Source organism: Actibacterium ureilyticum (assembly GCF_002285435.1).
Lineage (GTDB): Bacteria > Pseudomonadota > Alphaproteobacteria > Rhodobacterales > Rhodobacteraceae > Actibacterium_C > Actibacterium_C ureilyticum.
On sequence record NZ_NSBT01000006.1, the window covers coordinates 2,501 to 113,489 of the forward strand.

Below are 110,989 nucleotides of genomic sequence, written 5' to 3' on the forward strand. Positions count from 1 at the left end.
TGGAACCGCGTATCCCTTCCGAAACGACGATGTTGTCCAAGTCAAGTACACTAACCTGATGTGATCGGAAGATCGCATCATGTCCGCCTTCACGAACCAGGAAGGCGGGCGGGAAAATGTATGACTTCTGATCCGGAGCGCCGTTCGATCGGCACGAAGTTTGGCCCTGCCAAGAGCCTTGCTTTTTCTGGATCAGATCAAGCGCGAGAAGGGCGTTTGGTGGATGCCTTGGCAGTAAGAGGCGATGAAGGACGTGATACTCTGCGATAAGCTATGGGGAGCCGAGAATAGGCTTTGATCCATGGATTTCCGAATGGGGCAACCCACTTGATATTCCACTATTGTTGACCGCAAGGTCATTCAATAGCGGGGTAAACCAAGTACTTATTACCTGAATATATAGGGTTTTAAGAGCAAACCCGGGGAACTGAAACATCTAAGTACCCGGAGGAAAGGACAGCAATAGCTACTCCCCTAGTAGCGGCGAGCGAACGGGGACCAGCCGAGACCGATAAGTGACCAGAACCTGTTGGGAAGCAGGGCCATAGCGGGTGATAGCCCCGTATGGGAAGCTTTGAGGTACGTATTAAGTAGGGCGGGACACGTGAAATCCTGTCTGAAGATCGGAGGACCACCTTCGAAGGCTAAGTACTCCTTACTGACCGATAGCGAACCAGTACCGTGAGGGAAAGGTGAAAAGCACCCCGACGAGGGGAGTGAAACAGTACCTGAAACCGAACGCCTACAATCAGTCGGAGGCTCCTTGCGAGCTGACGGCGTACCTTTTGTATAATGGGTCATCGACTTGGTCTTACGAGCAAGCTTAAGCCGTTAGGTGTAGGCGCAGCGAAAGCGAGTCTTAATAGGGCGACAGAGTTCGTAGGATCAGACCCGAAACCGAGTGATCTAGGCATGGCCAGGTTGAAGGTAAGGTAACACTTACTGGAGGACCGAACCCACATCTGTTGAAAAAGATCGGGATGAGCTGTGCCTAGGGGTGAAAGGCCAATCAAACTCGGAGATAGCTGGTTCTCTGCGAAATCTATTTAGGTAGAGCGTCATCCGAATACCCCGGGGGGTAGAGCACTGGATGGGTAATGGGGCCCCACAGGCTTACTGATCCTAACCAAACTCCGAATACCCGGGAGTACTAGATGGCAGACACACGGCGGATGCTAACGTCCGTCGTGGAGAGGGAAACAACCCTGACCTCCAGCTAAGGCCCCCAATTCGTGGCTAAGTGGGAAAGCAGGTGGGACGACCAAAACAACCAGGAGGTTGGCTTAGAAGCAGCCATCCTTTAAAGATAGCGTAACAGCTCACTGGTCTAAACAAGTTGTCCTGCGGCGAAGATGTAACGGGGCTCAAGCCACGAGCCGAAGCTGAGGATGCCGTAAGGCATGGTAGCAGAGCGTAGTGTGATAAAACCCATTCCTCCTTCGATCCTTTCGGGGATCATTGGAGGACAGGGTTTGGCGATGAAGCCGGTCCGTGAGGAACGGTGGAGCGATCACTAGCGAGAATGATGACATGAGTAGCGACAAAGAGTGTGAGAGACACTCTCGCCGAAAGTCCAAGGGTTCCTGCTTAAAGCTAATCTGAGCAGGGTAAGCCGGCCCCTAAGTCGAGGCAGAAATGCGTAGACGATGGGAACTAGGTTAATATTCCTAGGCCAGGAGGATGTGACGGATCTCGACTGTTGTTCACCCTTATCGGATTGGGTGGGCCGCTGAGAGGTTCCTGGAAATAGCCCTCCATCAGACCGTACCCTAAACCGACACAGGTGGACTGGTAGAGCATACCAAGGCGCTTGAGAGAACGATGTTGAAGGAACTCGGCAAAATACCTCCGTAAGTTCGCGAGAAGGAGGCCCGGTTCCAAGGCAACTTGGAGCTGGGGGCACAAACCAGGGGGTGGCGACTGTTTACTAAAAACACAGGGCTCTGCGAAGTCGCAAGACGACGTATAGGGTCTGACGCCTGCCCGGTGCCTGAAGGTTAAAAGGAGGGGTGCAAGCTCCGAATTGAAGCCCAGGTAAACGGCGGCCGTAACTATAACGGTCCTAAGGTAGCGAAATTCCTTGTCGGGTAAGTTCCGACCTGCACGAATGGCGTAACGACTTCCCCGCTGTCTCCAACATCGACTCAGCGAAATTGAATTGCCTGTCAAGATGCAGGCTTCCCGCGGTTAGACGGAAAGACCCCGTGCACCTTTACTACAGCTTCACACTGGCATCAGGCACAACATGTGCAGGATAGGTGGTAGGCTTCGAAGCAGGAACGCCAGTTCCTGTGGAGCCTCCCTTGAGATACCACCCTTGTTCTGCTTGATGTCTAACCGCGCACCGTTATCCGGTGCCGGGACCCTGTGTGGCGGGTAGTTTGACTGGGGCGGTCGCCTCCTAAAGAGTAACGGAGGCGCGCGAAGGTTGGCTCAGAGCGGTCGGAAATCGCTCGTTGAGTGCAATGGCAGAAGCCAGCCTGACTGCGAGACTGACAAGTCGAGCAGAGTCGAAAGACGGCCATAGTGATCCGGTGGTCCCGCGTGGAAGGGCCATCGCTCAACGGATAAAAGGTACGCCGGGGATAACAGGCTGATACTGCCCAAGAGTCCATATCGACGGCAGTGTTTGGCACCTCGATGTCGGCTCATCTCATCCTGGGGCTGGAGCAGGTCCCAAGGGTACGGCTGTTCGCCGTTTAAAGAGGTACGTGAGCTGGGTTTAGAACGTCGTGAGACAGTTCGGTCCCTATCTGCCGTGGGTGTAGGATACTTGAGAGGAGTTGCCCCTAGTACGAGAGGACCGGGGTGAACGATCCACTGGTGGACCTGTTATCGTGCCAACGGTAGTGCAGGGTAGCTATGATCGGACAGGATAACCGCTGAAGGCATCTAAGCGGGAAGCCCCCCTCAAAACAAGGTATCCCTGAGGACCGAGGTAGACCACCTCGTCGATAGGCCGGAGATGTAAGCGCAGCAATGCGTTCAGTTGACCGGTACTAATTGTCCGATAGGCTTGATTTGATCCAGTAATAGCAAGGCTAATACTGGTCAGAAGCATACACAAAACACACATGTACTTGACTTGACTTGGTTTTTTCCTCGGTTTGGTGGTCACAGCGCCAGAGAAACACCCGATCCCATCCCGAACTCGGCCGTTAAGCTCGGTTGCGCCGATGGTACTGCGTCTCAAGACGTGGGAGAGTAGGTCACCGCCAAACCTAGAAAAAAACCAATAATCTCTCTAAACGACAAAAATCGACAGTGACGCGGGATGGAGCAGCCCGGTAGCTCGTCAGGCTCATAACCTGAAGGTCGTAGGTTCAAATCCTACTCCCGCAACCAGTCGATAAAAAAGCTAGATCATCCCGACGCAAAACGCGCCTAACCGCCGTAAGCCTCAATCCGGTCCGCAGATAGCGCATAGCCGATATCCGCAAGCTGCGTCGAAACCGGCGCGGAACCAAACATCCCCGTAACCGTAACCGCATCAAAAAGACCATCGCTTTCAAACGGGTCCGCGGTCGTCACAAAAACCAGTTGATTGGAAGGCGGCGGCGGGACGTGCACGCAGGCGCCCACATAGGGCACCAGGATGAAGGCGACGACGCCGGTGCCGCGATGATCCACCGGCACCACGAAACCCGAAAGCCGCACGACTTGGCCGTTCCAGTCGTCACGCAGGCCGGTCGATGCCGGTTGCTGGCTGGACAGGGGCGTATCGGGGTGGTCGACGAGGCCGCGCAGAACCGGCGTCTGGTGCAGGGGCGTCTTGGGTAACAGGTCTTCCCATTCCAGGTCGATGACCTGCTCTGCCCGCGCAAATGCCGGGGCCAGTGCCGATGCTGCCAACCCGGTCAGGACCGCGCGCCGATGCGGGCGGCGCTTTACCATTCATAGACCTCCATCGCCTCGGCGCGGATCGCATAGCCGGTCTGGCCCAGATCGGTCGATTGCAGTTGCGTGCTGATGGTGCCCGTCACCCAGACGGGATCCCACAGCTCATCCCCCGGCCAGGGCGTGTCGCTGTGGACCACGACCAGCTGGTTGGCCGGTGGTGGTGGCGTGTGGATGCAGGCGCCGACATAAGGCACCAGCATGAAATCCCGCACCCCGTCCGCCGCGACATCGAAGGGAATGATGAAACCCGGCATCTTGATGTAAAGCCCGTCCAGCGCCGCGTTCAGCTTGATGCCGTTGGCGTCATAGATCGGGTTCCAGGTGTCGTTGAGCATGTCCATCTCGCCCTCGCCGATGATCTCGGAATAGGGGACGCCGGGGGGGATCAGATCCTCCCACATGATTTCACGCGCGGTTTTGGCCATCGCGGCGACGGGCGCAAGGGCGGTCGCCGACAACAGCAAAAGTGCGGATCTGCGGTTCAGCAAAGGGGGCCTCGGATTCTGCATCAGCTTTTCACCATCATACCATCGGCCAGGGACAATCTATAGGCGCGAAAGGCCGGGACCAGGCTGACCAGTGCGCCGGCCGCGACCACCCCCGCCAGCACCAGCCCCTCGCGTAGCGACGGTGCGTCGATGGGCAGCCACAGGCCAAACGCGCTGTCCAGAACCGGCTGGGCCACGAACAGCCCGGCATAAAGCAGCGCCAGCCCCAAAACCGCGCCCATCGCGGCGGTCAGCATCGCCTCGATCACCAACAGGCCGAAGATCGTACCGGGCCGCGCGCCCATCGCGCGAAAGATCGCCATCTCGCGGCGGCGTTCGTTCAGGCTGGAAAAGATCGTGGCCATCATCCCGATCAGGGCCGTGACCACCACCATGGCCGAGACCGCCAGCAAAGCGGTTTCGGCGATGCCGACGATGGCCCAAAGCTCTTGCAGGGCGACACCGGGCAGAACGGCCAGAAGCGGCTCTTGCGGGTATTCATTGATCGCGCGTTGCAGGCGAAAGGTCTGCAGCGGGCTTTGCACACCGATCAGCGCGGCGGTGACCGCCTTGGGCGTCAGGTCCATCTGGCGGATGACGTCGACGGGTGTGGACTGACCGGGGATCTGGGCGCCGCTGCGCCAGTCGACATGGATCGCCTCGATCGCCTGAAGGCTGACAATCACGGTGCGGTCGACCGGCGTGCCGGTCTTGGCCAGGATGCCCGAGATGCGGAACGGCTGATCCTTGTGTTCGGTGAATGACGCCAGCCCATGCGCCACGACGATCGGGTCCCCCACGCGGTAACCCAGCGTGGCGGCGACATCGGCGCCGATCACGGTGTCGAACAGGTCGTCCATCACCGCGCCCTGGGCAATCGCAAGCGACCTGCCCTGGCGGTACTTGTAGCGGTCGAAGAATTCGCGCGTCGTGCCCATGACCCGGAACTGGCGGTGACTGTCCCCCAGCGAGATCGGCACGATCCAGTCGATCTCGGGCCGGGCGGCGATGTCCTGATAGCTTTGCCAGGTCACGTTGTTCGTCGCATTGCCGATGCGGAACACGGAATAAAGCAGCAGCTGCACCGAGCCCGACCGCGCGCCGACGATCAGGTCGGTGCCCGAGATCGTGTCGGCAAAGCTGGCCTTGGCCCCGGTGCGGACCTTTTCCACCCCCAGAAACAGCATGACCGACAGCGCAATCGCCAAAATGGTCATGCCCACGGTCAGGGCGCGCGCGAAAAGCGATGCAAGGGCCAGGCGCAGGATCATGCGGCGGCCCGTGTGATGCGGGCGATATCGGTGATCCCGACAACGCGGTCGAACCTGTCCCCCAGTCGCGGATCGTGGCTGACCATCAGAAGCGCGGTGTTTTGCGCCGCTTTCTGCTGGAACAGAAGATCAAGAAAGGCCGCCTGGCTGTTGGCGTCCAGCGCCGATGTCGGTTCGTCCGCGACGATCAGCGGCGGCTGACCGATCAGGGCCCGGGCGACGGCGACGCGCTGTTGCTGCCCCACGCTCAGGGTATGGGCCTTGGCGGTAAAGACATCGCCCGGCAGGCCAAGCGCGGTGCAGATCGCGGCGGCGTCGGCCCGCGCATCCGCGACACGCCCGCGCCGCTGTGGCGCAAAGCGCAGCGGCAGCAGGATGTTGTCGACGACCGAGCCGAAGGGCAGCAGGTTGAACTGTTGGAAGATCACCCCGATCTGTTCGGCGCGGAACCTGTCCCGGCCCGCGCCGCTCAGGCCGGTGATGTCCGTTCCGTTCACCAGAATCGTGCCCGATTCCGGCAACAAGGTGCCGCAGATCAGTGACAGAAGGGTGGATTTGCCCGCGCCGCTATCGCCCAGCAGCAGGACGGATTCCCCCGCCGCGACGCTGAAATCGGGCACCGACAGCGCAAAGCCCGCCCGGCCCGGCCAGCGGAATGTCACGCCCGACAGTTTCAGGACCGGCTGCGTCACGTCAGAACAGGCTGCGCAGGTCCAGCGTGGGCGCGTCGCGTTCGACCTCGAACGCCTGCGCGCCAGAGGGGCCGAGGATCTGAACCTCGACCTCGCGCGCGTTTTCGAACCTGTCGAAATAGGCGAATGCGATCTCGGTCAGCGCCTGCGGATTGGCGCAGGTCAGGGTGTACTGGGCGTGGAATTCGGTATGCCCGGCCTCTTCTGCGTGTTCTTCATGATCCTCGTGCTCATGTACGTCTTCGTGCTCATGTTCATCGTGATCATGGTCACCATGCGCCTCGTACTCGGACTCGAGCGCGGCGCTGGCCTGGGTGACGGAACAGCCCGCCTCGGCCGGCATCACGAACAGGTCCAGCGGGGTGGCAAGCGTTGCCACTGCCGCATCCACGGCGGCGCGGTCGGCCTCGCTTTGTGCGGCGTATTCGAACCCCACGATATCGGCGCCGGGGGCGCTGAATTCCATGGCGACGGTCGTGCCGTCGATCGCGATGTACAGGGCGCCGACGCCGTGTTCATGGGCGTCCATGTGGCGCGTATCCTGGGCCAGGGCCGGGGTGGCGGCCAGAAGGGCAATCAGGGAAATCGTCTGTTTCATGGGATGTCCGTTCAAATGGAATGCAACATGTTCAGCCGGGGCGGCGGGCCATTCCCCCATGGGCGGTGACGCGCCTGACCTTTGGCATTTCAGGATTGTTATTTTATAATATAACAGAACGCAAGCACCCGACCCGCGCCAGATGCGCGCGGGCCAAGGACGGTCAGGGCCTGTGCGCCGGGCCCGGGCCGGTCGATGCGGTGTGCGGTAACAGAAAGGTGCTGTCGAAAACCGGTGTTTCATTCACACGCAGCGCACAGCCATAGGCCACGGACAGGTCGTGATCGTTGAACACCTTGGCCGGTGTGTCCTGCCGCACCAGCGCGCCGTTGTGGATCAGCGCGACACTGTCGGCGAACATCGCCGTCAGGTTCAGATCGTGCATCACCGCAACCACCCCGCCGCCGGCTTTGGCATAGTCATGGGCCAGCTGCATCACCGTCAGCTGGTGCCCGATATCCAGGCTGGCGACCGGTTCGTCCAGAAACAGCCAGCGCGGCTCGCCCGCGACGACCGGCTCCCAGATCTGGCACAGGACACGGGCCAGCTGCACGCGCTGCTGCTCGCCGCCCGACAGCTCCTGATAGAACCGGCCTTCGAACCCGGCCAGGTCGACCGCGGCCAGCGCCCGGTGGGGCAGGGCGGCGCGGTCGGCGCCGATCCCCGCGATCAGGCCCAGGCGCACGACCTCGAGCACGGTAAAGGGAAAGGCCATGGGCGTGGATTGCGGCAGCACCCCGCGCGTGGCGGCCAGTTTCCAGGGCGGGGTGGTGCGGATATCGTGCCGCGACAGGGAGATCGCGCCGTCGAATTCCACATCCCCCGTCAGCGCCCGCAGCAGGGTCGTCTTGCCCGACCCGTTGGGGCCGACAATCGCCGTCAGCTCGCCCGGGCGGGCGGTAAAGGTCAGGTCGCGCAGCACCTGATTGTCGCCCAGTCGAACACCGATATCCTTCGCGATCAACATGTGCCCTCACATATCCAGAATGCCGCGCCGCCGCAGCAGGATCCACAGGAAGAACGGCGCGCCGATCACTGCGGTGATGATCCCGATCGGCAGCTCGGCCGGGGCGACCATCGTGCGGCTGATCACATCGGCCAGCAACAGCAGGGACGCCCCCAGCAGCGCCGCGTTCGGCAGCAGGAACCGGTGGTCAGGCCCGATCACCAGGCGCAGCAGGTGCGGCACCACGATGCCGACGAACCCGATCCCGCCCGATATCGCCACCGCTGCCCCGGTCAGCGCGGCCACCCCCAGGATCGACAGGTTCTTGACCCGCTGCACCGGGATGCCCAGATGCCCGGCCGCGGCCTCGCCCAGGGCCAGCCCGTTCAGGCCGGTCGACAAAAGCGGCGCGGCCAGCAGCAACAGCACGATCATCGGCCCGGCGGCAAAGACCTTGGACCATGTCGCGCCGCCCAGCGATCCCAGCGACCAGAAGGTCAGGTCGCGCAGCTGTGCGTCATCGGCGATGAAGATCAGCATCCCCGCCATGGCGTTCGTCATCGCCCCCAGCGCGATCCCCGCCAGCAGCATCGTCGCGACCGAGGTCCGCCCGCGCCGCGTCGACACGCGGTAAAGCACCATCGTCGCCGCCCAGGCCCCGATGAAGGCCGCCGCCGGAACGGTGTAATAGCCCAGGAAATCGGCCATGCGCGCGGGCAGATAGCCGCCCAGCACGATGGCGCAGATCGCCCCCAGCGATGCGCCGGAGCTGACCCCGATCAGCGCGGGATCGGCCAGCGGGTTGCGAAAGAGCCCCTGAAGCACCGCGCCCGAAACCGCAAGCCCGGCGCCGACCAGAACGCCCATCACCAGCCGGGGCATGCGGATGTCGAACAGCACGACCCGGTCGCGCAGCGACAGTTCGCGCCCCTGGACCCAATCGCCAAGCGCCGCCAGAAGCGAGGTATCCGACGCGCCATAGGTCAGGCTGAACAGGCTGATCCCGGCCAACAGGACCGACAGGGCCCAGAACAGCCGGCGCGCCAGCGGTGCACGGTCACCTTGCGTCTGCGTGGCGGCCGGCATGATGTGATCTGCAACGGCCATGCAACTCAGCCTTCCGATCCGTAAAGCGCGGCATTCAGGTCAAAGGCGGCCTGTGCCGTGCGCGGACCGAAACCCAACAGGTAAAGCCCGTTCATCGTCACGATCGCGCGCGACGCCGCAGCGGGGGTCGTGGCGATGGCGGGCATGGCCAGCACCTGTTCCACGGTGCCATGCCCGCCGCCGCGATCCATCATCAGGATGGCATCCGGCGCGGCGGCTGTGATCGCCTCGTCGGTGACGGGCTTATAGCCTTCGAACGCGTCAAGGGCGTTGATCGCGCCCGACAGCGCGATGATCCCGTCGGCAGCCGTCCCGCGCCCCGAGGCCATGATCCGCCCGCCCTGGGTCGACAGGATGAACATCACCCGTTTCTTGCCCTGCTGCGCGGCGGCCATCGCTTCGGCCGCCTGCAGGCTGGCCTCGGTCCGGGTGGCCAGTTCGGTGCCCTTGTCGGGCACGCCCAGCCGGTCGGCGACGGCCTGGATCTTGGCGGCGATGGCCGCGCGGTCGAACCCGTCGGGCACGGTCACGAAGGGCACGCGCGCCGCATCCAGAAGCGCGATGGTTTCCGGCGGGCCGGACCCCTCTTCGGCCAGGATCAGGTCGGGATCGACGGCCAGGATCCCCTCGGCCGACAGGCGGCGCATATAGCCCACATCGGCCAGCCACTGCGCCGCATCGGGATAGATCGATGTCGTGTCGCGGGCCACCAGCCGGTCCTGTTCGCCCAGGGCATAGATGATTTCGGTCAGCGACCCGCCGATGGATACCACCCGCTTGGCCGCAGGCTCTGCCGCGGCGGCTGCGGCGGCGAACACCACCAGGCACAAGGTCAGCGCCAGGTGCGTGCGCACGATCCCCGACGCGCCGCTCATTCCGCGGCCTCGACCGGTGCGGCCTGCGCGACCAGCGCGGCGACCATTTCGGCGAACGCATCGAAATGCGCGGGGTCTTCGCGCCGGGTGCCGAAGATCTGCAGGATCAGCATCCCGTCCTTGTCGAACGCCTCGACCGACAGGGCCGGTCCCTGGCGCGAGGATTTGGCGACCGCCACGACCTCGGCAATGTGATCGGCGCGCAGATGCAGGTTGAAGCCGGGATCCAGCACGTTCAGCCACGGCCCCATCGGTTTCACCGTGTCGACCGGCCCGCCATGGATCTGGATGCAGCCCATGTTGCCCACGAAGATCATCACGTGAATACCGGTGCCCGACAGGTTCGACAGCAGGGTATCGACCGCATCACCGGGCAGCGGCCGGACATAGGGCGCCCCGGCTATCCGGTAGGCGCCCAGCCGGTTCATCTTGAGCTTGCGCAGGATGCCCATGAACTGATGCGTGTCGGTCATCTGGTCCCATTCCGCGCGCAGCCGGTCGGCCTTGTCGGGATCGGCGCGGGGCGGTTCGGTGGGCACGCGCTCCGACAGGCTCAGATCGGCGGATTGATCGGCCAGCGCCAGCGCGGTGACCTGCTTCTGCCATTCCTGCAGATCGGATTCCTCGCGCAGGAAGATCTTGTGCACCGCATCGCCCGCCGCATCGAAGATCTGGACCGACCGCCGCGCGCCATCGTCGATGGCGAAGGCATGCACCCAGTGGCGGGGGAAGAAACGGCTGTCGATATCCTTGTTCACGACCATCGTGGCATGCTCGCCCCCGCGATAGTTTTCGAACACACCGACCTTTTCGATCACGCAGCTTTCATTGCGGGTCAGCGCCATCACCGGGCCCAGGTTCATGACATGCGCGATCACCCGGTCGGGATGCGCTTCGATTCGCGTCACCGTGTGGCCGATATCGGCGGCCACCAGCGCGGCCTCGGTGATCCCCAGCTTGGCCGCCAGGTCGCGGGCCCGCAATTTGTCGTTCTCGGCCCGCGCGGTGCGGATATCTTCTGCCGAAAGCCGGTTCTTCCCTGACATTCCAGAGCCTTTCCTTTGGGTGTTGGTGGAACCTTGCGCGCGGGCCGCGTGATCTTGGGCAACACGGATCGCTGGCTGGGTGAAAAGCGGGTGTGCCGCATTCAATAGTTGACAGAATTAATAGGTTTTTATAGGACGCGCAAGTCTCGCCGCATTCAGGCGACACACAAGACCGCGATCGCCAGCCCCGAGCAAGCATCCATACGCGAGCATAACAAGGGGAAGATATCATGGGTTTCCAAAAGAGAAGGCGCGTTCAACTGCTGTGTACCGTGGCCCTGTCGGGCCTGGCGGGCGCGGCGGCCGCGCAGGAACAGACCGACACGGGCGCAATGACGCAACTGGGCCGTGTCGTGCTGGGCGCAGGCGCCGAAAAGGTGGCGATCGACGTGCCGCAGTCGGTGTCGGTCGTGAACGAGGAAGAGATCGAGCGCGAACAGGCCGACACCGTGGGCGAGGTTCTGGACCGTCTGCCCGGCGTCACCGCCATCGGCTCGGAAAGCGTCTTTGGCGAAAGCTTCAACATCCGGGGCATCGGCGCGGGCGGATCGGCGGACGAGCCCAAGATCATCATGTCGATCAACGGCGTGAACAAGTATTACGAACAATACCGTCTTGGATCGTTCTTCGCCGATCCCGAGCTGTTCAAGCGGGTCGAGGTTCTGCGCGGGCCGGCATCGTCCACCCTGTACGGGTCGGGCGCCATCGGCGGCGTGATCGCGATGGAGGCCAAGGAAGCCTCCGATTTCCTGGACGGCGACGACAATTTCGCGGTGCGCCAAAAGCTGCAATATACCGATAACGGCAATGGGCGGCTCAGCTCGACCGCGTTGGCCTTCGCGCCCGATCAGCGGTTCGACGTGATGGCGGCCTTCGTGTTCCGCGATTCGGACAAGAAAGAGGATGGCGACGGGGTCGAACTGCCCGCGACAGAGTTCGAAACCCGCTCGCAGATGATCAACTCGGCCTATCGCTTCGGCAATGATGGCGCGCATCAGGCGCGGTTCTTCTTCGAGTCGTTCTATTCCGACGCCAAAAAGCAGGATTACAACCAGATTGACGGCGGCTGGGGCCAGGTCGACCGCACCTATGAGGATCAGACCGCACAGTTGATCTATACCTATAACCCGGCCGATAACGACCTGATCAACGCCGACCTGATGATCGAATATTCCGACACCACGGTCGAGATGGAAAACTGTGTCGGGTGTTTCCTGCCCGAGGCCGATTTCTCGTATTCCACCTGGACCTTCCAGGCCGAGAACGAGGCCGTCTGGTCCGGCGCGAACTATGAGAACATCCTGACCTTCGGCCTGTCGCATTCGGTGCAGGACCGTCAGGGTGAAACCGCCGCCGGCACCGGGATCAGCTATCACCCCGATGGCGAAACCACCACGACCGGCATCTATGCGCAGAACGAATTCATCTGGGATGACCGGCTGACCGTCATCGGCGGCCTGTGCTTCGACGAGATGACCCTCTCGCCCGGCCAGTTGATTACCGCGACCGATGACGACACCACCAAGGACGCGATGGCTGCGACCCTGGCGGTGCATTACAAGCTGAACGAGGCTTTCGCGGTCTTCGGATCGGCGGCCTATACCGAACGGCTGCCCACCATCGACGAGATGTACGACACCCGCACCCGGCCCACGCCCGCGCTGGGCACGCTGGACCCCGAGGAAAGCGAAAACTTCGAACTGGGCTTTTCCTTCACCCATCAGAACCTGTTGACGCAAAGCGACCGGTTCGATCTGAAAGCTACGGCGTTCCAGAACAACATGCGCAACCAGATCGTCAGCAATACCGCGGGCCTGAGCGTGGACGGGATCGTGCCGTCGCGCCTCAACCTGGACCGGACCCGTATTCAGGGGCTGGAGCTCGAGGCCGCCTATGCCTCGGATCTGTTCTTCGGTTCGCTGGCCTATACCCGCATGGACGGCAAGAACCTGAGCAATCCCGTTAGCGACAACGCCAAGCTCGAGGATACGATCCCCGCCGATACCATCGCGCTGACGCTGGGCCGGTACCTGCCGCAATGGGACATGAAACTGGGCTGGAGCCTGACCCATGCCAAGTCGAAATCCCGTGTCAGCGGCGGGACGACATTGGATGCGGATACCTATACCGTACATGATGTGTTCGCCAGCTGGACACCCGATCAGGGGATGTTCGCGGATGCCGAAATCCGGCTGGGCGTCGATAACGTCTTCGACAAGACCTATCGCAAACATCTGAATTCCAACAACTCCGCGGGGCGCAGCGTGTCGCTGACCCTGGCAAAAACCTTCTGAGCAGCAAAGGATAAAAAAGATGCACATTCCCGGCCGTGAAACCCTGCAATGCGCAAGCATCGTCCTGTCGTGTTTGGGGCTTGCGGCCGGCACTGGGCCGGTGTCGGCGGAGCAATCCGCCACACCAGCCCCTTTTCTTTCCATCGAATTGAACGGATCCGACCAGCATGGCGACGCCTGCCGCCTGACCTTTGTGGCGCGCAACCAGCTGGCGGCGGATCTGAACACCGCCGTGTTCGAAACGGTCCTGTTTTCGACCGACGGCGCGGTGTTGCAAATGACGCTTTTCGACTTTCAGGCCCTGCCCGCCGGGCGGCCCCGCGTGCGCCAGTTCGACGTGCCGGGCACCCAATGTGACGGCATTGCGCAGGTTCTGATCAACGGGGTGCACAGCTGCACCGGCGACGGCATCGCCAATGCCGATTGCGCCGCCGCGCTGCGCCCTGAAACCCGTACGAAAATCGAGGTTCTGGGATGATGCCTTTGGAACAGGCTTTCGCCGCGCTGCGCGGTTTCGTCGATCTGGGTGGCCCTGTTGTCGCCGTTCTGTTGGGGCTGTCGGTGCTGGCGCTGGCGGTTGTCCTGTTCAAGTTCTGGCAGTTCCACCGTGCCGGGGTCGGCCGCCGCGATGCGCTGAACCGGGCGCTGGGGGAATGGGATGCGGGATCGGTCGGGGGCGCGCGCAGCGCGGTCGCCGACAGCCCGAACCACCTGGCCCCGCTGCTGGCCGAGGCGATGTCCGCCGCCCGGTCCGATCAGGACGCCACGCGCCTGGCCGAGCGTCTCAACGCCCGCGCCGAGGCGCAACTGGCCCGGCTGGAAAGCGCCTTTCGGCTGCTGGACAGCATCGCGCAGATCGCGCCGCTTCTGGGGTTGTTCGGCACGGTTCTGGGCATGATCGAAGCGTTCCGCAAGCTGCAGGAGGCCGGATCGTCGGTCGACCCCTCACTGTTGGCGGGCGGGATCTGGGTGGCGCTGATGACCACCGCCGTGGGGCTGGCAGTGGCGATGCCCACATCGCTGATCCTGACCTGGCTGGAATCGCGCGTCTTCCGCGAACGGGTCTTTGCCGACAAGGCAATCCAGATGATCCTCTGCCCCGGCGACTTCGGCGCCGAAACGGCCACCGGAACGGCGCCCGCCGCCGCGCTGGGCCATGCGCACTAGGGGGGCTGCATTCCGGCGGCGGCGGATGTCGATGACCTCGCTCATCGACATCATCTTTCTGTTGCTGCTGTTTTTCATGCTGACATCGACCTTCACCCGCTATGCCGAGGTCGAGCTGATGAGCGCGGCCTCGGGCGCTGCGCCGTCGCAGGCCCGGCCGCTGTTTCTGCGGCTGACGCCCGAGGCGCTGTCGCTGAACGGCCAGCAGGTCGCGTTGGACGATCTGGGCGCGCGCCTGAGCGACCTGACCGCAGATGCCGCCGACGATGGTGCGCTGCTGCTGGTCAGCCCGGTGGGCGATGTGACGGCCCAGGGGCTGGTCGATGTCCTGACCCGTCTGCGCGATGTGCCGCATCTGGCGGTGCGTGTCCTGGGGGCCGGGTGAATGGCGCGTCATGTTCGGCACAAGCGCGTTTCCGAGCCGACGATCGCGCTTATCAACATCGTCTTCCTGATGCTGATCTTCTTCCTGATCGCGGGCAGTATCGCGCCGCCGTTGCAGCCCGATCTGACGCTGGTGTCGACCCGCGACCTTGCCGGGCGCGAGCCGCCCGATGCGCTGGTGATCGCCGCCGATGGGCGCAGCCTGTATCGCGGGGCCGAAATCACGCCCGAAGCCTTCCTGGAACAGGTTGCCGACGGGTCCGAGGCGCCCGAAATCCGCATCGTTCCCGACCGCGATCTGCCCGCCGCGCAGCTGCTGAAGATCGGCCGCGCGCTGCAACAGGCCGGTGCGGCCAAGCTGTTCGTCGTGACCGAAAGGGGGCTGGAATGATCGCCGGACCCAGACGCATCGCCGCGCTGGCGCTGGCCCTGTCGGTCGGCGCCCATCTGGCGGGGTTCGGTGTTCTTGGCGCGCCCGAGGGCATCGAGATTCAGGGCGGCGCGCCACAGACCGTCGCCATGCTGGGCGACAGCCTGGCCGATCTGGTGCCGACCACCACGCAGCCGGTGACGCAGGATGACACGCTGACGCCCACCGTTACCGAGCCCGCCGCCGCGCAGCCGGTCACGCCGCAGCGGGTCGTGCCGGAAAACACGGCGCAGGTGCCCCTGACCCCCGCCGCGCGCCCGGACGAGGTCGCGGCCCTGCCCGCCGGGACCGCCACCGACCCGGCCGAAATGCGCAAGCTGGATCCGGTGCAGCCTGCGCCCGACCGCATCACCGCGACCACACCGGTCGAGGTGCGCCAGCCCGACGCCGACACCCCGCGCCCGAAAACGCGCCCCGATCCGAAAGTCGCGAAAAAGGCCCCGCCAAAGCCCAAGCCCGCCAAGGCAGCCGAACCGGCTCGTCAAAAGGCCAAGCAGGCCACGACAAACAGCACCGCCACCGCCCGCAAGGGGCAGGCCGACGGCAAGACCAACGCACAGGCGGCGCGGTCCTCGGCCACCGCGGGGGCGGCCCGCGCGGCGGGCAATGCGGCTGTGTCGAACTATCCCGGCAAGGTCATGCGCAAGATCCAGCGCACCCGGAAAGAGCGGTCAGGCGGGCGCGGCACCGCCAAGGTGGGCTTTCGCGTCACGGCATCGGGGGCGGTTGCATCGGTGCGCATCCTGAAAAGCTCAGGGTCGCCCCGCGTCGATCAGAACGCCCTGCGCCATGTCCAGCGCGCGGCCCCCTTCCCGCCGCCGCCACAGGGCGCGCAGACCTCGTTCAGCATCGATTTCGTCAGCAAGGGCTGAACCGGCTCAGCTTCCCAGGGTGCGGCGCACGGCGTCTTTCCAGCCTGCGACCTTTCCGGCGCGGGTCTGGGCATCCATCGCGGGCTGGAACCGGCGTTCCAGCGACCAGCTTTGCGCGAATTCGGTGGGGCCGGGGCAGATGCCCGCCTGCATCCCCGCCAGCCAGGCGGCCCCCAGCGCGGTGGTTTCCAGTACCTGTGGCCGGTCGACCGGCGCGCCCAGGATGTCGGACAGGAATTGCATCGTCCAGTCGCTGGCGCTCATCCCGCCATCGACACGCAGGATCGCCGGAGCCGTCCCCGCGCCATCGGCCATGTCCATCTGCATCGCGTCGATCAGATCGCGGGTCTGGAACCCCACACTTTCCAGCGCCGCACGGGCGAACTCCGCAGGCCCCGAATTGCGGGTCAGGCCAAAGATCGCGCCGCGACAATCGGGGTCCCAATAAGGCGCGCCAAGCCCAGTAAAGGCCGGCACCATGATCACGTTCTGCGCCGGATCGGCGGTTTCGGCCAGGGGCTGCGTCTCGGCGGCGGTTTCAATGATCTTCAACCCGTCGCGCAGCCATTGCACCACGGCCCCGGCGATGAAAATAGACCCCTCCAGCGCATAGGTCGGCTTGCCGTCCAGTTGATAGGCGATGGTGGTCAGCAGCCGGTTTTTCGATGCAACCGGCGTGTTCCCGGTGTTGATCAGGGCAAAACACCCGGTGCCATAGGTCGATTTGACCATGCCCCGGTCGAAACAGGCCTGACCGACCGTCGCCGCCTGTTGATCGCCCGCAACCCCCTGGATCGGAATTGCCGCGCCCAGGATATCGGGCTCGGTCGTGCCGAATTCCGCCGCGCTGTCGCGCACTTGCGGCAGCATCGCCTGCGGGATGTCGAACAACTCGCAGATCGGGGCCGACCATCGGTCATTGTGTATGTCGTAAAGCGCGGTGCGCGCGGCGTTGGTGGCGTCGGTCACGTGCGCCCGCCCGCCCGTCAGCCGCCAGATCAGATAGCTGTCGACGGTGCCGAACAGCAGATCGCCCTTTGCGGCGCGGTCCCGCGCGCCATCGACATTTTCCAGAACCCAGCGCAGCTTGGTCGCGGAAAAATACGGGTCCAGCAACAGCCCCGTGGTGTCGGCGATCAGCGCCTCGTGACCCTCGGCCTTCAGCTTGTGGCAATATTCGGCGGTGCGCCGATCCTGCCAGACGATGGCGTTATAGACCGGCTGGCCGGTGGTGCGGTCCCAGACCACGGTGGTTTCGCGCTGGTTGGTGATGCCGATGCTGGCGATATCCGCTGCGGTCAGCCCGGCCTTGGCGATGGCGGCGTGGGCGGCCCCGATCACCGTGGTCCACAGGTCCTGGGGGTCGTGTTCGACCCAGCCCGAGGCCGGGAAATGCTGCGGGAATTCGCGCTGGGCGATGGCAACGACCTGAAGCCCCGCGTCGAAGATGATCGCCCGGCTGGAGGTCGTGCCCTGATCGATCGACAGGATATAGGGGCCGGGCATCGCTCAGACCTTCCAGAAACAGAAAACGCCCCAGGCGATGGCCAGCCCCAGCGGCGCCCAAAGCGGCATGCCGACCAGCCCCAGCCACGCCAGAAAGATATAGACCGCCCCCAAAAGCGACAGGAACAGCCGGTCGCCCCGCGTGGTGGTCAGCCCCAGAACGCCGCGCCGTTCCTGCCCGCCGGGGTGGCGGATCTCGACCAGGGTCAGCACGCCAAGGGCGCTGAAGATCCCGATGAAGACCAATGCGGTGGGCCAGGTCCAGGCCATCCAGTTCAGCATCACACCCTCCCCAAGGCAAAGCCCTTGGCAATGTAGTTCCGAACGAAATAGATCACAATCGCGCCGGGAATGATCGTCAAGGTCCCCGCAGCCGCCAGCAGGCCCAGCTCGTACCCCGCCGATGATGCGGTGCGCGTCATCACGGCGGCAATCGGCTTGGCCTCGACCGCCGTCAGGGTCTTGGCCAGCAGCAGTTCCACCCACGAGAACATGAAGCAGAAGAACGCGGTCACGCCCACGCCCGCCTTGATCGTCGGCAGAAAGATCTGGACGAAAAAGCGGGGGAAGGAATAGCCGTCGACATAGGCGGTTTCATCCAGCTCTTTGGGCACACCGCCCATGAACCCCTCAAGGATCCAGACCGCCAGCGGGATGTTGAACAGGCAATGCGCCAGCGCCACCGCCAGATGCGTGTCGAATAGCCCGACCGCCGAATACAGCTGAAAGAAGGGCAGGGCAAAGACCGCCGCCGGGGCCATCCGGTTCGTCAGCAGCCAGAAAAACAGGTGCTTGTCCCCCAGGAACCGATAGCGGCTGAACGCATAGGCCGCAGGCAGCGCCACCGCGACCGAGATCACGGTGTTGATCGAAACATAGAGGATCGAGTTGATATAGCCCCAGTACCAGGTCGGATCGGTGAAGATCGCGGCATAGTTTTCCAGCGTGAAGGTCTGCGGGAAAAGCGAGAAGCCCGACAGGATCTCGTTCGTGGTCTTGAAGCTCATCGCGACCAGCCAATAGATCGGCAGCAGCAGGAACAGGATATAGAAAAGCGGGATCAGATAGCGCGGTTTCATGTGCCTGCCCCCTTAGGTGTTATCGTTCTTGGTCATGAGCGTATAGAACACCCAACTGACCAACAGCGTGATGGCGAAATAGATCAGCGACATCGCCGCCGCCGGACCCAGGTCGAACTGCCCCAGCGCGATCTTGACCAGATCAATCGACAGCAGCGTGGTGGAATTGCCCGGGCCACCGCCGGTCAGCGTGAAGGGCTCGGTATAGATGTTGAAGCTGTCCATGAACCGCAGCAGCACCGCGATGGTCAGAACCGTTTTCATCTTGGGCAGCTGGATATAGCGGAACACCGACCAGTTCGACGCGCCGTCGATCTTGGCCGCCTGGTAATAGGCATCGGGGATCGACACCAGCCCCGCATAGCACAACAGCACCACCAGCGATGTCCAGTGCCAGACATCCATCACGATCACCGTGATCCAGGCCGCCACGGGGTTCTGCGTCATGTCATAGGGGATGCCCAGCGTGTGGTTCAGGAAATAACCCAGCAATCCGATATCGGGCAGGGTAAAGATGTTCCACATCGACCCCACCACGTTCCACGGGATCAGCATCGGCAGCGCCATCGTCACCAGACAGACCGGCACCCAGAAGCCTTTGCGCGGCATGGAAAGCGCGATGATGATGCCCAGCGGGATCTCGATCGCCAGGATCAGGCCGGTGAACAGGAACTGCCGCCCCAGCGCGGCGTGGAAGCGGTCCGATTGCAGGATCTGCTGGAACCAGTCGAGCCCCTGCCAGAAGAACAGGTTGTCGCCGAATGTCTCCTGGACCGAATAATTCACCACGGTCATGATCGGGATCAGCGCGTTGAACGCCACCAGCACCAGCACCGGCAGGACGAAGAACCAGGCCTTTTGATTGACGGTTTTCATGTGGCTACCCCCTTGCCTCGGTCGCGAGCCAGCCATCGGCGTAAAGCCGGGTCTGGTCGGGCCGGAATTGCAGATGGACGGTGTCGCCCTTGGCGGGGCGGTCGCCCTCGGTCACGGCCGCGATGCGGGTGTCGCCCACCATGACCTCGACCACGTTGTGCCGGCCGATATCGGATGCCTTGCGCACCACGGCTTCGATGCCGCTATCGGCCAGCGACACGAATTCGGGCCGCACGCCGATCTCAGCCCTGGTCCCGATCTTGGTGATCGGCCCTTCCAGCGTCACGGGCTGGCCCCGGAAAAAGGCGCCGCCATCGCGCACCTCGCAGGGCAGGATGTTCATGCCGGGCGAGCCGATGAAATGGCCCACGAAGGTATGCGCGGGACGCTCGAACAGCTCGACCGGGGTGCCGATCTGCACGATCACGCCCAGATCCATCACCACGACCTGATCGGCGAAGGTCAGCGCCTCGGTCTGGTCGTGGGTGACATAGATCATCGTCGCGTTCACGCGCTGGTGCAGCTCTTTCAGCTTCGACCGCAGTTTCCATTTCAGATGCGGGTCGATCACGGTCAGCGGTTCGTCGAACATCACCACGTTCACATCGTTGCGCACCAGCCCGCGCCCCATCGAGATCTTTTGCTTGTTGTCCGGGCTCAGGTTCGCCGCGCGGGTGTCCAGCATCGACGTGACTTCCAGCATCTCGGCAATGGCGGTCACGCGCTCGCGCACGATCTTCTCGTCCCGTCCGCGATTGCGCAGCGGAAAGGCCAGATTGTCATAGACCGACATCGTGTCGTAGATGACCGGGAACTGGAACACCTGTGCGATGTTGCGCTTGTCGGGCGGCAGGGCGGTCATATCCCGGTCGTCGAACAGGATCTTCCCCTCGGACGGGACCAGCAGGCCCGAGATGATGTTCAGCAGCGTGGACTTGCCGCAGCCAGACGGGCCAAGCAGCGCATAGGCGCCGCCGTCTTCCCACACATGGTCGATTTCCTTCAGCGCGTAATCATCCGGGCCCGACGGGTTCGGCAGATAGCTGTGGCGCAGGTTTTGCAGGGTTATACGTGCCATTCGTGTCGTCCTCAGGCCACCAATGCGCCATCGGCGGCGAAATAGCGGCAGCGGCTTGGATCCATGAAAAACTGGTGCATCTCGCCGATTTCATAGGGGTGCACACCCTGGGCCAGCGATACCCAGTTGATGCCGCCCACGTCGAAATGGGCGCTGGATTCCGACCCGGTCAGCTCGGTGACCTGTACCTGTCCGCGCAGCGGCACCGTTGCGGTGTCCGAGCGATAGGGCAGGATGTTGTTGGGATGGATCGCCACGGTATAGGTCCCGTCGCTCAGGGTCGCCGCATCGCCGGTCAGCTGCCATGTGATGGCGCCCAGATGCGCGGTCGTCCCGCGTTTTTCGATCTGTGACACGTTGATCGGCGGGTCGGAAAACACGCGCGCGGCGGTCAGGTTCTGCGGGTTGCGATAAATCTCGGCCGTGGGGCCGAACTGCGCCACCGCGCCGTCATGCATCAGCGCGGTCGTGCCGCCCAGCAAAAGCGCCTCTTCGGGTTCAGAGGTGGCATAGACCACCACAGCGCCGCGCCCGGCCAGAATGTCGGGCAACTGATCGCGCAATTCCTCGCGCAGTTTGTAATCCAGGTTCGCCAGCGGCTCGTCCAGGAACACCGCGCGGCTTTCCTTGGCGATGGCGCGGGCCAGTGCGGTGCGCTGCTGCTGTCCGCCCGACAGCTCCTGCGGGCGGCGGTGCAGCATCGGGGTCAGCTGCAACAGTTTGGCGGCCTCTTCCACGCGGCCGGCGATTTCGGATTTCGCCATGCCCGCGATTTTCAGCGGCGAGGCGATGTTGTCGAACACCGTCATATGCGGATAGTTCACGAAAAACTGGTGCACCAGGCTGATATTGCGTTTCTGCGGCGACAGGCGGGTCACGTCTTGGCCGTCAAACGTAATCGTGCCGCTGGCGGCGGGATCCAGCCCCGCCATCAGCTTGATGAGCGAGGTCTTGCCCGCGCCGGTTTCGCCCAGCAGCACGTTGAAATGGCCGGCTTTCAGCGTCAGGGTCGTCGGCTTGATGTGGGTAACGGCGCCGACCTGTTTGGTGACTGCGTTCAGCTGAATGGTCATCGGTGTCGTCCTTTGCGCTGATCCTTGCGATCAGGCCCGGCCTTTGGTCTTGGTGGAAAGCGGGGCGGTGCCCGGGGGTGGCCGGACCGGGCGATCCCGGTCCGGCCGTTGGCTCAATTCTCGGCCCAGCGGGCAACCAGATCGTCATAGTTGACCGTCTCGCCCTGGGGCTTTTCGTTGTCCAGCTTGGCCTTGGCGCCGCCCTTGCCCAGCCATTCCGAGGGGTCTTTTTCCTCGTTCAGGCGCGGGCCGCAGCCGCCATAGACATTCGCGGCCTCGTCGGCGGCCTGCATCCGGGCCATGGTGATGTCCATCTCCTCGGCCAGGCGGTCCATCGCTTCCTGCGGCGTGAAGGCGCCAGAGTTCACGTCACCGATCTGCTGCCACCAGATCTGCGCCAGCTTCGGGTAATCGGGCACGTTCACACCGGTCGGCGACCAGGCCACACGGTCGGGCGAGCGATAGAACTCGACCAGACCCCCCAGCTTGGGCGCGCGTTCGGTGAAGCTTTCATGCCGGACCGAGCTGTCGCGGATGAAGGTCAGGCCGACATGGCTTTTCTTCACATCCACGGTCTTCGACACCGCGAACTGGGCATAGAGCCAGGCCGCCTGTGCGCGATCCTCGGGCGTGGAGTTCAGGAAGGTCCACGATCCCACGTCCTGATAGCCGACCTTCTGACCCTCTTCCCAATAGGGGCCATGCGGGCTGGGCGCCATCCGCCACAGCGGGTTGCCATCGGCATCCACCGTGTTGTTGCCGTCGGCCTGGGATTTCACCATGTCGGCGGTAAAGGCGGTGTACCAGAAGATCTGCTGTGCCACGTTGCCTTGGGAAAGCGCGGGCAGCGACTGATAGAAGTCATAGCTGGCCGCACCCGGCGGGGCATAGTTGCGCAGCCATTCGTCCCATTTGCGGATCGCATAGACCGCCGCCGGGCCGTTGGCCGCACCGCCGCGCGACACGCTGGCGCCGGCGGGGTTGCACGAGCCTTCTTCCATCCGGATGCCCCATTCGTCGATGGGCACGCCGTTGGGTTCGCCCACCGATCCGGCACCCGCCATCGACAGCCAGGCATCGGTCATGCGCCAGCCCAGATCGGGCGCGCGCTTGCCGTAATCCATGTGGCCATAGATCGTGGTGCCGTCGATTTCCTTTACGTCGTTGCTGAAGAATTCGGCAATATCCTCGTATGCCGACCAGTTGACCGGAACGCCCAGGTCATAGCCGTATTTTTCCTTGAACGCGGCTTTCAGATCCTCGCGGTCGAACCAGTCCTTGCGGAACCAGTAGAGGTTGGCGAATTGCTGGTCGGGCAGCTGGTACAGATCGCCATCCGGCCCGGTGGTGAACTGGATGCCCATGAAATCGTCCAGATCCAGGCCCGGGTTCGTGGTGGCGGCCCAGTCGCCGGCCATCTTGTCGGTCAGGTTGTATGCCAGCTGCAGCCGCGAATGCGTGCCGATCAGGTCGCTGTCATTGACGTAGCCGTCATAGAGGTTTCGCTTGGTCTGCATCTGGGTCTGCACCGCCTGGACGACCTCGCCCTCGCCCAGGATCTGGTGGTTGACCTTGATGCCGGTGATGTCCTCGAACGCCTTGGTCAGCACATCCGCTTCATAGCTGTGCGTCGGGATGCCTTCGGACAGGACGTTGATTTCCATCCCCGCAAAGGGCGCCGCCGCGTCGATGAACCACTGCATTTCGGCCAGTTGCTCGTCCCGGGTCAGCGCCGAAGGTTGAAATTCCTCATCCACCCATTTCTCGGCTGCGGCCATGTCGGCCAGGACAGCATTCGTACCCGCAATCACGGCCGACGCCGCAACAGCGGTGAGAAGATACTTACGCATCTCACTCCTCCCATTGATTTCTGTACGAGGCTCCTCCCCCGCTGAGGAAGGCATAAATGAACATAAACGAAAGCCAAACGAAAATAATTTCTGGATCGGCCCGGGCCGCTGGCGTATAGGAACCGAAGCGATATCCAAGGGAGAGGTGCATGGATCTGACGGCGCGACAGGAGAAAATCCTTTCATTGCTGCGCAGTGAAGGCCGTGTCGAGACCGAGGATCTGGCCCTGCGATTCGACGTGACCAGCCAGACGATCCGGCGCGATCTGGGCGAGCTGTGCGACCGTGGGCTGGCCGTGCGGACCCATGGCGGGGCCAAGCGGATCGCGTCCGTGGCGAATCGCGAATATCACGAGCGCCAGCAGCTGCGCGCGACCCAGAAAGAGGCGATGGCCAGCCTCGCCGCCTCGCTGATCCCCGACAATTGCTCGATCACGCTGAATATCGGCACCACCACCGAACAGGTGGCGCGCGCGCTGGTCGGGCATAAGGGGCTGGTCGTATTGTCCAACAATATCAACATCATCAATACGCTGATCGGCACCCCGCTGCGCGAGCTGATCCTGGTCGGCGGGGCCGTGCGCACCACCGATGGCGCGATTGTCGGGCAGGACGCAGTCGAGTTCATCTCGCGCTACAAGGTCGATTTCGCGGTGATCGGGGCCTCGGCGCTGGATCCCGATGGCGCGGTGCTGGATTTCGACGCGCGCGAGGTGTCGGTCGCCCGCGCGATCTTGCGCAATGCGCGGACGAAAATCCTGGTCTGCGATATCAGCAAGTTCGAACGCACCGCGCCGGTGCGGATCTGCGAGATCGGCGATCTGGACTACATGATCACCGACCGCGAGCCCCCCGCGCCATTTCGGGACGCAGCCCGGCACGGCGATACAGAAATCCTGGTAGCAGATGAAAGCCATGCACGGCCAATCGAACGGCACTGAACATCAGGTCCACGACCTGTTCATCATCGGCGGCGGCATCAATGGCTGCGGCATCGCCCGCGACGCGGCGGGGCGCGGGCTGAGCGTTGCGCTGGCGGAAATGAACGACCTGGCCTCGGCCACCTCCAGCGCGTCGACCAAGCTGTTTCATGGCGGGCTGCGTTATCTGGAATATTTCGAATTCCGTCTGGTGCGCGAGGCGCTGATCGAACGCGAGGTCCTGTTGCACGCCATGCCGCATATCGCGTGGCCGATGCGGTTCGTGCTGCCCTATCACCCCGATATGCGGTTCGAAGGCGGCACGCCGACCTCGGCCCTGCTGACCACGTTCATGCCGTGGATGAAGGGGCGGCGCCCCGCGTGGCTGATCCGGCTGGGCCTGTTCCTGTATGATCATCTGGGCGGGCGCAAGATCCTGCCCGGCACCGCAACGCTGGACCTGACCCGCGACCCGGCGGGCGCGCCGCTGAAGCCCAAGTTCCACAAGGCCTATGAATATTCCGATTGCTGGATCGAGGACGCGCGCCTTGTCGTCCTGAACGCCCGCGATGCCGCTACGCGTGGGGCCACGATCATGACCCGTACCCGTGTGGTATCGGCCGAACGCGCCGATGGCATCTGGCAGGTGACGGTGGACCGGGGCGGCGCACAGCAGGTGCTGCGCGCGCGGATGCTGGTCAACGCGGGCGGCCCTTGGGTGGGCGATATCATCCGCAACACCGTGCGCGCCAACAGCCGCGAAAGCGTGCGCCTTGTCCGCGGCAGCCATATCGTGACCCGGCGCCTGTTCGATCACGACAAATGCTATTTCTTCCAGGGCACCGATGGGCGCATCATCTTCGCGATCCCGTATGAGGGGGATTTCACCCTGATCGGCACCACCGATCAGGATCACCAGGACCCCAACGCGCCGCCCGTCTGCACGCCGGAGGAGAAAAACTATCTGATTGATTTTGCATCGCAATATTTCGCCCAGCCGATAGGCGCCGCCGATGTCGTCTGGACCTATTCCGGGGTGCGGCCGCTTTACGACGATGGCGCCAGTTCGGCCACTGCCGCGACGCGGGACTATGTGCTGAAGCTGGACACCACCGGCGGCGCGCCGCTGTTGAACGTGTTCGGCGGCAAGATCACCACCTATCGCAAACTGGCCGAGGCCGCGCTGGACCGGATCGCGACACAGCTGGATGGTGTGCCGGGGCCGTGGACGGCGGGCGTGCCCCTGCCGGGGGGGGATTTTCCCGTGGATGGTGTGGGGGATCAGATCCGCCGGCTACAGGCGGATTACCCCTTTCTGACGCCCGATTGGGCGCGCCGCCTGATCCGCGCCTATGGGACCGAGGCCTGGGTGCTTCTGGCCGATGCCCCGGACCAGGCCGCGCTGGGCGAGGATTTTGGCGCGACCATCACCGCGCGCGAGGTCGACTGGGCGATGGCACGGGAATGGGTGTGCACGGCCGAGGATTTCCTGTGGCGGCGAACCAAGCTGGGCCTGAAGCTGGACAAGGCGCAACAGGCCCGCGTGGCGGCCTATATCGCGGAAAAACGGGCGGTGTGACCGAACGCAAAAGGCGCGAATGCCAAACACACGGGCGGCACGATCAACTTGCAACTGAGCCGCTCAGGGAGGTGAACCCACCGTAAGGCCGCTTGACCTTCGCAGGAGCGACGCAGGCGGGTTTAAGTACAGCGCTGAATTCAGGAGCGTTCAGCGGTGATGAAATCTGGCCGGACCTCCTTACGATAGGCTTCCATGATTTCCGCCTCGGACTTTCCAAAACGCTGTTTCAGCAAGGGTCCAAGCGCGTTCATAAAATGCTGCGGATCTTTTGCGAACTTCGGAAAGGCAAGAAAGGTTGTAGGGATTTCATATGCCGCCAAGGGATAAATCACGTTGAAGAGCTGTCGCGCAAGAACGGCCTCCTGTCCTTCCAGACTCGTCGCTTTCCAAAACCCTCCGGGGACAGATTCTTCGGGCCGCGCGTTAGACCGTTTTTGCACCAAGTCGCGGCTTCTTGCAGCTATTGCCAATTCCCTGATGGGGATGATGCAATGATCAATCTTGCACCAGCTCTCTTCCAGACAGTCGCGCAGATTGTCAGTGGCGTGCGGGCTTTTAATGATTTCGGGCAGCTTTCGCTTTTTCGCGAATTTCAGGTTCTTTTCCAAACCTGCTTTGCCTTCGCGCTTTTCGATTTCGGCGATGTCTTCCTGAGTGAAACCAGTATCCAGACCCAGCCTGGTGAAAATCCGTACAAGCAGGGTTGTGCCCGCTCGGCCGGTGCCGGTGATAAGGATATGACCGCGTTCCATGCGAACCTCTTTCGATACGAAGCGTTGAATGCACATTAGCGCGGACTGTGAGAGAGTACATCCGTGAAAGGATGCGCGCTGCTCGAGCAACACACGATACGCAAAGGCCCGCGTCTTAGCCCCGCGCAGTCTGCGTGTTCGGGATCGGGGGCTTCGGCGATTGCTGCTGACCTGTCAATCTGAGGGGCCGCGTTACGGGGTGGCGTAGTTTCGGCCGATTTGCGTATTTGCATGGTCAGGCGGCGACAGCACCCCAAGTGTGGGCGCATCCGTCGGGATGCGCCCTGATCAGTTAGGCGTGGATCGCCCCGTCGCCGCAGGCCAGCGCGGCTTCGCGCACCGCCTCGGAATAGGTCGGGTGGGCGTGGCAGGTCAGCGCCAGATCCTGAGCCGAGGCGCCGAATTCCATCGCGACGCAGACCTCGTGGATCAGGTCACCCGCAGCCGGGCCGATGATATGGGCGCCCAGGATGCGGTCGGTGTCCTTGTCGGCCAGCAGCTTGACGAAACCCTCGCCCTGGAACACCGCCTTGGCGCGGGCATTACCCATGAAGCTGAACTTGCCGACCTTATAGGCGCGACCCTCTTCCTTGAGCTGTTCCTCGGTCTTGCCAACGCTCGCGACCTCGGGGGCGGTATAGATCACGCCGGGGATGACGTCGTAATTCACATGGCCATGCTTGCCGGCGATGACTTCGGCGACGGCCATGCCCTCGTCCTCGGCCTTGTGGGCCAGCATCGGGCCCTCGATCGCATCGCCGATGGCATAGACGCCTTTGACATTCGTGGCCCAATGGGCGTCGGTCTTGATCTGGCCGCGGGGCAGAACCTCGACCCCCAGCGCGTCCAGGCCCAGCCCGTCGGTGAAGGGTTTGCGGCCCGTGGCGACCAGAACGGTATCGGCTTCGAGCGTCGCCTCGCTGTCGTCCTTGCGCAGCTTGTAGGTGACCTTGGCCTTGGTCTTGGTCGCGTCGACCTTTTGCACAGCGGCGCCCAGGATGAAGTCAAGCCCCTGTTTCTTCAGCAGCTTCTGGAAGCTGCGCGCAACCTCGGCATCCATGCCCGGCGTGATGTGATCCAGGAATTCGACCACGGTGACTTCGGCCCCCAGCCGGGCATAGACCGAGCCCATTTCCAGCCCGATCACACCGGCGCCGATCACGACCAGCTTCTTGGGGATCTTGCCCAGTTCCAGCGCGCCGGTCGAGGTCACGACGACCTTTTCGTCGATCTCGACCCCGGGCAGCGACGATGCCTCGGACCCCGTCGCGATCACGATGTTCTTGGCGTTGTGCACCTCGTCACCCACCTTGACCTGACCGGCGGCGGGGATCGAGCCCCAGCCCTTGAGCCAGTCGATCTTGTTCTTCTTGAACAGGAATTCGATGCCCTTGGTGTTCTGGCCGATCACGTCATCCTTGTAGGACAGCATCTGTTTCCAGTCGACGCTGGGCGATTTGCCCTTCAGCCCCATGGTGGCGAAGTTGTGCTCGGCCTCGTGCAGGGAATGGGTCGCGTGCAGCAGCGCCTTGGACGGGATGCAGCCCACGTTCAGGCAGGTGCCGCCCAGGGTCTCGCGCCCTTCGACACAGGCGGTTTTCAGCCCCAGCTGGGCACAGCGGATGGCGCAGACATAGCCGCCCGGGCCGCCGCCGATTACGATCACATCATAGTCTGCCATGGGTATCTCCTATGGTCTGGTTTGTTGCGGTGCGCGCGGGTGCGCGGTGTGTCGGGCGGGGCAGGGGGCTTTCCGCCCCCTCTTGGCCTGTGGCCAATTCACCCCCGAGAGTATTTTGGGAACAATGAAGGTCATAGAAGTGCGGCCAGCAGAATCGCCACGGTGGCGAAGAACCCGACGCCCCAGATCAGCGACCGCCAGGGGCTGAGACCCAGGGCATAGGCCGGGACATAAGCCACGCGGGCGGCCAGGTAGACCCAGGCGCAGCTGGCGGTATAGGGCGTGGCCTGATCCGACAGGGTGGTGACCAGAACGGCGATGGTGAAGAGGATCAGCCCCTCGAAATGGTTATTCATGGCCCGTTGAAGCCGTCCGGCCAGCCCCGTCAGTTGCACCGGTGTGTCACGTGGGCCCATTGCGGTTTTAGGGCCGACCTGCATGTTGGCGGTGATCGAATAGGCCAGGAATTGCAGGACTTGCAGCAGGGCGGCGAGGGTGAGGGCGGTGAGTTCGGGGGTCATGGTTTTTCTGTTCTGACCGCAATTTTTCGGGCTGGTTGCGGACGTTGATAGCCCGTGATGCAGTTGGGGCGCAGCCAATGCCGTGCATTTGGCGCGTCTGGTTCATGGTCGCCGTTAAGGGCGCGGTAGATCTGTGTGGCGCCGGCGACGTCGTGAACGTCGCCGGGCTTGATTTTGATTTCCGACGGGTCGGAACCCACCTTACAGATCCATCAGCAGGCGGCGCGGGTCTTCCAGTGCCTCTTTCACGCGGACCAAGAAGGTCACGGCGCCTTTGCCGTCGACGATGCGGTGGTCGTAGGAAAGCGCCAGGTACATCATCGGGCGGATCTTGATCTCGCCGTTGATGACCATCGGGCGGTCCTGGATCTTGTGCATGCCCAGGATACCCGATTGCGGCGGGTTCAGGATGGGCGAGGACATGAGCGAGCCGTAGACACCGCCGTTCGAGATGGTGAAGGTGCCGCCCTGCATTTCGGCCATGCTGAGCTTTCCGTCGCGGGCGCGCTTGCCTTTTTCGGCGATGGCCTTCTCGATCTCGGCAAAGGACATCTGGTCGGCGTCGCGGATGACCGGAACGACCAGCCCCTGCGGCGTGCCCGCGGCGATGCCCATATGCACGAAGTTCTTGTAGACGATGTCGGTGCCGTCGATTTCGGCGTTGACCTCGGGCACCTCTTTCAGGGCGTGGCAGCAGGCCTTGGTGAAGAAGGACATGAAGCCCAGGCGGACGCCGTGCTTCTTCTCGAACAGGTCCTTGTATTCCTTCCGCAGGGCCATGGTTTCGGTCATGTCCACCTCGTTATAGGTGGTCAGCATGGCGGCGGTGTTCTGGCTGTCCTTCAGGCGCTTGGCGATGGTCTGGCGCAGCTTGGTCATCTTGACGCGCTCTTCGCGGGCGGCGTCGTCGGCGGGCACCGGCGCGCGCGGGGCGGCAGCCGGGGCGGGCGCGGCGGCGGCTGTGGCACCGGCGGCCAGGGCCTTTTGCACGTCTTCCTTCATCACGCGGCCATCGCGGCCCGAGCCCTGGACCTGATCGGCCGAAAGGCCCGCTTCGGCCATCATCTTGTTGGCCGAGGGCGCGTTTTCCACGTCCTTGCCGCTGGTGGCCGGGGCGGGTGCGGCCGCAGGCGCGGCAGGGGCCGCAGCGGCGGCGCCGTCACCGGTGGACAGCACGGCCAGCTTGGCGGTGGCGTCCACGGTGGTGCCTTCGGGGGCGACGATTTCGGTTAGTGTGCCCGCAGCGGGGGCCGGAACCTCGACCGAGACCTTGTCGGTTTCCAGCTCGCACAGCATCTCGTCCTGGGCCACGGTATCGCCCACGGATTTGAACCAGGTCGACACGGTGGCTTCGGTCACGGATTCGCCCAGCGTGGGCACCATGACATCGACCGATTTGCCGCCTGCGGCTGCGGCGGGCGCGGCTTCGGCGCTGTCGGTGGCGGCGGGTTTGGCGGTGTCGGCACCGGCGCCTTCGGCGATCGTGGCCAGCAGGGCGTCCACCCCCACCGTATCGCCTTCGGCGGCGACGATCTCGCCCAGCGTCCCGGCGGCGGGGCTGGGAACCTCGACCGTGACCTTGTCGGTTTCCAGCTCGCACAGCATCTCGTCGACCGCGACGGTATCGCCGGGCTTCTTGAACCAGGTGGCGACCGTTGCCTCGGTCACGCTTTCGCCCAGGGTCGGAACACGTACTTCAATGGACATGGGTCTTATTTCCCTTCGATCGTCAGCGCTTCGTTCACGAGCGCCTGTTGTTGTGCTTTGTGCGCGGCGGCCAGACCGGTCGCGGGCGAGGCCGAGGCATTCCGGCCTACATAGCGCGGGCGCGGGTGTTTCGATTTGATGCGGGTCAGGACCCATTCGATATTGGGTTCGACGAAGAACCAGGCGCCCTGGTTCTTGGGCTCTTCCTGGCACCAGACGATTTCAGCCTGCTTGAACCGTTCCAGCTCCTTGACCAGGCTGATCGCGGGGAACGGATAGAACTGTTCCAGCCGCAGCAGATAGATGTCGTCGATGCCGCGCGCGTCGCGTTCCTCGAGCAGGTCGTAATAGACCTTGCCCGAACACATCACCACGCGCTTGATCTTCTTGTCCTCGACCAGCGTGACCTCGGAATTGCCCTGTTCGGCATCGTCCCACAACACGCGGTGGAAGGACGACCCGGTGGTGAATTCGTCGGACGTGCTGACGGCCAGCTTGTGGCGCAGCAGGGATTTCGGCGTCATCAGCACCAGCGGCTTGCGGAAGTCGCGGTGTAGCTGGCGGCGCAGGATGTGGAAATAGTTCGCGGGCGTCGAGCAGTTGGCGACGATCCAGTTATCCTCGGCGCACATTTGCAGGAAGCGTTCCAGCCGGGCCGAGCTGTGCTCGGGGCCCTGGCCCTCGAACCCGTGGGGCAGCAGCATCACCAGACCCGACATCCGCAACCATTTGCGTTCGCCCGAGCTGATGAACTGGTCGAACATGATCTGCGCGCCGTTGGCGAAATCGCCGAACTGGGCTTCCCACATCACCAGCGCGTTGGGTTCGGCCAGCGAATAGCCGTATTCGAAACCCAGCACCGCGTATTCGCTGAGCGCGGAGTCGATCACCTCGTACCGGCCCTGGCCCTCGCGGATGTGGTTCAGCGGATAGTAACGCTCTTCGGTCTCCTGATCGATAAAGGCCGAATGCCGCTGGCTGAAGGTGCCGCGCGTGCTGTCCTGACCGGCCAGACGCACCGGGTAGCCTTCGGTCAGCAGGCTGCCAAATGCCAGCGCCTCGGCCGTGGCCCAGTCGAAGCCCTCGCCGCTGGCGAACATCTCTTTCTTGGTGTCCAGCAGACGCCCGACCGTGCGGTGCAGCGGAAAGCCATCGGGCGCGCGGGTCAGGGCGGTGCCGATCTCTTGCAGCGTTTCCTCGGAGATCGAGGTTTCGCCACGCTGATAATCCTCGCCCTCGCGGTCCAGATGCGACCAGCGCCCGTCCAGCCAGTCGGCCTTGTTGGGCTTGAATTCCTTGCCGGCCTCGAACTCTTCGTTCAGATGCGCCTGGAAGGCGGCCTTCATGTCCTCGATCTCGCCCTCGGGGATCAGCCCGTCCTGCACCAGCCGCTCGGTATAAAGCTGAAGCGTAGTCTTGTGGGTCTTGATCCGCTTGTACATGACCGGGTTGGTGAACATGGGCTCGTCGCCCTCGTTGTGACCGAACCGGCGATAGCAGAACATGTCGATGACCACGTCCTTGTGGAATTTCTGCCGGAATTCGGTCGCCACCTTGGCGGCGTGAACCACGGCCTCGGGGTCGTCGCCATTGACGTGGAAGATCGGCGCCTCGACCACCAGCGCGTTGTCGGTGGGATAGGGGGACGAACGGCTGAAATGCGGCGCGGTGGTAAAGCCGATCTGGTTGTTCACCACGATGTGGATCGTGCCGCCGGTGCGGTGACCGCGCAGGCCCGACAGGGCGAAACATTCCGCCACGACACCCTGACCGGCAAAGGCCGCGTCACCATGCAACAGCACCGGGATCACCGAATGATGTTCGGGGTCGTTGTTCTGGTCGCATTTCGCGCGCGCCTTGCCCAGGACGACGGGGTTCACCGCCTCCAGGTGGCTGGGGTTCGCGGTCAGCGACAGGTGGACCTTGTTGCCGTCGAACTCACGGTCGGAACTGGCGCCCAGGTGGTATTTCACGTCGCCCGATCCATCCACATCCTCGGGCTTGAAGCTGCCGCCCTGGAATTCGTTGAAGATCGCGCGGTAAGGCTTGCTCATCACGTTGGCCAGAACCGACAGACGGCCGCGGTGGGGCATGCCGATGACGATGTCATTCACGCCCAGGCTGCCGCCACGCTTGATGATCTGTTCCATGGCGGGCACCAGCGCCTCGCCCCCGTCCAGGCCGAACCGCTTCGTGCCCATGTATTTGACGTGCAGGAACTTCTCGAAGCCCTCGGCCTCGACCAGCTTGTTAAGGATCGCCTTGCGCCCCTCGCGGGTAAAGGCGATTTCCTTGCCGAAGCCTTCGATCCGCTCTTTCAGCCACGAGGCCTGTTCGGGGTCGGAAATATGCATGTATTGCAGCGCGAAAGTGCCGCAATAGGTGCGCTGCACGATCTCGATGATCTGCCGCATCGAGGCCATTTCCAGCCCCAGCACCTTGTCGATGAAGATCGGACGATCCATGTCGGCATCGGTGAAGCCATAGGATTTGGGGTCCAGCTCGGGATGCGGGGTCTGATCGCGCATGCCCAGCGGGTCCAGATCGGCCACCAGATGGCCCCGGATGCGATAGGCGCGGATGATCATCAGCGCGCGGATCGAATCCAGCACGGCGCGCTTGATCTGGGCGTCCGAGACCTCGACCCCCTTCTCGGCGGCCTTGGCCTTGATCTTGTCACCGGCGGCCTTCGCCTCGGGCGCGGCGGGCCACTGCCCGTCCAGCGCGGCGGTCAGATCGTCATTGGGTTGCGGCGGCCAGTCGGCGCGCGCCCAGCTGGGGCCCTGCGCCTCGGCCTTCACGTCCAGCTCGGCATCGCCCAGCTGGCGGAAAAACTCCTGCCACGCCGCGTCAACCGCATTGGGGTCGCTGGCATAGCGGGCATACATCTGTTCCAGGTATTCGGCATTATGCCCCTGCATGAAGCTGGAGGCATGGAAGACGTCGTTGGGGCTGTGTTCGGTCATTGCGGTCTCCCGTTGAAGGCTGTTCCCAAAATGCGGCCCCATCCGGGGCCAAGCCTTTTTGTGTGATCCGAGCCCTGTCAGGCCCGGATCGGTTGGCTCTTAACCAATCGCTTTCAGTACGGCTTCGCCCAGGCCCGCGGGGCTGTCGGCGACGACGATGCCGGCCTCTTTCATGGCCGCGATCTTGTCGTCGGCACCGCCCTTGCCACCGGCGACGATGGCGCCCGCGTGGCCCATGCGGCGGCCCGGAGGCGCCGTGCGGCCGGCGATAAAGCCCGCGGTGGGTTTCCAGCGGCCCTTCTTGCGCTCGTTGGCCAGGAATTCGGCGGCTTCCTCTTCGGCAGAGCCACCGATTTCGCCGATCATGATGATCGACTGGGTCTCGTCATCGGACAGGAACATATCCAGCACCTCGATATGCTCGGTGCCCTTGATCGGGTCGCCACCGATGCCCACGGCGGTCGACTGGCCCAGACCCGCATCGGCGGTCTGCTTGACGGCCTCGTAGGTCAGGGTGCCGGACCGGCTGACAACTCCGACCGAGCCACGCTTGTGGATGTGGCCGGGCATGATGCCGATCTTGCACGCGTCGGGCGTGATGATGCCGGGGCAGTTCGGGCCGATCAGGCGCGACGCGCTGCCTTCGAGCGCTTTCTTGACCTTCATCATGTCCAGCACCGGGATGCCTTCGGTGATGCAGACAATCAGCTCCATCTCGGCATCGATCGCTTCCAGGATCGAATCCGCGGCGAAGGGCGGGGGCACATAGATGACCGACGCGTTGGCTTCGGTCACATGCTTGGCCTCGTGCACCGAGTTGAAGACCGGCAGGCCCAGATGGGTCTGCCCGCCCTTGCCCGGCGTCACGCCGCCGACCATCTTGGTGCCATAGGCGATGGCCTGTTCCGAGTGGAAGGTGCCCTGCGAGCCGGTGAAGCCCTGACAGATGACCTTGGTGTTTTCGTCTACGAGAATGGCCATCGATCTTACCCCTTCACCGCTTTCACGATTTTCTCCGCACCATCCGACAGGTTGTCGGCGGCAATGACGTTCAGGCCAGAGGTGTTGATGATCTCTTTGCCCTTGTCGACATTGGTGCCTTCCAGGCGGACGACCAGCGGAACCTGCAGGCCGACTTCCTTGACCGCGGCGACAACGCCCTCGGCGATGACGTCACAGCGCATGATGCCGCCGAAGATGTTGACCAGGATGCCTTTGACATTCGGGTCCGAGGTGATGATCTTGAACGCCTCGGTCACCTTTTCCTTGGTGGCGCCACCGCCCACGTCCAGGAAGTTGGCGGGTTCGGCGCCGTACAGCTTGATGATGTCCATCGTCGCCATGGCCAGACCCGCGCCATTCACCATGCAGCCGATCTCGCCGTCCAGCGCGATATAGTTCAGGTCGTATTTCGACGCTTCGAGTTCCTTGGGGTCCTCTTCGGTCGTGTCGCGCAGTTCCGCGATGTCGGGGTGGCGATAGACCGCGTTGCCGTCAAAGCCCAGCTTGGCGTCCAGAACCTTCAGGCTGCCCGCATCGGTGACGATCAGCGGGTTGATTTCCAGCATCTCCATGTCCTTCTCGACGAAGGCCTTATAGAGGATGCCCATCAGCTTGACGCATTCCTTGACCTGCGCGCCTTCCAGCCCCAGGGCAAAGGCGATGCGGCGGCCGTGGAACGGCATGTAACCCGTCGCGGGGTCGACGCTGAAGCTCAGGATCTTTTCGGGGGTCGCGGCGGCGACTTCCTCGATGTCCATGCCGCCCTCGGTCGAGCAGACGAAGGAAATGCGGCTGGTCTGGCGATCCACCAGCAGGGCCAGGTAAAGCTCGGTCTCGATGCCCGAACCGTCTTCGATATAGATGCGGTTGACCTGTTTGCCCGCCGGGCCGGTCTGATGCGTGACCAGGGTGCGGCCCAGCATCTTTTTCGCTTCCTCTGCGGCTTCCTCGACCGACTTGGCCAGGCGGACACCGCCTTTTTCGCCAGCCTCGGCTTCCTTGAAGCTGCCCTTGCCGCGGCCGCCCGCGTGGATCTGGGCCTTGACCACCCAGAGCGGTCCACCCATTTCGCCGGCTGCGGTTTTGGCGTCTTCGGCTTTCAGAACGACGCGGCCATCCGAGACCGGGGCGCCATAGTCGCGAAGCAATGCCTTCGCCTGATATTCATGAATGTTCATGAAACTGTCCCGTGTTGGTTCCTCTCCCTTGCCTTGTGGCACGGGCTTTGGGGCAGATGAAACCTGTTTACGCTCACAACCGGGTCAGGGTGGCAATTTTCCGCCTTTTGTGATCACGGGCTTGAAAAGTGTGATCACAAAATATGTCCCGCGGCGGGACCGGCCCCGGGAATCAAGGGAATTTGGGAAAATTGAAACGCGTTTTAAAGCGAATGCCAAGCATTTGCGCCGGGCGTGGGCAAAAGAAAACGCCGCCCGGTTGGGGCGGCGTTACGTATTCCGTTGGTGATCGGGTCGATCAGGCCAGGCTGCCGTCGATGCCCTTGCACGCCTCGACCAGGCCTTTGACCGCGTCGACCGACTTGTCGAACATGGCCTGCTCGTCCTTGTTCATCTTGATGTCGACGACCTTTTCGATCCCGCCGGCGCCGATGATGGTGGGCACGCCCACATACATGCCGTCCAGCCCGAACTCGCCGTCACAGAAAGCCGCGCAGGGCAGCAGGCGCTTCTGATCTTTCAGATAGGCTTCGGCCATTTCGATGGCGCTGGTGGCCGGCGCATAGAAGGCCGAACCGGTCTTCAGCAGGCCCACGATCTCGGCGCCGCCGTCACGGGTGCGCTGGATGATCGAGTCCAGTTTTTCCTGCGTTGTCCAGCCCATTTCCACCAGGTCGGGCAGCGGGATGCCGGCGACGGTGGAATAGCGGGCCAGCGGCACCATCGTGTCGCCATGGCCGCCCAGAACGAAGGCGGTCACGTCCTTCATCGACACGTCGAATTCCAGGCTCAGGAAGTGGCGGAAACGCGCGCTGTCCAGAACGCCGGCCATGCCGCAGACCTTGTTTGCGGGCAGGCCCGAGAATTGCTGCAGCGCCCAGACCATCGCGTCCAGCGGGTTGGTGATGCAGATCACGAACGCGTCGGGCGCGTTGTCGCGGATGCCTTCGCCGACGGCTTTCATGACTTTCAGGTTGATGCCCAGCAGGTCGTCGCGGCTCATGCCCGGCTTGCGCGGCACACCGGCGGTCACGATGCAGACATCGGCGCCCGCGATATCGGCATAGCTCTGGGTGCCTTTCAGGCGTGCGTCAAACCCTTCGGACGGTCCGGATTCGGCGATATCGAGCGCTTTGCCCTCGGGAACACCTTCGGCGATATCGAAGAGAACCACATCCCCCAGTTCCTTCATCGCGGCAAGATGGGCAAGCGTGCCCCCGATCTGACCTGCGCCGATCAGCGCAATCTTGGGTCTGGCCATGTCAAACAGTCCTGATCTTGTTGAAATTGCGCGAATGCCTAGCCCCTTGGGCCGCATCGCGCAAGCCTGCTGCGGTGCAGCGGCGGGGCGGAACGCGCTTTCAGGCCAGCGCCGAACGGTCTAAATCGGTTGAAACCGTGGGTTTTCGAAGGGTCGGCCAGAGTGCAGTTCGACATGCTATTTTTCGCGCTGGCCATACCGGCGGTTGTGTTCGCCGGGGTGTCCAAGGCCGGATTCGGGTCGGGCGCGGCCTTTGCCGCGACGCCGATTCTGGCGCTGATCCTGGATCCGGCGATGGCGCTGGGGATGATGTTGCCGCTGCTGATGCTGGTCGATGCGGTGACCCTCAGGCCCTATTGGCGGCAATGGGACTGGCGGTCGTCGCGGCACCTGATCCTGGGGGCGGTGCCGGGCGTTGCGCTGGGCGCGTTCTTCTATACCGCCGCGGACCCGGACCTGTTGCGACTGTTCATCGGCGGAATGGCGATCGCGTTCGTTCTGTTCCAGCTGTCGGTACGGATGCGCTGGCTGCGCTATCGCGTGCGGCCCTTTCACCACGGCGTCGGTATGGTTGCCGGTCTGTTCGCGGGGTTTTCCAGTTTCGTCAGCCATGCGGGCGGGCCGCCGGTCGCGGTCTATCTGCTGGCGCAGGGGCAGTCGAAAACCGTCTATCAGGCGACATCGGTGCTGGTCTTCTGGGCGATCAACCTGACGAAATTCGTGCCCTATGTCTTTCTGGGCATCTTCACCGCCGACACGCTGCGGGCGGATCTATATCTGGCGCCCTTTGCGCTCCTCGGCGCCTGGCTGGGGGTCAAGGCGCACCGGCTTGTGCCCGAGCGCGCGTTCTTCATCCTGACCTATGTCCTGCTGATCGTGACGGGCAGCAAGCTGATCTGGGACGCGCTGGGCTAAAGCGGCAGCCCGGCGGGGCGCAACGCCTCGGCCACGGGCTCATAGGCCTGGCCAACCGCCACCACGCAGGTCGTGCCGTTCGGGGCGGTGACGGTTATCGTCCAGCTGCCGGTTTCGGCGGATGCGTAAAGCTCCATCATCGTGTTGTTGGGGTTCAGCCCCATCACCTGGCGGCTTTCGCCATAGCGTTCGGTCAGTTGCGCCACCACCGTATCGCGCGGGGCGCAGCGGCTGGGCTCGGCCCGTGTCATGGCCGGGGCGATCAGGGAAAACAGGCCGCAAACGGCCACAAGCTTGGCTGTCATCGTTCGTTCCTTTGGATCTGGTCCCTGCGTCTGCCGGTTCATCGGCTTGGGGAAACTGTGCGCTTGCGGGTCGCAAAATAGGGTTAACGGCCCGTCCGCCGGGAATTCTGCAATGCGGCAAAACAGGGCTTGCGTCTTTGTTCTTTTCTGTGGTGTTTTGCGCAACAAAATTACGATGCGAGGAATCATGGATCACGCTGCCCGCCCCTATCGCTCTGTCCTTTATATCCCCGGCTCGAAAGAGCGGGCGCTGGAAAAGGCCAAGACCCTGCCCGTTGACGCGATCATCTTCGACCTGGAAGACGCCGTCGCGATCGAGGAGAAGGAAAACGCGCGCGCGCTTCTGGCCGAAACGCTGAAGGCGGGTGACTATGGCATTCGCGCGCGGATCGTGCGGGTCAACGGGCTGGATACGGACTGGGGCCGCGATGATATCGCCGCCTTTGTGGGTGCCGATATCGACGCGATCCTGATCCCCAAGGTCGGCAGCGCCGCTGATGTACAGGCCGTGGCCGATCTGATCCCCGACGTGCCGCTGTGGGCGATGATGGAAACGCCCCAGGGTATGCTGAACGCGGCCGAGATCGCGGCGCATCCGCGTATGGCGGGCTTCGTGATGGGCACCAACGACCTGGCGAAAGAGCTGAAATGCCGGTTTCGCGCCGACCGTCTGCCGATGCTGACCAGCCTGCAACTGTGCCTGCTGGCCGCGCGGGCCGAAGGGATCGTGGCGGTTGACGGTGTTTACAATGCGTTCAAGGACGAGGATGGGCTGAAAGCCGAATGCGAACAGGGCCGCGATATGGGCTTTGACGGCAAGACGCTGATCCACCCCGCCCAGGTCGAGATCACCAACGCCGCCTTCGCGCCCACCGAAGACGAGATCGACCTGGCCCGCCGCCAGATCGAGGCGTTCGAAGAGGCCGAGAAAGCCGGGCAGGGCGTTGCGGTTGTCGATGGCAAGATCGTCGAGAACCTGCATGTCGCCACCGCGCGCGAAATTCTGGCCAAGGCGGCTGCAATCGCGGCGCTTTCGGCCTAGGGTCTCCCCAAGCCCAGTCAGGGACACCAAGCCAGGGGAGTTAAAACGATGGTCATTCTGATCGCAGGCGTCGCGCTTTGGGCGCTGGCGCATCTGTTCAAGCGGGTCTTGCCCGACCGCCGCGCCGCGCTGGGCGACAAGGGCAAGGGCGCGGTGGCGCTGGCGCTGCTGTTATCGGTGCTGCTGATGATCTTTGGCTACCGCATCGCGGATTTTGTGCCGCTGTGGTCCGGGCCGACCTGGCTGGTGCATCTGAACAACCTTGCCGTTCTGATCGCGCTTTACATGATGAGCCCCGCGCCGAAAAAGGGTGCGCTGCTGAACAATGTGCGCCACCCGATGCTGATCGGCTTCGTGCTGTGGGCCGGTGCGCATCTGTTGGTGAATGGCGATCTGGCCTCGCTGATCCTGTTCGGCGGCCTTGGCGCCTGGGCGCTGGTCGAGATCGCGGTCATCAACCGGGCCGAACCCGCATGGGCGCCGGGACCCAAAGGCAGCATCGCCAAGGACGGGATGTTCTTCGTGGCCTCGATCCTGCTGCTGGGGGTCATCGGCTATATCCACGGGCTGATCGGCCCGTCGCCATTTCCGGGATAAACACCATGACGATCTATCGTTTCCTGACCGAGGATGACACATCCGCCTTTTGCCACAAGGTCAGCGCCGCGCTGGCCAAGGGCTGGGTGCTGCACGGGCCGCCGACCTATGCGTTCGATGCGGCGCGCGGCGTGATGCGCTGCGGTCAGGCGGTGATCAAGGATATCGACGGGGACTATCACCCCGACATGAAACTGGGAGAGCAATAGCATGGCCAAGACCAATCCGGGCCGGTTTTTCGAAGACTACAAGATCGGCGACGTGATCGACCATGCCGTGCCGCGCACGGTGTCGGGCGGCGAGCGGGCGCTCTATCACACGCTGTATCCCGCGCGGCATGCGCTTTATTCGTCCGACGAATTCGCGCGCGCCAGCGGCCTGCCCGCCAGCCCGCTGGACGATCTGGCCGCCTTCCACGTGGTCTTCGGCAAGACGGTGCCGGATGTGTCGCTGAACGCGGTGGCCAATCTGGGCTATGCCGAGGGGCGCTGGCTGCTGCCGGTCTATGCTGGCGACACGCTGCGCTCGCAGTCCGAGGTGATCGGGCTGAAGCAGAATTCGAACGGGAAATCCGGCGTGGTCTATGTGCGCACGCGCGGGCTGAACCAGCGCGACGAGGTCGTGATGGAATATGTCCGCTGGGTGATGGTGCGCAAGCGCGACCTGGACGCCCCGGCGCCCGAAACCGTGATCCCCGAGTTGAACAAGGTGATCCCGGCGGGTGATCTGGCGATTCCCGAAGGCTTGGATTTCAGCAATTACGATTTCACCCTGGCCGGCGAGCCGCACCGCTGGGGCGATTACCAGATCGGCGAGCAGATCGACCATGTCGACGGCGTGACGATTGAAGAGGCCGAGCATATGATGGCCACGCGCCTGTGGCAGAACACGGCCAAGGTGCATTTCGATGCCACCTTCCGCCCTGACGGGCAGCGGCTGATCTATGGCGGGCACGTGATTTCGATGGCGCGCGCGCTGTCGTTCAACGGGCTGGCCAATGCCCAGATGATCGTGGGTTTGAATGGCGGGGCGCATGCCAACCCGTGCTTCAGCGGTCTGACCGTCAAGGCCTGGTCCGAGGTGTTGGACAAGGCCGATACCGATGCCCCCGGCGTCGGTGCGATCCGGCTGCGGCTGGTGGCGACCAGCGGTGGCGAGGCGTTCACGCTGAAGGGTGAGGATGGCAAATACCTGCCCCATGTGCTGCTGGATCTGGACTATTGGGCGTTGATGCCGAAATGATCGGCGCGGGGCGGGCATTCTATGTGACCCACCCCGAGGTCACGATCGACCCCGCCGTGCCGGTGCCCGATTGGGGCCTGTCCCCGGTGGGTGCGGCGCGGGTGGCGGCATTGGCGGCGCGGCTGTCCATTCCGCCCGGCACACGCATCATTTCCAGCGCCGAACGCAAGGCGCTGGACACCGCCGAACCGCTGGCGGCGCGGGCTGGCTGCGTGGTCGAGACACGCCCCGACATGCACGAAAACGACCGCAGCGCTACGGGCTATCTGCCCGGCCCGGAATTCGAGGCGACGGCGGATGCGTTCTTTGCGCGCCCCGATCAATCGGTCCGCGGGTGGGAGCGCGCGGCGGATGCCCAGGCCCGCATCCTGCGCCAGGTCGATCTGGCGCTGGGCGCACCCGCGGAGGGGCCGGTGATCTTTGCGGGGCATGGCGGCGTCGGTACCCTGCTTTACTGTGCGCTGGCGGGGGTGAAGATCGACCGCAAATGGGATCAACCGGGCCCGGGCCATTGGTTCGCCTTCGATATCGCCGCGCGCACCGTCGCATGTCACTGGCGCCCGATCGAGGCACTGGCGGACCTGGTGCGGGTCAATTTGTGATCACGCTTTGCGCTGCCGTGATCACAAATGGCGATGTCATGCGATAACATGCGCCGCGACGCCGATGAACCCGGTGAATTTTACGCGGATTTCGTGATGTGCCCGTGACACCGCCCTAAAACTTGTTATCACAGGCGTAGCATCACGCCTGCGCTAGCGAAAAGGATATGCCATGCCTGACGTAGATCGGGGAGATCGCCCCCTATCGCCGTTCATGATCGGCCCGTACTACCGGCCGCAGATGACATCGATTTCTTCCATCATGGTGCGGATCACCGGCATCGCATCGTTGGGAACCGCAACGCTGCTGGTTCTGTGGCTGCTGACAGCGGCGACCTCGGACGGGGCCTTTGCCGTTGTGGACGGGCTGCTGCGCAGCTTTGTGGGCGATGTGCTGATGCTGCTGGCGACCTGGGCCGTCTGGTATCACCTGCTGGGACGCCTGCGCCACGTGATCTGGGACCTTGGCTATGGGGTCGAGATCCCGATCGCGGAAAAGATGGGCATGGGCATGTTCATCGGCGCGACCGTTCTGACGATCTTCACCGCATTGGCCGTTTAAGGAGACCCGTCATGAGATTTCTGACAGACCGCAAACGCGCCGAAGGCCTGGGATCGTCGCGCCAGGGCACGCATCATCACTGGCAGATGATGGTGGGCTCGATCGCGCTGGTGCTTCTGGTGCCGGTTTTCATCTTTACCTTCGGCGCCGGTTTCGGCGGCACCCGGGAAGAGGTTCTGGCCTTTTTCGCCCGGCCGTTCCCGGCCATCGTGACCGCGCTGACGCTCTATGTCGCCATCACCCACTTCACGCGCGAGGCGCAGGAAGCCATCGAGGACTATGTCCACGGGGCCACCGGAAAGCTTCTTTATGTCGGTGTGAACCTGTTTTCTTGGGTCTTGATCGCGGCCGGGCTATTTGCCCTGGTCAAGATCGCACTGTGACGGCGCATCAGGGGTACTGAACATGACTGCTTCCTACGAATACGAAACGCATAACTATGATGTCGTGGTCGTCGGTGCCGGCGGCGCGGGCCTACGGGCCACGCTGGGCATGGCCGAACAGGGGTTGCGCACCGCCTGCGTGACCAAGGTTTTCCCGACACGCTCGCACACCGTTGCCGCACAGGGCGGGATCGCCGCATCGCTGTCGAACATGGGGCCCGACCACTGGCAGTGGCACATGTACGACACCGTCAAGGGCTCGGACTGGCTGGGCGATACCGACGCGATGGAATACCTGGCGCGCGAGGCGCCCAAGGCGGTCTACGAGCTGGAACATTACGGCGTGCCGTTCAGCCGGACCGAACAGGGCAAGATCTATCAGCGCCCGTTCGGCGGTCACACCACCGAATTCGGCGAAGGGCCGCCCGTGCAGCGCACCTGTGCCGCCGCCGACCGGACCGGCCACGCGATCCTGCATACGCTTTATGGCCAGTCGCTGAAGAACAACGCCGAGTTCTATATCGAATATTTCGCCATCGACCTGATCATGACCGATGACGGCCAGTGCCAGGGCGTGCTGTGCTGGAAGCTGGACGATGGCACGATGCATGTCTTCAACGCCAAGATGGTCGTGCTGGCCACGGGCGGCTATGGCCGCGCCTATTTCAGCGCGACATCGGCCCATACCTGCACCGGCGACGGTGGCGGGATGGTCGCGCGTCAGGGCCTGCCGCTGCAGGACATGGAATTCGTGCAGTTCCACCCGACCGGCATCTATGGCTCGGGCTGCCTGATCACCGAAGGCGCGCGGGGCGAGGGTGGATACCTGACGAACTCGGAAGGCGAGCGGTTCATGGAACGCTATGCGCCGACCTACAAGGATCTGGCCTCGCGCGACGTGGTCAGCCGCTGCATGACGATCGAGATCCGCGAAGGTCGCGGTGTCGGTGCGGAAAAGGATCACATCCACCTGCACCTGAACCACCTGCCGCCGGAAACGCTGGCCGAACGCCTGCCGGGGATTTCCGAAAGCGCCAAGATCTTCGCCGGTGTGGACGTGAACAAAGAGCCGATCCCGGTTCTGCCGACCGTGCATTACAACATGGGCGGTATCCCCACGAACTATTGGGGCGAGGTTCTGAATGCCGATGCGGCCAACCCCGAACGCATCCAGCCCGGCCTGATGGCCGTGGGCGAGGCCGGCTGTGCCAGCGTGCATGGCGCGAACCGCCTGGGGTCGAACAGCCTGATCGACCTTGTGGTCTTTGGCCGTGCCGCCGCGATCAAGGCGGCCGAGGTCGTCGATCCCAAGGCACCGAACATGCCCACCAACACCAAATCGGTCGATGCCGCGTTCGCGCGTTTCGACGCGCTGCGCTATGCCAAGGGCAATGTCGCCACCGCCGAGCTGCGGTTGGAGATGCAGAAGACCATGCAGGCCGACGCCGCCGTCTTCCGCACCGACAAGACCCTGGCCGAGGGCGTGACCAAGATGGAAGCCGTCGCCGCCAAGCTGGATGACCTGAAGGTCACCGATACCAGCCTGGTCTGGAACAGCGACCTGATGGAAACGCTGGAGCTGACCAACCTGATGCCGAACGCCATGGCCACCATCGTGGGGGCCGAGGCGCGCAAGGAATCCCGTGGCGCGCACGCGCACGAGGATTATCCGGACCGCGACGACAACGAATGGCGCAAGCACACCCTGGCCAAGGTCGACGGGCCGAAAGTGTCGCTGGACTATCGTCCGGTGCATCTGGATCCGCTGACCACCCAGGACGAGGGCGGCATCGACCTGAAAAAGATCGCGCCCAAGGCGCGGGTCTACTGACGATGCGCCTGGCGGCTCTTTGCCTGGGGGCGCTGGTTCTGGCCGGCTGCGACGTTGCGAACGGCGTGGCCGAACAGACCTCGCGCGATCTGGCCAAGCAGACCGTCAACAGCGTGGTCAAGCAGCGGTTCCCGGGCGCGAATGTCGCGCCCTATACCGATTGCATCATCGACAACGCCACCACGCAGGAAATCCTGTCGCTGGCGGGCGAGGCGGTGACCGGCAAGCCGTCGCAAAAGGCGGTGGAAACGGTCGTCACAATCGCGGGCCGGCCCGAGGCGACGCAATGTCTGACCCGTGCGGCGCTTGGCGCCTTTGCGGGCTGACGGCGGGCGCTTGACAGGCCGGTCATTGCTTGGAACCTTTGGCAAAACGGAAAGCGCGCGGGATCGGAACGCCGATCGCCGCGCCAAGGGCGAGGGGACTTCCATGAAACGGTCACTGATCTGTCTGTCTGCGGCGCTTCTGGCTGCGGGCTGCGCGCAGAACCGCATTGCCAATCTGGCGACCTGCACCGCCGAGGCGGGCATCACCGGAACCTATTCCACCGTCTACACGATGGATGGCGGCACGGCCATTGTACCAGGACCCGATGTGACCGAGGATCAGGCGCGCATCGCCAACGCCTGTCTGCGCCGGTTGGGCAGTGCGCGGACCCCAGTGCGCCCGCGCGGCACCGCGTCGATCCCCAGCGAATATCCTTTGCAGCCGGGTGATGCGCAGCTTTGGCAAAGCCTGACGCCCGAACAGCAGCGCCGCGCGCTGGATTTCCTGCGCGATGGCAGCACGATCCGCTCGTCGCTGCAGCCTGACTGACCTGTGCCCAAGGATACCCCCCCGCGGATCCTGTGTGTCGGCACGCATCACAAGACCGGGACGGTCTGGATGCGCCGCGTGTTCCGCGATATCGGCAAGGCGCTGGACATCCCCTTTCTGGGCATTCACCGCCCCGAGAAGTGGGAGCGTATCCCCGCCCATGGCCGCGTCATCGTGGTCAACTGGGGCGCGCGGTTCGCGCCCGAGCTGAAGGCACAGCAGGACGCGCGGTTCTTCCACCTGATCCGCGACCCGCGCGATGTGCTTCTGTCGGGCGCGCGCTATCACGAAACCACGACGATGCAGACCGAAACCTTCCTGTTCAAGCCGCGCCGCGATCTGGGCGGCAGGACCTATCAGGAACATCTGCAGGCGCTGCCGACGCTGGAGGACAAGCTGGCCTTCGAAATGGCCGAGATGCACCGCAAGACGCTGGATCAGATGCTGGACTGGGATTACGGCGCAGCGCGCAATATCGACCTGCGCTACGAGGACCTGATCGGGGATACCGATTGCCAATTGTTTGCCAAGGTGCTGCGGTTCTTCGGGTTCAACGAGGACGAGATCGCCACGGGCTGCGAGATCTTCGTGGCCAATTCCCTGTTTGGCGGGCTGGCGCAAAGCACCGAAACCGGCCGCGCCAAGACCCATGTGAAATCCGGCAAGGCCGCGCAATGGGTCACAGCGCTGCCACCGCAAACCGCCGCGCTGTATCTGGAGCGTCACGGCGATGACCTGATCACGCTGGGCTACGAGCAGGACAAGACATGGCTGGGGCGGCTGGATTACACCCCGCGCGGGGCTTCGGACGGCACCTGAAAGCGTGTTGCGGACGGTCTGGCGACCTGCGATAAACTGGGCGCGCCGAGAAGGCGGGCATTACCTTCGAACGGGATTGATTGCGTGTTCAAGAGACAGAAGAAGACAAAGGCGCCGCAATCGGCCCCGATTGCGCCTGCGGATGCGGGTTTCAACGAAGCACTGGGCCCACGTTACCTGTCATTTCTGGGCTGTCTTCACACGGAAATGCAGCCGAAATGGTATCTGGAGGTCGGGTCGCAGACCGGCAGCAGCCTGACCTCGGCGACCGGCAACGTTATCGCGGTCGACCCGGCATTCGTGATCAACAAGGACATCATGGGGCAGAAAACGCAGCTGCACCTGTTCCAGATGACCAGCGATGATTTCTTCGCCGCTGGCGCGCTGGAACAGATGGGCGTCAAGCTGGACCTGAGCTTCCTGGATGGGATGCACCTGTTTGAATTCCTGCTGCGTGATTTCATGAACAGTGAAAAACACGCGTCGGCGGATGGGATCATCGTGATGCATGATTGCGTGCCGCGCACGAAGATCATGGCAGAACGCGACTGGGACAAGACCGTCACGCGCCAATGGACCGGCGATGTCTGGAAGCTGTTGCCGATCCTGCGCCGCTATCGTCCCGACCTGAAGGTGACGGTGCTGGATTGCGCGCCGACCGGGCTGGTCGTGGTTTCGGGCCTGTCGCCCGACAATACCGTTCTGCCGGATTCCTATGACCAGATCATTGCGGAATACACGGATCTCAACCTTGATACCTATGGGGTCGCGCGGTTCTTCGACGAGCTGGACATGCGCAATTCGGAAGAGATCATGACCGCGATCGACGGCAAGGGCGCCGACGCCATCCGTCAGTATCTCTGATCATATGACATGAGCCCGCGGATCAGACTGCTTTTGCCCTGTCCGCCGCCCGTGCCGGGGCGTGTCTGGGGGGATTTCTACTTTGCGCGATCGCTTTCGGCGGCATTGCAGGCGCAGGGATGCGGGGTCGAGTTCGAGTTCCACCAGGTGCTGACCAGGAAAGAGCGGCGCTGGCGCATCCCGACCCGGCGTCGGCTGAGCCGCGAGATCGATCTGGTGATCAGGGGCAAGCAGCCCTATCGACCGCTCGGTTTCAGACCATTCTATATGTGGCTGATATCGCAAACCGATACCGTGACCGATGACGAGCTGCGGCAGGTGCGGCACGTGTTCGTCGCCTCCAAGCCCTATGCCGAAAAGCTGCAGGCCAAGGGGATTTCCGCATCTTTTCTGCCGCAATGCACCGATCCCGCGATCTTTCAGCCCAAGCCCGCTGACCCCGATTGCAGGACACATCTTCTGTTTGTCGGAAACCGCCGCAATTATGCTGCGCGCCCGGTTGTACAGATGGCGCTGGACAGCGGCGAGGATCTGGCGGTCTGGGGGCGGGGCTGGAACGATGACCTGCCTGCTGGTGTCTTGCGCGGTGACATGATCGACAACACCGATCTTGGGCGACACTATCGATCCGCCGACGTGGTTTTGAACGATCATACCTCGGACATGCTGAAGGACGGGTTCGTCTCGAACCGGGTATACGATGTGCTGGCCTGCGGGCGTCCGCTGCTGACCGAGGACATGCCCGGCATCCCCGAGGATATACGCCCCCACCTTTATCTGTATCGCGACGGTGATTTCGCGGATGTCCTGAAAAGGGCGATCGGGGAATGTGATCGCGACCGGTCCCAGGTCGCGGCGCATGTTCTGCGGACCCACACGTTCGACCAGCGCGCCAAGGTGATTCTGGACAAGATCCGCAGGCGCTGATCCCATTGGTGCAGCTGCCAAAGTCGATCGGCTAGATATGTGATCACAAACGATAGAAACCCGCGCATGTTAGCGGTTAAGGTATTGGCCGCGGCGCAGCTTTGCACTAGTTTCACGGCAGCCAATGTAAAAAGCCGAGGTGAGAAATGGTCCAGTTCACGCTTCCCAAGAACTCGAAGATCACCAAGGGTAAAACCTGGCCCAAGCCCGAGGGCGCGACGAATGTGCGCCAGTTCCAGATCTATCGCTGGAACCCCGATGATGGCCAGAACCCGCGCGTCGATACCTATTTCGTCGATATGGATACCTGCGGCCCGATGGTTCTGGACGCGCTGATCAAGATCAAGAACGAGATCGACCCGACCCTGACCTTCCGCCGGTCCTGCCGCGAGGGGATCTGTGGCTCCTGCGCGATGAATATCGACGGGATCAACACGCTGGCCTGTATCTATGGCATGGACGAGATCAAGGGCGACGTGAAGATCTATCCGCTGCCGCATATGCCGGTGGTCAAGGACCTGATCCCCGACCTGACCCATTTCTATGCCCAGCATGCCAGCATCATGCCGTGGCTCGAAACCAAGACCAACCGCCCGGCGAAAGAATGGAAGCAGTCGATCGAGGACCGCAAGAAGCTGGATGGCCTGTATGAATGCGTGATGTGCGCCAGCTGTTCGACAAGCTGCCCCAGCTATTGGTGGAATGGCGACCGTTACCTGGGGCCGGCCGCGCTGCTGCATGCCTATCGCTGGATCATCGACAGCCGGGACGAGGCGACGGGCGAGCGCCTGGACGAACTGGAAGATCCGTTCAAGCTGTATCGCTGCCACACGATCATGAACTGCGCGAAAACCTGTCCCAAGGGGCTGAACCCGGCCAAGGCCATCGCCGAGATCAAGAAGATGATGGTCGAGCGCCACGTTTAAGCGCAGCCGATTGTTGCCATTTCAGACGTGCCGCCCGGTGGGTGGCACGTTTTCGTTTCCGTTAACGTAAAGCTTTGCACCTGCCGCATGGCGCGGTTGCTCTTTCTGCGGGTGCATAATGATTTCGAAAGGTTTAGCTTGGAGTGTGGGAGGAGGTTCATAGCAACCTCTTGGAGCCGAAAAATGAGCAAAATCGAGCAACGCCCCGCAGACCAGGCAAAAGAAGCCCTGAAAATCTACGAGGATTCCGTGACTTACTACTTCCCCGAGCCGGTTCTGGTTCAGGGCGGTCGGGAACAGCCCGAGGCGATCGTTCCCTATTACAACGCGGCCTGAGGCCAAACGGCCTACGCACGGCCTGCACGAACCCGGCAGATAAGCTGCTGTTCCACGCGACACAAAGCCCCCAGTGCTTCGTGTCAGGAAAGGGACAGATATGCTCAGATCAGCCGGGTTCAGTTTTTTTGTGGCGGGGGTCATGACCCTGCTGATGTTCATCCCGCAATTCTTCGCGGCCGAGGTCATCAACAGCCGTGGCCAGTACAGCCGCGCGACGATTTCCGATGTCAGCCGCGAATGGGGTGGGCCGCAACGGTTCGGCGGGCCGCTTCTGGTGGTGCCGGTCAGCGCGCAGGTGACCCAGAAGAAACGGGTCGAGGTGATCGACCCCGTGACCGGCATGGTGATGGTCGACCCGGTCAAGGGACAGCCGCGCCATAAATATGTCGAGGAAACCGTCACCGAAACCCGCGCGCCGGTTTACCTGTTTCCCGAACGGCTGGATGCCCGGATATCGAACCAGACCGAGGAACGGCACCGGGGCCTGTTCAACGTGCCGGTCTATCGCGGCCAGGTGGCGATGGATCTGAGTTTTGACGCGGGGCTGATCGCCGATGCGCTGACCGATGGCGAAACCGCCGACTGGGACGCGGCCGAACTGCGCCTGCCGCTGGGCAACAACCGCGCGCTGCGCGGCAACGCGGCCCTGACCGCGGATGGCCAGGAATTTCTGTTCGAGCCGCTGTCAAACGGCGCAAGCGGGTTGAAGGCGGAACTGGGCGATCCCAGAAAGTTGTCCGCCTTGCAGATCGAGATCGGCTTCAACGGGGCGCAGTCGCTGTGGCTGACGCCGGTCGGGCGGGTCAGTCAGATCAGCATGCAAAGCGATTGGCCGCATCCCAGCTTTACCGGCGCGTTCCTGCCCGACCGGTCCGAGATCAGCGAGGCCGGTTTCGACGCCACCTGGACGATCCCGCATCTGGCGCTGGCGCTGCCGCATGTTTCGCGCGAAAGCCCCAGCCAGCAACTGCGCGAGCAGGGGACGTTCGGCATCGAATTCTATCAGCCGAACGACTTCTATCAGAAAGCCTTTCGCGCAAGCCGTTATGGCATCCTGTTTATCGCGCTGACCTTCCTGACCGTTCTGCTGGTCGAGGATCGCAAGACGCGCCCCACCCATCCGGTCCAGTATCTGATGATCGGTCTGGCGCAGTCCCTGTTCGTGGTGCTGATGGTGGCCTTTGCCGAACAGATCGGCTTTGGCGAGGCCTATGTGTTGGCGGCGGGGGCGACGATTGGCCTGATCACCTTTTACGGCATCACGGGGCTGAAGCTTGGCCGCCGGGCGTGGGTTCTGGGCGGGGCGCTGGGCATGATCTATGCGGTGCTTTACCTGATTTTGCAGACCGCCGATTTCGCCCTGCTGGCGGGGGCGCTGCTGGGCTTCTGCGCGCTGGCCGCGGCGATGTTCCTGACCCGGAACGAGGATTGGTACGGCAAACCGGGCAACGGCCCGCGCTGGTTTGCCCGCAAGCCCAAGGCGCCCGTGCCGCAGACGCCCTCCGCACAGGCGGGCTGATTGACAGCCCCGCGCGGCCCCGGTTTAGTGCCGGGGCCGTTTTCCTGTGGTGCGCCCATCATGCTGATCCCCATCGGATTGATCCTTGCCTTTGTGCTGGTCGTGCTGTTGCGCAGCCGCCGCAGCCGCGATTGCCGCTGGCGCGCCGACCGCAGCCGCGACAGGGACGGGCAAAGCTATTTCCGCTGTGCCGCATGTGGTGAAGAAACCCTGTGCCGCCCCGGCAAGACCCCGCAAATCTGTGTCAGGGACGAAAAAAAGCGGCTTGGGTGAAATAAAGTCTTGAACGACTCACCCCTTTGCCCCAAATGCGCGCTCAAGACGCCAACGCACGCGCCTCTGTCGTAGGGTTCGCCCATGGTTACGTAGCGACGGTAACGTCTCCGCTTGAACGTGAATGCCCGAATTCGGGCCCGGTCCTTTGGAGATGACCATGAACGCTTTCGTAACCGGCCTGCCGGCCGTCCAGGATTCCCTGCCCGCTGCGCGCCTGGTGGATTTCATCCGCAGCCAGGAATTCGACCGTCCGACCCTGGTGATCGACACCGACATGGTCGCCACCCAGTATCACGCGCTGAAAGCGGGCCTTGGCCACGCGCATATCCACTATGCCGTCAAGGCGAACCCCGAAACCGGCGTGATCGCGCGGCTGGTGGCCGAGGGCGCGCATTTCGACGCCGCCTCGCGGGCCGAGATCGAGCTGTGCCTGTCGCAGGGCGCCTGCGCCTCGCGCGTGTCCTTTGGCAACACCGTCAAGAAACCCGCCGACATCGCCTTTGCCTATGGCGCGGGCATCCGCCTGTTTGCCGCCGATGCCGCCGAAGAGCTGGAAAAGATCGCCGAGCATGCACCCGGTGCACAGGTCTATATCCGCCTGCTGGTCGAAAACAGCCAGGCCGACTGGCCGCTGTCGCGCAAGTTCGGCTGCGACCCCGAAATGGCGATTGCCCTGTTGCACCGTGCCCGCGATCTGGGTCTGGTGCCGGCTGGCCTGAGCTTTCACGTGGGCAGCCAGACCCGCCGCGCCACCATGTGGGGCCCGGTTCTGGACTCGGTTGCCGAAACCTGGCACGCAGCCCGCGCCGAAGGACTGGACCTGACCCTGCTGAATATCGGCGGCGGTTTCCCGGCCTTTTATGGCGAGGCGATCGACACCCCCACCGCCTATGCCGCGCAAGTCATGGCGCAGGTGCGCGCGCGCTTTGGCGACGTGCCCCGCGTGATGGCCGAGCCCGGCCGCGGCCTGGTGGCCGAAGCCGGCATGATCGCTGCCGAGGTTCTGCTGGTGTCGCGCAAGCATGACAACGACCTGCACCGCTGGGTCTATCTGGATATCGGCAAATTCTCGGGCCTGGCCGAAACCATGGACGAGGCGATCCGCTATCAGTTCATCACTGACCGCGATCACGAGCATATGGGGCCCTGCATCCTAGCCGGCCCGTCCTGTGACAGCGCCGATGTGCTGTACGAACGCCAGATGGTGTCGCTGCCGCTGGGGCTGCGCGCAGGTGAACGGGTGCTGATCCGTTGCTGCGGTGCTTATACGTCCAGCTATTCGTCCATCGGGTTCAACGGCTTCCCGCCGCTGGATGTGGTTGTGATCTGACACAGGCCGGGGCAGGCTGCATCCGCAAGAAACGGAGCCTGCCCCATGCCGCCCAAAGACGCCGATGCCCGCCGCGCGATCCCGCCGGTGATCTGCTATCCCACCGAAACGCTGCCCCAGCCGGATATGGCGCTCTACCGCGCCGCACGGACCGGCGCGCAGAAAGTGGCAGAGGTCACGGTGCCCCCGCGCGATGCCGCATGTTTCCGGGTGTCGGCGGGGCAGTTTTTCCGTATCTCATCGGTCGAGGGGCCGCAGGTTGGCGATCTGAACCTGTGGAACGCGGATGATCTGTCAGAGCGGTTCTATTCCGGCAAGACCCGCGCACTGCATGGCACGCACCTGACCACCGGCGACCGGATGTGGTCCAGCCACCCCAACCTGCGGCCCATGGCGACGATCACCGACGATACGCTGGGCTGGTACGGGATCGACGAATATGGCGGCTCGGTGCATGACGTGATCGGCACGCGCTGCGATCCCTATACCCACAACCTGCTGACGGGTGGGCAGTATCACCATTGCTGTCATTCCAACCTGACCCGCGCGCTGGCGCAGGAAACGGACATGGACACGGATCAGGCCGAGGCGCAGGTGCATGATGTGCTGAACGTCTTCATGTGTACCGGGTTCACCCGCGACACCGGCCAGTATTTCATGAAAGCCAGCCCGGTGCGCCCCGGCGATTATCTGGAGTTCTTCGCCGAGATCGACCTGCTGGGCGCGCTCAGCGCCTGTCCCGGCGGGGATTGTTCATCCGAGCATTCCAGCGATACGGCGCGCTGCTATCCCCTGCTGGTCGAGGTTTTTCAGCCCGCCCCGGCGCATCTGGACGGCTGGCACAGCCCCGCGCGAAACGGTTATGACCGCAGCCACGGGATTGTTGACCAAAAGACATATTCAAAACCTTGAGGTTGAACCGATGGGTTTGGATGCTATCCTGCGAAAGCTGTAAATTTGTGCAATGGTTGGGTTCAGGGAATGGCAACGGGAATTTTGATCGACGGGACACCGACAGACGGTACGAACCCTTGGATTGACTCACTTGTCTGGGGTGGCGCCTGGGCCGATTCCGATGGCGGGCCTGTCACGGTCAACCTGCATATCGGCACCGGATATGACGCGACACTGGGCGCGCGGGGCCTGAGCTGGACGTCGAAGGAAAAGGCGCGGCTGGAAAGCGCTTTGAAATCCTGGGAAAACGTTGCCGATATCGATCTGGTCTATTCCGGCAAAGCCGCCGCCGACGCGGTGGTGATGAAACTGTCTGCGGCGACCACCGGCAGCAGCTTTCTGGGCTTTGCCGAACCTGCGGGCTATGCGCTGGACGACCAGAACTATATGGCGTTCAACGGTCAGCATTTCACGTGGGCAAAGGGTCTTAACCCCGGCGGCTATGGCTATGTGACCCTCGTGCATGAGATCGGCCACCTTCTGGGCCTGGCTCACCCGCATGATGGCGGTGCCGCGGCAGATGGCACCACCTTTCCCGGTGTGACCAGTTCGTTTGGATCCTATGGCCAGTACGATCTGAACCAGGGCATCTTTACCACCATGTCCTATAATGACGGCTGGGCGACGGAATATCCGAACCATGCGTCCGTGAATTACGGCTGGCAGGCGACGCCGATGGCGCTGGATATCGCGGCGATTCAGGCGATCTATGGCGCGAACATGGATCATGCGACCGGCAACAACGTCTATAAGATGCCGACCAAGAACGCGGCCGGGGCCGCGTGGCGGTGTATCTGGGACGCGGACGGTGTGGACACGATCAGCTATGGCGGCAAGCGCACCTGCACGATCGACCTGAACGACGCCCCGTTGGAGGGCGAAAACGCCGGTGGGTATGTATCCTATGCCCAGGGCATCGTCGGCGGCTTCACGATTGCGAATGGGGTGATCATCGAAAACGCCAGGGGCGGCAAAGGGCGCGACACGATCATCGGGAACGAGGCGGACAATGTTCTGGTTGGCCGCGGCGGGTCGGACACGCTGGAAGGTGGCGAAGGAAATGACCTGCTGATCGGTGGTCGTGGGGTCGACCATGTCGATGGCGGCGAAGGGGATGATGTTCTTTACGTCCACAAGGGCAAAAGCACATTCATTGGCGGGGCTGGCAATGACGGAATCGAGATACGTGGAAAATATGGGGCGACCATCGATTTAAGCGTATCGACCGAACAGGCCACACGGCTGGGCCTTCAGGTGTTCCAGGGTATCGAAAATGCGGTGGGTGGCCGTGGTTCGGACATTCTGACCGGAACGGATGGGGCCAACGTCCTGGAAGGCGGTCGGCGGCCCGATACGCTGATCGGTGGAATTGGGGCCGATACCCTGGTGGGCGGAGTTGGTCGGGACACGATGTTTGCCGGTATGGATACGGATCGGGATGTGTTCGTCTTCGGATCGCACGTGGATTCCAAGGTTGGCACACGATATCGGGACACGATCCACGAATTCGACTCTGGTGAAGATCAATTCGATCTGACCGGCATCGACGCGGATCGGTCGTCACGTAGTGTCGACGACGCGTTTGTCTTTTCCGGAACGACAGCTGCGGCGAATTCGGTCTGGTACGAGACAGAAGGCGAAGACGCTTTGGTCAGGTTCGACATCAACGGCGATGCCAAAGCCGATGGCGAATTCCTGGTCTATGGCGTCACGTCGTTGATGGAAGACGACTTCCTGCTTTGACGGGCGCGCTCAGGCGCCCGCCGCTTCCAGCGCGATTTCAACCATGTCGCCAAAGCTGCTTTGCCGTTCGGCGGCGGGCATGGCTTCGCCCGTCAGCAGGTGGTCGCTGACCGTCAGAACCGCCAATGCGCGGCAGCCGTGGCGGGCGGCCAGGTTGTAAAGCTCGGCGGCCTCCATCTCGACCCCCAGAACGCCGTGCCGGGTCATCTGTTCATTCAGGTCGGGGCGTTCGTCGTAAAACACGTCCGAGGAATAGATATTGCCGACATGGGTGGTCACGCCCTTGGCTTCGGCTGCGTGAAATGCCTTGTGCAGCAAATCGAAATCAGCCCCCGGCGCGAAATTGAATTCGCGGAATATCCCGCGCGAGGGGGTGGAAATACTGGATGCCGATTGCGCCAGGATCAAGTCGCGCAGTTTCACGTGATCCTGCATCCCGCCGCACGAACCGATGCGGATCAGGGTTTTCGCCCCGTAATCGCGGATCAATTCATTGGCGTATATCGACAGGCTGGGCATGCCCATTCCCGAACCGTGAATGGTAACGCGATTGCCCTTGTAGGTTCCGGTAAAGCCCAGCATGCCGCGGACCTCATTGACCAGAACCGGATTGTCCAGAAAGGTTTCGGCCGCCCATTTGGCGCGCAGCGGATCGCCCGGCATCAGGACGGTTTCCGCAATCTCACCGGGTTTGGCGCCGATATGTATCGTCATCGAAGGTCCTCAGATTTCAAGGTCTTCCGGTGCCTTGCCCGCGGCAATCGCGGATTTGAACCAGTCCGGCTGCCGCCCGCGGCCGCTCCAGGTGGCGTCGGGGTTTTCCGGATCGTGGTATTTTGCGGGCAATTTGGATTTGGCCGCTTTCTTGCCGACCTTTTTGCCATTCGTCAGCTCGCTGAGGGAATAGCCATATACCTGTGCCGCCTTTTCCGCGGCATCCAGGGCTTTCTGCTTTTCCTGCTCGGCCAGCTCGGTCAGGGCAGTGTCGATATCGATGCGCAGGTCCAGAAGTTCTTTGCGCGACATGGTTTTGAGATCTTTTTTCATCATGCGTCTCCCTAATGCCTGCCAAAAGACAGCATTATTTTGGGATCTGCAAATGAAATTACGACTTTAGGATTATTCGGCGGCGACTGGCTTAGTATCCACCAATCCGACAATATCGAACATGATCCGATTCAATTCGAAATCCTTGGGCGTATAGACCTTGGCCACGCCCATTGCGCGCAGGCTTTCGGCGTCCTCGTCGGGGATGATCCCGCCGACCACCACCGGGACATGGCCCAGACCCGCTTCGCGCATGCGGTTCATCAGCTCTTCGATCAGCGGCAGGTGGCTGCCCGACAGAATCGACAGGCCCACAACATGGGCGTCGTCATTCAGCGCGGCGGTCACGATCTCTTCGGGCGTCAGGCGGATCCCCTCATAGGTGATGTCCATCCCGCAATCGCGCGCCCGCGCCGCGATCTGTTCGGCGCCGTTGGAATGGCCGTCCAGCCCCGGCTTGCCCACCAGGAATTTCAGACGACGGCCCAGCTTGTCGGAAACCGCATCGACCTGGGCGCGGATCTCTTCCAGGCCTTCGGTCCGGTTGCTGGGGTTCTTCGACACGCCGGTCGGGCCGCGATACTGGCCAAAGGCGTTGCGTACGACATCGCCCCATTCACCGGTGGTGGCGCCGGCCTTGGCGGCCTCGATCGACGGCGGCATGATATTGGCGCCGCTGCGGGCGGCTTCGCGCACCTTTGCCAGCGCGGCCTGAACGGTGGCATCGTCGCGCGACGCGCGCCAGGCCTCCAGCCGGCCGATCTGGTCGGCTTCGGCCGCGGGGTCGGCCACCATGATGGCCCCATCGCCGGCGGTCAGCGGGCTTTCCTCGCCCTCGGTCCATTTGTTCACGCCGACGACGATGGTGTCGCCATCCTCGATCCGGTTGATGCGTTCGGCGTTGGCCTCGACCAGGCGCGACTTCATGTATTCGATATTCTCGATCGCGCCGCCCATGCTGTCGATCTGGGCCAGTTCCTGGCGCGCGCCGTCCTTCAACGCATCGACCTTGGCGGTCACGGCGGGGTTGCCATCGAACAGGTCGCCATATTCCAGCAGGTCGGTTTCATAGGCCAGGATCTGTTGCATCCGCAGCGACCATTGCTGATCCCACGGGCGGGGCAGGCCAAGCGCCTCGTTCCAGGCGGGCAGCTGAACCGCGCGGGCGCGGGCATTTTTCGACAGGGTGACGGCCAGCATCTCGATCAGGATGCGATAGACGTTGTTTTCCGGCTGCGGCTCGGTCAGGCCCAGGCTGTTGACCTGAACGCCATAGCGGAAGCGGCGCATCTTGGGGTCGGTGATGCCGTAGCGTTCCTGACAGATCTCGTCCCAAAGCTCGACAAAGGCGCGCATCTTGCACAGCTCGGTCACGAAGCGGATGCCCGCGTTCACGAAAAAGCTGATACGCCCGACCATGCCGGGGAAGTCGGCTTCGTCGACCTTGCCCTTCAGGTCGTCCAGCACCGCAATCGCGGTCGCCAGCGCATAGGCGAGTTCCTGTTCCGGCGTCGCCCCGGCCTCTTGCAGGTGATAGGAACACACGTTCATTGGGTTCCATTTGGGCAGGTTGGCGCGGGTAAAGGCGGCCACGTCGGTGATCATCCGCAGGGACGGCTTGGGCGGGCAGATATAGGTGCCGCGGCTCAGGTATTCCTTGATGATGTCGTTTTGCACCGTGCCTTGCAGCTTCGAGATATCGGCGCCCTGTTCCTCGGCCACGGCGATATAAAGCGACAAGAGCCACGGCGCAGTCGCGTTGATCGTCATCGACGTGTTCATCTGTTCCAGCGGGATCTGGTCAAACAGCGCCCGCATATCCCCCAGATGGCTGACCGGCACGCCGACCTTGCCAACCTCGCCCCGCGACAATTCGTGATCGCTGTCATAACCGGTTTGTGTGGGCAGGTCGAAGGCCACCGAAAGCCCGGTCTGGCCCTTGGCCAGGTTGCCGCGATAGAGCGCGTTCGAAGCCTTGGCGGTCGAATGCCCGGCATAGGTGCGGAACAGCCAAGGGCGGTCTTTCTGCATCTCGGTCATGTCGGGTCTCCTGAATCGCGTGCTTGCAACTTTGTTTCGTCCATCGGGTGATACGTGGAACTTTATGCCAATGTCAATTCGCTGCGCTGCGGCGGGTCTGGCGGCGTTGCGCCGGTGGCAATACGCGCAGCACGGCGGAGCGGAAAAATACCTGTAATTGTGGTATGGTGCATCCGGGCGGCGGCCCATGAGAAAATTCCGTCGCGACATAAAATTACAAAATAGACCAAATGAGGATTGCAAAGTTTCGCCCGCAACTCTATCCCAACCGGGATGGCTGCGATGATTCTGCGTTGCGGCAAATGACAAACCAAGGAGGTGGCCATGGCCCTCGACACCAATTCCGACGTCGTCAGCTACGACGCGCCTGAAAAAGACCTGTATGAAGTCGGTGAGATCCCGCCCCTGGGCTATGTGCCGCCGAAAATGTACGCCTGGGCGATCCGCCGCGAACGGCATGGCGAGCCCGAGCAGTCCTTCAAGCAGGAGGTCGTTGACACCTGGAAGATCGACAGCCACGAGGTGCTGGTCCTGGTGATGGCTGCGGGCGTCAACTATAACGGTGTCTGGGCGGGCCTGGGCAAACCGATCAGCCCCTTCGACGTGCATGGCGATCCCTACCATATCGCCGGTTCGGATGCCTCGGGCATCGTCTGGCAGGTCGGCGACAAGGTGAAGAACTGGAAAGTGGGCGACGAGGTCGTGATCCACTGTAACCAGGACGATGGCGACGACGAGGAATGCAACGGCGGCGACCCCATGTTCTCGCCCACGCAGCGGATCTGGGGCTATGAAACCGGCGACGGGTCCTTTGCCCAGTTCACCAAGGTGCAGGCCCAGCAGCTGATGCCGCGCCCCAAGCACCTGACCTGGGAAGAAAGCGCCTGCTATACCCTGACGCTGGCGACCGCTTACCGGATGCTGTTCGGCCACCACCCGCACGAGCTGCGGCCGGGCCAGAACGTTCTGGTCTGGGGCGCGTCGGGCGGTCTGGGGTCCTATGCGATCCAGCTGGCCAACACCGCCGGCGCCAATGCGATCGGCGTCATCTCGGACGAGAGCAAGCGCCAGTTCGTGATGGATCAGGGCGCCAAGGGCGTGATCAACCGCAAGGACTTCAACTGCTGGGGTCAGCTGCCCACGGTCAACAGCCCCGAATATAACGAATGGCTGAAAGAGGCCCGCAAGTTCGGCAAGGCGATCTGGGACATCACCGGCAAGGGCGTCAGCGTCGACATGGTCTTCGAACACCCGGGCGAGGCGACCTTCCCGGTGTCGACCCTGGTGGTCAAGAAGGGCGGGATCGTCGTGATCTGCGCCGGCACCAGCGGCTTCAACTGCACCTTCGACGTTCGCTACATGTGGATGCACCAGAAGCGCCTGCAGGGCTCGCACTTCGCGAACCTGAAACAGGCCGCGTCGGCCAACCGCCTGATGATCGAACGCCGTCTGGACCCTTGCATGTCCGAGGTCTTCCCCTGGGACGAGATCCCGCAGGCCCACACCAAGATGCTGCGCAACGAGCACAAGCCCGGCAACATGGCGGTGCTGGTGCAGGCCACGCAGACCGGTCTGCGCACCTTTGCCGACACGCTGGAAGTGTCGAAAAAGCCGTAATTCGGGGATATATCCCCCGCTGGAAACCCCGCCCGGTCCGCCGTGGCGGGGTTTTTCGTTCAAATTGTTCCCATTTTCCCGCAATCGGCCGACTTTTGGGGCGAAAACACCTCAAGAGTGTTATCGTCTTGTAGATACATTTATAGATTGAATGAACTAGGGCCAGAATTGATGGGAGCAGACATGCCGAACGGCTGGATCATCGACGTACTTCTCGATCTGAAATCCTTTGCCCGGCTGAACGACCTTGGCGATCTCGAGGTGCAGCTGGAACAGACGCTGAGCGTGGCGCGGCAATCGCTTGCGGGGGATGCCGACAGCACGCTGGTCGGGGCGGCGGACATGCGGGATTAGCCACGCGGTCTTGTTCTGACGGGCGGGCTGGCAACTTGACCATCCCGGCAGTAGGGTCGCGGCATGACCCAGATTGCCGTTCAGTTCTCCGACGACCAGGCCGAAGCCCATGACCGCGTGGCCGAGCTGCTGCGGTCTGTTGGTGTCGATATCGACAATGCCAGCCTGACGCCCCGCGCCGATGGCAAGGCGGGGCAGGTGATGGCGGTGATCGGCAAGGCGGGGTCGGGCAAGACCCTGTTGTTGTCGCAGCTATCGAAGGCGCTGGAAGACGCGGGGGTCGAGGTGATCTCTGGCGATTACGAGGGGCGCCGCCGCAAGGATCGGCGCACCCTGGCGATCCTGGCGCCCACCAACAAGGCCGCCAGCGTGCTGCGCGCGCGCGGGGTGCCGGCAACGACGATCCACCGCATCCTCTATACCCCCGTCTATGATCCGGAATACGAGAAGATCGCCGACTGGCTGGCCGGAAACGGTGACCGCCCCGAGGTCGAGGGGCTGACCGACGCGGCGCTGGACCGGGCCTTTGCCTTTTACCAGACCAACAAGTCGATCCCCGGCGCGCTGGCGGCGGCGGGCCTGCGGGGCAGCGATTTCATCCTGGGCTGGAAACGGCGCGAGGACCCGCTGGATATCGGTTTCGTGGACGAGGCCTCGATGCTGGACGAACGCCAGTTCGAGGATTTGCAGGAGATCTTTCCCACCCTGCTGATCTTTGGCGATCCGGCGCAGCTGGCGCCGGTGAACCAGTCGGGCCAGATGGTGTTCGATGGGTTGGCCGAGGGGCGCAAATGCATCCTGCACCGGGTCCATCGCCAAAGCGACGACAACCCGATCCTTGATCTGGCCCACGCGCTGCAAGACCCCGACATGGGGTTCGAGGATTTCGAGAAGATGATCGGCGACATTGCTCGCCGGGATGACCGCGTCGTGTTGGCCGAACGGGTGGAATCCGACCTGATGGCGCGCTCGCCCGTGCTGGTCTGGCGCAATGCCACGCGCATCCGGCTGATACACGCGTTCCGCACCGCGTTTGGTGCGCCCGCAGATGCGCTGCTGCCGGGCGAGCCGCTGATCTGCGACGGGATCGAGCTGCCGTTGAAGCACCGCAAGAAGCGGCTGGACCTCGAGGCGCGCGGCCTGATCAAGGGCGCGCAGGTGATCTATCTGGGACCGGGCAAGCGCCCCGGCTTCTCGCGTCTGCATGTGATGGGGGCCGAGGACCCGCAAGTGTCCGCCGCGTCGATCATCAAGATCGAACTGCCGGACGAGGAAGAGCCCTTCATCCCCTATGCCGCGACGATGGGGGCGGCGTTCCTGCACGGGGCGGCGGTGACCATCCACAAGGCGCAGGGGTCGCAATGGGACACGGTGCAGGTCTTCGCGCCGGACCTGTGGGCGGCCGCCCGCATGGGCCGGGTCGAGGCCGGTCAGGCCCTGTGGAAACGTCTGGCCTATGTCGCGATCACGCGGGCGCAGAACCGGTTGCTGTGGGTGGTGCGCAACCGGCTGGCGCGGCCGTCGGGGCCGCTGTCGGCCGAGGATCTGAAGGCGGTCGCCGCGCCGCTGACCCTTCAGGCGCAGGATGCCGCCGAACCCTAGGGGCGGTCGGCGGGTTTCAGGATGATATCGGGCGGCAGGGCATGCGCCACCATCCGGTCGGCATTGGCCATGTCGTTGCCTTCGGCCCGGGTGCGTGCCGCCGCCGGGTCCAGCCCGTGATCGCGCCAGCGGTCCAGCAGCCGCGCCAGCAGCACGTCGCGCGGCACCTCCAGCCGGACCGACAGATCCCAGAACCCCGCCAGATCGCGCCAGCCCGGTTCGTCCAGCAGCAGATAGTTCCCCTCGACCACCACGCAGTCGCAATCGGCGGCAACCACCCCGGCCCCGGCAATGGCGGTGTCCAATGCCCGGTCGAATGTGGGAAAGACGACCTCGCCGCCCGCGCGCAGCGCGCCGAGCAGGCGCTTGAACCCGTCCAGGTCGAAGCTTTCCGGCGCGCCCTTGCGGTGCAGCAACCCGCGCGCCTGAAGGATCGGATTGGCCAGGTGAAACCCGTCCATCGGCACCACCTGCGCCGCGCGTCCCGCTTCCGTCAGGCGGTCGGCCAGTTCCTGTGCCAGGCGCGACTTGCCACTGGCCGGCGCCCCGGCCAGCGCGATCAGACGCCGCCCCGCAGGCAGCCCCGCCACCATCGGCAGCAGGCCGTCGATCCCGGTCAATGTGGTCATGCGGCGGCAGGTGCCTCGGGCAGTTTCGCGCCGGTCATATAAGCCACGGCGTCGGACATGGTGCAATCGCCGGGCTTCACCACGCACAGCCGTTTGCCCAGCCGGTGGACATGAATGCGGTCGGCGACCTCGAACACATGGGGCATGTTGTGGCTGATCAGGATGATCGGAATGCCGCGCGATTTCACGTCCTGGATCAGCTCCAGCACCCGGCGGCTTTCCTTGACCCCCAGGGCGGCGGTGGGTTCGTCCAGGATCACCACCTTGGACCCGAACGCCGCCGCGCGCGCCACCGCGACGCCCTGCCGCTGACCGCCCGACAGGCTTTCGACCGCCTGGTTGATGTTCTGGATCGTGGCCAGGCCCAGCTCGTTCAGCTTTTCGCGCGCGAATGCCTGCATCGCGGGCTTGTCCAGCATCCGGAACCACCGGCCCAGAAGCCCCTGGCGGCGCAGCTCGCGCCCCATGAACATGTTGTCGGCAATCGACAGGGCGGGGGACATCGCCAATTGCTGATAGACGGTTTCGATCCCGGCCTCGCGCGCCTCGATCGGGCTGCGAAAGGCGACTGTGCGGCCGTCCAGCGTGACCGTGCCCGCATCCGGGGTCAGGGCGCCTGACACCGCCTTGATCAGCGATGACTTGCCCGCGCCATTGTCGCCGATCACGGCCAGGATCTCGCCCGGCATCAGGTCGAAATCGGCGTGGTCGATGGCGGTGACCTTGCCAAAGCGTTTGACCAGCCCGCGTGCCTTCAGAATGGGTTCCATCACGCCGTCACCTTTCTGATCCATTGATCGACCGCAACCGCCCCGATGATCAGCGCCCCGATCAGCAGGAATGTCCATTGCGGGTTCGCGCCCGCCATTCGAAGGCCCAGTTCGAACACGCCAACGATCAGCGCGCCGAAGAACGCACCCAGGATCGAGCCGCGCCCGCCAAAGAGCGATATGCCCCCGATCACCACGGCGGTGATCGACTGGATATTGCCGATGACCCCCGTCGTGGCCGAGGGCGAGACAGAGCCGAAGCGCCCGATCATCACCCAGCCCGCCAGGCCGCAGATGAACCCCACCAGCATATAGACCGACATCAGCGTGCCGTGGACGTTCACGCCCGACAGTTCGGCGGCCTCGGGGTCGTCGCCCACTGCGTACACGTGCCGCCCCCAGGCCGTGTGCCGCAGCGCATAGGCCAGGATCAGCACCAGCGCGATCATCAGCAGCACCCCCAGCGTGAAGGTCGCCCCGGCCAGTTGCATCTTCAGGCCCAGGAACTGCAGAAATGGCGCCTCGGCCTCGATATCCTGGGCGCGGATGGTTTCGTTTGCCGAATATAGATAGTTGGCCGCCAGCACGATCTGCCACATGCCCAGCGTCACGATGAAGGGCGGCAGCTTCACCCGCGACACCAGCCAGCCGCTGACCGCGCCGATGGCGGTGCCCGCCGCCAGCCCCAGCGCAACCGCGATGGGCGCGGGGATGCCATAGCGGAAGGTGAACTGTCCCATGATGACCGAACACAGCACCGCAATCGCGCCCACGCTCAGGTCGATGCCCGCCGTCAGGATGACCAGCGATTGCGCGGCGGCCAGAACCCCCACGATCTGCACCTGTTGCAGGATCAGCGTCAGCGCGAAGGGCGAGAAGAATTTCGATCCCAACAGCACGCCGAACAGCGTCAGCGCGGCGATCAGAACGATCAGCGGCACCAGCGCGGGGGTGGTGTGCAGCAGGTGGTGAAAGCGCCCGATGATCCCCTTGTCGCCCGCGTCGAAACGCGCGACGTCGGTTGTGGCGCCTGCGGCGGCGGCCTCGTAATTGTCGGTCTGTGACATGGCGGATCCCCTGTCCGGTGGGCGGTGTCCGGGGGCAGGGGGCGGCACGGGGCCGCCCCCACCCGAAAGATGGTGTCAGGCGGGGCGGCTCAGCCCCAGCACAGTTCCGCGCCCTTGGCCGAATCCAGGCTTTCGATCCCGTCGGCGGGCGCGTCGGTGATCAGGGCGACGCCGGTGTCGAAGAAATCCTTGCCCTCGGTCGCCTGGGGCTTGGTGCCGTCACTGGCCCAGGCGGCGATCGCCTCGATCCCTTTCGAGGCCATCAGCAGCGGATATTGCTGCGACGTGGCGCCGATCACCCCATCGGCCACGTTCTGCACGCCGGGGCAGCCTCCATCGACCGACACGATCAGCACATCGTTTTCCCGGCCCACGGATTTCAGCGCCTCGAACGCACCGGCGGCCGCCGGTTCGTTGATCGTATAGACGACATTGATGAAGGGGTCGGTCGCCAGCAGGTTCTCCATCGCCTTGCGGCCGCCTTCCTCGTTGCCCTGGGTCACGTCATGGCCGACGATGCGGGGATCGGTCTCGTCCCCCCATTTGTCGGGATCGCCCAGATCGATGCCGAAACCCTGCAGGAAGCCCTGATCGCGCAGGACGCCCACGGTCGGCTGGCTGACATCCAGGTCCAGCATCGCGATCTTTGCATCCGCCGCCGCATCGCCAAGCGAGGCCGCAGCCCATTGGCCGATCAGCTCGCCCGCCAGGAAATTGTCGGTGGCAAAGGTCATGTCGGCGGCATCGATCGGGTCCAGCGGCGTGTCCAGCGCGATGACCAGGATACCGGCATCGCGTGCCTGCTGCACAACCGGCACGATCCCCGAGGTGTCGGATGCGGTCAGCAATATGCCCTTGGCCCCGTTGGCGATGCAGGTTTCAATCGCCGCGACCTGGCTTTCATTGTCGCCATCGACCTTGCCGGCATAGCTGTTCAGGGTGATGCCCAACTCTTCGGCCTTGGCGGTCGCCCCCTCGCGCATCTTGACGAAGAACGGGTTGGTGTCGGTCTTGGTGATGATGCAGGCGGAAACGCCATGCCCTTCGGCGAAGGCGCCCCCGCTCATCGCGGCCAGCGCCAGCGCACTGCCAAGCAGCAGTTTTGTCATTCTATCCTCCCTGGTTTGCCACCGTTCCTCGCAGTGGCGATGGCTTTAGGAGGCGCGATTCACCAGATCATGTCAATAAATAAATAAACTTGATTTATTAATTTGCGGCGCCCTTAAATGGGCCGGACCGACCGACAACCGGAATGGGGCATGACAACGGGACAGCTCAGCATATTGCATAGCGGCGTCAACCAAAGCGGGGTGCGGGCGCATAACGAACGGCTGCTGTTGTCGACGCTGCACCGTCATGGCGCCCTGCCGGGCAGCGCGATTGCGCGCCAGACGGGATTGTCGCCGCAGACCGTATCCGTGATCCTGCGCAAGCTCGAGGCTGACGGGCTGGTCTGCCGGGGCGAGCGAATGCGCGGCAAGGTGGGCAAGCCGTCGGTGCCGATGGCGCTGTGTCCCGATGGGGTCCTGTCCTATGGGCTGAAGATCGGGCGGCGCAGTGCCGATCTGGTGCTGATGGATCTGAGCGGATCGGTCCGACGCCATATGAGCATCCAGTACCCCTATCCCGTGCCGGATCAGGTCACCGCTTTCCTGCGCGATGCGTTCGCCCGGATCAGTGCCGACCTGACCCCGCAGGAACAGGCGCGGATCTGCGGCATCGGGGTGGCCCGCCCGTTCGAGCTGTGGCGCTGGCACGAAATCGTCGGCGCCCCGCAAGAGGCGCTGAATGTCTGGAAACGGGTCGAGATCCCGGCCTTGCTGGCCGATCTGACCGATCTGCCGGTGTTCGAGCTGAACGATGCCACCGCCGCCTGCCGGGCCGAGCATATGTTCGGCAGCGGTAAGCGGTTTGGCGATTACGCCTATTTCTTTCTGGGGGCCTTTATCGGGGGCGGCGTCGTGCTGAACCATGACGTGTTCGAAGGCAATCGTGGCAACGCGGGTGCCATGGGGCCGATGCTGGTGGCAGGCGACGGGGGGCGCAAACGGCAATTGCTGGAGGTCGCCTCGTTCCACGTTCTGGAACAGGAGCTTGCCGCCGCCGGGCTGGACCCGGCACAGCTGTGGCGCCAGCCGCAGGATTGGTCAGGCATCGCGCCCCAGGTCGATCGCTGGGCGGACCGCACGATTCAGGCGCTGGCCCATGCCGGTCTGTCCGTCTGCGCCGTCATCGATTTCGAGGCGATCGTGATCGACGGCGCCATGCCCGCCACGCTGCGCCGCCGGTTGGTCGATGGCGTGCGCGCGGCGCTTTCCCGGCTGGACGCGCGCGGGCTGATCGTACCGCAGGTGGCCGAGGGCAGCATTGGCGCCGACGCGCGCGCCATCGGTGCGGCCTGTGCCCCGATCATCGCGCAGTTTCTGCTGAACGCGCATTTCGGCTTTGCCGAGGCCTGATCAGCCCTCGGGGCCGAACCCGCCACCGCCCGGTGTCTCCATCAGGAAGATGTCCCCGGCGGCCATATCAGCGGCATCGTTTCCGGCCAACTCGTCAACCCGCCCGTCGGCCCGGATGACCGCGTTGCGCCCGCAGGCGCCATTGCCGCCCCCCGCCGCCCCCTGTGGCGGCACCACCCGGTGCGAGCTGAGGACCGTGGCCGTCGCCGGTTCCAGAAACCGCAGTTTCCGCCGGATACCGTTGCCGCCCGTGTGACGGCCCCCGCCAACCGATCCGCGCCGGATCGAAAACTCCTCGACCCGCACCGGAAAGCGCCATTCCAGAACCTCGGGATCGGTCATCAGCGTGTTGGTCATGTGCGAATGCACCGCATCGGTCCCGTCGAAATCGGGCCCCGCGCCGGTGCCGCCGCAGATGGTCTCGTAATTCTGATAGCTGTCGTTGCCATAGACGAAATTGTTCATCGTCCCCTGCGACCCCGCGATCACCCCCAGCGCGCCGAACAGCGTGTCGGCAATGGCCTGGCTGACCTCGGTATTGCCGGCGATCACGGCGGCCGGATAGCGCGGGTTGATCATCGACCCGTCCGGCACCCGGATCGTCAGGGGTTTCAGGCACCCCTCGTTCATCGGGATATCGGCGCCCACCAGCGTGCGGAAGACATAGAGCACAACCGCGTGGCAGATCGACAGCGGCGCGTTGTAGTTGCCCTTGTCCTGATCGCTGGTGCCGGTGAAATCGATCAGCGCGGTGCGGGCATCGCGGTCCACGGTGATTTCCACCGCGATCTGCTGACCGCTGTCCAGCGCATAGGTGTTGCGCCCGTCGCGCAGCACACCCAGCACGCGGCGCACGCTCTCCTCGGCATTGTCCTGGACGTGCCGCATATAGGCCTGCACCGCGTCCAGCCCGAACTGCGCCACCATCTTGCGGACCTCACGCGCGCCGGTTTCGTTCGCGGCGATCTGCGCGGCCAGATCGGCCATGTTGTCGTCGATATTGCGACAGGGATAGGGGCCAGAGCCCAGCAGCGCACGGGTTTCCGCGGCCCGGAAGTGCCCCCGATCGACCAGCTTGAAATTATCGATCACCACGCCTTCTTCGTCGATATGCGTGCTGTCGGGCGGGGCCGAGCCGGGCGTGCGCCCGCCGATATCCGCGTGATGCCCGCGCGAGCCGACGAAGAACAGGATTTCATCCCCGGCATCGTCGAAGACCGGGGTGATGACCGTCACATCGGGCAGATGCGTGCCGCCATTGAACGGTGCGTTCAGCATGAAGACATCGCCCTTGGCGATCCGGCCCGCGTTTTCGCGGATCACGGTGCGCACCGCGTCCCCCATCGAGCCCAGATGCACCGGCACATGCGGCGCGTTCGCCACCAGCCCGCCGGTCGGATCGAACAGTGCGCAGGAGAAATCCAGCCGCTCCTTGATATTCACCGAATAGGCGGTGTTGGCCAGCGTCGCGCCCATCTGTTCGGCGATCGACATGAACAGGTTATTGAAAACCTCAAGCAGGATCGGATCGGCCTCGGTCCCGATGGCGTGTGCCGTCGGGCGTGGGGTCACACGCTCCAGCACCAGATTGCCCAGCCGGTCCACGCCCGCGCCCCAGCCCGGTTCGACGATGACGGTGCCCGTGGCCTCGGTGATAATGGCCGGGCCGGTGATCTTTTGGCCGGGTTTCAGCGCCGCGCGCCGGTAAAGCGGCGTGTCATGGGCCGCGCCCGCGCTGTGCATGGGCACATGGGCCACGGGGGTGGCGGTGTCGGTCATGGCCGGGATTTCGGTTTCGGCGACCGCATCGGCGGTGCCCACGGCCTCGACCAGCAGCGTGTCAATCAGCACATCGCGGGCGGGGTCGGCAAAACCGTAAAGCGCCTGATGCGCGGCATCGAAATCGCGGCGCATGGTATCGGCATCGGCCAGCGGCACGACCAGAACCTGATGCGAGCCGCTATAGCGCAACTGCGCCTGACGGATCGTGTCCACCGCCTCGGGCGCGACGCCCTGGCCTGTGACCTCGGCCCGTGCTTCGGCCGCCAGGCTGTCCAGCCGACGCGCCGCGCGGGCGGCGCTGTCACCGTCCAGCATGGCGTTGAACTGTTCTTGCCGCAGCGCGCGAATCTCGGCCAGACCCATGCCATAGGCCGACAGGACCCCTGCGAACGGGTGCAAGAACACCCGCCCCATCCCCAGCGCATCGGCCACCAGACAGGCATGCTGCCCGCCCGCGCCGCCGAAACAGTTCAGCGTGTAGTCCGTCACGTCATAACCGCGTTCGACCGAGACCTTCTTGATCGCGCGGGCCATGTTTTCGACCGCGATGCGCAAGAACCCCTCGGCCACCTCTTCCACCGGCAGGGGGGCGGCGGCGGTGTCGTCGGCAATCTGTGCCGCCAGCGCCGCGAATTTCGTGCGTACGGTGTCCACATCCAGCGGCTGATCGGCATCGGGGCCGAAGACATGCGGGAAATGATCGGGGTGCAGCTTGCCCAGCAGAACATTGCAATCGGTGACTGTCAGCGGCCCGCCCCGGCGGTAACAGGCGGGGCCGGGATTGGCGCCCGCGCTTTCGGGGCCGACCTGAAACCGGTTGTCGCGGAATTGCAGGATCGAGCCGCCCCCCGCCGCAACCGTGTGGATGTTCATCATCGGCGCGCGCAGGCGGATGCCCGCGACCTCGGTCTCGAAATTGCGCTCGTACTGTCCGGCATAGTGGCAGACATCGGTCGATGTGCCGCCCATGTCGAACCCGATCAGCCGGTCCAGCCCCACCTGACCGGCGGTCTTGACCATGCCCACAACGCCGCCCGCGGGGCCGGACAGGATCGCATCCTTGCCCTGAAACAGCGCGGCATCGGTCAGCCCGCCATTCGACTGCATGAACATCAGCCGCTTGCCGTCATCGGCCCCTGCCGTCAGCGCATCGCGCACCTGCTCGACATAGCGGCGCAGGATCGGGCTGAGATAGGCATCGACCACGGTCGTGTCCCCGCGCCCGACCAGCTTCATCAGCGGGCTGGTGGCGTGGCTGGTCGAGATTTGCGTGAACCCGATATCGGCCGCGATTTCAGCGGCGCGTTGTTCATGGGCGGGCGATTTATAGCTGTGCATGAACGCGATGGCGACAGAGCGGATGCCATCATCGAACGCCGCCTGCAACGCTTTGCGCGTCGCGCCCTCGTCCAGCGGGGTCAGGACGGCGCCGCTGGCATCCAGCCGCTCGGGGATTTCGGCCACGCGTTCATACAGCATCTGCGGCAGTTGGATATGCAGATCGAAAAGGCGCGGGCGGTTCTGATAGCCGATGCGCAGCAGGTCGCCCAACCCTTGGGTGATCAGCAGAAGCGTGCGGTCGCCCTTACGCTCCAGCAGCGCGTTGGTGGCGACGGTCGTGCCCATCTTGACCGCGTCGATCGTCTGCGGCGGGATCGGGTCATCCGGCCTTAGCCCCAGCAACTCGCGAATGCCCTGCACCGCGGCATCGGCATAGCGTTCGGGGTTTTCCGAGAGCAGTTTATGCGTGTGCAGCCCGCCATCCGGATCGCGCGCGACGATGTCGGTAAATGTCCCGCCCCGGTCGATCCAGAATTGCCACATCGCGTCTGCCCCCATTCCTGCCGCGGGCGACTATGGGGTATTTCGCGGGCCATGGAAACCCAAGGCCCCGGGGCGTCAGGCCATCGTGCCCAGAACGCCCTCGGCCGCCGCGCGGATCGCGCGGATATTGGCGCCATAGGGGGCCGGGTCGCTGACCGAGCCGCCCTTGAACACCGCCGAGCCCGCGACCAGCACATCGGCGCCCGCCGCCGCCATCAGCGGCGCGGTTTCGGGCGTGATGCCGCCGTCGATCTCGATATGAACCGGACGGTCGCCAATCATCGCGCGCAGGCGTTTCACCTTGTCGATCTGGCTGTGAATGAATTTCTGCCCGCCGAAGCCGGGGTTCACGGTCATGACGCAGATCAGGTCGACCATGTCGATCAGGTATTCCACATCCTCGATCCCCGTACCGGGGTTCAGCGCCAGACCGGCCTTGCAGCCTGCGCCGCGAATGGCCTGCAACGTGCGGTGGATGTGCGGTCCCGCTTCCAGATGCGCGGTCAGGATATCGGCGCCCGCTTCGGCATAGGCGTCGATATAGGGATCGACCGGTGCGATCATCAGATGCACGTCCATCACCGTTTTCACATGCGGGCGAAAGGCTTTGACGGCGGGCGGGCCAAAGGTCAGGTTCGGCACGAAATGCCCGTCCATCACATCGACATGGACCCAATCGGCGCCCTGGGCCTCGATGGCCTGAATCTCGGCCCCGAAGTTGGCGAAATCGGCGGACAGGATCGACGGGGCGATCTTGATGGTGCGGTCAAAGCTCATGTCGGTGCCTTTCTGCCAGCGGCGTGTTTGGGCGTTCTCTTGCCCGATTTGCGCGGCAGGCGCCACGTTAAAATGCCCGGCCCGCCCGCGAAACCGCCGGTTTGCAGATGGCCGCGCGGGCCGCTAGGGTGGCGGCGTTTCCGAGCCCGGAGGGGTTGATGCCCATGATCGCCTATCTCGCCGAATGGACGCGCAAGAAGGATACGCTGTTTGCCTCGCTGGCCGAGGCGGCGGGTGGGGGCGTGCGCCTGCGGGCCATCGGGTTGTCTCTGCGCGGGTATCCCGAAAGCGATGCGCGTGCGCGTGCTGCGCTGGCGGTGGCCAAGCGCCAGCCACGCGGGGCGCTGGGCAAATGGTTGAAATACTGGCTGATCCGGCTGCAGTACAATTGGGCGCGGCGCTATTTCACCCGCCATCCCGACCGGATCGCGGTGTGCTGGAACGGGCTGACGGGGTCGCGCCGGGCCTTTATGGCCGGGGCGCAGGACGCGGGCGCGGCGCGGCTTTTTGCCGAACTCGCGCCCTTTCCCGGCCGCGCCACGCTGGACCCCGAGGGGGTCAATGCCCAGAATTCCCTGCCGCGCGAGGGGGCGTTCTATCGCGGCTGGGCCGAGGGGCAGGGCGGTGTCGATGATAGCTGGCGCGGGCTGGGCGCGAACCTGACCGCGCGCGCCTCGCGCCGCGCCGATGTGGGGCAAGCGGGGGCCGAGGCGCTGGCGGATGCGGGCAATTTCCTGTTCGTGCCGTTGCAGGTGCCCAATGACAGCCAGATCACCCTGTTTGCGGGCTGGGTGCAATCGGTGCAGGGGATGGTGAGCGCGCTGGCCGAGGCCGCGCAGGCGCTGCCCGACGGCTGGCATATCCGGATCAAGGAGCACCCGTCGGCTCGCACATCCCTGGCCGACGCGCTGGCCGACGCGCTGGAACGCGGCGGCGGTCGGCTGGTCGTCGACAATCAGACCGACACGTTCGAACAGGTCCGCGCCAGCGGCGGGGTGATCACAATCAACTCGTCCGTGGGGCTTCAGGCGTTCTTCCATGACCGCCCGGTGATCGTGCTGGGACAGGCATTCTTTGCCATCGATGGGCTGGTGCATGTGGCGCCCGATTCCGACAGCCTGAAGGCGTTGCTGGCCGCACCCGAAACGCTGCAATTCGATGCCGATCTGCGCGCCGATTTCATGACATTTCTTGATCGTACCTATTACCCGCGCATATCGACCGACCCGCAGGGCAATGTTTCACTGGATCCGGGCGATGCACAGGCCAAGATCGCGCAGGCAACAGCCGTGAAATAAGGGCTCTCGGGGCTTTTCCCCGCGCGCCCTTTCCTATATGGCTCCGCGCCAGTCATCAGACTCACGAAGGAGGTCCGAAATGGGCTATAAAGTCGTCGTCGCGGGCGCCACGGGCAATGTGGGCCGCGAAATGCTGAACATCCTGGCCGAGCGCCAGTTCCCGGTGGACGAGGTTGCCGCACTGGCATCGCGCCGCTCGCTGGGGACCGAGGTGAGCTTCGGCGACAAGACCCTGACCACCCAGGACCTGGACACCTTCGATTTCACCGGCTGGGACATCGCGCTGTTCGCCGTCGGCTCGGACGCGACCAAGACCTATGCGCCCAAAGCGGCCAAGGCCGGTTGCGTGGTGATCGATAACAGCTCGCTTTACCGCTATGACCCCGATGTGCCGCTGATCGTGCCCGAAGTGAACGCCGACGCGATCGAGGGTTATGCCAAGAAGAACATCATCGCCAACCCCAACTGCTCGACCGCGCAGATGGTGGTGGCGCTGAAGCCGCTTCATGACCGGGCCAAGATCAAGCGCGTTGTGGTCAGCACCTATCAATCCGTTTCGGGCTCGGGGAAAGAGGCCATCGACGAGCTGTGGAACCAGACCAAGGGCATGTATGTCCCGGGGCAGGAGGTCGATCCGTCCGTCTATACCAAGCAGATCGCCTTCAACGTCATTCCGCATATCGACGTTTTCTTGGACGATGGCTCGACCAAGGAAGAATGGAAGATGGTGGCCGAGACCAAGAAGATCGTCGATCCGTCGATCAAGGTCACCGCAACCTGCGTGCGCGTGCCGGTCTTTGTAGGCCATTCGGAATCGATCAATATCGAGTTCGAGGATTTCCTGGACGAGGACGAGGCCCGCGACATCCTGCGCGAGGCGCCGGGCATCATGGTCGTCGACAAGCGCGAGGATGGCGGCTACGTCACCCCGGTCGAATGTGTGGGCGATTTCGCCACCTTCATCAGCCGCATCCGCCAGGACAGCACGATTGAAAACGGTCTGAACCTGTGGTGCGTCAGTGACAACCTGCGCAAGGGCGCGGCGCTGAACGCGGTACAGATCGCCGAGGTTCTGGGCCAGCGGGTTCTGAAAAAGGGCTGATCGCTGCCATCAAGTGATTGAAAGGAAAGGGGCTTCGGCCCCTTTTCGTTTTTCGGCCCGCGGGTGATTCGCGCCCTGATACCCGCGTCATTTCGCAATTGCTGACAGTTTCTGTTCGGTTTGGGCGATTGTCGCCGGGGACTCAAAAATCCGCGTTGGGTGGCCATGAGAATATGAGTCCAAATCAGCACATTACCGGAATTTCACGCACGACCCCCTTCAATCATGTCGGAAATAAGGCAAGCTTATCTTGTCGGCATTCGTCTGACCAATCAGGCAGATGGCGGACGCAAAGACAGGGCGATCCGGGCGCCGGGTGTCTTTGCGGAACAGGCAGGAAATATCAGGCGCTCGGACGGGTAGGGGCAGTATGGATTATGTCAGCATGGCGCGGATCGGGCGTCTGGTTGCGATTGGAAAGATCTGCGTGATCAGGCCCAATCTGGACCGGTCGCTTTGGCTGCAAGACGACGGGGACGGTGACGACGCGAAAGCGGGAACGCCGCGCCTGGTGTCGCATAACACGGACCTGCCGTTCTTCCCCGATATGATCCCGGCCTAGCGACGGCACGGGGCACCTGATCCGGGCGTCGATGCCGGACAGGTGCCGTTTGGGTGCCTCAGACCGGGACGAAGTGGTTCGACGCGACGTCGAAAACTTCCAGCTCGCCGTCGCGAATGTCGAACCACGCGCCGTGAAGCGCCAGGGTTTCCGCCTTCACGGCCTCGGCGACAAACGGGAAGGTCATCAGGTTTTCCAGCGAAATCTTGATCGCTTCCTTTTCCAGCATGCGCAGGCGCTTGGCTTCGTTTTCTTCCGGCGCAAGGCGCTCATAACCCGGACGCAGCATGTCCATCCACCGCCCGACATACGAGGTCTTCTCCTCCAGCTCGGGCGCGGTGCCGGCACACATGTCATGGCAGCCCTTCACGCCACCGCAATTGGAATGGCCCAGCACCAGCAGGTTCGACACCTTGAGCGCGGTCACCGCGTATTCGATCGCGGCCGATGTGCCGTGATGGTCGCCATCGGGGGCGTGCGGCGGCACCAGGTTGGCGATGTTGCGATGGATGAAGAACTCGCCCTGTTCGGCGCCGAAGATGGATGTGACATGCACACGGCTGTCGCAACAGGCGATCACCATCGCGCGGGGGCGCTGACCCTCTTCGGCCAGGCGCCGATACCAGGATTTGTTTTCGCTGAAGGCCGTTGCCTTCCACCCGTGAAAGCGTTGCAGCAGATAAGTTGGCAGTGGTCGCGCGTGGTCCATCCCGTCTCCTAATCGTAAGCCGTCATTTCGTGCAGCGACATCTATTAGAGCGCATTTGGCGGGAATTCGAGTTTTATCTTTCGTCGGCGCAACGATTTCTTGAGGAAACCCGACAAACATGTAGAAGGTTGGGCCGGGGTGAAGTGTGTGAGGGTGTGGGCATGACCAGTGTCATCGATTTGTGGCGCGACGAACCGTTGCGGTTCGATCCGGAGCGTCTGGCCGATATGTATATCGAACTGGGCGAGGCGCAGGCGCAGGATGCCGTGGAGCGGATGCTGCACGATCTGGATTTCACATTGCGGCGGATCAAGGGGCTGCGCCGGGCGGAACGGTATGGCTGTCTGTCCCGCTCGTGCGAGCGGATTTCCGACATCGCCACGGAACTGGGCCTGTCCAGCCTGGCCCGCGTGACCCGTGATGTGGCGATCACCGCCGCCTGCGGTGACGAAACGGCGCTGTCGGCGACGATGTCGCGGTTGGAGCGTGTGGCGAACCGTTCGCTGAAAATCGTTTCCGGTCTGCACGACATGTCGGGCTGATCGGCGCTTGCGGCGGGCGCCGCAGCGATTACTGTGGGACCCGTCGGAAAAGCAGTCGAGGTCCCGTATGCCCCCCAAATTCGCCGCCGCCGATGCGGAATCGATCCCCGTCCACGTGGTCGGGGCCGACGGTCTGCAACCTTTCCTGGATGGGCTGGACCCGTCGGCGCGGACCTGGCTGGAGGCAACCGGGTTCCGTGGCGATCTGGGACAGGTGCAGCCGATCCCCGGGGCCGATGGTGCGCTGGGGGCCGTTGCCGCCGGGTTTGGCACGCCCCAGACCCGCGCCCGCGGCCGGTTCCATCTGGCGCAGGCGGCGCAGGGGCTTCCCGCAGGCACCTATCACCTGCAGAGCGACCTGACCGGCGACGAACTGACGGCCGAGGCGCTGGGCTGGCTGCTGGCGGGCTATCGGTTCGACCGCTACAAGCCCGCCAATGGCAAGGATGTGCGGCTGAAACCACCGGCCGGTGTCGATGCCGCCCGGCTGGAAGCTATCGCGCAGGGCGAATGCCTGACCCGCGATCTGATCAACACGCCCGCCGCCGATATGGGCCCACAGGCGCTGGAACAGGCCGCGCGCGATCTGGCCGCGCGGTTCGGCGCGGATATCGATGTCTGCACCGGCGACGCGCTGCTGGACCGCAACTTTCCCATGATACACGCCGTCGGGCGCGCCGCCGCGCAGGCCCCGCGCCTGATCGACATGCGCTGGGGTGGCAGCGGCCCGCGCCTGACGCTGGTGGGCAAGGGGGTGTGTTTCGATACGGGCGGGCTGAACCTGAAGCCCGGCGCGTCGATGGGGCTGATGAAAAAGGACATGGGCGGTGCGGCCACCGTTCTGGGTCTGGCGCAGATGATCATGGCGCTGGATCTGCCGGTGCGGCTCAGGGTGCTGATCCCGGCGGTGGAAAACAGTGTCTCGGCCACCTCGTTCCGGCCGCAGGACATCCTGACCTCGCGCAAGGGCCTGACGGTCGAGGTCAACAATACCGATGCCGAGGGGCGGCTGGTGCTGGCCGATGCGCTGGCGCTGGCGGATGAGGAACCCGCCGACCTGATCGTGTCGATGGCGACGCTGACCGGTGCCGCGCGGGTGGCTGTCGGCCCCGACATCGCGCCGTTTTACACCGATCAGGACGGGGTTGCCGCCGCGCTGGGTGCCGCCGCCGCGCAGGTTGCCGATCCGGTCTGGCGGATGCCGTTTCACGCGCCCTATGAGAAGATGATCGAGCCGGGCATCGCCGATCTGGACAATGCCCCCTCGGGCGGGTTCGCGGGGTCGATCACCGCCGCGCTGTTCCTGCGCCGCTTTGTCGACAACCCGGCCTATGCGCATTTCGACATCTATGGCTGGCAACCTGCCGCCGCTCCGGCCCGCCCCAAGGGCGGCGTGGGGCAGGGCGCGCGGGCGCTGTTGCAGGCGCTGCCGCAGGTATTGGCGCTATGACCGACACGCGCCTTTTGCCCAGCAACGGATCGGTCGCCGCGGAGGAGCTGCGCGGCACGGTCCAGGCCGAGCGTTTCGTTACCGGCGAGCAGATGCGCATCACAGCCCCCGTGGCCGATCTCTATTGCACGCTGCCAGCGGGGCGGCTTGACCGGCAACTGCTGTTCGGCGACGGGTTCCGGCTGTTGGAGCGATGCGGCGACTGGGCCTTTGGCCAGGCCGATCGCGGTGGCTATGTCGGCTATGTCCGCCAAGCGGCGTTGGGCAACTGGCTGGCGCCCGATCACGTTGTCAGCGCGCGCGCGACGCTGGTCTTCGACGCACCGGATTTCAAGACGCCGTCGCCCCTGACGATCCCGCTGGGCGCGCGTGTGGCCATCGCCGCGCAGCATGACGACCGGTTCAGCCAGACGCAGGACGGCCGGTTCATCCCCACCCGCCACCTGCGCCCGATTGCGCAGCCCGAAACCGATCCGGTGGCCGTGGCCGAACGGCTGTTGGGCACGCCTTACCTTTGGGGGGGGAACGGCGCGCAGGGGATCGACTGTTCGGGTGTCGCACAGGTGGCGCTTCTGGCCTGTGGCGTGGATTGCCCGGGCGACAGCGATCTGCAACTGGCGATGTTGCCGGGCGATCTGTCGGCGGGTACGCCGCCGCAACGGGGCGACCTGCTGTTCTGGAAAGGGCATGTCGCGCTGGTGGCGGGGCCGGATACGGTGCTGCACGCCAATGTCCATCACATGGCCGTTGCGGTCGAGCCGCTCGGCCCCTGTATCGACCGGATCGCGCAACAGGGCGACGGGCCGGTCACGGGCCACAAGCGCCTGACGCTCTAGTCGACGGCGCGGATCAGCTTTTTCTCAAGCACGCGCAGAACGGTTTTCAGATCCGCGCCGCGCTTCAGGATCTGACCGTCGATGCCGATCACCGCATATTGCCCCTGTTTCAGCCGCAGCTTGGGACGCTTTTCGATGCGATAGAGCGGGTTTTCCGCCGTGCGCCGGAACACCGAAAAGACCGCAACGTCGCGCAGGCACGAGATGCCGTAATCCCGCCACTCGCCCGCGGCGACCATCCGGCCATACAGCGTCAGGATCACGCCCAGTTCACGGCGGTCAAAGCTGACTTGTTCGGGAACGGCTTGCCCGGTGACGGGCGGGAAATGTTGCAGCGTCATGATCAAAGCCTGAACCGGATCGCGCATCAAATCAAGCGGCGCCCCAATTTTGCCGGGAAATGACCCGCAGAAATTCCCAAGTTGACCCTGCGTCCGCCCGGATTCGCGGCGAATGTCATTCCATAGCGAGAAGACGCTAGCCCGGTGTCGCGGATTACAGCCCCCACCCAGCCCGTGACACCGGGATCTCTTCACAAGAAAAACCCCCGTTTCCGGACGGGGGTTCTTTCTTTGGTGATGGTCGCTCAGGTGCCGTAGCGGGCCATGAACATGTCGACCGCCGCTTTCAGGATGGTGTCGAGCTCTTCTTCGGAAAACTCTGTCTGGACGCAGCACATCATCATCGGAAAGATGCGCGCCTTGCACATTTCCGCAAACAGGTCCGCCGCCAGAAGCGGATCGTCGATATCCAGCAGCCCGTCGTCATTGGCCTTGGTCAGATAGTCGCACAGATGCCGGCGTACCAGACCGGGACCGGACTCGTAAAACCGCCGCCCCAGATCCGGGAAGCGCATGGATTCCGATGCGCACATCCGCACCACGTTCTTGCCCATGTCCGAGGTCATAAACCGGATGATCTGCCGCCCCGCGCCGTAAAGCACGTCGCGCGGCTTGGCGTCGGCTGGCAGCTCGCTGACATAGTTTTCCGCCTGGCGCAGGCATTCGCATTGCGCAACCTCGACGAACAGCAGCCGCTTGTCGGGAAAATAGCTGTAAAGCGTTGCCTTGGATACGCCGGCTGTCCGGGCGATATCGTCAACGCTGGCCCCTTCGAACCCGTCCTTCATGAAGACATCGCGTGCCCCCGCAAGCACTTGTTCGAATTTACGGCCCTTTCTGATCTGATTGTTCATGGAGTTGTGCAGATCCCCTTATGTGACGACTATAGACAGCTGGCTTTCCCAACGGCAAGCATCCTGCGGTGGATGGGCGCCTAATTGTCGGGTTTCGGCGTGCCGGGCGTCTGGACCGGCGGCACGTCGATGGTTGGCGGGAACAGGTCCATCGTGACAAAGGCGCTGGCCTGTGCGGCGGTCAGCACGGTCAGGGCAATGGCAAGCGCGGCGACGGGTTTCATGTGGGATCTCCAAATATGAACTATACGGTACAGTTCATATTTGGCTGTTGGGCGGATTCCGCAAGGGCAAAAGTGAACAAATCGGTTCACTTTTCCGGGGTTGAGCTTTGCGGTGGTGTGATTAAATTAGAACCATTCTAAACTAGGGGTGCCCCATGATACCCGGATTCAGCCAAAGACGGCGGTTCAACGACCTGAACGAACAAGAGATACTGGCGCTCGCGATCTCGTCCGAGGAGGACGACGCCCGGATCTATCGCACCTATGCCGAACAGTTGCGCGCCGATTTCCCCGATACCGCCAAGGTGTTCGAGGATATGGCCCAGGAAGAGGACGGCCATCGCCAACGGCTGATCGACCTGCACCGCCAGCGTTTCGGCCAGACGATCCCGCTGATCCGGCGCGAGCATGTGTCGGGCTTCTATACCCGGCGCCCGGTCTGGCTGATGCAGAACCTGGGGCTGGAGCGGATCCGCGACGAGGCCGAACAGATGGAGCGCGACGCCGAACGTTTCTATGTCGCCGCCGCCAAGCGCAGTACCGATGCCGCAACCCGCAAGCTGCTGGGCGATCTGGCCGCGGCTGAGGCCGGCCACAACGACCTGGCCGCGCATCTGATTCGGGATCATCTGGACGATGACGCGCGCGAGGCCGAGGACCGTTCGGCCCATCGCCGGTTCGTTCTGACCTGGGTGCAGCCGGGGCTGGCCGGTCTGATGGATGGATCGGTGTCGACCCTGGCGCCGATCTTTGCCACGGCCTTTGCGACACAGGATACATGGACCACATTCCTGGTCGGGCTTGCCGCGTCGGTGGGGGCCGGGATTTCCATGGGCTTTACCGAGGCCGCGTCGGATGACGGTCAGATCTCGGGGCGTGGCTCGCCGCTGAAACGTGGGATCGCATCGGGTGTCATGACGGCGGTCGGGGGGCTGGGCCATGCGCTGCCATATCTGATCCCGCATTTCTGGACCGCCACGATCATCGCCATGGTCGTCGTCTTCGTCGAGCTGTGGGCGATTGCCTGGATCCAGAAGAAATACATGGACACGCCCTTCCTGCGCGCCGCGATGCAGGTGGTGCTGGGCGGCGCGCTGGTCTTTGCCGCGGGCGTGCTGATCGGCAGCGGCTGACGAACCTGAAAGATCGCGCGTGCGCTGTCACCGCCGCTGTGCTACGGCGGTGACATGCTGGCTGTCTTTTTGAAAACCCTGCCGTTTTTCGCACTGATCGGGCTGGGGTTCTGGTCGGGCAAGACCAAGTTCTTCACCGCCGAGGCAACGGCCTATCTGACCAAGTTCGTGTTCTATTTCGCCCTGTCGGCGATGCTGTTCCGGTTTTCGGCCAACCTGTCGCTGGCCGAGGTTCTGGATTGGTCCTTTGTCGGGGCCTATCTGTCGGGGACGATCGTGGTGTACCTGCTGGCGACGCTGGTCGCGCTGATCCGTGGCATCGGGGTCGAGGAAGCCGCGGTCGAGGCGCAATGCGCCGTCATTGGCAACGTGGGTTTCCTGGGCATTCCGATGCTGGTGCTGCTGATGGGCGATGCCGCGATTGGCCCGGTCATGCTGGTGCTGGCGGTCGACCTGATCGTGTTTTCCAGCCTGATCGTCATCCTGATCACCGGCTCGCGCGATGGGCGCGTGTCGCTGCGGGTGCTGGGCACGGTCGCGGGCGGGCTGGTGCGCAACCCGATGATCGTGTCGATTGTCCTTGGGCTGGGCTGGTCGGCGCTGGGTTGGCCGATCCCGGCCCCGATGCAGGAATTTCTGAACATTCTGGGGGCCGCCGCCACGCCGGGCGCGTTGTTCGCCATTGGCGCGTCGCTGGCGGTCAGCCGCGCCGAACGGGTGGTGGTGCCGCTGTGGCTGTCATTTGCCAAGCTGGCGCTGCATCCCGCTGCCGTGGCCGTCGCGGCGCTGATGGTGTTTCCGGTCGAACCCTATGCCGCCAGCGTGATGATCGCCGCCGCCGCGCTGCCGGTGGCTGGCAATGTCTTCATCCTGGCGCAGCATTACGGTGTGGCGCCGCAGCGCGCCTCGGCCTCGATCCTGATTTCGACCGTGATCAGCGTCTTCACGATTTCGGCGGTGATTGCCTGGGTGGGCGGCGGCTGAAACTTGCGCCGCACCGGGTGGCGCGCTAGGCCTTGGACAATGACAGTGGAGGGTCGCATGGAAACCGTTTCGGAAAATCGCGCATTCGGCGGGGTGCAGGGGGTCTATACCCATGCCTCGGACGCTTGCGCCTGTGACATGACATTCGGGCTGTTCCTGCCCGAAGAGGCCGCCGAGGGGCCGGTGCCGGTCCTGTGGTACCTGTCGGGCCTGACCTGCACCCATGAAAACGCCATGACCAAGGCCGGCGCACAGGGCTGGGCGGCGGAACATGGCATAGCGCTGGTCTTTCCCGATACCTCGCCCCGGGGTGACGGTGTGGCGGATGACGAGGCCTATGACCTGGGCAAGGGCGCGGGGTTCTATGTGAATGCCACCCAGGACCCCTGGAAGCCGCATTTCCGCATGTGGGATTACATCGCCGACGAGCTGCCGCGCGTCCTGGCCGCCAATTTCGCCATCGACGAGGATCGCCAGGCCATCACCGGCCATTCCATGGGTGGGCACGGGGCGCTGACACTGGCGATGAACCTGCCCGGCCGTTTCGCCAGCGTGTCGGCCTTTTCGCCCATCGCCAACCCGACGCAATCGGATTGGGGCCGCAAGCAGCTGGGCGCCTATCTGGGTGCGGATGAAACCACCTGGGCGGCGCATGACGCCAGCCTTCTGATGCGCGAGACCGGGTTCGACGGCCCGGTTCTGATCGATCAGGGTAGCAAGGACCAGTTCCTGGACCTGCTGAAGCCCGAAGCCCTGGCCGAGGCCATCGCCGAACGCCGTCAGCCCGCGACCTTCCGGATGCAGGACGGCTATGACCATTCCTATTTCTTCGTGTCGACCTTCATGGAAGATCACGTCGATTTCCACGCAGCTGCGCTGTACCGCTGAAAACCATGAGCTCTGACATGCATGAATACCGCAGCCTGCAAGACATATTCCTGTCCAATGGCGGCAGGGTGATCCACAAATGGCTGCACTATTTCGACATCTACGAGCGCCATTTCAGGCGTTTCGTCGGTAAGTCACCGACCATGCTGGAAATCGGTGTGTTCAAGGGCGGGTCTCTGGCCATGTGGCAGCAGTATTTCGGCCCCGGCACCCAGATCGTCGGCATCGACATCAATCCCGACTGCGCGCGATACGCGGGTGACGGGATCGACGTGCGGATCGGTTCGCAAGACGATCCGGCGCTTCTGGATCAGATCCTGAACGACTATGCGTTCGATATCGTTCTGGATGATGGCAGTCACCGGATGGAGCATCTGAACGCGTCGTTCGATCTGATCTATGACCGGATCTCGCCGAATGGCGTTTACATGGCCGAGGATCTGCACAGCTGCTACCTGCCGCGTTTCGGCGGCGGGATAAACAAAAAGGCCTCGTTCATGGAGACCGTCAAAAACAAGATCGACGAACTTCATGCGACCTATGTGGGCAAGCTCGAGGTATCGGAGTTCACCAAGTCCACGGCGTCGATCAATGTGTATGATTCAATTGTCGTGTTCGAAAAGGCACCGCAAGGCGCGCGCAGTCATATCAAGACCGGTTCGATGGACCTGCTGCCATCGGATTTCGCGCGATGATCTATGTCGATGCCGATGCCTGCCCCGTCAAGGCCGAGGTCGAGCGTGTCGCCGACCGCCACAAGGCGCAGGTCCGGATGGTCGCCAATGGCGGGCTGCGCCCGTCGCCCAACCCGCGCATCGAAATGGTCTATGTCGCCGAGGGCCCGGACGAGGCCGACAAGTGGATCGCCGAACGCGCAGGCACGGGTGACGTGGTGATCACCGGCGACATCCCCCTGGCCGCCAAATGCGTCGAGGCCGGCGCGCGTGTCCTGCGCCACAATGGCGAGGCGCTGACCCCCGCCAATATCGGCAATGTGCTGGCCACGCGCGATCTGATGAGCGACCTGCGCGCCGCCGATCCGTTCCGTCAGGGCGGCGGGGCGGCATTTTCCAAGGCCGACCGCTCGCGCTTTCTGGATGCGCTGGAACGCGCGCTGGCCGCTATCGCACGCGAGGCCCCATGACCATTCACCGCCCCGAAGCCGTCATCTTCGATATCGGCAATGTGCTGTTCGAATGGCGCCCCGAACGGTTCTATGACCGCCGGATCGGGCCGGAACGCCGCCGCGCGCTGTTCGACGCGGTCGATCTGAACGGGATGAACGAACGGGTGGATCTGGGCGCCGATTTCACCGCCACGATCTATGACATGGCCGATGCGCATCCCGATTATCGGGACGAGATCCGCATGTGGCGCGACGACTGGCTGGAGATGGCCCAGCCGCTGATCCCCGGATCGCTGCACCTGATGCGGGCGCTTCAGGCACGCGGCGTGCCGGTTTTCACGCTCACGAATTTCGGCATTGGCAGCTTCGATTATGCCGCCGACACGACCTATCCGTTCCTGCGCGATTTCGACCGGGCCTATATCTCGGGCCATCTGGGGGTGATCAAACCCGACCCGCGCATCTATGAGATCGTGGAACAGGATTGCGGCATCGCGCCCGACCGGCTGCTGTTCACCGATGACCGCGCCGACAACATCGCCGCGGCCCGGGCACGCGGCTGGCAGGTGCATCTGTTCGACGGCCCCGCGGGCTGGGCCGCGCGGCTGGTCGCGGCGGGACTTCTGACCGAAAGCGAGGTGGCAAATGCAGCCTGAAATCGTACCCTTCGAGGCCGAGGCGCTGTTGGACTGGAACGCATTGACCGACGCGATCGAGGCTGGCCACCGTCTGCCCCGGGCCAAGATGGACGACACGTTCCTGTATCGCGATCCCGACACCCTGCTCAGCCGGGCGGCCTGGGTCGACGGGCTGGGCATGGCGGTCAAGACGGCCACGATCTTTCCCGGCAATCCCGCGCGCGATCGGGCGATGGTCAACGGCGCGGTCTGCCTTTACGCCGATGGCGACGGCACGCTCGAGGCGCTGGTCGATTTCCACCTTGTCACCAAATGGAAAACGGCGGGCGACAGCCTGCTTGCGGCCAAGCGCCTGGCGCGACCCGACAGCCGCACGATCCTGATCGTGGGCGCGGGCACGGTGGGTCATTCGCTGTACCAGGCCTATTCCAGCGCCTTTCCCGACGCGCGTTTCCTGATCTGGAACCGCAGCGCGGCGGGGGCCACGCGCATGGCGGCGGATTTTCCCGATGTGACCGTGGTGACCGACCTGCCCGATGCGGTGGCGCAGGCCGATATCGTCACCGCCGCCACCATGTCGACCACACCGGTGCTGCGCGGCGAATGGCTGCGCGCGGGCCAGCATATCGACCTGATCGGGGCCTTTCGTCCCGACATGCGCGAGGCCGACGATGCCGCCCTGAAACGCGCCCGCATCCATGTCGATAGCTTCGACAGCACGCTGGATCACATCGGCGAGCTGAAGATCCCGCTGGCCGATGGCGCGATCGAGCGCAGCGATGTGCTGGCCGATTTCTATGACCTGGGCAGCGGTGGTTTCGCGCGGGAAACCGAGGATGAAATCACCCTGTTCAAGAACGGGGGCGGTGCGCATCTAGATCTGATGACCAGCCGCTATATCCTGGACGCATGGTCGCAGCGCTGATCCTTCTTGCCGGTCTGGCCCTGGCGGCGGCGCTGTCGTGGCTGTTGGCCGAACGCCTGCGCCGGCCGCTGGACGATACGGCGCGCCACGCCGCACCGGGCCAGTTCGCGGAGCTGTCCCAGGGGCGCACCCATTACCGCTGGGATGGCGCGGTGCGTGGCCCGGTCCTGGTGTGCATCCACGGGCTGACATCTGCGTCCTATGTCTGGGACGCGCTGGTGCCGCGGCTGGGGATGATGGGCTTTCGCGTGCTGCGCTATGACCTCTATGGCCGGGGGCTGTCGGACCGGCCAGAGGGCACGCAGGATGCGGCGTTCTTCCTCAGGCAGCTCGAGGATCTGCTGGAGCATCAGGGGCTGTCGGACGATCTGACGCTGCTGGGCTATTCCATGGGCGGCACCATCGCCACCGATTTCGCCGCCGAGGAACCTCATCGCCTGACCCGTGTGATCCTGCTGGCGCCGGCGGGTCTGGGCTTTGTCCCCCGGTGGCTGGAGCGGATGGCCATGCGCGTGCCGGTGGTCGGCGCCTGGCTGATGCGGGTGCCGGGCGGGTGGCTGATGCGCCGGGCGCTGCGCCGTGGTCCGCAGACGGATATCACCCCGCGCCAGATGGCGGAAACGCGCTTTGCGGGGTACCTGCCCGCGGTCCGGTCCAGCCTGCGCCACATGCTGTCCCGCGATCTGACAGGCGCACACCACCAGATCGCCCGGAACGATATCCCGCTTCTGGCGATATGGGGCGAGGATGACCCGTTCATCCCCCTGCGTGCCGTCGGGCGCCTGGCCCAGGCCAACCGCCGCGCCCGTCAGGTCACCCTGCCCAAGGCCGGGCATATGCTGCCCGTGACCCATCCCGACCAGATCCATACCGCGATACAGGGCTTTCTGCGCAATGGCTGAAGATCAGGCCGCAACCGGCTCTGCCGGGGTTTCGCGAATGGGCAGGTGGACGATGGCCGAAAACGCGCCGACCCCGACGCCGACCCACCAGACCAGCGTGTAATCGCCATAGATGTCATACATCCGGCCCCCCAGCCACACGCCCAGGAAGCTGCCCAGCTGGTGGCTGAAAAAGACGATCCCGTACAGCGTGCCCATATAGCGCAGCCCATAGATATGCGCGACCAAACCGCTGGTCAGCGGCACCGTGGCCAGCCAGAGCGACCCCATCACCACCGAAAAGACGATGACCGATGCCGGTGTGATCGGCATCAGGATGAATGCCGCCGCAGCCAAAGTCCGCCCGGTATAGATCGCCGCCAACAGGTATTTCTTGGAAAACCGCTTGCCCAGCCAGGCGGCGTAAAGCGTCCCGGCCACATTGGCCAACCCGATCAGCGAAATCGACACCGCCCCCAGCGCCGAGGTCGTGCTGACCCCCAGCGCGGCCAGCGTGCCCGACGGATCGATGGCGCCGCACATCTCGGTCACGAAGGCCGGGAAATGCGCGGTGATAAAGGCCAGCTGATACCCGCAGGAAAAGAAGCCCAGGAAGATCAGCGTATAGGACGGGTCGCGAAAGGCACGGCGCAGGACAGTGCCCATGCTTTCTTCCAGTTCCGCCCGTGTCGCGGCCTGGGGGCTGCGCATCATCGGCAGCGCCAGAAGCGTGGCGATGATCACCACCGCAAAGACCACGAAGACATTCTGCCAGGACATGAAGCCCAGCATCCATTCCGCCACCGGCGCGCCAAAGATCTGGCCCGACGATCCCGCCGCCGTCGCAATGCCCAGCGACAGCGACCTGTGCTCGTCACTGGACGCGCGGCCCACCACGGCCAGGATCACGCCGAACCCCGTGCCCGCAATGCCGAAGCCCACGAGCCATTCCAGCCATTGGTGCTGCGCGGGTTCGGTCGCGACCGATGACAGCAACAGCCCGGCAGCATAGCACAGCGCGCCCAGGATGATCGCCCGGCGGTCGCCGAATTTCTCGGCCAAGGCACCAAAGATCGGCTGCCCGATCCCCCAGGCCAGGTTCTGAAACGCGATGGCCAACGAGAACTCGGACCGGGGCCAGCCGAATTCCTCGGCAATCGGGATCTGAAAGACCCCGAAACTGGCCCGCACCGCAAAGCTCAGCATGATGACGATACAGCCGCCGATCAGAACGGGTGTGATCAGCGGGGGCGATGTGCGTGTTGTCATGGGGCCTCCTGTCGCGGGCGCAGGATTTCGCAGCCGGGCCTCTGGGTCAAACGAAATGAATTGATCCGACGGTTCATCTTTTCTTATGCGTGCCGAATGTCTAAGGGAAACCCATGGTGAAGACACTGCGTGAGATCTATTCCGCCAAGGTGCAAGCGGGTGAAATACATGCCGATCCGGGGCAGGTGGCGGTGCTGGACCCGCTGGACCGGATCTGCACCGCCCTGGCGGCCGCACCCGAAACCGGTGGCGGCTTTTCCCTGTTCCGGCGCAAGGCGAAACCCGAACCGGTGCGCGGGCTTTACATGTGGGGTGGCGTCGGGCGCGGCAAATCCATGCTGATGGACCTCTTTTACGATCATGTGCCGATTTCCGGAAAGCGGCGGGTGCATTTCCACGCCTTCTTGCAAGAGGTGCATGCCGACCTGCACACCGTCCGCCAGACCGGCGTGGACGACGCGCTGGCCAAGGTGGCGCAGGCCCTTGCGGGCGATCTGCGGCTTTTGTGCTTCGACGAGATGCAGATCACCGATATCACCGATGCGATGCTGGTGGGGCGGCTTTTCGATCTGCTGTTCGAACAGGGTGTCACGGTCGTGACCACGTCGAACCGCATCCCGGACGACCTTTACAAGGACGGGTTGCAGCGCGAGCTTTTCCTTCCCTTCATCGCGCTGATCAAGGACCGGCTCGAGGTGCACCACCTGGCCTCGCCCACCGATTACCGGCAGAACCGCCTGTCGGGGGCGGATGTGTTCTTTGCGCCGGCCGATGCCTCGGCCCGTGGGGCCATGGACGAGATCTGGCAGGACCTGACCGGCGGGGCGGGCGCGCCGCTGACGCTGACGATCAAGGGGCGCGCGGTCGAGCTGCCGAAGTTCCACAACGGCGTGGCGCGCGCCCGGTTCTGGGACCTGTGCGGCAAACCGCTGGGCCCGGGCGACTATCTGGTGATTGCCGATACCGTGCGGGTGCTGCTGCTGGACGACATCCCGCAACTGGGCCGCAGCAATTTCAACGAGGCCAAGCGCTTCGTCACCCTGATCGACGCGCTTTACGAGGCCAAGGTGCGGCTGATCTGTTCGGCCGCCGCCCAGCCCGAGATGCTGTATGTCGAAGGCACCGGCGCGTTCGAGTTCGAACGCACCGCCAGCCGCTTGCGCGAGATGCAGGACGCCGCCTGGGGCAGCTAGGACAGCACGCCGCCGCCTTCGGCGAGAGTATTTGGACCAAGAAGAAGACAGGGTTCCGCTTCTTCTTGGACGAAATACTCCGGGGTTTGGGGCAGCGCCCCAATCGGGTTGGACCGGGCGCGCGTTCAGGCATTCTGGCGCAGGATATGACCGGCCAGATATAGCGATCCGCAGATCAGAATGCGCGCGTTCGGTGTTTGGTTTGCGATATCCGCAACGGCCTGCGCGACGCTGTCGGCGGTTGCGGCCTGAAGTCCGACCTGTTCCGCCGCCGCCGCTGTGTCGGTGGCGGGCAGGGTGTTCTCCTCGCCCGGGATCGACACGGCGGTCAGGCTTTGGGCGACATTGGCCAGAGGGCGCATGTAGCCCGTGACATCCTTGGTGTTCAGCATGCCGCAGATCAGGTGCAGCGGGCGTGGGGGCAGGCGGTTCAGCGCCTCGGCCAGCGCGATCCCCGCCGCGGGGTTATGGCCGCCATCCAGCCACAGCTCGGCGCGACCCGCCGCGTCGACCAGTGGGCCGGTCCGCAGCCGTTGCAGGCGGGCGGGCCATTCGGCGCGGGTGACGGCGGCCTCGCAGGCGTCATCGTCCAGCCCCAGGTGGCGCAGCGCGGCCAGCGCGGCCCCGGCATTCTGGATCTGGTGCGCGCCGATCAGGTTGGGCAGGGGCAGGTCCAGCAACCCGCTCTCGTCCTGATAGACCAGCCGTTCGCGTTCTTCCCAAACATGCCAGTGCTGCCCATGGGCCAGCAGGGGGGTGCCGAGCGACGCGGCGCGCGCCTCGATCACCTCCAACGCCGCATCGTCCTGCGGGCCGACGACGCAGGGCACGCCGCGTTTCAGGATGCCCGCCTTTTCGCCCGCGATCTCGGCCAGGGTGTCGCCCAGATATTGCTGATGGTCGATCGAGACCGGCGTGATGACGGTCAGAGCGGGCCGGTCGATCACGTTGGTCGCATCCAGCCGCCCGCCCAGGCCGACCTCGAGCAATGTGTAATCCGCCGGGGTCCGGGCAAAGGCCAGCAAGGCGGCGACGGTCGTGATCTCGAAATAGGTGATTTGTTGCCGGTCATTGGCGTCCCAGCATTCGTCCAGCAGGGCGCTCAGCGCGTCTTCGGTGATCAAATCGCCCGCCAGCCGGATGCGTTCGTGAAATCGCGCCAGATGCGGCGAGGTATAGGCGTGCACGCGCTTGCCTGCCGCCTGAAGCCCCGCGCGGATCATCGCCTGGGTCGAGCCCTTGCCATTGGTGCCCGCCAGATGGATCACCGGCGGCAGGTCGCGTTCGGGGTGCCCGAGCGTTTCCAGCAGGCGCCAGACGCGGTCCAGCGTCAGATCCATGATCTTGGGGTGCAGCGTCATCATCCGTTCCAGGATGACGTCGCTTTGCTGCGGGCTCACGGGGCGTCGGCGGGCGGGGGTTCGACCGCCGGGGCGTCCTGCGGCGCGGGCAGGTCGCCCTTGACCGCCGGGGTCAGGCCCATCAGCATCCGGGTGATGGTGATCAGCTCGTCGCGCATTTCGGTGCGCGGGGTGACGCGGTCCAGCATGCCGTGATCCAGCAGGTATTCGGCGCGCTGGAACCCTTCGGGCAGCTTCTCGCGGATGGTCTGTTCGATCACGCGCGGACCGGCAAAGCAGATCAGCGCGTTCGGTTCGGCGATATGCACATCGCCCAGCATCGCATAGGACGCGGTGACACCGCCCGTGGTGGGATGCGTCAGCACGACGATATAGGGCAGGCCGGCTTCTTTCAGCATCTCGACCGCGACGGTGGTGCGCGGCATCTGCATCAGCGACAGGATGCCTTCCTGCATGCGGGCGCCACCGGCGGCGGAAAACAGGATCAGCGGCCGGCCAAGCGCCACGGCGCGTTCGGCGGCGGCGATGATCGCGTTGCCCACATACATGCCCATCGAGCCGCCCATGAAGCTGAAATCCTGTGCCGCGGCAACGATGGGCGTGCGGCCCATCTCGCCCTCGGCCACCAGCATCGCCTCGGCCTCGCCCGTCGATTTCAGCGCGGCTTTCATGCGGTCGGGGTATTTCTTCTGGTCGCGGAAATGCAGCGGATCGGCCAGCGGCGCGGGCACGGCGACCTCGGTGAAGATGCCGCCGTCGAACAGGCTGTGAAAGCGCGCGCGGGGGGTGATGGCCATGTGATGCCCGCAATTGGTGCAGACATTCAGGTTGTCGCTCAGCTCGCGGTGGAACAGCATCGTTCCGCATTCGTCGCATTTCGTCCACAGGTTCTCGGGCACGTCGCGCCGCGAAAACAGCGAGTTTATCGTCGGACGGACATAGTTCGTGATCCAGTTCATCGGCGCGGCCTTCTGCGTTTCGTGCCCCGAGATAAGCCCCGGCGCGGTGAATTGCAATCTAGCGGATGACGATCAGGCGCAACAGGCGCCAGATCAGGAACAGCATCAGCAGGTCGATGGCGATGCTGCCGCCAAGCGCGCTTGCCTCGGCCACGCCAAACGGTGTCACATAAAGCGCAAGGCCGGTGATCGTGCCCTTGACCGACAGAAACAGCAGCGCCGACAGGTTGTTGACGAAATGCAGGCCGATCGCCACGCCCAGCGAGCCGGTGCGTTCGGTCAGGTCCATCGCGATCAGCGCGAAAAGGAATGTGGTCAGCACGATCAGCCAGGCGGTGGCACCGGCCTCGGGGTTGTAATGCAGCGCGGCGAAGACCAGCGACGGGATGCCCATCCAGACCCAGCGCGCGTTGAACCGCGCGGCCAGTTGCTGGGGCAGATAACCGCGAAAGATCAGTTCCTCCGCCGTCACCTGGATCAGCACCAGCAGCGCCGCCAGCGGCAGCAAGCGCAGCCAGGTTCCCAAAGCCATGTTCGGCTCTGGCCCGATGAACCACCAGGCCGCCGCGGCCAGCCCGGCATAGATCGGCGCCAGCACCAGAACGGTCAGGCCAAAGCCGCGCAGGGTCTCGCCGCGTGGCCCGAACAGGGTGCCCGCGGGCCGCAGATGGCAGGCGGGCGCGGCGATGATCGGGGCCAGGAACATGCCGATGAAGCTGATCAGCACGAACAGGGTCGTGCCGATTGTCACGGGTTTCTGCAGCGACTGGATGAAACCGAAATAGTTCAGCGGCCCGACGATGGGATAGGCCACCACCGCCATCATCGCAAAGAAGCCCAGAAAGACGAACATCATCAGCAACAGGCCAAGCAGCAGCCGCCAGATCTGCGGATATAGCCGCGCGGGCTGGACCATGGCCTGAAATTCGGGTTGGGGCATCTTCTGTCCGATATCGTTGTCTGCTCGCGCCCAAGGCTAGCGCGGCAATACGCGCGCTGCAATCGCCGGTTGCGGCGCGCGAAACTGTGGGGGAACGCCTTGTGCTGGCCTGCGCCGGGGTCTATTCCGTTGCCCAGCCAGTTCTTCGGAGGATTCCATGCTCAAGCGCCGCTTTGACAAAGACAAGCTTCCCAGCCGCCACGTGACCGAAGGCCCCGCGCGGGCGCCACACCGGTCGTATTTCTATGCGATGGGGATTTCCGAGGAAGAGATTCATCAGCCCTTTATCGGCGTCGCCACCTGCTGGAACGAGGCCGCGCCGTGTAACATCGCACTGAACCGTCAGGCCCAGTCGGTCAAGATGGGCGTGAAGGAGGCCGGGGGCACCCCGCGTGAATTCACCACCATCACCGTGACCGACGGGATCGCAATGGGCCACGAGGGGATGCGTTCGTCGCTCGCCAGCCGCGAGGCGATTGCCGACACGGTCGAGCTGACGATGCGCGGCCATTGCTATGACGCCATCGTGGGCCTGGCGGGCTGCGACAAATCCCTGCCGGGGATGATGATGGCCATGGTGCGGCTGAACGTGCCGTCGGTCTTCATCTATGGCGGGTCGATCATGCCGGGCCGGTTCCAGGGCCGCGATGTGACCGTGCAGGACGTGTTCGAGGCCGTGGGTCGTCACCAGGCGGGCGCCAATTCCGACGAGGAACTGCGCGCGCTGGAAAAGGTCGCCTGTCCGTCGGCCGGTGCCTGTGGTGGCCAGTTCACCGCCAACACCATGGCCTGTGTGTCCGAAGCCATCGGTCTGGCGCTGCTGAACAGCTCGGGCGCGCCGGCGCCCTATGAAAGCCGCGACCAGTACGGCACGGCCTCGGGCGAGGCGGTGATGAACCTTTTGGAGCGCAACATCCGCGCCCGTGACGTGGTGACCCGCAAATCGCTGGAAAACGCCGCGCGCGTCGTGGCCTGCACCGGCGGGTCGACCAATGCCGGTCTGCACCTGCCCGCCATCGCGCATGAGGCCGGTATCGATTTCGACCTGTTCGATGTCTGCGATATCTTCAAGGACACGCCCTATTTCGTCGACCTGAAACCGGGCGGCCAGTATGTGGCCAAGGACCTGTACGAGGCCGGTGGCGTGCCAGTGGTGATGAAAGAACTGCGCCGCGCGGGTCTGATCCACGAGGATTGCATGACCGCCAGCGGCGAAACCATTGGCGAGGCGCTGGACAAGATCGAGGGCGAGGCCGATGGCCGCGTGATCTATCCCGTGGACAAGCCGATCACGGCCACCGGCGGTGTCGTGGGCCTGCGCGGCAACCTGGCCCCCGAAGGCGCCATCGTGAAGGTCGCGGGCATGGACGAGGAACAGCAGGTCTTTACCGGCCCGGCCCGCGTGTTCGAATGCGAGGAAGACGCGTTCGAGGCCGTGAAGGCGCGCGCCTATAACGAAGGCGAGGTCATCGTGATCCGCAACGAGGGCCCCGCAGGCGGCCCCGGCATGCGCGAGATGCTGGCCACCACCGCCGCCCTGTCGGGTCAGGGCATGGGCAAGAAGGTGGCGCTGATCACCGACGGGCGCTTCTCGGGCGCGACGCGCGGGTTCTGCGTGGGCCATGTCGGGCCAGAGGCCGCGCATGGCGGGCCGATTGCCCTGTTGCAGGATGGCGACCAGATCACCATCAACGCGATTACCGGTGAAATTTCGGTCGCCTTGAGCGAAGAAGCGCTTGCCGAGCGCAAAGCCAACTGGACAGGCCCCCGCGACACGATCTATGCCAGTGGCGCATTGTGGAAATACGCGCAGCTTGTGGGGCCGACCCGCCAGGGCGCCGTGACGCATCCGGGGGCAAATGCGGAAAAGCACATCTATATGGATCTGTAACCGGTTCCGCGTGGCGGGGGCGCTGTTGGGCGCCCTTGTCCTTGCGGGATGCATGGACAGCGGCGGCGGGCTGGTCAGCCGCCTGAGCAGCCCGGTCGACCGGGTGTCGGTTGCGGGCAATCAGGTGACGGTGGCCGGGCCCAATGGCTATTGCGTGGATCGCAGCGCAACCCGCGCAAGGTTGCAGCCCGCCTTTGTCATGATGGCCAGCTGCGCGGCGGTCAGCCGCAACGCCGATGCCCCGGCGCCGCGCGTGCCCGCGCTTCTGACGGCGACCGTTGCACAGGAACCGGCGCCCACACCGGCCTCGCAGATCGAGATCGAACAGATGCGGGCCTTTTTCGCCTCGTCCCCGGGACGGGCGGCGCTGGCGCGGGACGGACGGCCCGACAGTGTCGAGATCTTGGACATGTTCCGCCAGTCGGACGTGTTCTTCATCCATGCCAGCGACCAGAGCGCGGCCGCCGAAACCAATCTGCGGGACGATTACTGGCGCGCGATCTTCGATGTGAACGGGCGCACGGTTTCGGCCTCGTTATTCGTGTTCCGCAATCGCCCGATCAGCGACGATGCGGGGCTCAGCACCCTGAACGAATTCGCAAGCCGCATCCGCGCGGCCAGCGGCGGGGAATGAGCCGCTGCGCCCATCGGGCCTTGCCCGGTTGCGACGACAGGCGATAGGGTCCGGGCAAGGCAGGGCAATCGCGCATGGACCGCAGGATCAAACGCCAGATCGACAAGCAGATACACCGCCGCGCGCTGCGGCGGTGGCGTGCCGATGCCGATGACGCGGACCGGATCGAACCCGCCCGCCTGCAAGAGCTGCGGGCCGAGGCGCGCGCCCTGCGCCAGCCCCTGGATCGGCTGATCCGCCTGGCCGACAGCCGTCTTGCGCTGCCGCGGGTCGGGTCCATGGCGATGCGCAAGCTGCCCGCGGTGGATTGGGCCTGGCGCCCGGATCTCTGGCGTTACGTGCTGGCACAGCCGGGCCATTGCGGGGTCGAGGCGGGGACCCAGCTGGATACCGGGGTCAAGCTGTTCCACGATTGCACCCTGGCCGAGATGACGGCGCGACAGGTCCGCAACCGGCGCGAGGCCGACCTGGCCGCCTTTGGGCTGCAAATCGACGTTCTGGAATGCCGGGGCAGTTTCGTGTCGCTGGTGATCGACCTGCCGCCCGAGGCCTGCGCGGATATGAGCCGCGAACATATCCTGCGCGTCGATTTCACCGTCGAGGTCGAGTACCCGCTGGAGCTTTTCGCCCGGCTGAACCTGCGCAGCGGCACGCGGACCGAACAGGTGGTGCGCGAATTGCCGGTGGGCGATCCGCTGTGCCATGCGGAATTCGATCTGGCCTATACCGGTCTGGACGAGGCCCGCATCGACGCGATCTGGCTGGATCTGATCATCGAAAGCCCGCGCATGAACCAGATCACCGTGCGGGACGTGACCTTCAGCCGCCGCCTGCGCGCGCAATTGTGACAGGAGCCCCGATGCAGTTGATCCAATCCGCGATTGCCGATGGCCGCTGGCAGGGCCTCATCGCCACCGACCGGCACGACCCGGTGGTCGAAATCTGGCATCAGGGCATGCGGCTGGACGGGGTGGCGGTCGAACAGCAGCCGGGCACCGACGGTCAGGTTCTGGTGTCCTTCGCGATCCCGGCAGAGCTGTTGTCCGATGGCGTGCAGACCTTCATCGTTCGGGACGGTGACGGGACCCAGATCGGCCATTTCTCGATCCTGACCGGCACGCCGCTGGATCAGGATCTGCGTGCGGAAATCGACCTGCTGCGGGCTGAGCTCGATCTGCTGAAGAAAGCCTTTCGCCGGCATTGCGCCGACGGGTGACGCCGCGTCCGGGGTGACTTTCGCGTAACCCGCCCGCAATGTTGCCGCCAGGAGGAGACCCATGAAAGATTACCCGCACCTGCTTGCCCCGCTCGACCTGGGATTCACAACGCTGAAGAACCGCGTTCTGATGGGGTCGATGCATACCGGTCTGGAAGAGACCGGCGATTGGGGCCGGGTTGCGGCGTTCTATGGCGAACGGGCGGCGGGGGGCGTGGGCCTGATCGTGACGGGGGGCATGGCGCCCAACCGCGAGGGCGGCGTGTTCCCCGGCGCTGCGGGGCTGTTCACCGACACCGATATCGCCAATCACCGCCGGGTGACCGACACGGTGCATGAAAACGGCGGCAAGATCGCGATGCAGATCCTGCATGCGGGGCGCTATGCCTATGGCCCCGATTGTGTCGCGCCCAGCCCGGTGAAATCGCCGATCTCGCCCTTTCCGCCGAAAGAGCTGGACGAGGCGGGGATCGAAAAACAGATCGCCGACATCGCCACCGCTGCCGCCCGCGCGCAGCAGGCAGGCTATGACGGGGTCGAGGTGATGGGCTCCGAGGGGTATTTCCTGAACCAGTTTCTGGTGACCCATACCAACAAGCGGACCGATCGCTGGGGCGGGTCCTATGAAAACCGGATGCGCCTGCCGATCGAGGTCGTGCGCCGAGTGCGTGAAGCGGTCGGTCCCGATTTCATCGTGATCTATCGCCTGTCGATGATCGACCTGATCCCCAACGGCTCGACCTGGGACGAGGTCGTGACGCTGGCCAAGGAAATCGAACAGGCCGGCGCCACGATCATCAATACCGGCATCGGCTGGCACGAGGCGCGCATCCCCACCATCGCCACATCTGTCCCGCGCCGGGCGTTCACCTGGGTGACGCAGAAGCTGATGGGGAAGGTGTCGATCCCGATCATCACCTCGAACCGGATCAACACGCCGCAGGTGGCCGAGGATGTGCTGGCCCAGGGCTGTGCCGACATGGTCAGCATGGCGCGCCCGTTCTTGGCCGATGCCGATTTCGTGGCCAAGGCGTCGGCGGGGCGGGCCGATGAAATCGCGCCCTGCATCGCCTGTAATCAGGCCTGTCTGGACCATACGTTCAGCGGCAAGCTGACCACCTGTCTGGTCAACCCGCGCGCCTGTCATGAAACCGAACTGACCTATGCCCCGACCGGCACGCCCAAGCGCGTCGCGGTGGTGGGCGCTGGCCCGGCGGGGATGATGACCGCCATCGTCGCGGCCGAACGCGGGCATGCGGTGACGCTGTTCGAAAAGGCCGACGCGCTGGGCGGGCAGTTGAACCTGGCCAAGCAGGTGCCGGGCAAAGAGGAGTTTTTTGGCCTGGTCGACTGGTTCGCCACAATGGTCGGCCGCGCCGGGGTGGAAACCCGGCTGGGCGCGGTTGCCACGCCCGACGATCTGGCCGATTTCGACGAGGTCGTGATCGCCACCGGCGTGCGCCCGCGCGATCCGCAGATACCGGGACAGGACGGGGATAACACGCTGAGCTATATCGACGTGCTGCGCGGTGCGCCGGTGGGCGACAAGGTCGCCGTTGTCGGCGCCGGTGGCATCGGTTTCGATGTCGCGCAATTCCTGTCGCACGAGCACGATGACGCGCCCGAGGCGCTGGCCGATTGGAAAGCCTTCTGGGGGGTATCCGATCCCGCGCAGGATCGCGGCGGGCTGAACCCCGCGGGCCCCGCGCCCGAGCGTCCCGCGCGTCAGGTCACATTGTTGCAGCGCAAGCCCGAGAAACTGGGCAAGCGGCTGGGCAAGACCACCGGCTGGATTCACCGGGCCGAGTTGAAGATGCTGAATGTCGCGATGAAGGCGGGCGTCAATTACGAAAACATCGCCGAGCAGGGCTTGCAGGTCAGCCATGGCGCAGCCCGCGAAAATCCAGAGTGGATCGCCGCCGATACGATCGTGCTGTGCGCCGGACAGGAACCCGAACGAAGCCTGGCCGATGCGCTGATCACCCAAGGGCGCAATGTCCATGTGATCGGGGGGGCCGATGTCGCCGCAGAGCTGGACGCCAAGCGGGCGATAAATCAGGGTGCGCGATTGGCTGCCATGCTGTAATATCGCACATAAGACAATTTATATATATTTATATTCAATATCTTAGTTATTTTCACCTGATTGGATTATGCCTTTTTCCCTGTTTCCCGTCGCGTAACGATCCAATCAATACCCCACTATTGTCGGGCAGTTTCCCCATTCTCGCCCGAATTCGCGGGGATACAGATCGCGGGGGTAAGAATAAGATTGTGAAGGAAGCGGTATGGATCGATTGACGGAAATGGAGGCGTTCGCCACGGTTGTGGATCAGGGGGGATTCACGGACGCAGCCAAGAAGATGGGGATCTCGAAATCCGCTGTCTCCAAGCACGTCTCATCGCTGGAGGCCCGTCTGGGGGCCCGGCTGCTGAATCGCACGACGCGCCGTGTCAGCCCCACCGAAATCGGGCTGGCCTATTACGACCGTGCCCGCCGTGTTCTGAATGACGCGGGCGAGGCCGACGCGCTGGTCACATCGATGCAATCCGCCCCCTCGGGATTGCTGCGCATCTCGGTCGCGACCGATTTCGGCGTGAACCACCTGTCGCCGATCCTGGGCGAGTTTCTGCAGAAATTCCCCGAAATCACCGTGAACATGGTGCTGAACAACCGCTATGTCGAGCTGATCTCGGAAGGGTTCGACATGGCCATCCGCGTGGGCGAGCTGGAAGACAGCACCCTGCGCGCCCGCAAGCTGACCGACACCACCAAACGGATGATCGGCTCGCCGGAATATTTCGCGAAATACGGCCGCCCGCAGAAGATCGACGATCTGAACGAGCACAAGCTGCTGCATTATTCCAACCAGTCCAGCGGCAATGTCTGGAAGATCACCGCGCCGTCGGGCGAAAAGCGCCAGGTGCGCACCGCCGGCTGGCTGACGGTGAATGACGGCCAGTCGCTGCTGAATGCCGCCGTTTCGGGGCTGGGCATCGCCTATTTGCCCAGTTTCCTGTATCAAGACGCCATGAAAGCGGGTCTGGTGGAAGAGGCCATTCCGGATCTGCCGGTCGAAAATCTGGGGATCTATGCGGTTTACCCGCCAGGGCGTTTCACCCAGCCCAAGGTGCGCGCCTTTATCGACTTTCTGGTCGAAAGCTTTGCGGCAAAGGGGCCTGAAATCTGGTAATCGAGCAGTCGTAGCGAGTGAAGATGCACGACTAGCGGGTCGAGGTGAGGATCACCTCGACCCTTCTATTTTGGGTGCGCCCGTTTTCGGACAGGTTGCTGGCAATCGGCGACAGATACCCGACGCCCTGGGCATCGACCTGATTTGCGGCGACATCGAACCGGTCCACCAGCACCCGGCCGACGGATTGCGCGCGCTTCTTCGACAGGGCGATGTTGCCGTCCAGGCTGCCTTCGGCATCGGTGTGGCCGACCAGAACCACCGTGCGTGTCGGATTGGCGCGCAGATAGGCCGCCAGTTCGGAAAGCGAGCTGTAATCCTCGCCATCCAGGCTGGACGAGCCGGTCTGAAACCGCAGATCGTCCAGGATAAGCCGGCCGGTGGTTTCCAATTGTTCCGAAAGCGGCCCCGTCGCGATGATCGGCTGTGCGGCGGGCGCGACCGCGCCCTTGCTGGAGGTGCTGGAGACCGTCGGCAACCCGTCTTCGGGGCCGATGCGCACCAGTTGCACGAACCCGCGGCGTGACGATCGGCTGACCAGCAGACAGGCGTATTCCGGCTTGGTCTCGCCCATGCGCTGGGCCGACAGAAAGCGGTAATCGCCCAGATCCACATGCATGGCCGGTTCCGGCATCACATTGGTGGCATAGCGGAAATCGAACCCGCCGCAATCGGCATCGGCGCATTCGAACAGGATCTCGAACCCCGCATCCGTCAACTGATCGCGCAGCGGCGCCAGGAGTTGCAACGTGGTCTGCCCCTCGCTCGGGATTTGCCAGGCCTGCTGCAACAGCGCGCCTTCGGCCCACAGCGTCTGAACTTCGCCAGCCTCCCACGGGCCGATGGGCAGGTGAAAGCTGGTCAGTTCCTCGATCCGTTCCGCCGCGCGCGAGGCACCGGCGGGAAACTCCAGCGAAAACGCCCCCGCCGTTCCCGGCGCGGACAGCGCAAGGGCTATGGCCAGGGCGCGGATCACCGGTGTGAACCGTGATATTCCGGGTTCGGCTGCATATCGACGGCCGATGCCATCCGGTTGGTCATGTTGAAGAAGCCGGTAACCGCGGCGATGTCCCAGATGTCACGATCCGAAAAGCCCACATCGCGCAACGCCTGGCGGTCGGGTTCCTCGACCCGGGCGCTGCCTTCGGTCAGCTTGACGGCGAAATCCAGCATTGCGCGCTGGCGGGGCGACAGATCGGCGACGCGATAGTTCATCACCAGCGCTTCGCCCAGAACCGGGTCGCCCGACAGCTCGCGCAGGGCGGCGCCATGCGCCACCTGACAATACCAGCAGCGGTTGATCGACGACACCACGACCGCGATCATCTCGCGCTCGGTCTTGTCCAGCCCGCTTTGGCCCAGCATCAGGTCATTGTACATCGCCGCAAAGGCGTTCAGCTTGTCGATATCGAAGGCATAGGCCTGCAACACATTCGGGATCAGGCCCAGCTTTTCGGCGCAGATGTCGAAATATTTCTGTGTGTCCTCGGGCAGGGGGCTGACCGGGGGCAGGTCCAGTGCGGTGGGGGTCTTGGTCTTGGTGGTCAACTGCTCAGGCCTCTTCGGGCGCTTTGATCCGATAGTGGTAGTGTCCCACAACTTGCATGTTCAGGGAAGCATAGAGCGCATTGGCCGCGTCGTTGGCATCGGTCACCAGAACGGCCAGAGTCGTGGCGCCCCGATCTTGGGCCCAGCATGCGGCCAGCCGCATCATGTTGACGGCGGTTTTCTGCCGACGCTGGGTGGGTTCGACCTCGACCGCGTGGCAAAAGGCGATTTCCCCGTGGATCGCGACAAAGGCCGCCCCGGCAGCGCGGTCGCGCGCACGGCCCAGAACGCTGGTCTTTGGGCCCGTCACGCGGTCCATCACCGCCAGCCGTTCCGTCCCGATCCCGCCCGCGGCCCAGATCTCTTGCGTGATCTGTAACGGCTGCCACAGGGTGAACGCGGTGACCGGCGGCGGCAGCTGGGCCAGATCGGCGACCGGGATGGCGCGGACCTGAACCGGGTCGATCACGCGGTAACCGGCATCGGCCAGCAGGGTGTCCAGCGCATCGTCCCCGGCGCGGATCATGAACAGCGGGTCCTGCCCAAGCGCGCGCATGGCGTCTTCGGCGGCGGGCAGGTCGCCCGCGTCAAACGGTCCGTCCGCCGTGGCGGCCGACACGCGTTTGCCCCCGCCCTGGCCATCGCGGATCGTCCAGGGGCCGACGCGCCGGGTCGCGGCGGGCGGCCATGTCGCCGCGATCGCGGTGTAAAGCGTTGCCGGGTCGATCACAGCGCCCCCGCGAACCGGTCGCACAGGTGGGTCATGGCGGCGTCGATCCGGCCCGCATCGGTGCCCCGGATCACGATATTCGACCCATAGGCGCCGTCGCGCTGGAACGGATAGGACCCGATCGACAGATCCGGGAAATCGGCGGCCAGATCCGACAGCGGACCGGCGATCTCGCCCTCGCCGCAATTGATCCGCAGCGTCTGGCTGAGCAACGGATCGCCCCCCGTCAGCGTCGGCAGGACCGAGGCCACCATCGCCTGAAAGATATTCGGCACACCCGCCATCACATGCACATTGCCGATGGTGAAGCCGGGCGCCACGCTGATCGGGTTGTCGATCAGGGTCGCGCCATCGGGGATGCGCGCCATGCGCTGGCGCGCGGCGTTGAATTCGGCGCCTGTCTTGGCGTAATGCGCGGCCAGCAGCGCCCGCGCGTCGTCGCGAATGTCGATGCCCACGCCAAAGGCCGCTGCGATGCAATCGGCGGTGATGTCGTCATGGGTGGGGCCAATCCCGCCCGAGGTGAAGACGGTGTCGAACGCCGCGCGCAGATCGTTCACCGCCGCCACGATGGCGTCGCGGTCATCCGACACCACGCGCGCCTCTTTCAGGGTGATGCCGTGCTTGGTCAGCTCGTTGGCCAGATAATGCATGTTCGCATCGCGCGTGCGGCCTGACAGGATCTCGTCACCGATTACCAGCATTGCTGCGGTCGGGTTGGTCATCGGAGCCTCCTTGTCGTTTGCTTATCAGAGGTATAGGTGGCGCGCATGCGCTTTCAAACCCCTCTTGTGCCGGGGCGGCTGGTCCGCCGCTATAAACGCTTTCTGGCCGATGTGACGCTGACCGACGGGGCCGAGGTGACGGCCCATTGCGCCAATCCCGGCTCGATGATGGGGCTGGCCGAACCGGGCACGAAAGTCTGGCTGGAACCCAATGACGACCCGAAGAAAAAGCTGAAATACGGCTGGCGGCTGGTCGAACATGACAACGGTCATTTCACCGGGGTCGACACATCGGTTCCCAACCGGGCGCTGCGCGATGCGCTGATCGCCCGTCAGGTGCCGGGCCTGCCGGATTACGAAAGCGTCCGGGCCGAGGTGAAATACGGCCAGAACAGCCGGATCGATTTCCTGCTGTCCGGCCCGCAAGGCGATATCTTTGTCGAGGTCAAAAGCGTCACCCTGTCGCGCCAGCCGGGGCTGGCCGAGTTTCCCGACAGCGTCACCGCACGCGGGCTGAAGCACCTGCACGAGCTGGCCGGGGTCACGGCCCAGGGCGGCCGCGCGCTGATGCTGTATCTGGTGCAGCGCACCGATGCCGACCGGGTGAGCGTGGCCGACGATATCGACCCGGCCTATGCCGCCGGTTTGACGGCGGCAGTGCAGGCGGGGGTGGGCGTGCTGGCGCTGGGCTGCCAGATCACGCCCGAAGGGGTTGCACCGGGTGCGGCGCTGCCCTTTGACCTGCCGGGATAGGGCTCAGGCGGCTTGCACCAGGGTGCGCGTGGGGAAGGGGATGTCGATCCCTTCGCTGTCCAGCGCGTCCTTGACCTTGCGCTTGATGTCGGCCTGATACTGAAAGTAATCCGCCGCATCGACCCAGACCCGGACCAGGAAATCGACCGAGCTGCTGTTCAGGTTGTTGACCTGAATGAACGGCGCGGGATCGGATTTCGACCGGGCATCGGCCATGACGGTGTCGCGGATCACACGCTCGGCCCGGTCCAGATCGGCGCCATAGCCCACGCCGAAGGTCCATTCGGCGCGCCGCGTGTCATAGGCCGAAAAGTTCGAAATCGTGTTTCCCCAGACCTCGGCATTGGGGATGATGGTCTTGACGTTGCTCAGGTCCGCCAGGACGGTGTTGTTCAGCGTGATGTCCTTGACCGTGCCGGTGCGGTCGTTGACCGAGATGAAATCGCCCAGCTTGAAGGGGCGGAAGATGATGATCATCACGCCCGCCGCAACATTCGACAGCGCGCCCTGCAATGCCAGACCAATGGCCAGACCCACCGCACCGATGGCCGCCACGATCGACGTCGTCTGAACGCCGAAAGTGTTCAGCACGAAAAGCGCCGCGAAGCCCAGGATGGTGTAACGCGCGATATTGCCCAGGAAATGGAACAGCGTGTTGTCGAGCTTGGGGTGCGCCTCGCCGATGCGGACGATCCGGCGCTTGGCCCAGGCCGACACGATGAAGCCCAGGATCAGAATCACGATGACGGCCAGAACGCTGCCCAGAATGTCGGCCAGGAATTCCAGCGTGACGAAATCCCCAAGGGTCTTTCCGCTGTAGATTTCGGTTTGCATCAGCTCGCGCAGCGCTTCCATCGAACAAGTCTCTCCATTTTTTGCATAATTCGCGACGTACGGGTCGAACGCACGAACCACCCCTGCGGTTCCCTGCCGCGCCGGTCTGGCCCTTTGGCGCAAAGATGCTTAGATAAACCGCAAAGCAGATCGGAGTGGTGTTTTGGACGATGGCACGCGCGGCCGCCTGACCAAGGACGGCATCAGAATTCACGAAACGGCGGATTTCGCCGGGATGCACGCGGCGGGCAAGCTGGCGGCAACGATTCTGGACGAGATCGCACCCCATGTGGTGCCGGGCCAGACAACGGGCGAGCTGGACCGCCTGATCAACAAGATGGTCGACGACGCGGGGGTGAAATCCGCCACGATCGGCTATCGCGGGTATCAGCATGCCAGCTGTATTAGTGTGAACCACGTGGTGTGTCACGGCATTCCCGGCGACAAGAAGCTGAAGGATGGCGATATCCTGAATATCGACGTGACGGTGATCGTCGATGGCTGGTTCGGCGATACCAGCCGGATGTATGTCGCGGGCAAGCTCAGCCGCAAGGCCGAGCGTCTGATCCAGGTGACCCATGACGCGCTGTTCAAGGGGATCGAGGCAGTGCGCCCCGGCAATACCTTTGGCGATATCGGCCATGCGATCCAAAGCTTCGTCGAAAGCCACCGGATGAGCGTGGTGCGCGATTTCTGCGGCCACGGGCTGGGCCGCGTGTTCCACGCCCCGCCCAACGTGCTGCATTACGGCCGCCCCGGCACCGGCCCGGTGCTGGAAGAGGGGATGTTCTTCACCATCGAGCCGATGGTGAACCTGGGCCGCCCCGAGACCAAGGTGCTGGCCGATGACTGGACCGCCGTGACGCGCGACAAGTCGCTGTCGGCGCAGTTCGAACATTCCATCGGCGTTACCGCCGACGGGTGCGAGATTTTCACCCTGTCGCCGGGCGGGCTGTTCCACCCCACCTACGGGGAATAGGGCGCGGGTTTTCCCCGCCATTCCGGATTTTTGAACAAAAACAGGGGTCTGGGCGTCATTTGGCGCCCGGGCCCCTGGTGTTTTCAAGGGGATCGAAATTCAGACTTGAAGAATCTGATCATTTTTGTCAGGATAAGGATGTGAGCCAATCCTGACATCGTGTCGGGCAGCCAACCATCAAAAAAATGGAGAGCTGTACGATGACGGAAAAGGCTTGTCAGCCGAACATGAAAAGACACCGCGCCGAACAGGACGGCGATCGGGGCGAGCTTTGGTCGCTGGCCTTCGAATCGCTTTATTACGGGCCGTTCCGTCTGGAATGGCTGCTGGACCAATTTGAATGGCGCATGCGCGAAGGAGATCAGATATGACGGCACAGAATTCGATCACGCAGATGCAATTCGGCGATCCGCTGCCGATGCATGACGCTCAATTGCTGACCGAAGGCGGCGCGATGGCGCTGATCCAGCTGAACGAGCAGATCTATACGCTGCGGATCACGCGGGCGGGCAAGCTTATCCTGACGAAATAGGGGTCAGGATGTGGATATGTGTGTCGCCGTATCGGCGGTGATCGCACATGTCCAGGCCCGGTGGGGCGGTCTGCTGGGCGTTTTCTTCCCACAGGATCAGGGCGTCGGGCGCGATCCATCCGCCGTCTTGCGCGGCGGCCAGCGCCCGTTGCCCCAACCCCTTGCCATAGGGCGGATCCAGAAAGATCAGGTCGAACGGCGCGCCGGGGTTCACGCCAAGCCGCGTGGCATCGCGGCGAAACAGCTTGGTTGCGCCCTGGGCCTGGCATTTGTCGATGTTCTGGCGGATCAGGCCGCGCGCCTTGATCCCGTCATCCACGAATGTGACATGGGCCGCGCCGCGCGACAGCGCCTCGAGCCCCAGCGCGCCGGTCCCGGCAAACAGGTCCAGCACCCGTGCCCCGGACACCGGATCGCCATAGCCGCCATTCTGCACCAGGTTGAACAGGCTTTCGCGCACCCGGTCGGTCGTGGGGCGCAGATGCGCGCCCGCGTCGCCCTTGCCGACCGAGGCGAGCGCCAGCCCGCGATGCTTTCCGGCGATGATCCTCACGCCTTCATCAGCGCCTTGAGCTCGATCGCGGTGTCGGCCACGGCGTCGGGCGATGCGGTCTTGCCCGCGTCGATCAGCCGTTTGCCCACCATATAGGCGCGCGGATCGTTCATCGCGTCCACCGCCAGCAGCCGGTCCCCGGCGAAATACCAGACCGACTGGCTGCCGGGTTTGTCGCCCGGGCGCACGACCACCTTGTCATACCCGCTGTTCAGCCCGGCGATCTGCAGTTTCACATCGTATTGGTCCGACCAGAACCAGGGCTGCGGCACGTACTCCTTGCCCGCGCCCAGCATGTTCCCGGCCACGCATTCGGCTTGGTCGATGGCGTTGGGCACGCTTTCCAGCCGGATTCGGCCCGCGTCCAGCGGGAACGAGGCGCAATCGCCCGCCGCCCAGATCGTGGGGTCCGAGGTGCGGCCGAACGCATCCACCGCGATCCCGTTGTCGATGGTCAGCCCCGTAGCCTCGGCCAAGGCGGTGGTGGGGGTGATGCCCACGCCGACAATGACCATATCCACATCCAGCGTGCTGCCATCGTCCAGTTCCGCGCCGGTCACATGGGTGTCGCCGGTCAGCCGGGTCAGGCCGACCCCCTCGCGCAGGTCGACGCCGTGTTCGCTGTGCAGGCTGCGGAAGTAGTCGGCGGTCTCGGCGCAGGCCACACGTTGCAGGATGCGCGGCGCCATTTCGACCAGCGTCACCTTCAAGCCCAGCTTGGCACAGACCGCCGCCGCCTCCAGCCCGATATACCCGCCGCCGACGATCAGGACGCGGCGGCCTTCCTTGCAGCCGGGCGCCATCGCATCGACATCGGCCAGCGTGCGCACCACATGCACGCCGCCCAACTCGCCGCCGATACTGCCCGGCAGGCGGCGCGGCACCGAACCCGTGGTCAGCGCCAGCATGTCATAGGGGATCGCCTCGCCGCCCGCGATCACCACCTTGTCGGTGCGGTCGATGGACACGGCCGTATCCGACAGCCGCAGGTCGATGCCGTTTTCGGCGTAAAAGCTTTCGGGCCGCAGATAGAGCCGTTCCAGCGCCATGTCGCCCAGCAGATAGGCCTTGGACAGCGGGGGCCGCTGATAGGGCGGGGCGGATTCTTCGCCGATCAGGGTGATCTTGCCGGTGAATTCCAGCGCCCGCAGCTTGGCCACAAGCGATGCCCCGGCCTGACCGGCCCCGATAACGACGACGTTCTGCATGTTCCCGATCTTCCCCGCTGGCGTATTTTGCGGGTCAGACTACTATTCGGTCATGGAAATGCAACGCGCGAAAGGACCGATCACATGACACTAGCCGTTGGAGACAAACTGCCCGGGGCCACTTTGGTTCAGCTGGGCGACGAGGGGCCGGAACCGGTCGCGCTGGGCGACCGGCTGGCGGGGCGCAAGGTGGTGATTTTCGCGGTGCCCGGGGCCTATACCCCCACCTGCCATTCCGCCCATGTGCCCAGCTTCATCCGCACCAAGGACGCGCTGGCCGACAAGGGCGTGGACGAGGTGATCTGCGTATCGGTCAACGACCCCTTCGTGATGAAGGCCTGGGGCGCGGATACCGGCGCGACCGCGGCCGGTCTGACCATGCTGGGCGATCCCGAAAGCAGCTTTACCCGTGCCATCGGCATGGATTTCGACGCCCCGCCCGCCGGGCTGCTGGGCCGGTCCAAACGCTATGCCATGCTGGTCGAGGACGGCGTGGTCAAGCTGCTGCATGTCGAGGAAAGCCCCGGCGCCTGTGAAATCTCGGCCGGCGAAAGCCTGCTGGCCGCGATCTGAGCGATCCGGCCTCAGCCCGCAAGCGCATCCAGTTTGCGGGCCAGCTTCATGTCCAGCGCGGTCAGCCCGCCCGCATCATGGGTCGAAAGCGTGACCTCGACCGTGCGATAGACATTGGACCATTCGGGATGATGATTCCATTTCTCGGCCCAGATCGCGCATTGCGTCATCCAGCCGAACGCGGCGACGAAATTCGGAAACTCAAACGTCTTGGTGATCGCGTCGCGCCCGTCGACCATCTGCCAGCCGGTCTGGAACAGCGGCGACAATTCGGTGCTGCGCTCGCTTTCGGTCAATCTGTCGGTCATGGGGCTTCTCCCTGGTCTTTGCGGAACGGGCCATAGGCGGTGAGCACTTCGATCTCCTGATCCACCGCGTTGCGCTCGGCGGTCAGAAATTGCGCCACGGCGTCGCGAAACCCGCCATCGGCGATCCAGTGCAGCGAATGGGTCGGCACCGGCAGATAGCCGCGCGCCAGCTTGTGATCGCCCTGGGCGCCGGCCTCGACCCGGGCCAGCCCGTGGGCAATGGCGAAATCGATGGCCTGATAATAGCACAGCTCGAAATGCAGACAGGGGTGATCCTCGCGGCAGCCCCAATAGCGACCGTAAAGCGTATCCCGCCCGATCGCGTTCAGCGCCCCGGCGACCGGGCGTCCATCGCGTTCGGCCAGCACCAGAAGCAGGTCGTCGCGCAGCGTTTCATGCGCGATCCGGAAGAAATCCCGCGTCAGATAGGGTGTTCCCCATTTCCGCGCGCCCGTGTCCTGATAGAATTGCCAGAACGCGTCCCAATGTTCGGCTTCGATCTGTTGGCCGGTCAATTGCCGGATCGTGCCGCCGAACCCCTGGGCCGTCGCGCGTTCCTTGCGGATGTTCTTGCGCTTGCGCGAGGACAGATCGGCCAGAAACCCGTCGAAATCGGCATAGCCCGCGTTTTCCCAATGAAACTGCTGGCCGATCCGGTGCAGCAGGCCCATCTGCGCACCGGCTTCGGCCTCGTCCTCGGTGCAATAGGTGATGTGCAGCGAGGACAGCTCGTTTTCCGCCGCCAGTTGCACCGCGCCCTGAACCAGCGCGGCCTGTGCGGCGGCCTCGAACCCCGGCCGGGCCAGGAATCGCCGTCCGGTCGCGGGGGTGAAGGGCACCGCGATCTGCAGCTTGGGGTAATACCGCCCGCCCGCCCGTTCATAGGCATCGGCCCAGCCCCAATCGAAGACATATTCGCCCTGGCTGTGGCTTTTGACATAAAGCGGTGCCACCCCGATCAGCCTTTCCCCCGCCCAGGCGGTCAGGTGACGCGGATGCCAGCCCGTGCCCTCGCCGACCGACCCGCTGTCTTCCAGCGCGGACAGGAAACGGTGCGTGGTGAACGGATCCAGCGGGCGACCGCCCTCATGTACCTCGGGGCAGGCGCAGGCATCCCATTGGGCGGCGTCAATCTGTGACAGCGCCGTCAGAATGCGGATTTCGATAGCGATGGAATCCATCCCGGCCCCTTTTGCAGATGCAGCATTAGGTGGCGCATTGGCGGCTCAGGTCAAGCGCCCGGCAATTCCGCAGCATAGCCTTCGAAGGTCACATTGTCGGCAACGCGCCGCGCGCGGGCCTCGTCGCCGGCTGAGCGGATCGTCCAGCACAGGATCGGGACGCCGTGCGATTTCAGCCGGGCCACCGGCGCAGCATCCAGATCATCGGCGTCATGGCTGATGAAGGACGCCCCGGTCGCGTCGAAATCGGGAATGTCGCGCAGTTCGGCGCGCCGCGCCTCGGGCACCAGCTGCCAGTCCTCGGCCGCGAAGTCACAGGTCACCAGCCCGCGCGGCCGCAGTGGGGCCAGACGCGCCAGCGCGGCCACGGAATGGGGGTTGAACGACATCAGCGCCACATCGCCGCCGTACCCTTCCAGCGCGCGGGCGACCGCCTGTTCCAGCGGCCCCACATCGGGCCCCAGCGCGCCGTCCTGATCCTTGACCTCGATCAGCAGCGGCAGGCGCCCGGCGACCAGCGTCAGCACCTCGTCCAGCGTGGGGATCGTTTCGCCCCCATCGGTCAGGGGCATGGCGCCCAGATCGGCGGCGCTGCGCTGGCGCACGGCACCCGGCTGGCCGGTCAGGCGCTTCAGGTCATAGTCGTGGAACACCATCGCCTGACCATCGGCCGAAAGCTGCACATCGATCTCGGCGCCGTACCCGGCCGCCAGGGCGGCACGAAGCGCGGCGCGCGAATTCTCGATCACGCCAGCGGTGCGGTCATGATAGCCGCGATGGGCGATGGGCCGCGTCAGCAGGCCCGGGGGCAGGGGGATCATCGGATTTCGAAGATGCCTTCGATTTCGACCGCAACGCCAAAGGGCAGCGAGGCCGCGCTGACGGCGGACCGCGAATGGCGCCCGGCATCGCCCAACGCCTCGACCAGGAAATCCGAGGCCCCGTTCACAACCTTGGGCTGGTCGCCGAAATCGGCGGTGGAGTTGACGAAACCGGTCAGCTTGACGACCCGCACCAGCCGGTCCAGATCCCCGCCACAGGCGGCCTTGACCTGGGACAGCAGGCCGATGGCACAGCTGCGCGCGGCGGCGGCCCCGGTTTCGGTGTCCATATCCGCGCCCAGCTTGCCGGTCAGGAACCCGCCATCGGCCATCGACACCTGGCCGGACACAAAGACCAGATCGCCCGTGATCACGAAGGGCACGTAATTGGCGGCAGGCGCCTGTGCATCCGGCAGGGTCACCCCCAGTTCGGCCAGACGGCCTTCGAATTTCCCACTCATGGCGTTCCCTCTGTCTGTCGTTTCGGCGGCAGGCTAGAGCGCACCCGCCGCATTGGAAAGCCGGAATCAGCTTTCGCGGAACGCTTTGTTGAAATAGTCGGCCAGCGGCTTCACCAGATAGCCCATCGGCGTACGATCATTTGTACGCATATAGGTTTCGACAGGCATGCCGGGGATGATCTTCAGGTCCTTCAGCTTCTCAAGCTCGCCCGGGTTCAGCTCGATCTCGGCCCGGTAATAGGTGGCCTGCGTCCGCTCATCGGTGAACGAATCCGCCGACACCTTGACCACCGTGCCGTTCAGTTCCGGCGTCGTGCGGCTGTCGAAGGCGGAAAAGCGCAGGATGACCTCCTGCCCGGCCAGGACCTGGTCGATATGTATGGGCTCGATCCGCGCGGCGATGACCAGCGGGCGGTCCTGCGGCACGATATAGAGCACGGGCTCCGCCGCCCGGATGACCGAGCGCGGCGTGAACACCGTCAGGTCATAGACGATGCCCGACACCGGCGCGCGGATTTCCAGCCGGTCCAGCTGTTCCTGCAGCGACTGGCGGCGTTCGGCCAGTTCCAGCTCGCGGTATTGCAGGTCGCGCAGCTGCGTGATTGCCTCTTCCCGGCGGCTGGTGCCCAGCTTCAGGATCTCGATATCGGTCTCGGTGATCCGCCCTTCGGCCTGTGCGACCGATGCGGCAAGCTCGCCCACCCGCCCCAAAAGGCCGGCTTCCTCGCGTTGAAGCGCCAGCACCCGGGGTGCCTGGGCCAGACCCTTTTCCAGCAGCTCCTGCTGGCTGGCCAGTTCCTGCTGGATCAGCGACAGCTGGCTTTCCAGCGCCTTTTGCTGCGCTGCGATGCCCACCACCTGATCGGTGATCTGGCCGCGCCGTTTGTCCAACTGATCGGTTTCCTTTTCCAGCGAGATCTGGCGCGCTTCGAACAGGCGCGATTGCCCCTCCATCAGGTCGATGACCTCGGGCCGGGTGCGGGCCAGATCGATCAGCGCGGGATCGAACGCGATTTCGGTCGCATCGTCACGCTCGGCCTGCAGCCGCCCGCGCCGGGCCATGATCTCGAACAGCTGACCCTCGACGATGGCCAGTTCGGACCGCAACAGCTTGGCGTCCAGGTCGATCAGCACATCACCGGCGGCGACGGTGTCGCCCTCGTCGATCATGATCTTTTCGACCACACCGCCATCGGGATGCTGCACGACCTGTCGGTTCTGGTCGACCTCGACCTGGCCCGAGGCGATGATCGCGCCCGAGATATTGGCCAGCACCGACCAGGTGCCGAAGCCGCCGATCAGCAGCACCAGCGCGGTCATGCCGATCACCATCGGCCCGCGGGCCGACCATGCGTAATTGCCCGGCTGGCTCATGTCACACCTCCGCCCACGCCCTGGGACTGTTTGATGTCGGAATAGTTCTTGACCGTTTCGCGCAGCACGTCGTCACGCGGGCCGAACGCCTTGCGCGCGCCGCCCTCCAGCACCAGCAACAGGTCGCATTCCTGGATCGCGGCGGGGCGGTGGGCCATGATCAGCACCGATTTCCCGTCTTCCTTCATCTGGCGGAT

At 64.0% G+C, this 110,989-nt stretch carries 117 protein-coding genes, 1 tRNA gene and 2 rRNA genes (1 of these 120 only partly in view); 63 read left to right on the forward strand and 57 right to left on the reverse strand.

The features are described from left to right. The first annotated feature begins 195 nt into the window (after positions 1–195). From CLM60_RS00045 to CLM60_RS00055, 3 genes are all read left to right on the forward strand, one after another. Positions 196–3,024: ribosomal RNA gene (locus CLM60_RS00045) — 23S ribosomal RNA — on the forward strand. Positions 3,025–3,106: 82 nt separating this feature from the next. Beyond that, a 5S ribosomal RNA gene (rrf, locus tag CLM60_RS00050) occupies positions 3,107–3,221 on the forward strand. A 47-nt stretch (positions 3,222–3,268) separates the two neighbouring features. After that, a tRNA-Met gene (locus CLM60_RS00055) sits at positions 3,269–3,345 on the forward strand. A gap of 39 nt (positions 3,346–3,384) precedes the next feature. On the opposite strand, the gene CLM60_RS00060 is transcribed toward CLM60_RS00055, so the two are convergent. The 9 genes from CLM60_RS00060 to CLM60_RS00100 all read right to left on the reverse strand — a co-directional run bounded on the left by CLM60_RS00060 (position 3,385) and on the right by CLM60_RS00100 (position 10,923). Beyond that, the gene (locus CLM60_RS00060) at positions 3,385–3,894 is read right to left on the reverse strand and encodes a DUF3299 domain-containing protein (protein WP_095587230.1); all 510 of its coding nucleotides are present in this window, start codon (positions 3,892–3,894) and stop codon (positions 3,385–3,387) included. Continuing rightward, positions 3,888–4,409 (reverse strand): DUF3299 domain-containing protein, encoded by a 522-nt coding sequence (locus CLM60_RS00065; protein ID WP_095587231.1) that lies wholly within the window; start codon positions 4,407–4,409, stop codon positions 3,888–3,890. The genes CLM60_RS00060 and CLM60_RS00065 overlap by 7 nt, the downstream gene beginning before the upstream one ends. Continuing rightward, positions 4,409–5,659: an ABC transporter permease gene (locus tag CLM60_RS00070; protein ID WP_095587232.1), complete on the reverse strand. Its 1,251-nt coding sequence runs from the start codon at positions 5,657–5,659 to the stop codon at positions 4,409–4,411. Before CLM60_RS00070 ends, CLM60_RS00065 begins: the two co-directional genes overlap by 1 nt. Beyond that, positions 5,656–6,351: an ABC transporter ATP-binding protein gene (locus CLM60_RS00075; protein WP_095587233.1), complete on the reverse strand. Its 696-nt coding sequence runs from the start codon at positions 6,349–6,351 to the stop codon at positions 5,656–5,658. The genes CLM60_RS00070 and CLM60_RS00075 overlap by 4 nt, the downstream gene beginning before the upstream one ends. A gap of 1 nt (position 6,352) precedes the next feature. Then, positions 6,353–6,949: a zinc uptake protein ZrgA gene (gene zrgA, locus CLM60_RS00080; protein WP_095587387.1), complete on the reverse strand. Its 597-nt coding sequence runs from the start codon at positions 6,947–6,949 to the stop codon at positions 6,353–6,355. Between the two features lie 163 nt (positions 6,950–7,112). Further along, on the reverse strand, positions 7,113–7,916 hold the full coding sequence (locus CLM60_RS00085) for a heme ABC transporter ATP-binding protein (RefSeq protein ID WP_095587234.1): 804 nt from the start codon (positions 7,914–7,916) through the stop codon (positions 7,113–7,115). A 6-nt stretch (positions 7,917–7,922) separates the two neighbouring features. Further along, positions 7,923–9,002 carry a FecCD family ABC transporter permease gene (locus tag CLM60_RS00090; protein ID WP_095587235.1) on the reverse strand — a complete coding sequence of 360 codons (1,080 nt, stop codon included), beginning with the start codon at positions 9,000–9,002 and terminating at the stop codon, positions 7,923–7,925. 5 nt (positions 9,003–9,007) lie between these two features. Then, positions 9,008–9,877: a heme/hemin ABC transporter substrate-binding protein gene (locus CLM60_RS00095; protein ID WP_095587236.1), complete on the reverse strand. Its 870-nt coding sequence runs from the start codon at positions 9,875–9,877 to the stop codon at positions 9,008–9,010. Beyond that, the gene (locus tag CLM60_RS00100) at positions 9,874–10,923 is read right to left on the reverse strand and encodes a hemin-degrading factor (RefSeq protein ID WP_095587237.1); all 1,050 of its coding nucleotides are present in this window, start codon (positions 10,921–10,923) and stop codon (positions 9,874–9,876) included. The genes CLM60_RS00095 and CLM60_RS00100 overlap by 4 nt, the downstream gene beginning before the upstream one ends. A gap of 230 nt (positions 10,924–11,153) precedes the next feature. Here CLM60_RS00100 and CLM60_RS00105 point away from each other — a divergent pair, with 230 nt between their 5' ends. Genes CLM60_RS00105 through CLM60_RS00130 form a run of 6 tightly spaced genes read left to right on the forward strand, consistent with a single transcriptional unit; the run spans position 11,154 to position 16,070 of the window. Continuing rightward, positions 11,154–13,217 carry a TonB-dependent receptor domain-containing protein gene (locus CLM60_RS00105; protein ID WP_095587238.1) on the forward strand — a complete coding sequence of 688 codons (2,064 nt, stop codon included), beginning with the start codon at positions 11,154–11,156 and terminating at the stop codon, positions 13,215–13,217. A gap of 19 nt (positions 13,218–13,236) precedes the next feature. Beyond that, positions 13,237–13,695 (forward strand): hypothetical protein, encoded by a 459-nt coding sequence (locus CLM60_RS00110; protein WP_245848068.1) that lies wholly within the window; start codon positions 13,237–13,239, stop codon positions 13,693–13,695. Continuing rightward, on the forward strand, positions 13,695–14,384 hold the full coding sequence (locus CLM60_RS00115; RefSeq protein ID WP_176473740.1) for a MotA/TolQ/ExbB proton channel family protein: 690 nt from the start codon (positions 13,695–13,697) through the stop codon (positions 14,382–14,384). Before CLM60_RS00110 ends, CLM60_RS00115 begins: the two co-directional genes overlap by 1 nt. Positions 14,385–14,415: 31 nt before the next feature. Next, positions 14,416–14,769: a biopolymer transporter ExbD gene (locus CLM60_RS00120; protein WP_095587389.1), complete on the forward strand. Its 354-nt coding sequence runs from the start codon at positions 14,416–14,418 to the stop codon at positions 14,767–14,769. Next, a complete protein-coding gene (locus CLM60_RS00125; protein ID WP_095587240.1) occupies positions 14,770–15,159 on the forward strand; it encodes an ExbD/TolR family protein in 390 nt (129 codons plus the stop codon). Then, on the forward strand, positions 15,156–16,070 hold the full coding sequence (locus CLM60_RS00130) for an energy transducer TonB (protein WP_095587241.1): 915 nt from the start codon (positions 15,156–15,158) through the stop codon (positions 16,068–16,070). Before CLM60_RS00125 ends, CLM60_RS00130 begins: the two co-directional genes overlap by 4 nt. Positions 16,071–16,076: 6 nt before the next feature. On the opposite strand, the gene glpK is transcribed toward CLM60_RS00130, so the two are convergent. From glpK to CLM60_RS00165, 7 genes are all read right to left on the reverse strand, one after another. Continuing rightward, positions 16,077–17,576: a glycerol kinase GlpK gene (gene glpK, locus CLM60_RS00135; RefSeq protein ID WP_095587242.1), complete on the reverse strand. Its 1,500-nt coding sequence runs from the start codon at positions 17,574–17,576 to the stop codon at positions 16,077–16,079. Positions 17,577–17,579: 3 nt separating this feature from the next. After that, positions 17,580–17,858, reverse strand: a complete 279-nt coding sequence (locus CLM60_RS00140; RefSeq protein ID WP_095587243.1) for a DUF2160 domain-containing protein — start codon at positions 17,856–17,858, stop codon at positions 17,580–17,582. Next, the gene (locus CLM60_RS00145) at positions 17,858–18,655 is read right to left on the reverse strand and encodes a carbohydrate ABC transporter permease (RefSeq protein WP_095587244.1); all 798 of its coding nucleotides are present in this window, start codon (positions 18,653–18,655) and stop codon (positions 17,858–17,860) included. Before CLM60_RS00145 ends, CLM60_RS00140 begins: the two co-directional genes overlap by 1 nt. A gap of 12 nt (positions 18,656–18,667) precedes the next feature. Then, positions 18,668–19,531: a carbohydrate ABC transporter permease gene (locus CLM60_RS00150; protein ID WP_095587245.1), complete on the reverse strand. Its 864-nt coding sequence runs from the start codon at positions 19,529–19,531 to the stop codon at positions 18,668–18,670. A 4-nt stretch (positions 19,532–19,535) separates the two neighbouring features. Beyond that, a complete protein-coding gene (locus tag CLM60_RS00155; protein ID WP_095587246.1) occupies positions 19,536–20,609 on the reverse strand; it encodes an ABC transporter ATP-binding protein in 1,074 nt (357 codons plus the stop codon). Between the two features lie 11 nt (positions 20,610–20,620). Continuing rightward, complete coding sequence (locus CLM60_RS00160) at positions 20,621–21,682, reverse strand: ABC transporter ATP-binding protein (protein ID WP_095587247.1); 1,062 nt, start codon at positions 21,680–21,682, stop codon at positions 20,621–20,623. A gap of 113 nt (positions 21,683–21,795) precedes the next feature. Further along, positions 21,796–23,532: an ABC transporter substrate-binding protein gene (locus tag CLM60_RS00165; RefSeq protein WP_095587248.1), complete on the reverse strand. Its 1,737-nt coding sequence runs from the start codon at positions 23,530–23,532 to the stop codon at positions 21,796–21,798. 149 nt (positions 23,533–23,681) lie between these two features. On the opposite strand from CLM60_RS00165, the gene CLM60_RS00170 reads away from it, so the two are divergent. Together CLM60_RS00170 and glpD are read left to right on the forward strand one after the other, a co-directional pair. Next, the gene (locus tag CLM60_RS00170; RefSeq protein ID WP_095587249.1) at positions 23,682–24,473 is read left to right on the forward strand and encodes a DeoR/GlpR family DNA-binding transcription regulator; all 792 of its coding nucleotides are present in this window, start codon (positions 23,682–23,684) and stop codon (positions 24,471–24,473) included. Then, positions 24,439–26,031, forward strand: a complete 1,593-nt coding sequence (glpD, locus tag CLM60_RS00175) for a glycerol-3-phosphate dehydrogenase (RefSeq protein WP_245848070.1) — start codon at positions 24,439–24,441, stop codon at positions 26,029–26,031. The genes CLM60_RS00170 and glpD overlap by 35 nt, the downstream gene beginning before the upstream one ends. A gap of 140 nt (positions 26,032–26,171) precedes the next feature. Here glpD and CLM60_RS00180 read toward each other — a convergent pair whose 3' ends face one another. The 8 genes from CLM60_RS00180 to sucC form a co-directional block, all read right to left on the reverse strand. Next, positions 26,172–26,786 (reverse strand): hypothetical protein, encoded by a 615-nt coding sequence (locus tag CLM60_RS00180; RefSeq protein ID WP_095587251.1) that lies wholly within the window; start codon positions 26,784–26,786, stop codon positions 26,172–26,174. A 292-nt stretch (positions 26,787–27,078) separates the two neighbouring features. Then, on the reverse strand, positions 27,079–28,467 hold the full coding sequence (gene lpdA, locus CLM60_RS00185) for a dihydrolipoyl dehydrogenase (RefSeq protein ID WP_095587252.1): 1,389 nt from the start codon (positions 28,465–28,467) through the stop codon (positions 27,079–27,081). 131 nt (positions 28,468–28,598) lie between these two features. Next, the gene (locus CLM60_RS00190; protein WP_095587253.1) at positions 28,599–28,988 is read right to left on the reverse strand and encodes an MAPEG family protein; all 390 of its coding nucleotides are present in this window, start codon (positions 28,986–28,988) and stop codon (positions 28,599–28,601) included. Continuing rightward, positions 28,985–29,188: a hypothetical protein gene (locus tag CLM60_RS20580; protein WP_141246430.1), complete on the reverse strand. Its 204-nt coding sequence runs from the start codon at positions 29,186–29,188 to the stop codon at positions 28,985–28,987. Before CLM60_RS20580 ends, CLM60_RS00190 begins: the two co-directional genes overlap by 4 nt. 1 nt (position 29,189) lies before the next feature. Then, positions 29,190–30,695, reverse strand: coding sequence for a 2-oxoglutarate dehydrogenase complex dihydrolipoyllysine-residue succinyltransferase (gene odhB, locus CLM60_RS00195; RefSeq protein WP_095587254.1), 1,506 nt, complete (start codon positions 30,693–30,695; stop codon positions 29,190–29,192). Positions 30,696–30,700: 5 nt separating this feature from the next. After that, positions 30,701–33,661 (reverse strand): 2-oxoglutarate dehydrogenase E1 component, encoded by a 2,961-nt coding sequence (locus CLM60_RS00200; protein WP_095587255.1) that lies wholly within the window; start codon positions 33,659–33,661, stop codon positions 30,701–30,703. 99 nt (positions 33,662–33,760) lie between these two features. Further along, positions 33,761–34,642 (reverse strand): succinate--CoA ligase subunit alpha, encoded by an 882-nt coding sequence (gene sucD, locus CLM60_RS00205; RefSeq protein ID WP_095587256.1) that lies wholly within the window; start codon positions 34,640–34,642, stop codon positions 33,761–33,763. A 5-nt stretch (positions 34,643–34,647) separates the two neighbouring features. After that, complete coding sequence (gene sucC / locus CLM60_RS00210) at positions 34,648–35,841, reverse strand: ADP-forming succinate--CoA ligase subunit beta (protein WP_095587257.1); 1,194 nt, start codon at positions 35,839–35,841, stop codon at positions 34,648–34,650. Here sucC and CLM60_RS20780 point away from each other — a divergent pair. Then, positions 35,834–36,130 carry a hypothetical protein gene (locus CLM60_RS20780; RefSeq protein ID WP_176473741.1) on the forward strand — a complete coding sequence of 99 codons (297 nt, stop codon included), beginning with the start codon at positions 35,834–35,836 and terminating at the stop codon, positions 36,128–36,130. The genes sucC and CLM60_RS20780 overlap by 8 nt on opposite strands. A 9-nt stretch (positions 36,131–36,139) precedes the next feature. Here the strand turns inward: CLM60_RS20780 and mdh are convergent, their stop codons facing one another. Next, complete coding sequence (gene mdh, locus CLM60_RS00215; RefSeq protein ID WP_036561338.1) at positions 36,140–37,102, reverse strand: malate dehydrogenase; 963 nt, start codon at positions 37,100–37,102, stop codon at positions 36,140–36,142. 174 nt (positions 37,103–37,276) lie between these two features. On the opposite strand from mdh, the gene CLM60_RS00220 reads away from it, so the two are divergent. Further along, positions 37,277–38,017: a sulfite exporter TauE/SafE family protein gene (locus CLM60_RS00220; protein ID WP_095587390.1), complete on the forward strand. Its 741-nt coding sequence runs from the start codon at positions 37,277–37,279 to the stop codon at positions 38,015–38,017. Here CLM60_RS00220 and CLM60_RS00225 read toward each other — a convergent pair. Further along, positions 38,014–38,322: a hypothetical protein gene (locus tag CLM60_RS00225; protein WP_176473742.1), complete on the reverse strand. Its 309-nt coding sequence runs from the start codon at positions 38,320–38,322 to the stop codon at positions 38,014–38,016. The genes CLM60_RS00220 and CLM60_RS00225 overlap by 4 nt on opposite strands. 187 nt (positions 38,323–38,509) lie before the next feature. Between CLM60_RS00225 and CLM60_RS00230 the strand changes: the two genes are divergently transcribed. The 20 genes from CLM60_RS00230 to CLM60_RS00320 all read left to right on the forward strand — a co-directional run bounded on the left by CLM60_RS00230 (position 38,510) and on the right by CLM60_RS00320 (position 55,094). After that, a complete protein-coding gene (locus CLM60_RS00230) occupies positions 38,510–39,364 on the forward strand; it encodes an HpcH/HpaI aldolase/citrate lyase family protein (protein ID WP_095587258.1) in 855 nt (284 codons plus the stop codon). A gap of 48 nt (positions 39,365–39,412) precedes the next feature. Then, positions 39,413–39,961 (forward strand): NnrU family protein, encoded by a 549-nt coding sequence (locus CLM60_RS00235; protein WP_095587259.1) that lies wholly within the window; start codon positions 39,413–39,415, stop codon positions 39,959–39,961. Positions 39,962–39,966: 5 nt separating this feature from the next. Continuing rightward, on the forward strand, positions 39,967–40,170 hold the full coding sequence (locus CLM60_RS00240; protein ID WP_095587260.1) for a DUF1737 domain-containing protein: 204 nt from the start codon (positions 39,967–39,969) through the stop codon (positions 40,168–40,170). Position 40,171: 1 nt separating this feature from the next. Then, positions 40,172–41,203, forward strand: coding sequence for a MaoC family dehydratase (locus CLM60_RS00245; protein WP_095587261.1), 1,032 nt, complete (start codon positions 40,172–40,174; stop codon positions 41,201–41,203). Then, positions 41,182–41,805, forward strand: coding sequence for a histidine phosphatase family protein (locus CLM60_RS00250; protein WP_245848074.1), 624 nt, complete (start codon positions 41,182–41,184; stop codon positions 41,803–41,805). The genes CLM60_RS00245 and CLM60_RS00250 overlap by 22 nt, the downstream gene beginning before the upstream one ends. 172 nt (positions 41,806–41,977) lie before the next feature. After that, entirely contained in the window at positions 41,978–42,367 is a 390-nt protein-coding gene (gene sdhC / locus CLM60_RS00255) for a succinate dehydrogenase, cytochrome b556 subunit (RefSeq protein ID WP_095587262.1), read from the forward strand. Between the two features lie 11 nt (positions 42,368–42,378). Continuing rightward, positions 42,379–42,750, forward strand: a complete 372-nt coding sequence (gene sdhD / locus CLM60_RS00260; protein WP_095587263.1) for a succinate dehydrogenase, hydrophobic membrane anchor protein — start codon at positions 42,379–42,381, stop codon at positions 42,748–42,750. A gap of 22 nt (positions 42,751–42,772) precedes the next feature. Next, the gene (sdhA, locus tag CLM60_RS00265) at positions 42,773–44,581 is read left to right on the forward strand and encodes a succinate dehydrogenase flavoprotein subunit (RefSeq protein WP_095587264.1); all 1,809 of its coding nucleotides are present in this window, start codon (positions 42,773–42,775) and stop codon (positions 44,579–44,581) included. Positions 44,582–44,583: 2 nt separating this feature from the next. Then, positions 44,584–44,907: a succinate dehydrogenase gene (locus tag CLM60_RS00270; protein WP_095587265.1), complete on the forward strand. Its 324-nt coding sequence runs from the start codon at positions 44,584–44,586 to the stop codon at positions 44,905–44,907. Between the two features lie 103 nt (positions 44,908–45,010). Then, on the forward strand, positions 45,011–45,397 hold the full coding sequence (locus tag CLM60_RS00275) for a putative periplasmic lipoprotein (RefSeq protein WP_141246431.1): 387 nt from the start codon (positions 45,011–45,013) through the stop codon (positions 45,395–45,397). Between the two features lie 69 nt (positions 45,398–45,466). Further along, on the forward strand, positions 45,467–46,216 hold the full coding sequence (locus CLM60_RS00280) for a sulfotransferase family protein (RefSeq protein ID WP_095587393.1): 750 nt from the start codon (positions 45,467–45,469) through the stop codon (positions 46,214–46,216). Between the two features lie 84 nt (positions 46,217–46,300). Continuing rightward, complete coding sequence (locus tag CLM60_RS00285) at positions 46,301–47,080, forward strand: class I SAM-dependent methyltransferase (RefSeq protein WP_095587267.1); 780 nt, start codon at positions 46,301–46,303, stop codon at positions 47,078–47,080. 9 nt (positions 47,081–47,089) lie between these two features. Then, the gene (locus tag CLM60_RS00290; protein WP_095587268.1) at positions 47,090–48,007 is read left to right on the forward strand and encodes a glycosyltransferase family protein; all 918 of its coding nucleotides are present in this window, start codon (positions 47,090–47,092) and stop codon (positions 48,005–48,007) included. A 146-nt stretch (positions 48,008–48,153) separates the two neighbouring features. Further along, entirely contained in the window at positions 48,154–48,933 is a 780-nt protein-coding gene (locus CLM60_RS00295; protein WP_095587269.1) for a succinate dehydrogenase iron-sulfur subunit, read from the forward strand. Between the two features lie 183 nt (positions 48,934–49,116). Beyond that, the gene (locus tag CLM60_RS20785) at positions 49,117–49,269 is read left to right on the forward strand and encodes a hypothetical protein (protein ID WP_176473743.1); all 153 of its coding nucleotides are present in this window, start codon (positions 49,117–49,119) and stop codon (positions 49,267–49,269) included. 100 nt (positions 49,270–49,369) lie between these two features. Continuing rightward, a complete protein-coding gene (creD, locus tag CLM60_RS00300) occupies positions 49,370–50,791 on the forward strand; it encodes a cell envelope integrity protein CreD (RefSeq protein WP_095587270.1) in 1,422 nt (473 codons plus the stop codon). A gap of 60 nt (positions 50,792–50,851) precedes the next feature. Further along, entirely contained in the window at positions 50,852–51,064 is a 213-nt protein-coding gene (locus tag CLM60_RS00305) for a hypothetical protein (RefSeq protein WP_095587271.1), read from the forward strand. A gap of 160 nt (positions 51,065–51,224) precedes the next feature. Then, entirely contained in the window at positions 51,225–52,397 is a 1,173-nt protein-coding gene (locus CLM60_RS00310; protein ID WP_245848077.1) for a type III PLP-dependent enzyme, read from the forward strand. Positions 52,398–52,442: 45 nt separating this feature from the next. Continuing rightward, positions 52,443–53,309 (forward strand): urea carboxylase-associated family protein, encoded by an 867-nt coding sequence (locus CLM60_RS00315; protein WP_095587273.1) that lies wholly within the window; start codon positions 52,443–52,445, stop codon positions 53,307–53,309. A gap of 69 nt (positions 53,310–53,378) precedes the next feature. Then, positions 53,379–55,094, forward strand: a complete 1,716-nt coding sequence (locus CLM60_RS00320) for a M10 family metallopeptidase (RefSeq protein ID WP_095587274.1) — start codon at positions 53,379–53,381, stop codon at positions 55,092–55,094. Positions 55,095–55,103: 9 nt separating this feature from the next. Here the strand turns inward: CLM60_RS00320 and deoD are convergent, their stop codons facing one another. The 4 genes from deoD to CLM60_RS20585 form a co-directional block, all read right to left on the reverse strand. Continuing rightward, complete coding sequence (gene deoD / locus CLM60_RS00325) at positions 55,104–55,808, reverse strand: purine-nucleoside phosphorylase (protein WP_095587275.1); 705 nt, start codon at positions 55,806–55,808, stop codon at positions 55,104–55,106. A 9-nt stretch (positions 55,809–55,817) separates the two neighbouring features. Further along, positions 55,818–56,141, reverse strand: a complete 324-nt coding sequence (locus tag CLM60_RS00330) for an H-NS histone family protein (RefSeq protein ID WP_095587394.1) — start codon at positions 56,139–56,141, stop codon at positions 55,818–55,820. Positions 56,142–56,213: 72 nt separating this feature from the next. Next, a complete protein-coding gene (locus tag CLM60_RS00335; protein WP_281256649.1) occupies positions 56,214–58,259 on the reverse strand; it encodes a protein meaA in 2,046 nt (681 codons plus the stop codon). Then, the gene (locus tag CLM60_RS20585) at positions 58,244–58,507 is read right to left on the reverse strand and encodes a hypothetical protein (protein ID WP_141246432.1); all 264 of its coding nucleotides are present in this window, start codon (positions 58,505–58,507) and stop codon (positions 58,244–58,246) included. The genes CLM60_RS00335 and CLM60_RS20585 overlap by 16 nt, the downstream gene beginning before the upstream one ends. Here CLM60_RS20585 and ccrA point away from each other — a divergent pair. The 3 genes from ccrA (at position 58,506) to CLM60_RS00345 (ending at position 61,754) form a co-directional block, all read left to right on the forward strand. Next, entirely contained in the window at positions 58,506–59,798 is a 1,293-nt protein-coding gene (ccrA, locus tag CLM60_RS00340; protein ID WP_095587277.1) for a crotonyl-CoA carboxylase/reductase, read from the forward strand. The two genes, CLM60_RS20585 and ccrA, sit on opposite strands and share 2 nt — an antisense overlap. 183 nt (positions 59,799–59,981) lie before the next feature. Then, positions 59,982–60,152, forward strand: coding sequence for a hypothetical protein (locus tag CLM60_RS20790; protein WP_176473745.1), 171 nt, complete (start codon positions 59,982–59,984; stop codon positions 60,150–60,152). A 63-nt stretch (positions 60,153–60,215) separates the two neighbouring features. Further along, a complete protein-coding gene (locus CLM60_RS00345; RefSeq protein WP_095587278.1) occupies positions 60,216–61,754 on the forward strand; it encodes an ATP-dependent DNA helicase in 1,539 nt (512 codons plus the stop codon). Here the strand turns inward: CLM60_RS00345 and CLM60_RS00350 are convergent. The 4 genes from CLM60_RS00350 to CLM60_RS00365 all read right to left on the reverse strand — a co-directional run bounded on the left by CLM60_RS00350 (position 61,751) and on the right by CLM60_RS00365 (position 65,329). Beyond that, complete coding sequence (locus CLM60_RS00350) at positions 61,751–62,383, reverse strand: nucleoside/nucleotide kinase family protein (RefSeq protein ID WP_095587279.1); 633 nt, start codon at positions 62,381–62,383, stop codon at positions 61,751–61,753. The genes CLM60_RS00345 and CLM60_RS00350 overlap by 4 nt on opposite strands. Beyond that, the gene (locus CLM60_RS00355) at positions 62,380–63,153 is read right to left on the reverse strand and encodes an ATP-binding cassette domain-containing protein (RefSeq protein ID WP_217983265.1); all 774 of its coding nucleotides are present in this window, start codon (positions 63,151–63,153) and stop codon (positions 62,380–62,382) included. The genes CLM60_RS00350 and CLM60_RS00355 overlap by 4 nt, the downstream gene beginning before the upstream one ends. Further along, the gene (locus tag CLM60_RS00360; protein ID WP_095587281.1) at positions 63,153–64,220 is read right to left on the reverse strand and encodes an ABC transporter permease; all 1,068 of its coding nucleotides are present in this window, start codon (positions 64,218–64,220) and stop codon (positions 63,153–63,155) included. The genes CLM60_RS00355 and CLM60_RS00360 overlap by 1 nt, the downstream gene beginning before the upstream one ends. An 89-nt stretch (positions 64,221–64,309) precedes the next feature. Beyond that, positions 64,310–65,329 (reverse strand): sugar ABC transporter substrate-binding protein, encoded by a 1,020-nt coding sequence (locus tag CLM60_RS00365; RefSeq protein WP_095587282.1) that lies wholly within the window; start codon positions 65,327–65,329, stop codon positions 64,310–64,312. 150 nt (positions 65,330–65,479) lie between these two features. On the opposite strand from CLM60_RS00365, the gene CLM60_RS00370 reads away from it, so the two are divergent. Then, the gene (locus tag CLM60_RS00370) at positions 65,480–66,679 is read left to right on the forward strand and encodes an ROK family transcriptional regulator (RefSeq protein ID WP_095587283.1); all 1,200 of its coding nucleotides are present in this window, start codon (positions 65,480–65,482) and stop codon (positions 66,677–66,679) included. Here the strand turns inward: CLM60_RS00370 and CLM60_RS00375 are convergent, their stop codons facing one another. Further along, complete coding sequence (locus CLM60_RS00375; RefSeq protein ID WP_095587395.1) at positions 66,680–70,285, reverse strand: hydantoinase B/oxoprolinase family protein; 3,606 nt, start codon at positions 70,283–70,285, stop codon at positions 66,680–66,682. Between the two features lie 75 nt (positions 70,286–70,360). Then, on the reverse strand, positions 70,361–71,062 hold the full coding sequence (gene rpe / locus CLM60_RS00380; RefSeq protein ID WP_095587284.1) for a ribulose-phosphate 3-epimerase: 702 nt from the start codon (positions 71,060–71,062) through the stop codon (positions 70,361–70,363). Between the two features lie 158 nt (positions 71,063–71,220). On the opposite strand from rpe, the gene CLM60_RS00385 reads away from it, so the two are divergent. From CLM60_RS00385 to CLM60_RS00395, 3 genes are all read left to right on the forward strand, one after another. Then, the gene (locus tag CLM60_RS00385; RefSeq protein ID WP_245848080.1) at positions 71,221–72,360 is read left to right on the forward strand and encodes a capsular polysaccharide export protein, LipB/KpsS family; all 1,140 of its coding nucleotides are present in this window, start codon (positions 71,221–71,223) and stop codon (positions 72,358–72,360) included. A 79-nt stretch (positions 72,361–72,439) separates the two neighbouring features. Continuing rightward, entirely contained in the window at positions 72,440–73,462 is a 1,023-nt protein-coding gene (locus tag CLM60_RS00390) for an aspartate-semialdehyde dehydrogenase (protein ID WP_095587285.1), read from the forward strand. A 370-nt stretch (positions 73,463–73,832) separates the two neighbouring features. Continuing rightward, complete coding sequence (locus CLM60_RS00395) at positions 73,833–74,024, forward strand: hypothetical protein (RefSeq protein WP_095587286.1); 192 nt, start codon at positions 73,833–73,835, stop codon at positions 74,022–74,024. Between the two features lie 58 nt (positions 74,025–74,082). Here the strand turns inward: CLM60_RS00395 and CLM60_RS00400 are convergent, their stop codons facing one another. Further along, positions 74,083–74,733, reverse strand: coding sequence for a carbonic anhydrase (locus CLM60_RS00400; protein ID WP_095587287.1), 651 nt, complete (start codon positions 74,731–74,733; stop codon positions 74,083–74,085). Positions 74,734–74,894: 161 nt separating this feature from the next. On the opposite strand from CLM60_RS00400, the gene CLM60_RS00405 reads away from it, so the two are divergent. The 3 genes from CLM60_RS00405 to CLM60_RS00415 all read left to right on the forward strand — a co-directional run bounded on the left by CLM60_RS00405 (position 74,895) and on the right by CLM60_RS00415 (position 77,561). Continuing rightward, positions 74,895–75,275, forward strand: coding sequence for a hypothetical protein (locus CLM60_RS00405; protein ID WP_095587288.1), 381 nt, complete (start codon positions 74,895–74,897; stop codon positions 75,273–75,275). Positions 75,276–75,342: 67 nt separating this feature from the next. After that, complete coding sequence (locus CLM60_RS00410) at positions 75,343–76,725, forward strand: leucyl aminopeptidase family protein (protein WP_095587289.1); 1,383 nt, start codon at positions 75,343–75,345, stop codon at positions 76,723–76,725. Then, the gene (locus tag CLM60_RS00415; RefSeq protein ID WP_095587290.1) at positions 76,722–77,561 is read left to right on the forward strand and encodes a C40 family peptidase; all 840 of its coding nucleotides are present in this window, start codon (positions 76,722–76,724) and stop codon (positions 77,559–77,561) included. The genes CLM60_RS00410 and CLM60_RS00415 overlap by 4 nt, the downstream gene beginning before the upstream one ends. On the opposite strand, the gene CLM60_RS00420 is transcribed toward CLM60_RS00415, so the two are convergent. From CLM60_RS00420 to CLM60_RS20795, 3 genes are all read right to left on the reverse strand, one after another. Beyond that, a complete protein-coding gene (locus CLM60_RS00420) occupies positions 77,558–77,902 on the reverse strand; it encodes a DUF2794 domain-containing protein (protein WP_176473746.1) in 345 nt (114 codons plus the stop codon). The genes CLM60_RS00415 and CLM60_RS00420 overlap by 4 nt on opposite strands. A gap of 245 nt (positions 77,903–78,147) precedes the next feature. Next, positions 78,148–78,756 (reverse strand): TetR/AcrR family transcriptional regulator, encoded by a 609-nt coding sequence (locus tag CLM60_RS00425; RefSeq protein ID WP_095587292.1) that lies wholly within the window; start codon positions 78,754–78,756, stop codon positions 78,148–78,150. A gap of 80 nt (positions 78,757–78,836) precedes the next feature. Next, positions 78,837–78,980, reverse strand: a complete 144-nt coding sequence (locus tag CLM60_RS20795) for a hypothetical protein (protein ID WP_176473747.1) — start codon at positions 78,978–78,980, stop codon at positions 78,837–78,839. 155 nt (positions 78,981–79,135) lie between these two features. On the opposite strand from CLM60_RS20795, the gene mbfA reads away from it, so the two are divergent. From mbfA to CLM60_RS00465, 8 genes are read left to right on the forward strand one after another with little or no spacing between them, the layout of a single operon-like run. Then, positions 79,136–80,113: an iron exporter MbfA gene (mbfA, locus tag CLM60_RS00430; protein WP_095587293.1), complete on the forward strand. Its 978-nt coding sequence runs from the start codon at positions 79,136–79,138 to the stop codon at positions 80,111–80,113. 54 nt (positions 80,114–80,167) lie between these two features. Beyond that, positions 80,168–81,097, forward strand: coding sequence for an AEC family transporter (locus CLM60_RS00435; RefSeq protein ID WP_095587294.1), 930 nt, complete (start codon positions 80,168–80,170; stop codon positions 81,095–81,097). Positions 81,098–81,154: 57 nt separating this feature from the next. Continuing rightward, a complete protein-coding gene (fghA, locus tag CLM60_RS00440) occupies positions 81,155–81,985 on the forward strand; it encodes an S-formylglutathione hydrolase (RefSeq protein ID WP_095587295.1) in 831 nt (276 codons plus the stop codon). 17 nt (positions 81,986–82,002) lie between these two features. Further along, positions 82,003–82,680: a class I SAM-dependent methyltransferase gene (locus CLM60_RS00445; protein WP_217983266.1), complete on the forward strand. Its 678-nt coding sequence runs from the start codon at positions 82,003–82,005 to the stop codon at positions 82,678–82,680. Then, positions 82,677–83,129 carry a YaiI/YqxD family protein gene (locus CLM60_RS00450; RefSeq protein ID WP_095587297.1) on the forward strand — a complete coding sequence of 151 codons (453 nt, stop codon included), beginning with the start codon at positions 82,677–82,679 and terminating at the stop codon, positions 83,127–83,129. The genes CLM60_RS00445 and CLM60_RS00450 overlap by 4 nt, the downstream gene beginning before the upstream one ends. Further along, positions 83,126–83,767: an HAD family hydrolase gene (locus tag CLM60_RS00455; RefSeq protein WP_095587298.1), complete on the forward strand. Its 642-nt coding sequence runs from the start codon at positions 83,126–83,128 to the stop codon at positions 83,765–83,767. Before CLM60_RS00450 ends, CLM60_RS00455 begins: the two co-directional genes overlap by 4 nt. After that, positions 83,757–84,674: an ornithine cyclodeaminase family protein gene (locus CLM60_RS00460; protein WP_095587299.1), complete on the forward strand. Its 918-nt coding sequence runs from the start codon at positions 83,757–83,759 to the stop codon at positions 84,672–84,674. Before CLM60_RS00455 ends, CLM60_RS00460 begins: the two co-directional genes overlap by 11 nt. Beyond that, positions 84,659–85,576, forward strand: a complete 918-nt coding sequence (locus tag CLM60_RS00465; protein ID WP_095587300.1) for an alpha/beta fold hydrolase — start codon at positions 84,659–84,661, stop codon at positions 85,574–85,576. Before CLM60_RS00460 ends, CLM60_RS00465 begins: the two co-directional genes overlap by 16 nt. Before the next feature lie 3 nt (positions 85,577–85,579). Here the strand turns inward: CLM60_RS00465 and CLM60_RS00470 are convergent, their stop codons facing one another. Then, positions 85,580–86,824 carry an MFS transporter gene (locus CLM60_RS00470; protein WP_095587301.1) on the reverse strand — a complete coding sequence of 415 codons (1,245 nt, stop codon included), beginning with the start codon at positions 86,822–86,824 and terminating at the stop codon, positions 85,580–85,582. 116 nt (positions 86,825–86,940) lie between these two features. Here CLM60_RS00470 and zapE point away from each other — a divergent pair, with 116 nt between their 5' ends. Beyond that, complete coding sequence (gene zapE, locus CLM60_RS00475; RefSeq protein WP_425427189.1) at positions 86,941–88,017, forward strand: cell division protein ZapE; 1,077 nt, start codon at positions 86,941–86,943, stop codon at positions 88,015–88,017. 125 nt (positions 88,018–88,142) lie between these two features. Here zapE and CLM60_RS00480 read toward each other — a convergent pair whose 3' ends face one another. From CLM60_RS00480 to CLM60_RS00490, 3 genes are read right to left on the reverse strand one after another with little or no spacing between them, the layout of a single operon-like run. Beyond that, entirely contained in the window at positions 88,143–89,381 is a 1,239-nt protein-coding gene (locus CLM60_RS00480; RefSeq protein ID WP_425427190.1) for a bifunctional folylpolyglutamate synthase/dihydrofolate synthase, read from the reverse strand. 32 nt (positions 89,382–89,413) lie between these two features. Then, positions 89,414–90,337, reverse strand: coding sequence for an acetyl-CoA carboxylase, carboxyltransferase subunit beta (gene accD / locus CLM60_RS00485; protein WP_095587397.1), 924 nt, complete (start codon positions 90,335–90,337; stop codon positions 89,414–89,416). A 58-nt stretch (positions 90,338–90,395) separates the two neighbouring features. Next, complete coding sequence (locus CLM60_RS00490) at positions 90,396–91,277, reverse strand: CPBP family intramembrane glutamic endopeptidase (protein ID WP_095587304.1); 882 nt, start codon at positions 91,275–91,277, stop codon at positions 90,396–90,398. Between the two features lie 157 nt (positions 91,278–91,434). Between CLM60_RS00490 and ilvD the strand changes: the two genes are divergently transcribed. The 6 genes from ilvD (at position 91,435) to CLM60_RS00520 (ending at position 98,212) form a co-directional block, all read left to right on the forward strand. Then, the gene (ilvD, locus tag CLM60_RS00495; protein WP_095587305.1) at positions 91,435–93,168 is read left to right on the forward strand and encodes a dihydroxy-acid dehydratase; all 1,734 of its coding nucleotides are present in this window, start codon (positions 91,435–91,437) and stop codon (positions 93,166–93,168) included. Beyond that, positions 93,137–93,802 carry a hypothetical protein gene (locus CLM60_RS00500; RefSeq protein WP_141246433.1) on the forward strand — a complete coding sequence of 222 codons (666 nt, stop codon included), beginning with the start codon at positions 93,137–93,139 and terminating at the stop codon, positions 93,800–93,802. The genes ilvD and CLM60_RS00500 overlap by 32 nt, the downstream gene beginning before the upstream one ends. A 74-nt stretch (positions 93,803–93,876) precedes the next feature. After that, positions 93,877–94,650 carry a DUF6478 family protein gene (locus CLM60_RS00505; RefSeq protein ID WP_245848085.1) on the forward strand — a complete coding sequence of 258 codons (774 nt, stop codon included), beginning with the start codon at positions 93,877–93,879 and terminating at the stop codon, positions 94,648–94,650. 11 nt (positions 94,651–94,661) lie between these two features. Continuing rightward, the gene (locus CLM60_RS00510) at positions 94,662–95,018 is read left to right on the forward strand and encodes a hypothetical protein (protein WP_095587307.1); all 357 of its coding nucleotides are present in this window, start codon (positions 94,662–94,664) and stop codon (positions 95,016–95,018) included. Positions 95,019–95,079: 61 nt separating this feature from the next. Beyond that, positions 95,080–97,104 (forward strand): NADPH-dependent 2,4-dienoyl-CoA reductase, encoded by a 2,025-nt coding sequence (locus tag CLM60_RS00515; protein ID WP_095587308.1) that lies wholly within the window; start codon positions 95,080–95,082, stop codon positions 97,102–97,104. A gap of 202 nt (positions 97,105–97,306) precedes the next feature. Beyond that, positions 97,307–98,212, forward strand: a complete 906-nt coding sequence (locus tag CLM60_RS00520; protein ID WP_095587309.1) for a LysR family transcriptional regulator — start codon at positions 97,307–97,309, stop codon at positions 98,210–98,212. A gap of 31 nt (positions 98,213–98,243) precedes the next feature. On the opposite strand, the gene CLM60_RS00525 is transcribed toward CLM60_RS00520, so the two are convergent. The 4 genes from CLM60_RS00525 to CLM60_RS00540 are packed head-to-tail and all read right to left on the reverse strand — an operon-like array spanning position 98,244 to position 101,215. Next, positions 98,244–99,188 carry an OmpA family protein gene (locus CLM60_RS00525; protein WP_095587310.1) on the reverse strand — a complete coding sequence of 315 codons (945 nt, stop codon included), beginning with the start codon at positions 99,186–99,188 and terminating at the stop codon, positions 98,244–98,246. Continuing rightward, positions 99,185–99,760: a peroxidase-related enzyme gene (locus CLM60_RS00530; protein WP_095587311.1), complete on the reverse strand. Its 576-nt coding sequence runs from the start codon at positions 99,758–99,760 to the stop codon at positions 99,185–99,187. Before CLM60_RS00530 ends, CLM60_RS00525 begins: the two co-directional genes overlap by 4 nt. Before the next feature lie 4 nt (positions 99,761–99,764). Continuing rightward, entirely contained in the window at positions 99,765–100,487 is a 723-nt protein-coding gene (locus CLM60_RS00535; protein ID WP_095587399.1) for a GNAT family N-acetyltransferase, read from the reverse strand. Next, a complete protein-coding gene (locus CLM60_RS00540) occupies positions 100,487–101,215 on the reverse strand; it encodes a competence/damage-inducible protein A (RefSeq protein ID WP_095587312.1) in 729 nt (242 codons plus the stop codon). The genes CLM60_RS00535 and CLM60_RS00540 overlap by 1 nt, the downstream gene beginning before the upstream one ends. Before the next feature lie 45 nt (positions 101,216–101,260). Here CLM60_RS00540 and sfsA point away from each other — a divergent pair, with 45 nt between their 5' ends. After that, positions 101,261–101,968 carry a DNA/RNA nuclease SfsA gene (gene sfsA, locus CLM60_RS00545; protein ID WP_095587313.1) on the forward strand — a complete coding sequence of 236 codons (708 nt, stop codon included), beginning with the start codon at positions 101,261–101,263 and terminating at the stop codon, positions 101,966–101,968. A 3-nt stretch (positions 101,969–101,971) separates the two neighbouring features. Here sfsA and CLM60_RS00550 read toward each other — a convergent pair whose 3' ends face one another. After that, positions 101,972–102,823: a mechanosensitive ion channel family protein gene (locus CLM60_RS00550; RefSeq protein WP_095587314.1), complete on the reverse strand. Its 852-nt coding sequence runs from the start codon at positions 102,821–102,823 to the stop codon at positions 101,972–101,974. 142 nt (positions 102,824–102,965) lie between these two features. Here CLM60_RS00550 and map point away from each other — a divergent pair, with 142 nt between their 5' ends. From map to hemP, 3 genes are all read left to right on the forward strand, one after another. After that, entirely contained in the window at positions 102,966–103,781 is an 816-nt protein-coding gene (map, locus tag CLM60_RS00555) for a type I methionyl aminopeptidase (protein ID WP_095587315.1), read from the forward strand. A 200-nt stretch (positions 103,782–103,981) separates the two neighbouring features. Beyond that, on the forward strand, positions 103,982–104,152 hold the full coding sequence (locus tag CLM60_RS20800; RefSeq protein ID WP_176473748.1) for a hypothetical protein: 171 nt from the start codon (positions 103,982–103,984) through the stop codon (positions 104,150–104,152). Further along, a complete protein-coding gene (hemP, locus tag CLM60_RS00560) occupies positions 104,149–104,313 on the forward strand; it encodes a hemin uptake protein HemP (protein WP_081893833.1) in 165 nt (54 codons plus the stop codon). The genes CLM60_RS20800 and hemP overlap by 4 nt, the downstream gene beginning before the upstream one ends. Here the strand turns inward: hemP and rsmD are convergent. Both rsmD and CLM60_RS00570 read right to left on the reverse strand, forming a co-directional pair. After that, the gene (gene rsmD, locus CLM60_RS00565; protein ID WP_095587316.1) at positions 104,297–104,866 is read right to left on the reverse strand and encodes a 16S rRNA (guanine(966)-N(2))-methyltransferase RsmD; all 570 of its coding nucleotides are present in this window, start codon (positions 104,864–104,866) and stop codon (positions 104,297–104,299) included. The genes hemP and rsmD overlap by 17 nt on opposite strands. After that, on the reverse strand, positions 104,863–106,074 hold the full coding sequence (locus tag CLM60_RS00570; protein WP_095587317.1) for an NAD(P)/FAD-dependent oxidoreductase: 1,212 nt from the start codon (positions 106,072–106,074) through the stop codon (positions 104,863–104,865). Before CLM60_RS00570 ends, rsmD begins: the two co-directional genes overlap by 4 nt. An 84-nt stretch (positions 106,075–106,158) precedes the next feature. Between CLM60_RS00570 and CLM60_RS00575 the strand changes: the two genes are divergently transcribed. Further along, positions 106,159–106,647 carry a peroxiredoxin gene (locus CLM60_RS00575; protein WP_095587318.1) on the forward strand — a complete coding sequence of 163 codons (489 nt, stop codon included), beginning with the start codon at positions 106,159–106,161 and terminating at the stop codon, positions 106,645–106,647. An 11-nt stretch (positions 106,648–106,658) separates the two neighbouring features. On the opposite strand, the gene CLM60_RS00580 is transcribed toward CLM60_RS00575, so the two are convergent. The 6 genes from CLM60_RS00580 to CLM60_RS00605 all read right to left on the reverse strand — a co-directional run. Further along, a complete protein-coding gene (locus CLM60_RS00580) occupies positions 106,659–106,955 on the reverse strand; it encodes a 4a-hydroxytetrahydrobiopterin dehydratase (protein WP_095587319.1) in 297 nt (98 codons plus the stop codon). Continuing rightward, positions 106,952–108,136 carry a GNAT family N-acetyltransferase gene (locus CLM60_RS00585; protein ID WP_095587320.1) on the reverse strand — a complete coding sequence of 395 codons (1,185 nt, stop codon included), beginning with the start codon at positions 108,134–108,136 and terminating at the stop codon, positions 106,952–106,954. Before CLM60_RS00585 ends, CLM60_RS00580 begins: the two co-directional genes overlap by 4 nt. A 50-nt stretch (positions 108,137–108,186) precedes the next feature. After that, positions 108,187–108,957 carry a glycerophosphodiester phosphodiesterase family protein gene (locus CLM60_RS00590; RefSeq protein ID WP_095587321.1) on the reverse strand — a complete coding sequence of 257 codons (771 nt, stop codon included), beginning with the start codon at positions 108,955–108,957 and terminating at the stop codon, positions 108,187–108,189. Further along, entirely contained in the window at positions 108,954–109,418 is a 465-nt protein-coding gene (locus CLM60_RS00595; protein WP_095587322.1) for a RidA family protein, read from the reverse strand. Before CLM60_RS00595 ends, CLM60_RS00590 begins: the two co-directional genes overlap by 4 nt. A 66-nt stretch (positions 109,419–109,484) precedes the next feature. Then, positions 109,485–110,792: an HlyD family type I secretion periplasmic adaptor subunit gene (locus CLM60_RS00600; RefSeq protein WP_095587323.1), complete on the reverse strand. Its 1,308-nt coding sequence runs from the start codon at positions 110,790–110,792 to the stop codon at positions 109,485–109,487. Further along, a protein-coding gene (locus tag CLM60_RS00605; protein WP_095587400.1) for a type I secretion system permease/ATPase crosses the window boundary here: on the reverse strand, positions 110,789–110,989 show its 3' portion. It continues 1,539 nt past the right edge of the window; only the last 201 of its 1,740 coding nucleotides appear in the window; its start codon lies beyond the right edge, outside the window; its stop codon occupies positions 110,789–110,791. Before CLM60_RS00605 ends, CLM60_RS00600 begins: the two co-directional genes overlap by 4 nt.

Bases quoted from the DNA above. Each gene is read 5' to 3' on its own strand.
- CLM60_RS00090 (WP_095587235.1), bottom strand. From the start codon at position 9,002: ATGGCCGTTGCAGATCACATCATGCCGGCCGCCACGCAGACGCAAGGT.
- odhB (WP_095587254.1), bottom strand. From the start codon at position 30,695: ATGTCCATTGAAGTACGTGTTCCGACCCTGGGCGAAAGCGTGACCGAG.
- sdhD (WP_095587263.1), top strand. From the start codon at position 42,379: ATGAGATTTCTGACAGACCGCAAACGCGCCGAAGGCCTGGGATCGTCG.
- CLM60_RS00375 (WP_095587395.1), bottom strand. From the start codon at position 70,285: ATGTGGCAATTCTGGATCGACCGGGGCGGGACATTTACCGACATCGTC.
- CLM60_RS00220 (WP_095587390.1), top strand. From the start codon at position 37,277: ATGCTATTTTTCGCGCTGGCCATACCGGCGGTTGTGTTCGCCGGGGTG.
- CLM60_RS00455 (WP_095587298.1), top strand. From the start codon at position 83,126: ATGACCATTCACCGCCCCGAAGCCGTCATCTTCGATATCGGCAATGTG.
- CLM60_RS00155 (WP_095587246.1), bottom strand. From the start codon at position 20,609: ATGGCACGTATAACCCTGCAAAACCTGCGCCACAGCTATCTGCCGAAC.
- CLM60_RS00550 (WP_095587314.1), bottom strand. From the start codon at position 102,823: ATGGAAGCGCTGCGCGAGCTGATGCAAACCGAAATCTACAGCGGAAAG.
- CLM60_RS00425 (WP_095587292.1), bottom strand. From the start codon at position 78,756: ATGAACAATCAGATCAGAAAGGGCCGTAAATTCGAACAAGTGCTTGCG.
- sucD (WP_095587256.1), bottom strand. From the start codon at position 34,642: ATGGCCATTCTCGTAGACGAAAACACCAAGGTCATCTGTCAGGGCTTC.
- zrgA (WP_095587387.1), bottom strand. From the start codon at position 6,949: ATGAAACAGACGATTTCCCTGATTGCCCTTCTGGCCGCCACCCCGGCC.
- CLM60_RS00570 (WP_095587317.1), bottom strand. From the start codon at position 106,074: ATGCAGAACGTCGTCGTTATCGGGGCCGGTCAGGCCGGGGCATCGCTT.
- CLM60_RS00520 (WP_095587309.1), top strand. From the start codon at position 97,307: ATGGATCGATTGACGGAAATGGAGGCGTTCGCCACGGTTGTGGATCAG.
- CLM60_RS00410 (WP_095587289.1), top strand. From the start codon at position 75,343: ATGCCCCCCAAATTCGCCGCCGCCGATGCGGAATCGATCCCCGTCCAC.
- glpD (WP_245848070.1), top strand. From the start codon at position 24,439: ATGAAAGCCATGCACGGCCAATCGAACGGCACTGAACATCAGGTCCAC.
- fghA (WP_095587295.1), top strand. From the start codon at position 81,155: ATGGAAACCGTTTCGGAAAATCGCGCATTCGGCGGGGTGCAGGGGGTC.
- CLM60_RS00515 (WP_095587308.1), top strand. From the start codon at position 95,080: ATGAAAGATTACCCGCACCTGCTTGCCCCGCTCGACCTGGGATTCACA.
- ccrA (WP_095587277.1), top strand. From the start codon at position 58,506: ATGGCCCTCGACACCAATTCCGACGTCGTCAGCTACGACGCGCCTGAA.
- CLM60_RS00275 (WP_141246431.1), top strand. From the start codon at position 45,011: ATGAAACGGTCACTGATCTGTCTGTCTGCGGCGCTTCTGGCTGCGGGC.
- CLM60_RS00190 (WP_095587253.1), bottom strand. From the start codon at position 28,988: ATGACCCCCGAACTCACCGCCCTCACCCTCGCCGCCCTGCTGCAAGTC.
- CLM60_RS00315 (WP_095587273.1), top strand. From the start codon at position 52,443: ATGCCGCCCAAAGACGCCGATGCCCGCCGCGCGATCCCGCCGGTGATC.
- CLM60_RS00145 (WP_095587244.1), bottom strand. From the start codon at position 18,655: ATGAAACCGCGCTATCTGATCCCGCTTTTCTATATCCTGTTCCTGCTG.
- CLM60_RS00290 (WP_095587268.1), top strand. From the start codon at position 47,090: ATGAGCCCGCGGATCAGACTGCTTTTGCCCTGTCCGCCGCCCGTGCCG.
- CLM60_RS00295 (WP_095587269.1), top strand. From the start codon at position 48,154: ATGGTCCAGTTCACGCTTCCCAAGAACTCGAAGATCACCAAGGGTAAA.
- CLM60_RS00355 (WP_217983265.1), bottom strand. From the start codon at position 63,153: ATGGAACCCATTCTGAAGGCACGCGGGCTGGTCAAACGCTTTGGCAAG.
- CLM60_RS00165 (WP_095587248.1), bottom strand. From the start codon at position 23,532: ATGCGTAAGTATCTTCTCACCGCTGTTGCGGCGTCGGCCGTGATTGCG.
- CLM60_RS20780 (WP_176473741.1), top strand. From the start codon at position 35,834: ATGTTCATGAAACTGTCCCGTGTTGGTTCCTCTCCCTTGCCTTGTGGC.
- ilvD (WP_095587305.1), top strand. From the start codon at position 91,435: ATGCTCAAGCGCCGCTTTGACAAAGACAAGCTTCCCAGCCGCCACGTG.
- sucC (WP_095587257.1), bottom strand. From the start codon at position 35,841: ATGAACATTCATGAATATCAGGCGAAGGCATTGCTTCGCGACTATGGC.
- sdhC (WP_095587262.1), top strand. From the start codon at position 41,978: ATGCCTGACGTAGATCGGGGAGATCGCCCCCTATCGCCGTTCATGATC.
- CLM60_RS00085 (WP_095587234.1), bottom strand. From the start codon at position 7,916: ATGTTGATCGCGAAGGATATCGGTGTTCGACTGGGCGACAATCAGGTG.
- CLM60_RS00405 (WP_095587288.1), top strand. From the start codon at position 74,895: ATGACCAGTGTCATCGATTTGTGGCGCGACGAACCGTTGCGGTTCGAT.
- CLM60_RS00330 (WP_095587394.1), bottom strand. From the start codon at position 56,141: ATGAAAAAAGATCTCAAAACCATGTCGCGCAAAGAACTTCTGGACCTG.
- CLM60_RS00305 (WP_095587271.1), top strand. From the start codon at position 50,852: ATGCTGATCCCCATCGGATTGATCCTTGCCTTTGTGCTGGTCGTGCTG.
- CLM60_RS00585 (WP_095587320.1), bottom strand. From the start codon at position 108,136: ATGGATTCCATCGCTATCGAAATCCGCATTCTGACGGCGCTGTCACAG.
- CLM60_RS00180 (WP_095587251.1), bottom strand. From the start codon at position 26,786: ATGGAACGCGGTCATATCCTTATCACCGGCACCGGCCGAGCGGGCACA.
- creD (WP_095587270.1), top strand. From the start codon at position 49,370: ATGCTCAGATCAGCCGGGTTCAGTTTTTTTGTGGCGGGGGTCATGACC.
- CLM60_RS00065 (WP_095587231.1), bottom strand. From the start codon at position 4,409: ATGCAGAATCCGAGGCCCCCTTTGCTGAACCGCAGATCCGCACTTTTG.
- CLM60_RS00365 (WP_095587282.1), bottom strand. From the start codon at position 65,329: ATGACAAAACTGCTGCTTGGCAGTGCGCTGGCGCTGGCCGCGATGAGC.
- CLM60_RS00390 (WP_095587285.1), top strand. From the start codon at position 72,440: ATGGGCTATAAAGTCGTCGTCGCGGGCGCCACGGGCAATGTGGGCCGC.
- CLM60_RS00415 (WP_095587290.1), top strand. From the start codon at position 76,722: ATGACCGACACGCGCCTTTTGCCCAGCAACGGATCGGTCGCCGCGGAG.
- CLM60_RS00575 (WP_095587318.1), top strand. From the start codon at position 106,159: ATGACACTAGCCGTTGGAGACAAACTGCCCGGGGCCACTTTGGTTCAG.
- CLM60_RS00600 (WP_095587323.1), bottom strand. From the start codon at position 110,792: ATGAGCCAGCCGGGCAATTACGCATGGTCGGCCCGCGGGCCGATGGTG.
- mbfA (WP_095587293.1), top strand. From the start codon at position 79,136: ATGATACCCGGATTCAGCCAAAGACGGCGGTTCAACGACCTGAACGAA.
- CLM60_RS00240 (WP_095587260.1), top strand. From the start codon at position 39,967: ATGACGATCTATCGTTTCCTGACCGAGGATGACACATCCGCCTTTTGC.
- CLM60_RS00490 (WP_095587304.1), bottom strand. From the start codon at position 91,277: ATGCCCCAACCCGAATTTCAGGCCATGGTCCAGCCCGCGCGGCTATAT.
- CLM60_RS00465 (WP_095587300.1), top strand. From the start codon at position 84,659: ATGGTCGCAGCGCTGATCCTTCTTGCCGGTCTGGCCCTGGCGGCGGCG.
- CLM60_RS20585 (WP_141246432.1), bottom strand. From the start codon at position 58,507: ATGGCCACCTCCTTGGTTTGTCATTTGCCGCAACGCAGAATCATCGCA.
- CLM60_RS00310 (WP_245848077.1), top strand. From the start codon at position 51,225: ATGAACGCTTTCGTAACCGGCCTGCCGGCCGTCCAGGATTCCCTGCCC.
- CLM60_RS00510 (WP_095587307.1), top strand. From the start codon at position 94,662: ATGCAGTTGATCCAATCCGCGATTGCCGATGGCCGCTGGCAGGGCCTC.
- CLM60_RS00480 (WP_425427190.1), bottom strand. From the start codon at position 89,381: ATGATGACGCTGCACCCCAAGATCATGGATCTGACGCTGGACCGCGTC.
- lpdA (WP_095587252.1), bottom strand. From the start codon at position 28,467: ATGGCAGACTATGATGTGATCGTAATCGGCGGCGGCCCGGGCGGCTAT.
- CLM60_RS00150 (WP_095587245.1), bottom strand. From the start codon at position 19,531: ATGAAAACCGTCAATCAAAAGGCCTGGTTCTTCGTCCTGCCGGTGCTG.
- CLM60_RS20785 (WP_176473743.1), top strand. From the start codon at position 49,117: ATGAGCAAAATCGAGCAACGCCCCGCAGACCAGGCAAAAGAAGCCCTG.
- CLM60_RS00395 (WP_095587286.1), top strand. From the start codon at position 73,833: ATGGATTATGTCAGCATGGCGCGGATCGGGCGTCTGGTTGCGATTGGA.
- CLM60_RS00140 (WP_095587243.1), bottom strand. From the start codon at position 17,858: ATGCTGAACTGGATGGCCTGGACCTGGCCCACCGCATTGGTCTTCATC.
- CLM60_RS00115 (WP_176473740.1), top strand. From the start codon at position 13,695: ATGCCTTTGGAACAGGCTTTCGCCGCGCTGCGCGGTTTCGTCGATCTG.
- CLM60_RS20795 (WP_176473747.1), bottom strand. From the start codon at position 78,980: ATGAAACCCGTCGCCGCGCTTGCCATTGCCCTGACCGTGCTGACCGCC.
- CLM60_RS00225 (WP_176473742.1), bottom strand. From the start codon at position 38,322: ATGACAGCCAAGCTTGTGGCCGTTTGCGGCCTGTTTTCCCTGATCGCC.
- CLM60_RS00105 (WP_095587238.1), top strand. From the start codon at position 11,154: ATGGGTTTCCAAAAGAGAAGGCGCGTTCAACTGCTGTGTACCGTGGCC.
- accD (WP_095587397.1), bottom strand. From the start codon at position 90,337: ATGAACTGGATCACGAACTATGTCCGTCCGACGATAAACTCGCTGTTT.
- CLM60_RS00505 (WP_245848085.1), top strand. From the start codon at position 93,877: ATGGACCGCAGGATCAAACGCCAGATCGACAAGCAGATACACCGCCGC.
- CLM60_RS00060 (WP_095587230.1), bottom strand. From the start codon at position 3,894: ATGGTAAAGCGCCGCCCGCATCGGCGCGCGGTCCTGACCGGGTTGGCA.
- CLM60_RS00070 (WP_095587232.1), bottom strand. From the start codon at position 5,659: ATGATCCTGCGCCTGGCCCTTGCATCGCTTTTCGCGCGCGCCCTGACC.
- CLM60_RS20790 (WP_176473745.1), top strand. From the start codon at position 59,982: ATGCCGAACGGCTGGATCATCGACGTACTTCTCGATCTGAAATCCTTT.
- CLM60_RS00125 (WP_095587240.1), top strand. From the start codon at position 14,770: ATGGCGCGTCATGTTCGGCACAAGCGCGTTTCCGAGCCGACGATCGCG.
- CLM60_RS00420 (WP_176473746.1), bottom strand. From the start codon at position 77,902: ATGACGCTGCAACATTTCCCGCCCGTCACCGGGCAAGCCGTTCCCGAA.
- CLM60_RS00435 (WP_095587294.1), top strand. From the start codon at position 80,168: ATGCTGGCTGTCTTTTTGAAAACCCTGCCGTTTTTCGCACTGATCGGG.
- CLM60_RS00160 (WP_095587247.1), bottom strand. From the start codon at position 21,682: ATGACCATTCAGCTGAACGCAGTCACCAAACAGGTCGGCGCCGTTACC.
- mdh (WP_036561338.1), bottom strand. From the start codon at position 37,102: ATGGCCAGACCCAAGATTGCGCTGATCGGCGCAGGTCAGATCGGGGGC.
- CLM60_RS00100 (WP_095587237.1), bottom strand. From the start codon at position 10,923: ATGTCAGGGAAGAACCGGCTTTCGGCAGAAGATATCCGCACCGCGCGG.
- CLM60_RS00450 (WP_095587297.1), top strand. From the start codon at position 82,677: ATGATCTATGTCGATGCCGATGCCTGCCCCGTCAAGGCCGAGGTCGAG.
- deoD (WP_095587275.1), bottom strand. From the start codon at position 55,808: ATGACGATACATATCGGCGCCAAACCCGGTGAGATTGCGGAAACCGTC.
- CLM60_RS00445 (WP_217983266.1), top strand. From the start codon at position 82,003: ATGCATGAATACCGCAGCCTGCAAGACATATTCCTGTCCAATGGCGGC.
- sfsA (WP_095587313.1), top strand. From the start codon at position 101,261: ATGCGCTTTCAAACCCCTCTTGTGCCGGGGCGGCTGGTCCGCCGCTAT.
- CLM60_RS00345 (WP_095587278.1), top strand. From the start codon at position 60,216: ATGACCCAGATTGCCGTTCAGTTCTCCGACGACCAGGCCGAAGCCCAT.
- CLM60_RS00595 (WP_095587322.1), bottom strand. From the start codon at position 109,418: ATGAGTGGGAAATTCGAAGGCCGTCTGGCCGAACTGGGGGTGACCCTG.
- CLM60_RS00385 (WP_245848080.1), top strand. From the start codon at position 71,221: ATGCCCATGATCGCCTATCTCGCCGAATGGACGCGCAAGAAGGATACG.
- CLM60_RS00580 (WP_095587319.1), bottom strand. From the start codon at position 106,955: ATGACCGACAGATTGACCGAAAGCGAGCGCAGCACCGAATTGTCGCCG.
- CLM60_RS00350 (WP_095587279.1), bottom strand. From the start codon at position 62,383: ATGACCACATTGACCGGGATCGACGGCCTGCTGCCGATGGTGGCGGGG.
- CLM60_RS00280 (WP_095587393.1), top strand. From the start codon at position 45,467: ATGCGCCGCGTGTTCCGCGATATCGGCAAGGCGCTGGACATCCCCTTT.
- CLM60_RS00470 (WP_095587301.1), bottom strand. From the start codon at position 86,824: ATGACAACACGCACATCGCCCCCGCTGATCACACCCGTTCTGATCGGC.
- CLM60_RS00095 (WP_095587236.1), bottom strand. From the start codon at position 9,877: ATGAGCGGCGCGTCGGGGATCGTGCGCACGCACCTGGCGCTGACCTTG.
- CLM60_RS00245 (WP_095587261.1), top strand. From the start codon at position 40,172: ATGGCCAAGACCAATCCGGGCCGGTTTTTCGAAGACTACAAGATCGGC.
- CLM60_RS00120 (WP_095587389.1), top strand. From the start codon at position 14,416: ATGACCTCGCTCATCGACATCATCTTTCTGTTGCTGCTGTTTTTCATG.
- CLM60_RS00130 (WP_095587241.1), top strand. From the start codon at position 15,156: ATGATCGCCGGACCCAGACGCATCGCCGCGCTGGCGCTGGCCCTGTCG.
- CLM60_RS00320 (WP_095587274.1), top strand. From the start codon at position 53,379: ATGGCAACGGGAATTTTGATCGACGGGACACCGACAGACGGTACGAAC.
- CLM60_RS00235 (WP_095587259.1), top strand. From the start codon at position 39,413: ATGGTCATTCTGATCGCAGGCGTCGCGCTTTGGGCGCTGGCGCATCTG.
- CLM60_RS00230 (WP_095587258.1), top strand. From the start codon at position 38,510: ATGGATCACGCTGCCCGCCCCTATCGCTCTGTCCTTTATATCCCCGGC.
- sdhA (WP_095587264.1), top strand. From the start codon at position 42,773: ATGACTGCTTCCTACGAATACGAAACGCATAACTATGATGTCGTGGTC.
- CLM60_RS00110 (WP_245848068.1), top strand. From the start codon at position 13,237: ATGCACATTCCCGGCCGTGAAACCCTGCAATGCGCAAGCATCGTCCTG.
- glpK (WP_095587242.1), bottom strand. From the start codon at position 17,576: ATGCCCGGCCCCTATATCCTGTCGATCGATCAGGGCACGACCTCCAGC.
- hemP (WP_081893833.1), top strand. From the start codon at position 104,149: ATGACGGCACAGAATTCGATCACGCAGATGCAATTCGGCGATCCGCTG.
- CLM60_RS00270 (WP_095587265.1), top strand. From the start codon at position 44,584: ATGCGCCTGGCGGCTCTTTGCCTGGGGGCGCTGGTTCTGGCCGGCTGC.
- CLM60_RS00400 (WP_095587287.1), bottom strand. From the start codon at position 74,733: ATGGACCACGCGCGACCACTGCCAACTTATCTGCTGCAACGCTTTCAC.
- CLM60_RS00200 (WP_095587255.1), bottom strand. From the start codon at position 33,661: ATGACCGAACACAGCCCCAACGACGTCTTCCATGCCTCCAGCTTCATG.
- CLM60_RS00170 (WP_095587249.1), top strand. From the start codon at position 23,682: ATGGATCTGACGGCGCGACAGGAGAAAATCCTTTCATTGCTGCGCAGT.
- CLM60_RS00540 (WP_095587312.1), bottom strand. From the start codon at position 101,215: ATGACCAACCCGACCGCAGCAATGCTGGTAATCGGTGACGAGATCCTG.
- rpe (WP_095587284.1), bottom strand. From the start codon at position 71,062: ATGAGCTTTGACCGCACCATCAAGATCGCCCCGTCGATCCTGTCCGCC.
- CLM60_RS00590 (WP_095587321.1), bottom strand. From the start codon at position 108,957: ATGATCCCCCTGCCCCCGGGCCTGCTGACGCGGCCCATCGCCCATCGC.
- CLM60_RS00500 (WP_141246433.1), top strand. From the start codon at position 93,137: ATGCGGAAAAGCACATCTATATGGATCTGTAACCGGTTCCGCGTGGCG.
- CLM60_RS20800 (WP_176473748.1), top strand. From the start codon at position 103,982: ATGACGGAAAAGGCTTGTCAGCCGAACATGAAAAGACACCGCGCCGAA.
- CLM60_RS00460 (WP_095587299.1), top strand. From the start codon at position 83,757: ATGCAGCCTGAAATCGTACCCTTCGAGGCCGAGGCGCTGTTGGACTGG.
- CLM60_RS00360 (WP_095587281.1), bottom strand. From the start codon at position 64,220: ATGTCACAGACCGACAATTACGAGGCCGCCGCCGCAGGCGCCACAACC.
- CLM60_RS00370 (WP_095587283.1), top strand. From the start codon at position 65,480: ATGACAACGGGACAGCTCAGCATATTGCATAGCGGCGTCAACCAAAGC.